Origin of the sequence: Paenibacillus amylolyticus (assembly GCF_051136285.1) — a bacterium.
Lineage (GTDB): Bacteria > Bacillota > Bacilli > Paenibacillales > Paenibacillaceae > Paenibacillus > Paenibacillus amylolyticus_F.
Genome location: NZ_CP194938.1, coordinates 3,747,198 through 3,862,540, shown reverse-complemented (window position 1 = coordinate 3,862,540; position 115,343 = coordinate 3,747,198). Strand labels below are relative to the sequence as shown.

General features: G+C 45.8%; 88 protein-coding genes, 1 tRNA gene, 3 rRNA genes and 3 pseudogenes (2 of these 95 cut by a window edge). 30 read left to right on the top strand and 65 right to left on the bottom strand.

Annotated features, from left to right (window positions below; all coding sequences use genetic code 11):
* Nucleotide 1, bottom strand: a 1-nt sliver of a protein-coding gene (locus ACR8BL_RS17030; RefSeq protein ID WP_434748703.1) for a hypothetical protein. Its footprint begins 335 nt before the window's first position; a 1-nt sliver of its 336-nt coding sequence is all that appears in the window; the start codon is cut by the window's left edge — 1 of its three bases falls inside, at nt 1; its stop codon lies beyond the left edge, outside the window.
* A gap of 203 nt (nt 2–204) precedes the next feature.
* Nucleotides 205–2,334: a 5'-nucleotidase C-terminal domain-containing protein gene (locus ACR8BL_RS17025; protein WP_434748702.1), complete on the bottom strand. Its 2,130-nt coding sequence runs from the start codon at nt 2,332–2,334 to the stop codon at nt 205–207.
* 484 nt (nt 2,335–2,818) lie between these two features.
* Here ACR8BL_RS17025 and ACR8BL_RS17020 point away from each other — a divergent pair, with 484 nt between their 5' ends.
* Both ACR8BL_RS17020 and ACR8BL_RS17015 read left to right on the top strand, forming a co-directional pair.
* Complete coding sequence (locus ACR8BL_RS17020; protein ID WP_434748701.1) at nt 2,819–3,448, top strand: hypothetical protein; 630 nt, start codon at nt 2,819–2,821, stop codon at nt 3,446–3,448.
* Nucleotides 3,449–3,788: 340 nt separating this feature from the next.
* Nucleotides 3,789–4,028: a hypothetical protein gene (locus tag ACR8BL_RS17015; protein WP_434748700.1), complete on the top strand. Its 240-nt coding sequence runs from the start codon at nt 3,789–3,791 to the stop codon at nt 4,026–4,028.
* Nucleotides 4,029–4,193: 165 nt separating this feature from the next.
* On the opposite strand, the pseudogene ACR8BL_RS17010 reads toward ACR8BL_RS17015, so the two are convergent.
* The 9 genes and pseudogenes from ACR8BL_RS17010 to ACR8BL_RS16970 all read right to left on the bottom strand — a co-directional run bounded on the left by ACR8BL_RS17010 (nt 4,194) and on the right by ACR8BL_RS16970 (nt 18,910).
* Nucleotides 4,194–4,596 (bottom strand): annotated as a pseudogene (locus tag ACR8BL_RS17010) (VOC family protein).
* A gap of 142 nt (nt 4,597–4,738) precedes the next feature.
* Nucleotides 4,739–5,035, bottom strand: a complete 297-nt coding sequence (locus ACR8BL_RS17005) for a hypothetical protein (protein WP_434748699.1) — start codon at nt 5,033–5,035, stop codon at nt 4,739–4,741.
* 389 nt (nt 5,036–5,424) lie between these two features.
* The gene (locus ACR8BL_RS17000; protein WP_434748698.1) at nt 5,425–6,201 is read right to left on the bottom strand and encodes a class B sortase; all 777 of its coding nucleotides are present in this window, start codon (nt 6,199–6,201) and stop codon (nt 5,425–5,427) included.
* A 22-nt stretch (nt 6,202–6,223) separates the two neighbouring features.
* Entirely contained in the window at nt 6,224–12,316 is a 6,093-nt protein-coding gene (locus tag ACR8BL_RS16995; RefSeq protein ID WP_434748697.1) for a DUF7601 domain-containing protein, read from the bottom strand.
* A 382-nt stretch (nt 12,317–12,698) separates the two neighbouring features.
* Nucleotides 12,699–14,189, bottom strand: coding sequence for an aldehyde dehydrogenase family protein (locus ACR8BL_RS16990; RefSeq protein ID WP_434758258.1), 1,491 nt, complete (start codon nt 14,187–14,189; stop codon nt 12,699–12,701).
* 50 nt (nt 14,190–14,239) lie between these two features.
* Nucleotides 14,240–15,325, bottom strand: coding sequence for a 5-methyltetrahydropteroyltriglutamate--homocysteine S-methyltransferase (locus ACR8BL_RS16985; protein WP_434748695.1), 1,086 nt, complete (start codon nt 15,323–15,325; stop codon nt 14,240–14,242).
* A gap of 288 nt (nt 15,326–15,613) precedes the next feature.
* The gene (locus tag ACR8BL_RS16980; protein WP_434748694.1) at nt 15,614–17,353 is read right to left on the bottom strand and encodes an ABC-F family ATP-binding cassette domain-containing protein; all 1,740 of its coding nucleotides are present in this window, start codon (nt 17,351–17,353) and stop codon (nt 15,614–15,616) included.
* 307 nt (nt 17,354–17,660) lie between these two features.
* The gene (locus tag ACR8BL_RS16975) at nt 17,661–18,524 is read right to left on the bottom strand and encodes an aldo/keto reductase (RefSeq protein WP_434748693.1); all 864 of its coding nucleotides are present in this window, start codon (nt 18,522–18,524) and stop codon (nt 17,661–17,663) included.
* Nucleotides 18,524–18,910: pseudogene (locus ACR8BL_RS16970) on the bottom strand (ArsR/SmtB family transcription factor). Before ACR8BL_RS16970 ends, ACR8BL_RS16975 begins: the two are co-directional and overlap by 1 nt.
* Before the next feature lie 364 nt (nt 18,911–19,274).
* Between ACR8BL_RS16970 and ACR8BL_RS16965 the strand changes: the two are divergent.
* From ACR8BL_RS16965 to ACR8BL_RS16940, 6 genes are all read left to right on the top strand, one after another.
* On the top strand, nt 19,275–20,240 hold the full coding sequence (locus ACR8BL_RS16965; RefSeq protein ID WP_434748692.1) for a YndJ family transporter: 966 nt from the start codon (nt 19,275–19,277) through the stop codon (nt 20,238–20,240).
* Nucleotides 20,241–20,331: 91 nt separating this feature from the next.
* On the top strand, nt 20,332–20,784 hold the full coding sequence (locus ACR8BL_RS16960) for a HEAT repeat domain-containing protein (RefSeq protein ID WP_434748691.1): 453 nt from the start codon (nt 20,332–20,334) through the stop codon (nt 20,782–20,784).
* Nucleotides 20,785–21,146: 362 nt separating this feature from the next.
* Complete coding sequence (locus ACR8BL_RS16955) at nt 21,147–23,171, top strand: right-handed parallel beta-helix repeat-containing protein (RefSeq protein WP_434748690.1); 2,025 nt, start codon at nt 21,147–21,149, stop codon at nt 23,169–23,171.
* A 96-nt stretch (nt 23,172–23,267) separates the two neighbouring features.
* The gene (locus tag ACR8BL_RS16950) at nt 23,268–23,666 is read left to right on the top strand and encodes a PadR family transcriptional regulator (RefSeq protein WP_434748689.1); all 399 of its coding nucleotides are present in this window, start codon (nt 23,268–23,270) and stop codon (nt 23,664–23,666) included.
* 150 nt (nt 23,667–23,816) lie between these two features.
* A complete protein-coding gene (locus ACR8BL_RS16945; protein ID WP_434748688.1) occupies nt 23,817–23,969 on the top strand; it encodes an SDR family NAD(P)-dependent oxidoreductase in 153 nt (50 codons plus the stop codon).
* Entirely contained in the window at nt 23,917–24,216 is a 300-nt protein-coding gene (locus ACR8BL_RS16940) for an IS3 family transposase (protein ID WP_434748687.1), read from the top strand. Before ACR8BL_RS16945 ends, ACR8BL_RS16940 begins: the two co-directional genes overlap by 53 nt.
* A gap of 644 nt (nt 24,217–24,860) precedes the next feature.
* Here ACR8BL_RS16940 and ACR8BL_RS16935 read toward each other — a convergent pair.
* On the bottom strand, nt 24,861–31,538 hold the full coding sequence (locus tag ACR8BL_RS16935; RefSeq protein WP_434748686.1) for an InlB B-repeat-containing protein: 6,678 nt from the start codon (nt 31,536–31,538) through the stop codon (nt 24,861–24,863).
* Nucleotides 31,539–31,779: 241 nt separating this feature from the next.
* On the opposite strand from ACR8BL_RS16935, the gene ACR8BL_RS16930 reads away from it, so the two are divergent.
* Complete coding sequence (locus tag ACR8BL_RS16930) at nt 31,780–32,010, top strand: hypothetical protein (RefSeq protein WP_434748685.1); 231 nt, start codon at nt 31,780–31,782, stop codon at nt 32,008–32,010.
* Nucleotides 32,011–32,454: 444 nt separating this feature from the next.
* On the opposite strand, the gene ACR8BL_RS16925 is transcribed toward ACR8BL_RS16930, so the two are convergent.
* The gene (locus tag ACR8BL_RS16925; RefSeq protein WP_434748684.1) at nt 32,455–33,141 is read right to left on the bottom strand and encodes a response regulator transcription factor; all 687 of its coding nucleotides are present in this window, start codon (nt 33,139–33,141) and stop codon (nt 32,455–32,457) included.
* A gap of 13 nt (nt 33,142–33,154) precedes the next feature.
* On the bottom strand, nt 33,155–33,517 hold the full coding sequence (locus tag ACR8BL_RS16920; protein ID WP_434748683.1) for a sensor histidine kinase: 363 nt from the start codon (nt 33,515–33,517) through the stop codon (nt 33,155–33,157).
* Between the two features lie 164 nt (nt 33,518–33,681).
* Here ACR8BL_RS16920 and ACR8BL_RS16915 point away from each other — a divergent pair, with 164 nt between their 5' ends.
* Nucleotides 33,682–33,828 (top strand): hypothetical protein, encoded by a 147-nt coding sequence (locus ACR8BL_RS16915; protein ID WP_434748682.1) that lies wholly within the window; start codon nt 33,682–33,684, stop codon nt 33,826–33,828.
* A gap of 322 nt (nt 33,829–34,150) precedes the next feature.
* Here the strand turns inward: ACR8BL_RS16915 and ACR8BL_RS16910 are convergent, their stop codons facing one another.
* The 5 genes from ACR8BL_RS16910 to ACR8BL_RS16890 form a co-directional block, all read right to left on the bottom strand.
* Nucleotides 34,151–37,537: an S-layer homology domain-containing protein gene (locus tag ACR8BL_RS16910; RefSeq protein WP_434748681.1), complete on the bottom strand. Its 3,387-nt coding sequence runs from the start codon at nt 37,535–37,537 to the stop codon at nt 34,151–34,153.
* Between the two features lie 608 nt (nt 37,538–38,145).
* Nucleotides 38,146–38,625: a 23S rRNA (pseudouridine(1915)-N(3))-methyltransferase RlmH gene (gene rlmH, locus ACR8BL_RS16905; protein WP_123067026.1), complete on the bottom strand. Its 480-nt coding sequence runs from the start codon at nt 38,623–38,625 to the stop codon at nt 38,146–38,148.
* A gap of 337 nt (nt 38,626–38,962) precedes the next feature.
* Complete coding sequence (locus ACR8BL_RS16900) at nt 38,963–39,130, bottom strand: CxxH/CxxC protein (RefSeq protein WP_090923561.1); 168 nt, start codon at nt 39,128–39,130, stop codon at nt 38,963–38,965.
* Between the two features lie 370 nt (nt 39,131–39,500).
* Entirely contained in the window at nt 39,501–40,022 is a 522-nt protein-coding gene (locus ACR8BL_RS16895) for a hypothetical protein (RefSeq protein ID WP_434748680.1), read from the bottom strand.
* A 270-nt stretch (nt 40,023–40,292) separates the two neighbouring features.
* Entirely contained in the window at nt 40,293–41,570 is a 1,278-nt protein-coding gene (locus ACR8BL_RS16890) for a S1C family serine protease (protein ID WP_434753151.1), read from the bottom strand.
* A gap of 596 nt (nt 41,571–42,166) precedes the next feature.
* Here ACR8BL_RS16890 and ACR8BL_RS16885 point away from each other — a divergent pair.
* A complete protein-coding gene (locus tag ACR8BL_RS16885; protein WP_434748679.1) occupies nt 42,167–42,379 on the top strand; it encodes a hypothetical protein in 213 nt (70 codons plus the stop codon).
* Here ACR8BL_RS16885 and ACR8BL_RS16880 read toward each other — a convergent pair.
* From ACR8BL_RS16880 to rpsF, 28 genes and pseudogenes are all read right to left on the bottom strand, one after another.
* Nucleotides 42,348–43,154 (bottom strand): MBL fold metallo-hydrolase, encoded by an 807-nt coding sequence (locus ACR8BL_RS16880; RefSeq protein ID WP_434748678.1) that lies wholly within the window; start codon nt 43,152–43,154, stop codon nt 42,348–42,350. The genes ACR8BL_RS16885 and ACR8BL_RS16880 overlap by 32 nt on opposite strands.
* Nucleotides 43,155–43,160: 6 nt before the next feature.
* A complete protein-coding gene (gene yycI, locus ACR8BL_RS16875; RefSeq protein ID WP_434753150.1) occupies nt 43,161–43,904 on the bottom strand; it encodes a two-component system regulatory protein YycI in 744 nt (247 codons plus the stop codon).
* Between the two features lie 327 nt (nt 43,905–44,231).
* On the bottom strand, nt 44,232–45,512 hold the full coding sequence (locus ACR8BL_RS16870; protein ID WP_434758257.1) for a YycH family regulatory protein: 1,281 nt from the start codon (nt 45,510–45,512) through the stop codon (nt 44,232–44,234).
* Entirely contained in the window at nt 45,496–47,346 is a 1,851-nt protein-coding gene (gene walK / locus ACR8BL_RS16865; protein WP_434758256.1) for a cell wall metabolism sensor histidine kinase WalK, read from the bottom strand. Before walK ends, ACR8BL_RS16870 begins: the two co-directional genes overlap by 17 nt.
* Nucleotides 47,346–48,068 carry a response regulator YycF gene (gene yycF / locus ACR8BL_RS16860; RefSeq protein ID WP_434748677.1) on the bottom strand — a complete coding sequence of 241 codons (723 nt, stop codon included), beginning with the start codon at nt 48,066–48,068 and terminating at the stop codon, nt 47,346–47,348. Before yycF ends, walK begins: the two co-directional genes overlap by 1 nt.
* Before the next feature lie 291 nt (nt 48,069–48,359).
* Nucleotides 48,360–49,892: a peptidoglycan DD-metalloendopeptidase family protein gene (locus ACR8BL_RS16855; protein ID WP_434748676.1), complete on the bottom strand. Its 1,533-nt coding sequence runs from the start codon at nt 49,890–49,892 to the stop codon at nt 48,360–48,362.
* Nucleotides 49,893–50,371: 479 nt separating this feature from the next.
* Nucleotides 50,372–50,980, bottom strand: a pseudogene (locus ACR8BL_RS16850) (SAM-dependent methyltransferase).
* A gap of 381 nt (nt 50,981–51,361) precedes the next feature.
* Nucleotides 51,362–52,126: a hypothetical protein gene (locus ACR8BL_RS16845; protein WP_434748675.1), complete on the bottom strand. Its 765-nt coding sequence runs from the start codon at nt 52,124–52,126 to the stop codon at nt 51,362–51,364.
* Nucleotides 52,127–52,309: 183 nt separating this feature from the next.
* On the bottom strand, nt 52,310–53,596 hold the full coding sequence (locus ACR8BL_RS16840) for an adenylosuccinate synthase (RefSeq protein WP_434748674.1): 1,287 nt from the start codon (nt 53,594–53,596) through the stop codon (nt 52,310–52,312).
* 446 nt (nt 53,597–54,042) lie between these two features.
* On the bottom strand, nt 54,043–55,404 hold the full coding sequence (dnaB, locus tag ACR8BL_RS16835) for a replicative DNA helicase (protein ID WP_434748673.1): 1,362 nt from the start codon (nt 55,402–55,404) through the stop codon (nt 54,043–54,045).
* Between the two features lies 1 nt (nt 55,405).
* Nucleotides 55,406–55,849, bottom strand: a complete 444-nt coding sequence (gene rplI / locus ACR8BL_RS16830) for a 50S ribosomal protein L9 (protein WP_434748672.1) — start codon at nt 55,847–55,849, stop codon at nt 55,406–55,408.
* On the bottom strand, nt 55,846–57,843 hold the full coding sequence (locus ACR8BL_RS16825; protein WP_434748671.1) for a DHH family phosphoesterase: 1,998 nt from the start codon (nt 57,841–57,843) through the stop codon (nt 55,846–55,848). The genes rplI and ACR8BL_RS16825 overlap by 4 nt, the downstream gene beginning before the upstream one ends.
* Nucleotides 57,844–57,854: 11 nt before the next feature.
* Nucleotides 57,855–58,775 (bottom strand): DUF2232 domain-containing protein, encoded by a 921-nt coding sequence (locus tag ACR8BL_RS16820; RefSeq protein WP_434748670.1) that lies wholly within the window; start codon nt 58,773–58,775, stop codon nt 57,855–57,857.
* Complete coding sequence (locus tag ACR8BL_RS16815; protein ID WP_090923575.1) at nt 58,772–59,074, bottom strand: MazG-like family protein; 303 nt, start codon at nt 59,072–59,074, stop codon at nt 58,772–58,774. The genes ACR8BL_RS16820 and ACR8BL_RS16815 overlap by 4 nt, the downstream gene beginning before the upstream one ends.
* A gap of 205 nt (nt 59,075–59,279) precedes the next feature.
* Nucleotides 59,280–59,705: a CBS domain-containing protein gene (locus ACR8BL_RS16810; protein ID WP_434748669.1), complete on the bottom strand. Its 426-nt coding sequence runs from the start codon at nt 59,703–59,705 to the stop codon at nt 59,280–59,282.
* Nucleotides 59,706–59,899: 194 nt separating this feature from the next.
* Nucleotides 59,900–60,934 carry an LCP family protein gene (locus ACR8BL_RS16805; RefSeq protein ID WP_434748668.1) on the bottom strand — a complete coding sequence of 345 codons (1,035 nt, stop codon included), beginning with the start codon at nt 60,932–60,934 and terminating at the stop codon, nt 59,900–59,902.
* 250 nt (nt 60,935–61,184) lie between these two features.
* On the bottom strand, nt 61,185–62,777 hold the full coding sequence (locus tag ACR8BL_RS16800; protein ID WP_434748667.1) for an MFS transporter: 1,593 nt from the start codon (nt 62,775–62,777) through the stop codon (nt 61,185–61,187).
* Between the two features lie 259 nt (nt 62,778–63,036).
* Complete coding sequence (locus ACR8BL_RS16795; protein ID WP_434748666.1) at nt 63,037–65,463, bottom strand: S9 family peptidase; 2,427 nt, start codon at nt 65,461–65,463, stop codon at nt 63,037–63,039.
* Nucleotides 65,464–65,574: 111 nt separating this feature from the next.
* Nucleotides 65,575–66,471 carry a D-alanyl-D-alanine carboxypeptidase family protein gene (locus tag ACR8BL_RS16790; protein WP_434748665.1) on the bottom strand — a complete coding sequence of 299 codons (897 nt, stop codon included), beginning with the start codon at nt 66,469–66,471 and terminating at the stop codon, nt 65,575–65,577.
* A 168-nt stretch (nt 66,472–66,639) separates the two neighbouring features.
* Nucleotides 66,640–68,466, bottom strand: coding sequence for an oligopeptide ABC transporter substrate-binding protein (locus ACR8BL_RS16785; protein ID WP_434748664.1), 1,827 nt, complete (start codon nt 68,464–68,466; stop codon nt 66,640–66,642).
* 20 nt (nt 68,467–68,486) lie between these two features.
* Nucleotides 68,487–69,392 carry an ABC transporter permease gene (locus tag ACR8BL_RS16780; protein ID WP_434748663.1) on the bottom strand — a complete coding sequence of 302 codons (906 nt, stop codon included), beginning with the start codon at nt 69,390–69,392 and terminating at the stop codon, nt 68,487–68,489.
* A 28-nt stretch (nt 69,393–69,420) separates the two neighbouring features.
* A complete protein-coding gene (gene opp4B, locus ACR8BL_RS16775) occupies nt 69,421–70,383 on the bottom strand; it encodes an oligopeptide ABC transporter permease (RefSeq protein ID WP_434748662.1) in 963 nt (320 codons plus the stop codon).
* A 7-nt stretch (nt 70,384–70,390) separates the two neighbouring features.
* A complete protein-coding gene (locus ACR8BL_RS16770; protein ID WP_434748661.1) occupies nt 70,391–71,323 on the bottom strand; it encodes an ABC transporter ATP-binding protein in 933 nt (310 codons plus the stop codon).
* Nucleotides 71,324–71,327: 4 nt separating this feature from the next.
* Nucleotides 71,328–72,326: an ABC transporter ATP-binding protein gene (locus tag ACR8BL_RS16765; RefSeq protein ID WP_434753148.1), complete on the bottom strand. Its 999-nt coding sequence runs from the start codon at nt 72,324–72,326 to the stop codon at nt 71,328–71,330.
* Nucleotides 72,327–73,064: 738 nt separating this feature from the next.
* The gene (locus tag ACR8BL_RS16760) at nt 73,065–73,658 is read right to left on the bottom strand and encodes a M15 family metallopeptidase (protein WP_434748660.1); all 594 of its coding nucleotides are present in this window, start codon (nt 73,656–73,658) and stop codon (nt 73,065–73,067) included.
* Between the two features lie 263 nt (nt 73,659–73,921).
* Nucleotides 73,922–74,191 (bottom strand): 30S ribosomal protein S18, encoded by a 270-nt coding sequence (gene rpsR / locus ACR8BL_RS16755; protein ID WP_090923587.1) that lies wholly within the window; start codon nt 74,189–74,191, stop codon nt 73,922–73,924.
* Nucleotides 74,192–74,248: 57 nt separating this feature from the next.
* Entirely contained in the window at nt 74,249–74,737 is a 489-nt protein-coding gene (gene ssb, locus ACR8BL_RS16750; protein WP_293200436.1) for a single-stranded DNA-binding protein, read from the bottom strand.
* A 51-nt stretch (nt 74,738–74,788) separates the two neighbouring features.
* Nucleotides 74,789–75,082 (bottom strand): 30S ribosomal protein S6, encoded by a 294-nt coding sequence (gene rpsF, locus ACR8BL_RS16745; protein ID WP_434748659.1) that lies wholly within the window; start codon nt 75,080–75,082, stop codon nt 74,789–74,791.
* 215 nt (nt 75,083–75,297) lie between these two features.
* Here rpsF and ACR8BL_RS16740 point away from each other — a divergent pair, with 215 nt between their 5' ends.
* Nucleotides 75,298–75,492, top strand: a complete 195-nt coding sequence (locus ACR8BL_RS16740; RefSeq protein WP_342553557.1) for a YjzC family protein — start codon at nt 75,298–75,300, stop codon at nt 75,490–75,492.
* Between the two features lie 438 nt (nt 75,493–75,930).
* Here ACR8BL_RS16740 and ACR8BL_RS16735 read toward each other — a convergent pair.
* The 4 genes from ACR8BL_RS16735 to ACR8BL_RS16720 form a co-directional block, all read right to left on the bottom strand.
* A tRNA-Ser gene (locus ACR8BL_RS16735) sits at nt 75,931–76,021 on the bottom strand.
* A 158-nt stretch (nt 76,022–76,179) separates the two neighbouring features.
* Nucleotides 76,180–76,389, bottom strand: a complete 210-nt coding sequence (locus ACR8BL_RS16730; RefSeq protein ID WP_434748658.1) for a DUF951 domain-containing protein — start codon at nt 76,387–76,389, stop codon at nt 76,180–76,182.
* On the bottom strand, nt 76,379–77,323 hold the full coding sequence (locus ACR8BL_RS16725) for a mechanosensitive ion channel family protein (protein WP_434748657.1): 945 nt from the start codon (nt 77,321–77,323) through the stop codon (nt 76,379–76,381). Before ACR8BL_RS16725 ends, ACR8BL_RS16730 begins: the two co-directional genes overlap by 11 nt.
* A gap of 14 nt (nt 77,324–77,337) precedes the next feature.
* Nucleotides 77,338–77,589 (bottom strand): DUF3343 domain-containing protein, encoded by a 252-nt coding sequence (locus tag ACR8BL_RS16720; protein WP_434753147.1) that lies wholly within the window; start codon nt 77,587–77,589, stop codon nt 77,338–77,340.
* Between the two features lie 129 nt (nt 77,590–77,718).
* Between ACR8BL_RS16720 and yyaC the strand changes: the two genes are divergently transcribed.
* Nucleotides 77,719–78,324: a spore protease YyaC gene (yyaC, locus tag ACR8BL_RS16715; protein WP_434748656.1), complete on the top strand. Its 606-nt coding sequence runs from the start codon at nt 77,719–77,721 to the stop codon at nt 78,322–78,324.
* Here yyaC and ACR8BL_RS16710 read toward each other — a convergent pair.
* The 12 genes from ACR8BL_RS16710 to rpmH all read right to left on the bottom strand — a co-directional run bounded on the left by ACR8BL_RS16710 (nt 78,299) and on the right by rpmH (nt 90,014).
* The gene (locus tag ACR8BL_RS16710; protein WP_434748655.1) at nt 78,299–78,799 is read right to left on the bottom strand and encodes a DUF4446 family protein; all 501 of its coding nucleotides are present in this window, start codon (nt 78,797–78,799) and stop codon (nt 78,299–78,301) included. The two genes, yyaC and ACR8BL_RS16710, sit on opposite strands and share 26 nt — an antisense overlap.
* A 142-nt stretch (nt 78,800–78,941) precedes the next feature.
* A complete protein-coding gene (locus tag ACR8BL_RS16705; protein WP_434748654.1) occupies nt 78,942–80,093 on the bottom strand; it encodes an aminotransferase class V-fold PLP-dependent enzyme in 1,152 nt (383 codons plus the stop codon).
* A gap of 146 nt (nt 80,094–80,239) precedes the next feature.
* Nucleotides 80,240–81,088: a ParB/RepB/Spo0J family partition protein gene (locus tag ACR8BL_RS16700; protein WP_434748653.1), complete on the bottom strand. Its 849-nt coding sequence runs from the start codon at nt 81,086–81,088 to the stop codon at nt 80,240–80,242.
* Nucleotides 81,081–81,842, bottom strand: a complete 762-nt coding sequence (locus ACR8BL_RS16695; RefSeq protein ID WP_434748652.1) for a ParA family protein — start codon at nt 81,840–81,842, stop codon at nt 81,081–81,083. The genes ACR8BL_RS16700 and ACR8BL_RS16695 overlap by 8 nt, the downstream gene beginning before the upstream one ends.
* 184 nt (nt 81,843–82,026) lie before the next feature.
* On the bottom strand, nt 82,027–82,845 hold the full coding sequence (gene noc / locus ACR8BL_RS16690) for a nucleoid occlusion protein (RefSeq protein ID WP_434748651.1): 819 nt from the start codon (nt 82,843–82,845) through the stop codon (nt 82,027–82,029).
* A 489-nt stretch (nt 82,846–83,334) separates the two neighbouring features.
* Nucleotides 83,335–84,057: a 16S rRNA (guanine(527)-N(7))-methyltransferase RsmG gene (rsmG, locus tag ACR8BL_RS16685; RefSeq protein WP_434748650.1), complete on the bottom strand. Its 723-nt coding sequence runs from the start codon at nt 84,055–84,057 to the stop codon at nt 83,335–83,337.
* On the bottom strand, nt 84,057–85,946 hold the full coding sequence (mnmG, locus tag ACR8BL_RS16680; RefSeq protein WP_434748649.1) for a tRNA uridine-5-carboxymethylaminomethyl(34) synthesis enzyme MnmG: 1,890 nt from the start codon (nt 85,944–85,946) through the stop codon (nt 84,057–84,059). The genes rsmG and mnmG overlap by 1 nt, the downstream gene beginning before the upstream one ends.
* A 141-nt stretch (nt 85,947–86,087) precedes the next feature.
* The gene (gene mnmE, locus ACR8BL_RS16675) at nt 86,088–87,464 is read right to left on the bottom strand and encodes a tRNA uridine-5-carboxymethylaminomethyl(34) synthesis GTPase MnmE (RefSeq protein WP_434748648.1); all 1,377 of its coding nucleotides are present in this window, start codon (nt 87,462–87,464) and stop codon (nt 86,088–86,090) included.
* Between the two features lie 141 nt (nt 87,465–87,605).
* Complete coding sequence (gene jag / locus ACR8BL_RS16670) at nt 87,606–88,313, bottom strand: RNA-binding cell elongation regulator Jag/EloR (RefSeq protein ID WP_434748647.1); 708 nt, start codon at nt 88,311–88,313, stop codon at nt 87,606–87,608.
* Entirely contained in the window at nt 88,310–89,188 is an 879-nt protein-coding gene (locus ACR8BL_RS16665) for a YidC/Oxa1 family membrane protein insertase (protein ID WP_434748646.1), read from the bottom strand. Before ACR8BL_RS16665 ends, jag begins: the two co-directional genes overlap by 4 nt.
* Before the next feature lie 74 nt (nt 89,189–89,262).
* Complete coding sequence (gene rnpA / locus ACR8BL_RS16660; protein WP_434748645.1) at nt 89,263–89,613, bottom strand: ribonuclease P protein component; 351 nt, start codon at nt 89,611–89,613, stop codon at nt 89,263–89,265.
* A gap of 266 nt (nt 89,614–89,879) precedes the next feature.
* Nucleotides 89,880–90,014: a 50S ribosomal protein L34 gene (gene rpmH, locus ACR8BL_RS16655; RefSeq protein WP_434748644.1), complete on the bottom strand. Its 135-nt coding sequence runs from the start codon at nt 90,012–90,014 to the stop codon at nt 89,880–89,882.
* A gap of 640 nt (nt 90,015–90,654) precedes the next feature.
* Between rpmH and ACR8BL_RS16650 the strand changes: the two genes are divergently transcribed.
* The 9 genes from ACR8BL_RS16650 to gyrB all read left to right on the top strand — a co-directional run bounded on the left by ACR8BL_RS16650 (nt 90,655) and on the right by gyrB (nt 101,726).
* On the top strand, nt 90,655–91,329 hold the full coding sequence (locus ACR8BL_RS16650) for a GntR family transcriptional regulator (RefSeq protein WP_434748643.1): 675 nt from the start codon (nt 90,655–90,657) through the stop codon (nt 91,327–91,329).
* 300 nt (nt 91,330–91,629) lie between these two features.
* Complete coding sequence (locus ACR8BL_RS16645; protein WP_434748642.1) at nt 91,630–92,991, top strand: gluconate:H+ symporter; 1,362 nt, start codon at nt 91,630–91,632, stop codon at nt 92,989–92,991.
* A 79-nt stretch (nt 92,992–93,070) separates the two neighbouring features.
* Nucleotides 93,071–94,618, top strand: a complete 1,548-nt coding sequence (gntK, locus tag ACR8BL_RS16640) for a gluconokinase (RefSeq protein ID WP_434748641.1) — start codon at nt 93,071–93,073, stop codon at nt 94,616–94,618.
* Between the two features lie 720 nt (nt 94,619–95,338).
* Nucleotides 95,339–96,685, top strand: coding sequence for a chromosomal replication initiator protein DnaA (dnaA, locus tag ACR8BL_RS16635; RefSeq protein WP_434748640.1), 1,347 nt, complete (start codon nt 95,339–95,341; stop codon nt 96,683–96,685).
* 232 nt (nt 96,686–96,917) lie between these two features.
* Complete coding sequence (gene dnaN, locus ACR8BL_RS16630) at nt 96,918–98,060, top strand: DNA polymerase III subunit beta (protein WP_434748639.1); 1,143 nt, start codon at nt 96,918–96,920, stop codon at nt 98,058–98,060.
* 16 nt (nt 98,061–98,076) lie between these two features.
* Nucleotides 98,077–98,292: a S4 domain-containing protein YaaA gene (gene yaaA, locus ACR8BL_RS16625; protein WP_434748638.1), complete on the top strand. Its 216-nt coding sequence runs from the start codon at nt 98,077–98,079 to the stop codon at nt 98,290–98,292.
* 58 nt (nt 98,293–98,350) lie between these two features.
* On the top strand, nt 98,351–99,463 hold the full coding sequence (gene recF / locus ACR8BL_RS16620) for a DNA replication/repair protein RecF (protein WP_434748637.1): 1,113 nt from the start codon (nt 98,351–98,353) through the stop codon (nt 99,461–99,463).
* Between the two features lie 13 nt (nt 99,464–99,476).
* Nucleotides 99,477–99,725, top strand: a complete 249-nt coding sequence (remB, locus tag ACR8BL_RS16615) for an extracellular matrix regulator RemB (protein WP_090923610.1) — start codon at nt 99,477–99,479, stop codon at nt 99,723–99,725.
* A 90-nt stretch (nt 99,726–99,815) separates the two neighbouring features.
* Nucleotides 99,816–101,726 (top strand): DNA topoisomerase (ATP-hydrolyzing) subunit B, encoded by a 1,911-nt coding sequence (gene gyrB / locus ACR8BL_RS16610; RefSeq protein ID WP_434748636.1) that lies wholly within the window; start codon nt 99,816–99,818, stop codon nt 101,724–101,726.
* A gap of 73 nt (nt 101,727–101,799) precedes the next feature.
* On the opposite strand, the gene ACR8BL_RS16605 is transcribed toward gyrB, so the two are convergent.
* Nucleotides 101,800–102,753: a YheC/YheD family protein gene (locus ACR8BL_RS16605; protein ID WP_434748635.1), complete on the bottom strand. Its 954-nt coding sequence runs from the start codon at nt 102,751–102,753 to the stop codon at nt 101,800–101,802.
* 428 nt (nt 102,754–103,181) lie between these two features.
* Here ACR8BL_RS16605 and gyrA point away from each other — a divergent pair, with 428 nt between their 5' ends.
* From gyrA to ACR8BL_RS16575, 6 genes are all read left to right on the top strand, one after another.
* Nucleotides 103,182–105,740 (top strand): DNA gyrase subunit A, encoded by a 2,559-nt coding sequence (gene gyrA, locus ACR8BL_RS16600; RefSeq protein ID WP_434748634.1) that lies wholly within the window; start codon nt 103,182–103,184, stop codon nt 105,738–105,740.
* A 226-nt stretch (nt 105,741–105,966) separates the two neighbouring features.
* Nucleotides 105,967–107,082, top strand: coding sequence for an HD-GYP domain-containing protein (locus ACR8BL_RS16595; RefSeq protein ID WP_434748633.1), 1,116 nt, complete (start codon nt 105,967–105,969; stop codon nt 107,080–107,082).
* Between the two features lie 482 nt (nt 107,083–107,564).
* Nucleotides 107,565–109,120, top strand: a 16S ribosomal RNA gene (locus ACR8BL_RS16590).
* Nucleotides 109,121–109,486: 366 nt separating this feature from the next.
* Nucleotides 109,487–112,412 (top strand): 23S ribosomal RNA (locus ACR8BL_RS16585).
* Nucleotides 112,413–112,507: 95 nt separating this feature from the next.
* Nucleotides 112,508–112,624: ribosomal RNA gene (gene rrf, locus ACR8BL_RS16580) — 5S ribosomal RNA — on the top strand.
* The 16S, 23S and 5S rRNA genes sit together here, the layout of an rRNA operon.
* A gap of 207 nt (nt 112,625–112,831) precedes the next feature.
* Nucleotides 112,832–113,272: a hypothetical protein gene (locus ACR8BL_RS16575; RefSeq protein WP_434748632.1), complete on the top strand. Its 441-nt coding sequence runs from the start codon at nt 112,832–112,834 to the stop codon at nt 113,270–113,272.
* A gap of 281 nt (nt 113,273–113,553) precedes the next feature.
* Here ACR8BL_RS16575 and ACR8BL_RS16570 read toward each other — a convergent pair whose 3' ends face one another.
* Nucleotides 113,554–114,078: a hypothetical protein gene (locus ACR8BL_RS16570; protein WP_434748631.1), complete on the bottom strand. Its 525-nt coding sequence runs from the start codon at nt 114,076–114,078 to the stop codon at nt 113,554–113,556.
* Between the two features lie 405 nt (nt 114,079–114,483).
* Between ACR8BL_RS16570 and ACR8BL_RS16565 the strand changes: the two genes are divergently transcribed.
* Complete coding sequence (locus ACR8BL_RS16565; protein ID WP_110899245.1) at nt 114,484–114,669, top strand: sigma factor G inhibitor Gin; 186 nt, start codon at nt 114,484–114,486, stop codon at nt 114,667–114,669.
* Nucleotides 114,670–114,860: 191 nt separating this feature from the next.
* A protein-coding gene (locus tag ACR8BL_RS16560) for an aminotransferase class I/II-fold pyridoxal phosphate-dependent enzyme (protein WP_434748630.1) crosses the window boundary here: on the top strand, nt 114,861–115,343 show its start. 1,266 nt of this gene lie beyond the right edge of the window; 483 of the gene's 1,749 nt are visible here — the first part of the coding sequence; it begins with the start codon at nt 114,861–114,863; its stop codon lies beyond the right edge, outside the window.

Genomic DNA, 115,343 nt, shown 5'->3' with positions numbered 1-115,343 from the left:
TTCTCAAAACCTCCTTTTTGTTGATAGTTTATTAGATGCAATAGAGTAATTTTGGTGAGGGATAGACGTGGACAAGGCTGAGAAAGTGCGTCTGTCCAATAAAAAAAACCACCCGCTTGGATTAGCGAGTGGTTTTGCTGCAATGTATGGTCCCGTTGCACGATGATCAGACCCTTATTGAGGTGCAGCTGAAAACCAGAAAGCTTAGGAAGCTTTCGCCACAACTGCTTTTTGAATGAATGCTTTAGCGTCGTTCATGGAAAGACCTTGCTTAGGCTCTAGCATTTTTTTGTCTGTTGCACTGAAAATACCTTTATCAATCAGTTTCGCCAGTGGCTTCACTGCATAAGCAGATACGGATTTTCCATCTTCAAAACCAGCAATAATCGTTGCTGCCTTTGCTTCGGATGCCGGGCTGTTCACCAATTTGGCCAAAATTGTTGCTGCCTCTTCCCGAGTGATATCACGCTCAGGATAGAAGCTACCGCCGTAGCCTTGAATGAATCCTGCTTTGGAAGCTTCTGCAATTGCATCTGCATATGCAGCATTAGGAGAAACATCCTGATACACAGGTGCTGTAGATACTTCGTTAAGCTTCAACAGATCCACAAGAGCAGTTACAAATTCAGCACGAGAAATGGGTTCATTATTTACTGGTGCTGGTGTTTCTGTTGGCTCTGTAGTGACAGCCAGATTTGTGATACGTCCTTCTTTCTTAGCTTGAATATCGCCACCCTTGAATGTATCTGTGATGTATTTGTAGAACACATCCAGATCAATTGGGCCAGCCAAGGAGGATTTTGCATCCAGCAGCACTTTGTAGTTATCTCCACCTGCAGCCATGAAATTGTTCACAACAGCCGTGTATGATTTTTTAGGATCAATCGGTGTACCATCTTCCAGCGTAAGAGCCGTCACACGTTCAGCAACCGGCTTACTGAAGTCAGCTGTGTATTTCAAACCAGCAATCTGCAAAGTTTTTGTGTTTGGTGTACCGTCTGCATTGGTACCCCATTGCTGTTGCAGCAATGTTTTCACCTGCTCACCTGTCAGCTCCAACTTCACGAGTGTATTACCGAAAGGTTGGATTTTAGCCAAATCCGCAAAGGTCACATCACCTTTTGGCAGATCTGCACGGATACCACCTGGATTCATGAATGCAAAATCAGCCTTGCTTGCTTTATCTCCAAAGTCTGCTTGACGCATAGCGTCTGCAATCAGGTTGCCCAGTGGTGCTTCGTTATTGTAAGCATCTTTACGCAAAACAGAGCCATCTGTTGTACCTACTGGCTTAGTCAGCTCAGGGTGCTTGTCCAAAGACTTTTTAATGATAGCGAGTGTTTCAGGGTCTTCTTTTACACCCTCTTGGAACGTTGTTGTTACAGTAGCTGATTTTTCAGCTACATCCCCGGTAACAGGGTCAATCATCAGCTTGATATCTTCAAAAGCCGTACCATAAGAGTATGCTTGCACGATTAGCTTGCCATTCACGACACCGTTCGCCAGAGCGTGATTGTCACCCGCAACGATGACATCAACAGGAGAGTCTGCAGGCAAAGCTTTTGCCAGATCAGCCGCTTCTCCAGTCGTTACGCCTTCTTTGGTGGATGCTGGGTCATGTGCCAGGACGATGATCGTTTCTACGCCTTGGTCTTGCAATTCTTTTGCGTATTTATTAACAGCTGCAACCTCTTCTTCCGCACTCAAGAAACGTACACCTGCCGTACCTGCTGGAGATACTTTGTTTGGCGTTGATTTCGTTACGAGTCCAATGAATCCGATTTTGATGCCGCCTACTTCTTTGATGACATATGGCTTAATCAGGGGTTTACCTGTGGAATTTTCGATCACGTTTGCATTCACATAATCAAATTTTGCACCGGCATGGGTTACTTTGCCTTCTTTTGGATCAAGACCGCCAAAAATTTGTGCCTTCAATGCTGCGATCCCTTGGTCAAATTCGTGGTTACCCAGGGAACCCACATCAAAGCCCATCATATTCATCCATTCCATCGTAGGCTCATCACGATCAAGAGATGACACTGGAGCGGATGCGCCAACCGAGTCCCCGTTATGGAATAAGAGGGAATGCTCGTATTTGGCCCTAGCTTCTTTGAGATAGGTTGCTAGAATTGGAGCTGATCCTGCCTTCTTATCACCAACCACAGAAGTCGTATCTAGCTGGCCGTGAAAGTCATTGATTCCTATTAAATGTACTTCTACATCTTTGCCTGCTGCAGAAACCGAGCCTGCTGCACCGAATAGCTGAGTGAGTAATAGTGTAGCAGCAGCCAAACGAATGGTACTTTTCCCCAAAACTTTTTTCCAAGACATGAGTAAACAAATCCCCTCTCCATTTTCAGATCCTGAGATATTTTACCATAGTTTAATTCACAAAAGTGTCCATTTATATTAAATCTATGTAAAAATTTTTACGAGATTGATCGGTTTCTTTAAATTGAAAAATATGCATTTCAACTTTTTTATTGCTATAGTGGAATAATATGTTATATATTCTTCTTGTAATCACTTTACAACTCTGTTAAAAGAATAATCCTCTTCCAATACACCTTCCTGAAACTTCTATAAAGCATGTTGAGCTAACAACCCTATATTCTAACATTTCAATTTCTATTAAAGGAGGTGACCCTGAGAGCGCTGTACATATGGATGTCCCGTGAATCACTACTGGGGGAAGTGTTGATTGCTCTTTCACCACTCCTGACCAAACGCTTTGCTGCATAATGCAACAAATGTATGTGTTTACTTTACTGTGCAAGAGGTTTCAACCATTCTAAGGAGTATAGGAGTGTGTCCCATGAAAAAGCTATTTTCCCCAAAATCTTTTCGTATTTTTATCGCCTGTTTACTGATTCTGGCCTTTGCTGTACCTGCGACAGCCTCTGCAGGCTATCTCGGAGATAAACTCTTGGTCGGTCAGAGCATGCAAAAGGAAGACTATCTCCTGTCCCAAGATGGCCGATTTAAAGCTGTTTGGCAGAACGACGGAAATTTTGTAATCTATAAAAATGGTTCTTCGATTTGGAGCAGTAATACACACGTCAACGTCGTTGCACAATCTTTCCAATTTAATCAACAGTATGGTAGACCTATAATGTACGGATACGGTTGGGCATATAAAGACGTGTACCAATATGCTTATCGCTATGTGTATAACCCTGTCACATTCAGATATGAATATGTCGGGAGCTGGGGATGGGATAAAGTTTGGGGGCTTGATACATCCAAAATAGTAGCTGTCTGGTCTATGAATACGGAAGCATGGATTCCAGGTCACCACGGAAGCGGGCTGCCAGTAAATACAACAGGTGATACTCTCATCATGCAAAGTGATGGTAACCTGGTTCTCTACAATACTACTCTGACCAACCAATACTACCCGAATAGCTGGATTCCTGTCTGGGCTTCCAATACGAGCGGGTATTAAGAGGGATATGCACTAGCGGACTCTAGGTGAAGAATAGTCACTATGGGTATATGAAAAAAGCCGAAGCAGGGTTCATCCCCGCTTCGGCTTTTATTCGCTGTGCAAGCCCGTTCGGGTTAAGATCAACCTTCTTGTAAAAACCGGCACGTTATAATACTCCCCAAATCCCATCTCGTCAAGAAATAATGTGCGTAGGAGTGATATAACGAGAGAGCCCCCCCTTTGCTTTCTATACAGTAATGAATTTCCGGATATGCAGGGCAATATCACATTTATCAATTCATCCGGTATCACGTAAAATATTGTTCAGATTGATGAAGAATTAAGAAAGGAGCTCTACATGAATAGCGTGGATAAAATCCAATTTTTGCTCTTTTATGGTGAGGTGCCTGAGGCAACTTGCTACGGGTATATGGAGATAAATCAGGATGGCAATATGATTGCTCTCTACAACAGTTATGGCGAGGAGATCGACCTGTTTGGCGGGCATGAAATGGTCAAGGTACGGACGCTTGGAAAATTCGATGATGAAGACCGCGATAATTTTTATTCCCTGTTAGAAAGTGATGGCGTAGGATAAACTGCAAAATATTTGATTTTCACTACTATCATTTTAATTGTTACGGTCGGAAAGCTTCGAATACGGCCCACGTCATTACGGGGACTTCTAGTTTTGCAAACCTATCTGGAAACTCCTCGCAATGATGAGCTGTTTTTTATGTGTTTATTTACGGATCAATGTCCCTCATTTTAATCGTTGAATTGCTTCCTCGGTTACCGGTTCAAAAAAGTTCACCAGGTTGCCCTCCGGATCGCGGAACAGCATCGAACGGTTCCCCCACGGCATCGTCGTCGGCTGCTGTATCCAATGATCAACATAGCTTTCTAAGCGTAGATACTCAGCTTCGATATCGGCAACATGGAACTCCAAAATGACTGGATGATTCATGGCCCCGGCTGCATTTGAAAGAGTCCACTCCAAATAATATTGTGGTCTGGGTGTGACCAATCGCAAGCGTGCATGATGGTAAAACAAATTGTGCAAATACAGGAGCAGAGCGCTCCGCTAAAATCCCAAGAACATGCTCATAGAACGCCACAAGACCATCTACATCGTCAGTAATCATACGTACAGAAGCAAAATTCACAACAGATCATCCTTCCTAATCTTCTTCATTATTTCTCCCTAAGTCTTGTTACTTACCTGTCTCCTTTGCTGTACTGATCTGATTATAAAAAAACGCCACTGACAACGTTATGTCAGTAGCGTTTATAGGCTTTGTTCTGGACTTACATATCACGAAGCAACGAGGTATCCAATTCCCCTCTCCCCAAATAACCACTACAGAGGACAGGACGGCCAAGGATTTCATAAAGTTTTTTATTATTCGTTGCATGATCCTCAGACCACATTTCGAACGAGTCGAACTCCTCCTTTGAAATCTGATGGTACTCCGGGGAGTCTGTTAAGCCGGTTAAAATCTCATATGCATAGATGCTATTGCCAAACGTCCCTACAGATTGGGCGCTGCCTGTTTTTATACGGACATATTCGGTGTACCTCAAAGTGATCACTCTTCCTTTCATGACTTGCGATTTTCATCTACTGCGCTTAAGAAATTCGTTATTTCACTTAAGAAAACTGACAGAATCCGGCCACAGGATGTTGTACTTCTCTACCCATTTTGGCGAAAATATATAGCGAACCAAAACCAAATAGATATTGGCATGATAAAGAACAGACTCTGATCTAGTTGTCAAAATATTCGCTTGTTTCTCTATCGTCACTTTACAACTCCCTCTCCAGAATCTGATATGCATAGCCCTCATCTCCATTATAAAGAAGACTTGTCTCTAATCCACCTACGTATAACCTCATTCCTGAAACTTCATTAAAAGTTAGGGGACAAAAAAATCGCGTCCTCTAAAGAGAGCACGCGAGATGGAACCCATTCATTTCGTGTTTTTCATCGAACTTAACGCTTTTTAGCAACTACCGCTAGCCGCCCATTTTCAGTGGAATATTCACATGTGGACAGTACAACAAGTTTATCACCATATTGAGCTGTTGCACCTGTGTCATAAAGAGCGAATTTTTTGATATTCTGAACATATGAATCGAACTCGGTGGACGTCTGTACATCCCCAATTTGATAGTATTTAAACACGTCATCTGATTTACGATAAACTTTGGACAGAATCACAGCCACTATCTCGTATTCTTCCTTTTCGTAAAGCGTGCTGAACTCGAATGTAGCGTGCTCTTTATAAAAGCTTTCACTCTTGTATTTCATTAGATCTTTAAACATCCAGCCACTTTTCATATGATGTCCGTGAATCAGCAAAATATCTGAACCCTTGATCTGGCTATGCCTGTCCAAAAAAGGAAGGCCACCTTGGGTTTCCTTTTTATCGAAATCATGATTAAGATAATACTCCGCATCCCGCGGATTTTGCATGACCGGGTACTCAATTCGAGTGCCGTTAATCTTCAGCCATCCCACAATGTCCGAGTTCCGCTCGTAAAGGGCTCGAAATTCAGGAAGCATTACTTGCTTATTCTTCTTTTTGAACAAAAAAGAGGGGATTGCATCCCCTCCGTTTTTATTCGACCCTTCCTCCCACATGCTCGCCAACTCATCTATTTTCTGTTGCTCAACATAATCTCGCAGCAGCGTTCTCGAAAAACCAATCAGAGAAAACACCAACACAAGGGAGGAAATGGCGATAAGAATTTTTTTGGTTTTGCTCATGTTCTTACCGCCTTTCCGGTCATTAAATGTGCTTTTGCTTCTTGTTACCGAGCAGACAGAAAGCGATCGTGATCAAGGACATCAGTGCCATAATCATATAGAACATTGGCGATACACTGTTGTCTCCTGTTTTTGGAGCATCGTCCAACTCGTTGCTAACGTTATCCGTAACATGGTCACCTTTGCTCGCTCCAGTGTTACCGTTGTTGATTTCGTTGTTGCTACTGTTGGTTCCTGGGGTACCCGTATTGGTTCCATTATTTCCATTGTTCGTTCCAGGAGTACCGTTATTGGTTCCACTGTTGCCGTTGTTCGTTCCTGGAGTACCGTTATCGGTTCCATTGTTTCCATTGTTCGTTCCTGGAGTACCGTTGTTGGTTCCTGGAATACCATTATCGGTCTCACCGTTCCCATTGTTCGTTCCTGGAGTACCATTATTGATTCCTGGGATACCAGGGTCGGTTCCACTGTTGCCAGTGTTCGTTCCTGGGGTACCCGTGTTGGTTCCACCGTTGCCATTGTTGCCTCCGCTGTTGCCGCCGGAACCACCACCTGAACGGATCGGCTTCATTGGCACATCGTATTTGACAATGTCAAAATCTACTGAAATTGTACCGCTTGTGTGCGTTTCGTATCCGTCCTTCGTTACGACCAGATAGTAATCTGCTTCAGGGAATACCATGTACGCATAGAATCCATTGACATCGCTATCCTGCTCTGGACTCTTGTTGTTGTGCGGCGGGAAATTCGGAACCGCTGGAAGTGTTACTTTTGTACCCGGAATGCGGCCTTTATCTCTATTCCGCTGTGTATCCGCATAATACAGTGTAACTTTGGCTCCTTCAATCTTCTTGCCCGTGGTCGCATTCCCTGTAGTTTCATCATAGACCGTACCATAAGGGTCAACTAATTCTTCAGAGATATTCAACTCTCCGTTAGCTTTCACGTCAAGTTGCGTCACTTTGAGGAGCAACTCCTCACCAGTCTGCACTTGATAACGAACTTCCATTGTATACTTCTGCTCGCTTAACCCTTCCACAGAAAATGTTCCGTTCGATGCCATTGGAAAAGCCTTAGGACTACCATTCTCCATAATATAATTACCGTCTCTGTCCTTCAGGTAGATATACATATGGCTGGTATACAAGCTGTTAAATAACTCTGTGGTTCCGTCCATTTGTTTGAGCAGAATGATACCTACGGCCGTAATATCCGCTGGAACGGTCTCATCCGTCACACTGCTGTTCACATTTGCTTTTTGCGTAAACTCGACAGGTACATCCTTCCCGCCTACCCGATACAACTTTGTATACGTGATTGTATAGTCCGTATCCGCTACGGCTGGGATCGAATATTCACCCTTATCGTTTGTTTCAATCTGAAGCTTTTCACCTGTTTTCAGATCGGTCACCGTAATGGGTGCATTTGGAATGACTTCTCCTGTGTTGTTGTCACGCAGCACACCTTCCAGATACGGGCGGGTATTAGCAAATTTAGCTTCAGCCACTTTTTTCTCTGGAATGGTACCTGTGTGAACGAAATTTTCAGGATCTGTTACATAACCATCATTCGTATAATCGTTCTGGGTTACCGTATACTTGAGAGATGCTGGCAATCCTTGCACTACGAGCGTCTGACTATCTGTAAGCTCGAAGCTCTCTCCGTTCTTGATTGTACCCTTGCTTCCATCTGACTTCTCATAGACGTAAGATTCATCTGATCCCTCGCCCGTGAAGGTAACTGTATACTTAAACAGCTTCTTCTTGTCGTCATCTTTGCCTTTAACGGTGTTGCTGATGAATAGGCCACCCTTCAAGACTCGTACGTTCGTGAAAGGGGCATCTTCATCGATACCTTTCATGACTCCGGTATAGTACCGTTCCTCAGGATTAGTCATGTATTCATCCGTTGTGTAATCTTTTTGGGTAACGGTGTATCTCAGATGTTTAGGCAGACCCGAAACATCCATTGTCTCCCCATCCTTGAGGCGGAAGGTATCGCCGGACTTCATCTTACCTGTACTGCCATCCGACTTCAGGTAAGAGTAACTTTCATCTTTGCCTGTATCCTCAAAGTGGATGGTGTACTCAAACTCCTTCGTCTTATCGCCACCGTTGCCCATAACCGTATTACTGATGGTCAGCTTGTTGACGATTCGCTCGTTGATGAAGTCCGCTTTATGATCACCTTTGTTCACAATGGAGCCAGAAAACTCTTTCGTATCAGGTGTAGTTGTATAGCCATCAACGGTCGTATAATCGTCCTCGGTCACGGTATAGACCAGATTCGCAGGCAACGCAGGAAGTAATACAGATTCCCCATGCTTGAGGACGATCTTGTCTCCATTTTTGAACGTTCCAGACGTATTATCCGATTTCTTATAGATATAGTCTCCGTCCTTACCTTCACCAGTGAAGGTTACGGTGTATACAAATCCTTTGTTCGGATTACTGCCGTTGCCTTCTACCTTATTGGTAATGGTCAGCTTGCCTTGGGCAGGTGTAGGCACAACCAACGGAGTATCAGAGGTTACTTTCACTCCGTCTACCCAGAGTGGTTTCCCTGGTGTATTTCCTACATATACTTGATAAATCCTTGTCGTTGGCAACCAGGTATTTGTGTCAATATACGTTTCCTTCAGCTCATAGTAGCCTGGGTCAGGGAATAGCAGATTAAGTTTCCCTAAACTATCGGTTTTCCCTTTGGTAACTGTAGTTCCAGTGTCTTTTTTATAGAGTGTAAATTCTACGTCTTTAAGCGGATTTCCATTCGGATCTACTTTTCTCAGAGGTAATAAAGCATTCGAGCTTGAACTACCTGCTACATCCGAACTGTCCAGTGTACTTTCACTTCTGGCACTGACAGCACTCAGACTGTCATCACCCTTCAGTTTTACCTCGTTGCCCATTTTGTCTCCGGCTTTCGCTTTCGAAGGATCAACTTCAGTTTGGTATACAAACTGGTAAAACTTATTCGGGTTGTTCATTTTGAATTTGAGAACGGTAGTGCCTTCTGTACCTGGTGCAACCTCTACTTGAACTTCAGCATTAGGGTCGCTCAGATCAAGGGCTTCACCTCGTTCCAGAGTACCACTAGCTGTTAGCTTAGCAGGATAGATTGCCATACTAGGTGATGTCAGCACAAGCTTTCCGTTAACTTCATAACGTAGGTTCATGCCTGCACCCAGGGTATCCTCCAGATAAACGCCCTGCTTCATGTTAAATGGCGGAGTATAGTTTACTGTCCATTCCAACACACCTGGAACAGGTTTAGTCACCGACTTACCCAAAGTCTGGATAGGCACGATAATCTTACGCTGTTCAGAGAGAATCTTTTCTACTCCACCCCAAGACATATGGAGGTCAGCTTTGTTATATAACACTTGCTTGTCCGTGCCGTTGGTCGTGTATTCGTTCAAATATTCCTCTAAAGCTTCGTTAGAAGGTCTTGCCTTCACCAAGATAACATAAGGACTTTCCAATTTAGAGAAAGTGAACGTTCCTACGTTGCCATTATGGGTGAAGGAGCTTACGACATGAGCATCAGTGCCTGGTTCAATAATAGTTTTGGCATCGTTTCTCGTACCGTATTCTGTACCTGCACCGTTGTCGGAAAATCCTTTCCAAAGCTCATAATCTTTACCTTCCGAAAAAGGAACAAACTCCCAGCCTTCAGGCAATGTGTCCACTAACTTCATATTACTAATGACTCGATTACCGCCATCTTTAGCCATTTCTTCTGTGTTATATCCAGGCATGTTTACTCCTAGACGGAAGGTGACTGTCTTGGTTGTCCGATCATAAGCAGAAATCGTCCATGCATCATTACTATCGTTTCTAATGTAACTGTTAACGTTATTTGGGCTAACATTTTCAAGCATGCCATCTACTTTCAATGGCCTCGAAGCAAAGAGCATATCCTTGTTCAGCATACGCAGATGTAGATTGGCGCTGTTTTGCGCTTGTTTTACGGTTTCACCGTCCATGAGCAAAGCCCGATTTGAGCTTATTTTCCCTACATTGATGTCCTGCCTAAACAGGATATCCGGGTTGGTCTCCAGGGCACGGAAGCTGAAAGATGCAGCCTTGTCCGTGTATCCGGTCACCTTGATCAAATCCGCCACCACTTTACCGTCTACGGTTAAAGGGATGGATTTCATCGTCAGATCGGTTGCACTCGTCTTCAGCGTTCCCGTCTTATACTGCTTCCAAAGCTGCGCGGAAGTTACATTTGCTTTGATCTTCGCAATGGTTTCTGCACTCACTTCACCACTTACATCTACGGCATTGTCCAAGACGTCCAAATTACCGCCATGTACCAGGACATCATATACTGCTGCATTCGGCAGAGCATATTGTGGAGCAAGGTTAACCGTCCATGTGATGCCGCCTTGATTATAATCCTCTATTGAAACAGCGCTTGATTTTGTGAAATTATGCGCACCAATGTTGACGGTGGCCTCGTCCGTTACTGCTGCAGGTCTCGTACCCGCCTTCACATCGTTGTTCTGTATACCAGTAGGTGTATCCAAACTCCAGTTGGCACGAGGGTCGATTCTGAAACTGGAACCACTTATTACTTTACTTTTAATAAATAGATTCACTTTACCGTTAATATTTCCAAAAGAATATACGCCGTTTGCATCTGGTGTAATGGGTGTTAATCCAGATTCGGAGCCATCCTCTTGCCATTCAGCCGATAAAAAGTTCAGCCCGGCAGGTAAAACGTTGGTAATCGTAAAGTCCTTCAACCCTCTTTTGTTATATTGGTTAACTATGACTTTCCAGATAATGGTCTCACTCGCATGATCGTATGAGGCACTGGATTGAATCCAGTCGGGAGCAAAAGTTATCTCCAGTCCAGCCTGTACCAGCATGCTATTGTCTTGCCTCAGTTCCACTTTACCATTCATATCCTGGTGGCTACGCCCCAGATTGCCTGGTGGGTTCCGATACTCGTAATAATACGATTCCTTGGGGATCCAGGTTTTATATTCCACTTTGGGTTCCGGACCTGTTCCCGATGGGAAAATGTAAGTCAGCGATCCGTCTGCTCCAATGACTGGGGTTACGTTTTGATCGTTAACTTTGAAGGAACCCTCCACATAAATACCGCGTGAATTACCAGAGCCCGTATTATAGGTTGAGGGATTCGTATAAAATGTCTTCCCGTCTAATGGTAATTTGATCGTTTTATCAAACTTGTCAGACGCGGATACGGTTGACTGCCAAGTTACCGCACCTTCTACGAACTGAGCCAGTTGAAGTACGCGATAACTATACTGATCCCATTTGACCATTCCAGGTGAGATTAGAGTGATACTATACTCCGCCGTAACATCCGGATTCTCCAGTTGATATGTGCTACCAAAGATGTCGACAGGCTTTTTCTCGCCATACTCCAATCCCTTTACATCCGCCTCGGCGGTAGTTTCAAAACTGAAGGTAATACCTCGTCCAACACCATTGAAAAAGTTATCATCACCGTCGAAGACAACTCGAATGCTGTTTGGAGTAAAATAGGTCGTACCCAACTGTTTGGTGCCTGAGTCAGTCTGTGCATAGAGGGGTCTGGTCGCTGTCGGAAGTACTACTTCCTTAAAGTGATCTTCTCTTTTCAGCTCAATCCAGTCACCCTTTTGAATGTATTTCTCAGAATCTGCATTCGTTGGATTGGAATCGTCCCCATTGACGGGTACCTTGAGCCCTTCTGATTTAAGCGTAAAAGGCTGTCGCCCCTTAATAATACCGTTCGGATTAACAACAACATCTCCCTGCTTCACTTCCAACGGAAAGGATGAATTAGATCCCATAAATACCGCTGTTTTGTCTGTTGGGACCGCTGCCATCATCATTATGGCATTGTCCGGTACATCATGCTCTTCCTCAGATACTGAGGATGATTCGTCCACAATTGGCGAGTCGGGCTCGTTAACCGTTTCCTCGGATGGTTCGTCCACAATCGGCGAATTGGGCTCGCTAACCGCTCCCACTTCAGTATCATTAGGCACACTCTCCGCATATGCAGCAGTGGAGAACAGCACCGTCTGCAGCACAAGCACAATTGCCAGAAATAAGGACAATATCGGTTTACCTACATTGCGTCTTTGTTTCAATACGAAAGTCCCCTCCACTTCTAAGATTTTTGGCAGAAACCCAAAACGTTCTCTCTGTCCCCTGCCCGTTTTTCTCCTTACAACAGGAAATTGATGAAATTCATCAATTTTATATGGCACACCTAGTCATTATAAATTTAGAGGTCTGACCAAATTCTGAACAATGGTATATATGCCGTTTAAACATGATTCGTACTGAATCGCCTCCATCGAATACGTGCTGTATTTTTAGCGTTAAAATATGGGTTGCGAATCATATATAACAAAAAAGCGCCCTGCCTACTGATGAACAATCAGTAGATAGGACGCAAATATGGAGTCTAATTTTTATTTCACATCATATTCATTCCCTGTACGATGTGGAAGTTTTGTGGTTTAGAATTTATTCGGGTATATACGGAAGATCCAGTGTTTTCGGAACGTTGATGACATGCTTTTCAGTATACGTACGGATGCCTTCTACGCCGTATTCACGGCCAATACCCGATTGCTTGAAGCCGCCGAATGGGAAACCAACATCCAGCCCCTGTACAGCAGCTGTATTGATCATTGTCGTTCCAGCTTCGAGCTGTCGTGCAACGGAGATCGCTTCCTCTTCTTTCCCCCACACAGAACTCGTCAACCCATATATACTTTCATTGTGTAGTTGAATAACCTGTTCTTCATCGTCAAATGGCAGAATGGGAACGGTAGGACCAAACTGTTCCTCCACCACAATCGGATCATGAACATCGCAATCCAAAACAAGCGTAGGTTGTAGATAGTACCCTTGTTCAAACAGCTTCTGATCAAGAATTTGACCAAGAGGGATGACCTTAGCCCCGCGCTTTTGCGCATCTTCTACCAAACCCTGTACATACTCTCTCTGCTTCAGGTTATTAACTGGACCCACTGTCGTATTGGAATCAAATGGATCACCAATTCGAATCCAGCGATTGGCTGCCTCTATATATTTTTCCACAAAAGCATCATAAATCGAACGGTGTACATATACACGTTTGGCGATCATACAGATTTGGCCTGTTGTCAGGAAATTAGAAATGACAATCCGACGCATTGCCCGCTCATCATGAACATCAAAGCTCTCCAAGAAGATAGCCGCATCATTACCACCAAGCTCCAGCGTCATATCCTTAATTGTTTCCGAAGCTGCTTTAATAATATGCTTCGCTGTTGCGGTTCCACCTGTAAAGGCAATTTTTGTAACAAGAGGATGACTCGTCAGTTCAACGCCCACGTCCGCATCACCATATACGACATTGATTACACCCGCAGGGAACCCACTCGCAATGATCTCGGCCACCTTCGCCGCCGCCAGTGGTGCATATGGACTTGGTTTGAGCACAATCGTGTTACCCGCAAGCAAGGCAGGAGCGATCTTAATTGTAGATAAAGCAATAGGGTAGTTCCATGGACTAATCGCTGCCACCACACCGATTGCATCATAGGAAAGAATCGTTTTACCGTGATCATGCTCTTGGATCTCTTCTTGTAGAGCTGCTTTCGCTTCATTACAAGCAAACTCCATCCACATTAATGAAACATAAATCTCACCATGTGCATCATACAGCGGCTTGCCATGCTCTCTGGACAGCAACTGCACAATGTCGTTCTCAGCTGCTCTAATCTTCTCGATCGCCTTACGCATCAACTCAATGCGTTCATCAATGGAGGTCTGTTTCCATGTTTTAAAAGCCCCTGCCGCCGCTTCAATCGCATCAACTGCTTGTTCTTTCGTAGTGACAGGGAAATAGCCTACGATTTCAGTTGGATTAGCCGGATTCTCTTTGGGTAACTGCGAAAGGGATTTTACATGTTGACCATTAATGAAGGCTTCAACTGTAACTGTCTCTTGGTCTGCTTGAATTGTCATTTGAAACCCCCTCCGTTAATGTGTATATGAATTCAACTTATGAAAACTCATTAATTCCATACTTCTTCTGCAATTTCCTTAACGTAACGAAGTTTGCGCCATTGTTGTTCTTCGGTTAAGATATTGCCTTCTTCTGTAGATGAGAAACCGCATTGTGGACTCAAACAAAGTTGATCCAGGGGAACATAGGTTGCCGCTTCTGCAATGCGGGCTTTAATCTGTTCTTTATTTTCTAACTCGCCGGTTTTCGATGTGATTAAACCCAGCACGATTTTTAAATCTTTTCGATTCACATACTTTAATGGCTCGAAACTACCTGAACGCTCATCATCGAATTCTAAAAATAATCCATCTACGTTTAAGCCTCCAAATATAACTTCAGAAGCATAATCATAACCACCCGTTGAGAAATAGTTAGATTTATAGTTCCCCCGACAAATATGCATCGTCACTACTAAATCTGCCGGTTTATGAGCCAAGGTTTCATTAATCATGCGCTGCATCGTTTTCAACTCTTCCGCCGGTTCCAGACCTTTAGCACGTAACTTGTCGTGACCAGCCTCTGAGAATAGGTCTGCCCAGGCCGTATCATCTAATTGCAGATAACGACATCCTGCATCGTAGAAGGCTTGAATAGCTTTTTGATATGCCGCAACCGTATCTTGAAGGAATTGCTCCCGATCCGTATAGCTATTTGCACCATTTTCCAATCGATAAATAAGCATATTCGGACTTGGAATGGTCTGTTTTGCCACTGCGTCACCTGCATGCTTTTTCAAAAATTCAAAATGCTCAACAAAGGGATGCGTAGAGAAATCGACTTTACCCACTACCCGAAGTCCACCCTTACGAGTCTGCATGTTATGGAATTGAGGTCCATCAATTTCCTCATACAGCTCTACGCCATCCAAGCCGCCCAGAAAATCAAAATGCCACCAGCTTCTACGGAATTCACCATCCGTAACGGCGAGTACGCCATTTTCCTTTTGCTTTTCAATGATTCGAATAATCTCTTTATCTTCTACAGCTCTTAATTCCTCATATGTAAAGTTGCCTGCTTTATATTGTTCGCGCGCCTGACTTAAATTCGCAGGACGTAGAAAGCTACCTACATGATCATTCCGAAATGGTATCATAGATGTTTCTCCTTCTCACTTTTTAGTTAACTGAGTATAGCATGATCGAAAAGATCACAGGTTATATGAAAAAAGCATGACTGGTCATAGCTTTTAACAATAGCTAGAAGACCTTAGAAAGCAAAAAATCCACAACCGCATAGGGTCATGGATATATATAGTGTAGCGAAGTACTAGGACCATCGTTATGACCATTTCATGTGCGCTGGAGAACAAACGTAATACTTATGAATCGGATATAATCAAGATATTAAGATTGGTCTATTTGCTGCGCGCCAGCTATGATGATTATAACTGCTTGATGATCCCTTCCAGTTCATCGACCAAGCCTTTTGCGCGTTCAAAATCAGTATTTTTCAAGGCCAATTCGATTTGCATTTCAACAGCCTTTTTATTTTGTTCATTTTGCAAATAGTCTTTATTGAAATGACTAGCATATATCATTTGTCTGAATTTGCGCATACTCATTTTTCTAATCGTCTTGCCCTCAATGATGAGTACATAATCCATACCATTTACGACGGAATAGAAATCATGGGAAATCATGAGGATCGCGCCTTGATATTCTTCAATGGCTTTCTCCAGTGCGATCTGCGTATAGATATCCAAATGGCTTGTCGGTTCGTCAAGAAGCAGCAGGTCGGCTTGAACGCCAGCCGCTTTGGCCAATTGAAGTATATTTTTTTCGCCGCCAGACAGCGATTCGATCTTTTGATCCAGAATTTCACCTTCAAAGCCGTAGTTCACAAGATAGGCTCTGATCTCATCATACGTTTCAAACCCGGCATCGATGAATTCATGGAGGATCGTATTCGAATCTTTGAGCGTTTCGCCTTGAAGCTGTGATAGATAAGCCACTTTGAGATCTTCATTGATTTCAATGGAATCCTGATTATTTTTGAAAATATCACGAAGTAACGTCGTTTTCCCGGTACCATTGGGGCCAATAATAGCCACTTTATCTGTCGATTTGATCTCGAAGTTCACATCTTCCAGAAGCAGATCGTCAAAGGAAACACTATAGTTATTGACCTTGACCGCTGTACTTTCTTCGACTTTATGATCCAGATCAAATCGAATATTCGGCTGTTTAATATCCACAAACGGTGCTTTGATTCTACGCGCTTCCAATCGTTCTTGAAATTTCACTCTCGCCTTTAACGCTCTTCCTCTGGAAGCTTCCGAATTAATCGTTGCGATCGCTCTGAGATTTTCGATGACACCATCGTATCTCTCGATCTCTTCCGCCTCTGCAACCGCGATCTCTTGCAGCTCAATCTTCGTCTGTAACAAGGAGAAATTATACTCGATATATCGTCCGTCGAACTCCTGGAGTTCCGTGTTTTCGAGGTGGATAATTTTGTTGAAACAATGATTCAACAGATAGCGATTATGCGTAACGACCAATAACATGCCTTTATGGGAATTGATCAACTTTTTAAGCGCATTGAGGTTTTCAAAGTCTAAAAATACATCCGGTTCGTCCATAATCATCAGATCAGGTCTACGGAGCATTTCCTTCATCACTTGAATAAGCTTGAATTCCCCGCCGCTTAAGGAGGATATGCTAATGTCTTTTAGCTTCAAGAGGTTGGCCAGATTTAGCTGTTTATGAATGGTACTTTCGAAATCATCGCCGCCCATTGCACTCAGTGCGTCCAGAGCGGATTGAACCTTTTCCAGCAGCGAATCCATATCCGATGTGGTTTCCATTTCCGCATATATCGCTGTAATTTCATCCTGGATCTTGATAAATTCTTCCCCGATATATTCAAAAACAGTCATATCTGTCGTTGGATCTACCTGTGAGAACTGACTCATATACCCGATTGTGCAATCCGGATCGATCTCCAGCTTCCCCTCGAACAAATGTCTTTCCGGGTCCATCAGGATCTCAATCAGCGTACTTTTACCACTGCCACTTGTGCCGATAAAGGCACAGTGTTGGCCTTCTTCAAGCGTGAATGAAATATTATTGTAGAGTTCTTTTTGCGGGAAAGAAAAAGATAGATTTTGGGCTTTGATCATGGTGTTACCTTTCTTGGTATCTAAATTGTGTGATTATTGTGTGGGATTGTTGCAAAACGTAAATTTGAATAAGCCTGAGGTTTCGATTCTCAGCGTAACACTGATTGGGGGCGAGTACAATTGATTTGTATATCTTGGCCCGAACCAAAGTTTGGCTATGTCGATCAGGTGTTTGACCAAAGAAACAACATCTTGAAGAGGAACCTGTGTGCCGCCATATGAAGAGTAGGCTTTCTCCGTCCTATACATCCCTGTATGCAGCATGTTTAGGGCCATCCTTGTTGGATGACCCTCTCTTTATACGTGATTATGGACGACTGAATAGCTTCATAATTTTGACGTAAATCGGATTAACCATAAGACCTGTCGGGCTTACGGAGTATCTTTTACCCGTGTCCAAGCGGCGAATTTGTTCCATATCCTCTGCGTTCAACTCAAAGTCGAATAGATCACTGTTCTCTTGTATTCTTCGAGGATTTGACGATTTCGGGATCGCAATAATTCCCCGTTCCAGATGCCAGCGCAAAATGACTTGTGCCACCGACTTCCGATGTTTACTAGCGATTGCAAGCAGTTCCGGATGCTCCAGCAATTCTTTGCTCCCCTGTCCCAGCGGGCCCCAGGCCTCATGCAGAATCTGATTTTTCACCATATAATCATGCAGTTCGCGTTGTTGGAATTCCGGGTGTGTTTCGATCTGATTCACCATGGGCGAAATCCGGGCATGTTTCTTGAGGTGTTCCAAATGCTCAACCTCAAAATTAGCTACACCTATGACTTTGATCCGTCCCTCGTCGTACAACTCTTCCATCACTTTCCAAGCATCCACATAGTGAGCACCGGCAAAATGAATCAAGTACATATCGAGATACGTTACGTTCAGCCTCTGGCAAGTTTGCTCAAATGATTTTCTCGTCGCATGGTATCCGAGATCCGTCGTCCATGCTTTCGAGGTGATGAAGAACTCCTCTCGAGGAATGTCACTTTTTTGAATGACTCGGCCTAGCGCTGCTTCGTTACCGTAAATTTTCGCAGTATCGAAATGGCGATACCCGATGCGAATAGCTTCCTCGACCGTTTTCTCGAAAGATTCCCCTTTCTTGATCTTGTATAGGCCGAATCCGAGTTGAGGAATGTCGACTCCGTTTGGTGCCTGGATTGTACGTTTCATCAAAGATCATCCCTTTCATTGGTTCGGGATCGCGGTTCCGTGTCTTGCTCCTCACAATGTTCAAAAAGTTTATCAATTTCGTTCACCAAATTTTTCAACGACATCAGCTTACTTCCGGCGTCCAGACGATAAAAGTTACGGGTTCCTTCTTTGTGAACGCTGATAATCTACGCGTCTTTCAATATTTTGAGATGATGCGAGACAGCAGGCCGGGAGAGGTGCGTTTGCACTCTGATCTCACCCACAAGCATGCCGGGTTTCTGCCGACCTTGAATCAGGGCCAGCAAGATCGCCTGCCGAGTCTCGTCTCCGATTGCATTCAGCACCTTCTGGTTCTTCTTAAATTCGCTCGCGATCGTGTTCAAAAATTGCTGTTCGACGGAAATCTCCCCTTTTCGTTGAACCGTTTAATTCTTTTGACGAATATAAGATACCACGATCTGAGACACCGTAGCACTTTGGGAAAGAAAACGAAGAACAACATTTTTCCAATTACACGAGTAGTTTTCCCGAAAACTTGCTGTTACTTGCGGTGGTACGGGTCACCATGTTGTATAGAGGGACTCGCTTTATATGTTAGCCATAGTGAACTTCCATCTACTAAATAGATACCCGTGTAAATCAACTGGGAAATATTTTGAAAATTAAATGTGATAAACTTAAACGAGCATTGCCTATCTATCCTAAAGGATGCTACATAACCGAATGAAGGAAGTTTATATGACAAACATAGCTTAGAAAGGGGCTACCATGAATCGTTCTCTGAAGCAAAGGACGAAGTCCACACTAGTACCTGTGATTCCCGGTGGAATCATGACAATTCTTATATTTTATTTGGATTACTTCCAATTCCAACTTGTTGAAAAATTTATACTGTTTGCGGCATTTGTGATTGTACCTCTTGTCATTTTGCTTTTGAGATATGATGCAAAGAATACACAACAACGAATGATGTACGCTCTTATGAAATGGCTTCAATATCCTGCCGCGTTTCTTACCTTATTTTCCGTTATGAGTAATAAGATGTGGGGATTCGAAGGCACGGCAATACCAGGGACTCTTTCCCTTGGGTGGTTACTGTTCACACTACTGCTTGGCATCTATGGCTTGAGCACGATTGTTATTTCTAAAGGAAAAGCAGCGGAAATAGCGATTGGTGCGGGACTCGTTTATTTTTTTATCGGGGGCATGTGGTTTACGTTATATCAATATCAAGTCGATCTCTTCAATGCTAATGTGGCAACGCACGCTTTAAGCTCGGTTCACTTTCATTTCTCATCTGCAATCGTTCCGATTTTTATTGGTGCACTGGGACGGATTATGGCAAAAAAAAGCTGGTATCCTTGGGTGGTTGCCATCGATATTATCGGACCGCTATTGATTGCTTTTGGAATGATTTTCTCCAAGCCGATCGAGTACATTGGTGTCGCTTTGTTCGCTTGTAATATTGTCGTTTATACCGCTTATCTCCTTGCTTACTTGAGAAAAAACGTTTTGCATATTAAGGCATCCATCTTCCTAAGCCTTTCTTGTCTAGCCTTTTACACGGTTGTAGTCATTTCCATCTTCTATCCGTTACTGAAAAAAATGTATTCCTTAACCATACTCGACTTTATTCCCATTTATGGAGCTCTGCATGCGTTTGGTTTTGTCTTATGTGGACTCATTGGTTGGGTGTACATGGTTAACAATATGGCTAACCAATCGGCTTCATAGGAGTAGTTTAGTCAGGTTCGTGCTATAATAGTGATCAAATAACTAACATTCATCATTCTGCCGAGATGGCGATGATTAAGGAGATTGAATTTTGACGAACAACCATGATATTGGAGCAGTTAACGAACTACCTGAAAACTTTGAAGAGCTCAAACGTGCGGCTAATCGGACGTCAAGCTGGAGAGACAGACTGAATGCGGTGAACGAATTGGGGAACTGGGATACAGAACCTACCATTAAGTTACTGCAGAATGTTTTGAAAAATGATCAAGTGTTTCAAGTGCGCGAAGCCGCATATCTCAAGCTCAAACAGTTGGATGAAGATGTACAGATGCCTGCCAAAAACAAAGGTGAGCTGTTTAAAGGTACTAACAAAATTTTGCTGCGGATCAAAAAAAGCCTTCCTGAAGGTCACACATTTGAGGAATTCAAGGAAAAACTGCAAAAGACACGTCTGGATCTTTATGATACTTACGAGGGCGACAAAGATGCTGAGTTCGACTCCTGGCTCCATGGAATTTGGGAAACACTAGGTAGAAGATAACCGTCGTTCAATGTATGAATAGTTGAGTACAAAATAATAGCTCAGTACAAAGGGGCTGTCCCAAAAGTCATGTTATGATTTTTCAGCCCCCACTTTAGACAGGAGTTCAAGCAAGAGAGAAGCCTTCAAACCCACTTTAGCGGTGGTTTTGAAGGCTTTTCCGTTCAACGTTTGGGACTGGCTTATCCGTCGGTACCCTTTTGGGACAGCTCCTTCTCTATTTAATTAGGGTCACCTCCATCAGATAAGCGTCACCGAGCACTTGTTCATAGAACTTCCATCTTCCTATCTCTCCCATTACATTTATTTTTTAGTATAATAACGGGATACAACAATAATTTTAAAATAGAAGGAGAGTTGTTATGGAATATCATGTATCCATACATGGGAGTGATCAAGGAAAAGGAACCGCAGATCAACCCCTTCGTACCATATCACGCGCTGCGGCTCATGCCATGGCTGGTGATACAGTTATTGTTCATGCGGGAGTATACAGAGAATGGGTTAACCCGGCTAACGGAGGAACAGCGGAGCATCGAATCGTCTATCGATCCGCAGGAGACGGCGAGGTAGTTATTACAGGCGCTGAGCGGGTTACCGACTGGAAGTCTGAAAGAGACGATGTTTGGAGCACCGAAGTGCTCAATTCCCTCTTTTCCGTTCGTAATCCCTATGAGGTAGAGCTCAGTGGAGACTGGTTGTTTGACGGGCCCTTCCCAATTCATCTCGGCGATGTCTATTTGGATGGCAAATCATTGTATGAATGCGATAGTATTGAAAGCGTTCACAACCCTGAAATTTGGTCCGAAGCCAAGTATCCCAAGGATTCATTGTTAAAATGGTATGCCGAGGTCGGTTCTACAACAACAAAAATCTGGGCCAACTTTGGTGGAAAAGACCCTCGTAAGGAAAATGTAGAGATTAATGTACGTCCTTATTGCTTCTGGCCTGAGAAGCCAGGATTGAACTACATAACCGTAAGTGGCTTCACCCTTCGTCAAGCCTCTCCTCAATGGGCGCCGCCTACGGACTACCAGGAAGGTTTGATCGGACCTCACTGGAGTAAGGGCTGGATTATTGAAAACAATATAATCAGTGAATCCAAATGCGTTGGTATCAGCCTGGGTACCGAAATCGGTACAGGTCACAGCACGTCGTTGGAGAAGCATAGTAAAGGTGGGACTCAACGGGAGCAGGAGGTTATTTTACGCGCATTACGCTCCGGCTGGCATAAGGATAACGTCGGCAGTCACATCGTTCGAGGTAATGTGATTCATGATTGTGAACAGGCCGGTATTGTGGGCCATATGGGAGCAGCCTTCAGCCGTATTTACCAGAACCGTATTTATAATATTCACCACAAACGACTCAGACATGGTGCTGAAGTAGCGGGAATTAAACTGCATGCTTCCCTGGATACTATAATTAGCGAAAATATAATGTATAGCTGTTACCGCGCGCTTTGGCTTGACTGGCAGGCACAGGGCACTCGCATCAGCCGTAATGTATTTTTTGACAATATCTCTGAAGACCTCTTCGTTGAGGTGTGCCATGGTCCATATATGGTCGATCATAATCTTTTCCTCTCGCCCATGAATTTCAGAAATATGGCGCAGGGCGGCGCATTTGCCCATAATTTATTTGCAGGCCAATTTGTCGTTCGTTCCGAGATTACTCGTATTACGCCATATCACTTCCCTCACGAGACGGCCATGGCAGGATACTCCAATATTACTGGAGGCGATGATCGGTACTACAACAATATCTTTTTGGGTGATAATGACGCGAATAAAGAACCTGTTCCAATCACCTTTTTTGAGCATCTTCCCCTGAAACCAAGAGATGCAGTTGGAGAGGACGGCAATACGGTCATGGATGGTGTGCCGGACAATTCCATTTGTTATCTTCATGCTGTGGGACTTGGCGGCTACGATCAACATCCGGATGTCAAAGATAAAAAGTGGTGGGAATACACCAAAGAGGAGCTTATGGAGCTTGGCGATGCCGCGAAGGATTTCTTTATAGGAAACGCCGTTCTTCCGGTAGCTATGGGTGGCAATTTATTTCTTAACCATGCGGTTCCAAGTACTCATGAATCCGATACGAAGATCTATACACAGAAGGGCATAAACGTTGAGATGAATCCTGCACTAGGCAAAGTGCACATTCAGATCCATGATCCCGAATTGCTTCGCGGAACCTCTCCCATGCTGGTCACCACCGACCTGCTTGGCAAGACGTATCACGCCGATATGAAGTATGAGGAACCCGACAGCACTCCGTATCGTTTTGACTTCGACTTTTTCGGAATAAAGAGACCCGATGCAGATGTCACACCTGGCCCGTTTGAATTAACCGAGAATAGTAGTGTTGAGTTTGAGATTTAGTTTGTTATTGAGGGTCCAGTCACTTTAGGTGATTGGATCTTTTTTTGTGTGTAAGCTTACGCTCCAGCTAATCTAAATGTACAAGGAGGGCATATCTTGAACAGTCAGGATGTTATTTTAGGCATACTTATGAAAGAAGCGTTGACTGGATACCAAATAAAACAGTTGTTAGAAAATGTATTCTCTAATTTCTATAGTTCTAGTTATGGAACGATCTATCCTACACTTACCCGAATGGAAAAGGAGGGGTTGATCACTAAGGAAAATGTGCTACAGGACGGTAAGCCTAACAAAAACCTTTTAAATATAACACCCAAAGGCAGAGAGTGTTTTAACACCTATTTACTAGCGCCGCTAGAAGGAGACAGCATCAGAAAATCTGATTTTATGATGAGGCTTTATTTTGGTGAATTCGTTGGGTATGACAAGGTGGTTGGTTGGTTGGTTGAAGCAAGCCCAGGATGTATCACAAAAAAAGTTAGATCAATTACTTGAGCAGTATTCTCTCTATAAAGATGACATGCATCCAGCACAGATCATCTGCATCCAAATCGGGATAGAGGAATATAAGGCTAAACTTACAACCATTGCCGAGGGATTGGTAAGCCTGGAGAAGTTAGTGCAAGAGTAGAACTTATAGGAGGAATGGTTATGAACACCATTTTTATCACGGGTGCTTCATCAGGCATTGGGAGAGCTACAGTAAAACATTTTGCTGAAAGAGGATGGAACGTAGTAGCAAACGATGCGTTCACCACTCCTCCAAAGCGACAGAGGATTCCAGTACACATCTCATGAGTATAATCGACTCCAAATGAAATACGGATTTGTGAAGAGCATGTCTCGTGTGAGCAGATGCTTGGACAACCAACCTATTGAACGGTTTTGGGGTACTTACAAATCGGAAAGCTATTATCTTACAAAGTTTCAGACCTATGAAGACGTCCTTAAAGACGTTAGCGAATATATTCGCTATTACAACAACTATCGCTATACAAAATGGTTGGGTGGTTTGTCACCTAACGAATACCGACGAACTGCATAACAAAAAACCTCAGCTCTATACAAACGAGCTGAGGAATCGAATCTAACTATTTTTGTTTTTTTACACTGTCCACTTGACAGAACAGCCTACTCCGATGGAGTAGGCTGTTCTGCCAATATGATCTATCAAGGTTAATGTAAGTACGGAGACCACTTCATTACGGTCACTAGATCTCCAATACCGGTGTGGTAGTCTCCTATATAGCTCACATAGATGTTGTTATTGCTGTCTATAGTGAGGCGTACGTTACAACTATTAGCGTCGGAGATACCAGCATACTCTACGACGCTCCAGCTACTGCCATCGTATTTCATCGCATTCCCCCTGTTGCCTTATGCAGCATCTACATACGCAACATAAGGAGTACACTAGCTGTCGAATACGATACTTGACTATGTTGTCGCTAACGTGTTCTGCCCGTCTCCCACTTGCAGTCACGGTAGCGCCGTCCACTTCGCATACAATGTAATGTCACTTCCAAACACCCGTACCCTGCTGATATCGAAGAATATTGTCAGCTCAACGTCCGAGTACCAACCCATGAACCTTTATCCGTCCTTCGTCGGTTCGGCAGGAACCGTGACAGTGTCGCTCCAGCGTCTGTTCAACCACTGTCGATCCGCCCATGCTGTTGGAGTACACCGTTAAGGACGACCTGTCCATATCCACTTCGCGTGCAACGTATGGTAAAGATATTCACCATTATACGGCACCATTGTCGTGAAATCGTAGGGTTCTTTCCTAGCACTGTCGCTGTACCAACCGGCGAACGTATAACCTTCAAGCGTTGGATCCTCAGGCTTCGTAGGAGGCTCGCCTTGCCACGGCTCCTGGTCAGCCACTTTCGTGCCGCCTTTGGTGTGGAATTTCACTATATATCGTTGCCACCACAATGCGCGCAACGTGAGATCTTCCGTCACAGGTGTCGTGAAGTCGTAAACTTCCATTATATCTGCGGAAGTATCGGTGTACCAATGGCGGAACAAGTAACCCTCAAACACTGGCATAAGGTCAGGCGGCGTAGCTTTACCACCGCTTGCCACTGTCTGTTTAAATACCTTATAAGATTCTGCTGGCCAACGCGGCATGTACCATCCTCTGCCAGCGTCGAAGCTTACCGTGTAAGGAACCACCCACTTCGCGTACAACGTGAGGTTATCCCTCACCGCTGTCGTGAAGCTGTAGGCTTCACTCAGACCCTCGTCGCTGTACCAACCATCGAACACTAAATCCTTTATCTCCGGTACGACAGGCGTCGGTACGGCAGGCGCCATAGCATTGTCGCCGGATGTCACCAGTTGGTCAGCCACTGAGGATCCTCCGTTGCTGTTAAAGCTCACCGTGTAAAGAACCTTCCACTTCGCATACAAAGTGAGATGTGTCGTCACTGGTGTAGCGAAGTCGTAAGCTTCACTCATATTAACATCTTTGTACCAACCGCCGAACATGTAACCCTCATTCATCGGTACAACAGGCGCCGCAATATTTTCTCCTTCGTTCACTTTCTGAGCAGCCACTTCCGTGCCGCCCATGCTGTCGAAGCTCGCCGTGTAGCTGTTCCGCAGCCATCCTGCATGCAACGAAAGGTTCATCGTGATCGGTGTTATCGAGAAGTTAAAGCTATTCTTCAAGTTTATGTCGCTATACCAGCCGGTGAACGTATAACCTTCACGCGTTGGCGCGTCAGGTGCCTTAGCCACAGCGCCTTCTTCCACCGTCAAATTAGCGACTTCCGTACCTTCGTTACTGTTGAAGCTCACTACGTAGTTGTTTTTGGGCACAATTGTCCACTTCGCATACAAGATAATAGACCCCGTAACAGTCCTAGTCTCGAAGTCATAAGCGTCCTTCAAGCCCATATCGCTGTACCAACCGCTGAACACAAACCCTTCCTTTGTCGGTACGACTGCCGTAGCTTTGTCTCCTTCGTTCACCCTCTGGGCAGCCACCGCTGACCCCCCGTTACTCTCGAAGCTCACCTTGTAGCTGTACATCCACTGCGCATACAACGTGAGATCCGCCGTCACCAATGTTGCGAAATCATAGGCTTTCGTCAGCGCGCCATCGCTGTACCAGCCGCTGAATACCATACCGTCCTTCATCGGTTCATCCGGTTTGCTTGCCGATAAGCCATAACCTACTGTCTGGGCAGCTACTGGGGATCCACCGTTGCTATTGAAGCTCACCTTGTAGCTGTTAGTCGTCCACCCAGCGGTGATCGTCACATTTTGTGTGGGCATCGTAGTCGGTGGAACTGGCGACCATCCCGTGAATGTATGTCCCTGCCAGGTCGGGGTACCAATGTGCAATCCCGTTGTTGCCCCAAACGGCACGTTAACAACATCAGTCTCAACGCCAGAGCTATTATAATTGATCGTCATGGCGTAGTTATTGCGCGTGTAGTACAACTTCAACACTGTTGTGCCTTCGCCCGCGATCTTGCTCATCTGCACCGTTCTTGGAACGCTGTTGTCGAATGTAAAGCCCACATAAGATCTCGGATTCGTCATATTCACCACGGTATCGGTTATCCCGCGATGCGATTCCGTATCCGCAACCGTATAGGTGTCGCTGCCAATATTTTGCAGCAAGTAGACGACCTTGTATGGTGTGTCCTCTCTCGCTGTCCACGTTGCGGTATAGGTAATGTCCGAAGTTGGCATGATATTCGGCACCTCTGGCGACCATCCTGCGAACGTATAGCCCGGTCTTGTCAACACCGGTATACGAGCGGCAATGTTCTTACCGAACAGTGCCGTAATCGAACTTGTAGGAGCACCCGCATAACCCCCATTGAAGGTCAAGGTTCGATCAGTCGGGTAGTATTCCACTCTCACTACTGTCGAGCCATCGCCCTTGATGTACACACCGCTTGCCGTCCCGTTCGTATAACCTTGATCCTTGAATCGGTCAGAGTTGATCTGAATCTCCGTATCGGTTGTGCCAGTCAGCGTTTCCGTAACGACAGGTGATGCCGATGTCCCAGTATTCGGGTCTATTAAGTAATGCTGAACGGTATACGGTGTATCCGTGTTCACTGTCCAGTGAGCGTACAGATTAAGATCCTCCGCTGGCATGGTACTCGGAATCGTCATCTTCGTGCCGCCAGTAGCTTCCGTAAACCAACCGTCAAAGGTGTATCCCGGATATTCCAGTGCCGTCACGCTGATCACCGCGTTAGGGCGGGCAACGACAATCTCCGTCATTTCACCGTTCTGCGGATCCAGTTGAAGGGTGTACTCCCCTGGCTTAATGCGCCAAGTCAACGGAATCGTGCGCTTGATCGGATCAGACGTGAACGATAGCGGCGCTCCCTTCCAGGTGATGACCAGATTACCCTTACTCACCGTACCGCTTGTATCCACTACTTCGATCTTCTTGGTGGTTGCGTTATACCTGAAGTTCGGGCTGTCCACCTGGACATCGAAGCTTGAAAGAGCATATGCCCGAGTATTGGTGGCGCCTGTCTTCAAATCAAACAAACTCATCTTGAACAACGAATCCGGCAGAGCGATGGATGTCGCGGACCCCGCCAAGTTCAATCCAAGCGAATCATCTTGAGGATAGGCAAAGTCAGTAATATTATGTTGCTCCCCTACCGTATACAAAGGCCATTTTTCCTCATATATTGGCACGCTGGCGGAGACCAATCCATCGCCCAATTGGGCGCCTATGGCGCTTTCCAAATAGATGCCCATCTCTACATACAGAGCGCCGAAAGATTTCGTGAGCCGCTTCCCGCTTATATCTTTCAGCTGATAATAGAAATAGCCCCATAAATTCACATAAGCTCCGGGTTCAACAGAAATCCCGATACTATTCCAATCAACGCTGCCAATTCCTGCTTTAAGCTCCAGTTGAATGCCCGCCCGCAAGCCCAGCATCCCCATGACATAGAATGTAAACTGATAATCACCGTCACCCTGCAATCTTGTCGTGTGGACATTGCCACTGAAATCCTTCACTCTCAGCGTAGCTGAGAGGCGCTTGGCAGTCATATAGTTGAAATCAGCCCCGACCGTCAGATTCGCATTGGCGCTGACCACGAACTCAGCCGAAAACTCGATCTCGACAATGTTAAGAGCTACGCGCAAGCTCTGCTTGAAAAGCTTTATCTTGACTAACGGAACCCACTCGGTCTCGTTCTCCATCATCTCTTTATATCGTTCCTTCAAAGACTCCGCATCGACTCCGCTATCCTGTACACCATCGAGTAATGCTTGAATCTCTGTTGCAATATCCAATACTTTACCGAGTTTGCCGCCATTCTTCGCTGCATCCCAGTTTCCCAGCGCCTCTGCTAGCTTATCATGTTCGACGGTAGCAATCTCCGCTGTAATGTTGAGCCCGGTATAGCTGTAGGCATCCAGATTAGCGGTGATCCGATAATCTTTCGGGAAAGGTAGAGTCATGCAACCCAAAAAACCGCATATCTCTTCCCATTCCGCATTGCCATTGACGTTTAGACTCAAGCTTATCTCCTCAAGGAATGTGCCAGTCATATGGATGACGAGATCGCTTTCTTCATGGATACGAATGACAATATCGGCTCCTACTTGAAGCGTGGCACTTACTCCAGAAGTTCGTCCGGCAATATTCTTCACTCTCGTCCCAAGTGAAGCTTTCACAGTCACATTCTCTACCGATACTTTGCCTGCGACTCTTGAAGCCGCCAGTCCCTTCACTTCCATCTGGGTCTTGAATACATCCGTCTCCCTCGCCAGAGTAGAGAGATAGCTTGCAGCTTGATTAACGAAGCCACTGTCTATCGCTTGCTGCTCAATTTGATCCTCAAGCTGGCCGATCTCTACCTCCGACAGCAGCGTTTCACCGTCTATCTCTTGCTCCTGATAGATGTCGAAAACATGCTTGATATCTTCCGGGGTGGCATCGTCATAGGCAATAACCATCATTTCCGCCTCAGGAACAATTGAGGTGATGCGTCCATAACTGATTACTTTGAAGTCTTCATCGCCCTCGGCTAATCCACCCTCGTAAAAAGCAATAAAATCACCTATATCGACAGTTGTCAGCTCACTCAAGCCATACGGCTCATACCGAACATCGCTGTAGTTCATTGCAGCTTGTTCCACCGTAATCGAATTTTTGCCTTGGTCGCCATCCATATCCATATCTATGTTCACAGGCAGCACGTCCGGCATGAACAACACTTGCATAATGTCCGCGCGTGTGTAAGTGTAGGTCGTTCCGTTAATCTTCGTAATCTGTACGTAGGCAATATCGCCGTCATCCATACCTGTAGTGTTTACCGTGCGCTGATCGGGGCGAACACCTTCGTAGATCGCGACAGTAGCGCCAACTTGAATGCTAGCATCTCCCGTATATTGGAATGTTCCACTACCTGCATTCGCCGCAGCAAGACCGCCGCCGTCCATCCCCATCGTAATGATTGGAATCGCAGGCGAACCTACTTCCACGCCATCCAGCATCATATTCTCGACTTCTTTGAAGTCCAGATAGACCATATTCGGATTCAACGGAATATTCATAACTTCTTGTTTAGCAACACTAAATACGTAGATGCGCGTCGTCGCATCTTGACCTTGGAAAGTCAGGCGATCGTCCGTCAATGTAAGCTGATAGGTGTTGCCTTCTACGAACTTACCGTCTTCAGCTGCAGATGCTACAGTGAAGTGGCCATTCGCACTAGTGACGGCAGGCTCTATGGGGTCAGGATATGCAGTGTCGATGAATGTCATACCTGCTTTTACTTCAGCTGCTGTCATACTGCTGCTTACAGCGTTGACGGCGATAGTGAAGTTTGGCTCGACATCTAGCACCGAGTAGCCAGGATTGTTTTCTACAGCATTGCTCACGTTATCAATATACTTCGCATACAACTTCGTATCCGTATTAACCGTACTGCCTTCTGCGAAAATGAGTGAATAATCTTCGTCTCTAAACCAGCCCTGGAATATACTCCCTTCTTTTGTCGGGGCAGGCAGCTTACTCAGCATTTCCTCAGTTCGTACCGTCTGAGGAGCTACCGCCGAACCGCCGTTACTGTCAAAGCTCACTGTGTAGCTATTCTTCGTCCACTTCGCATACAATGTAATGTTGCCAGTAACCGCTGCTGTAAAACCGTAAGGGCTCCCCAAGTCACTATCACTGTACCAACCATCGAATGTATAGCCTTCCTGAGTTGGCGCGTCAGGTGCAGCAGCCACGGCGCCCTCTTCTACCTTCTGCTCAAACACTGCCGACCCACCATTACTGTCGAATTTCACCGAATAGCTATTTTTTTTATCAATCGCCCATTTCGCATACAACGTGATATTCCCTGTCACTACCGCTGTTGTGAAGTCATAAGGAACTGTCAAGTCGTTATCGCTATACCAGCCACTGAACACATAGCCTAGCTTTGTCGGCACTTTAGGTACCATAGCCTTGGAGCCATATTTCACCGTCTGGCCAGCTACTGATGTACCTCCGTTGCTCTCAAAGGTTAGCGCATGTTCAGTGTTATTGTTGCCACTGCTATTCCCTCCATTGTTGGCGCCGCTATTACCGCCGTCACCGTTGTTGCTACCATTATCCGTATTAGAAGTCGGAGGTGGAGTCGGAGTCGGGGGCTCCTGACTCTGTTCCTTCCATGCCCCCACAACCGCATTGCTGCGCATAAAGCTAGCGGCAGCTTCCGCACGAGTCGCTTGCGCATGCGGGTTGAAATTGCCATTGGCATCCCCAACGAATAAGCCTGCTTGCCACAGCTTAATGACCGCATCAACAGCCCAAGAGGAAACACTAACGAGATCGCTGGGCTTCGTCGTTATGTGAGTGCCTGTTTGATAGGGAATCTGATAGCTTTCGAAATACCGCAAAGTCATCGTCGCCATCTGCTCTCTCGATACCGTTGCATCAGGAGAGAAATTTTGATCACCCGTGCCTTTAGTAATCCCTTTCTCAGCCGCCCATTCTATATAAGGTGCATACCAAGCACCAGTCTGCACATCGGCAAAAGTCGAAATTGGATACTTACTTATATCTACGCCTGCCATTCTTCCAAGCGCCGTCATATACATGGCACGCGTCATCGTTCCCTTTGGCGAGAAGATATCAGCGCCTGTTCCATTGAATATGCCATTCTTCTGGACATATATAACCGCATCATAAAACCAGTCCGTTGGATTAACATCTTGATACCCATCCGTTAAACTAACATTTTGAAATTCGCTTGGTTCAGCCGCTGCAGCCTGCTGCATCGGCAGTAAACCCACCACCATGCTAATAACGAGCATCAACGCCAGAAGTCGTGATTTTAACTTCCATCCCCGTTTTCTCGTCTTCTTCAATTTATTCATCCTCTCTAGTAGCTACTATGTATCTCTTCTCCTACCGTATTGACTCTCTCATTTCGATGTCGAATACTGTCACTAATATAGGAATATTTATGTCGATTTTATCATGGTAGGTGGAGCATTAGTGGATTACAAAGAAAACTTTAAGTTTCATGCATAAGCAAATCTGCCATAATAGAATACAAGAAAATAAATCATAATAATTGAAGAGAGAATAAAAATCTAAGATGAAAAAAGTTTAAGCTTGATGTTAGTTCTATTGTTAATGGGATCTTTCCTTATCGCAACAGTAGAGACTACCGCAGATGCTTCTGACCTAAATGCACAACAAAAATTTGACTTGTTAAAAGAGCAAGGAATTTCTAGCGGATTGGCGGACGGTGAATCTGGACTTGATCAGAATATGAATCGTGCACAGTTTGCTAGAGTAGCTGCGTTAATTCTATACTCAATCCTTAAAAAATACAGGTATTGATCCTCCAACTAATTACACAGATGCCGCTATACGCTCAGATCTTGTAAATGAGCATTTCCTTGCAGGCGCCGATGTCGTGTCAGGTATAGAAGTATCACTTAGCGCAGCGAGTGGCGCAAAAATCTACTATACGATACCTAGTGCAACAACATTTGCTGTTGCAGGAGTAATCGTTGACAACTTGGACGGTATATTAGAAGCTATTTGTGAGGCCAAAAGTACGCCCAGAGGTCCATTTGACCCACCGTTTTCTTTAACTAGCAGAAACGATCTCCAGCAAGTTGTTAACCTATTGGAATAAAGTATAATCTAGAGCAATAGCGGCGTAAGGAGGTAATCCCTACGCCGCTATTTATGTTTGAATCTGAATGATTGTGACTGTAGTATGTTAGAGGTAGAGCAGTAATCTCGCTCATACTACCAACCTTAACGTTAGGTTCACGCCTACAACGCACTGCTAGTAACTAGCATATATCCAGCCCCCCGAACCGTAATGATCCTCTCAGGATTGGCAGGGTCAGCTTCGATTCTTTTGCGTAAATTACTGATGTGTACAGAGACCGTTCTCGTGTCCTCCAGACTCTCCGTTCCCCAGATGAACTGAAACAACGCATCAACACTGACGGCACGATTAACGTTTTGTGCCATATAGGACAGTAGACTGAACTCTTTTTTCGATAAAAAGATGGGTTCACTACCCATGTTGACGGACTGTGCGTAGAAATCCAGCGTCAAACCCGGTAACTCCAGCAGTTGTTCCCTTCTGCCCGTCGATACTCTGCGAAGATGTGCCTTGATCTTGGCCATGAGTACACCCGGACTGAACGGCTTGGTCACATAATCGTCGCCGCCGTAGGATAATGCACTGATTTTCACCTCGTCTTCCTCACGGCTGCTCAGAAACACGATCGGTGCATTCGTGTAGCTACGTGCGTTCCTGCACCAATCAATGCCGTTTTCATTAGCCAGCATGACATCCAGTACAATCAAATCCGGATCGAAAGATGTAAGCAGCTTCATGCCTTCTGTCCCGCTATGACTGTAGGAGGATAGGAAACCCTCCCGCTCGCAATACACCTGAACAATCTCGCATATATGGGGATCATCATCGACGATCATTATTTTGTGCATGTCCATTACACCTTCACTTTCCTTCATTTACAATACAAGGCAGCGATACATAGAATATCGACCCTGTCTTGTCATCGCTCTCCGCTCGAACCGTCCCGCCATGCGCTTGTATGATTTCCCTGCAAATCGCCAGTCCGAGCCCGTTGCCCTCTATCCCCTTCTCCACACCCGGTCGATCATACCTGTAATTTCGATCGAAGATTTGCTCAAGCTGCTCTGGAGGAATACCCATTCCAAAGTCCTGTACACTAATTATCGCATAGCGGTCATGATTCTCCTCGGCCACAGCAAGCGCAATACGCACCAGTTCACCCCTAGAGGTGAACTTCATCGCATTCGACACCAGATTGAATAAAGCCTGCTCCAGTCTTTGCATATCCATATCTACAACAGTCGAGCCCAATCCTCCACATTTCCGATATCCAGCATGAAGTCCCACTCTGCGTCAAGCACAACTAGCTCATATTGTTCATAAAACCTACGCAAGAAGTGTACCACATACACCGGTTCCATTCGGTACGAGACTTGTCCCGTCTCTAGATGCGACAAGAAGGACATAATAATAAACATATTATCGACGCATTTGTAACTGATGAGAATAATGAGCAAGAAGTTGTTGTAGCAATACTTGCTCGGGTTCGAATTGCTGATATTAAAAACAAGCAAGGTTGGAAGGCGACTGTTTAGGATATAATGTTGAAAAGCAACGAGACTATATTAAGAAGAATGGTAAGAAGTCTTCGGAACGATATCAACAATTCTACTCTGAACCAGTCAACCTTACGGATCAATAATTTGCTGAAGTTATATGCTTAACTAACCTACCCGTTAGCGTACCAAAAAAATCTTTGCCGCACCCTAGAGCAGTTATGACAAAATTTCGCCCTACTTGTGGTACGGTTCACGGTATCATCTATATAGCGAAATGAAGGACGCCCTGATCGGGTGTCCTTCGCAATTGAAATATGGGCTTAAAGCGGCGAGTTTCATTCAGAGAATCGATACTACTCTAGCTAAACGAATCCAACAACGTCTTCAACTGTGGATTAAGCTCCAACATCTTCAAGATGATCTGCAAGGCTTCTGCACGTGTGGCATTGTTCTTGGGATCGAATATTCCATTCCCTTTACCGCTAACAATACCCGCTTGCGCTGCTGCTACAATCTCGCTAGCTGCATAAGCACCATTCAAATCATTGAAGTTGCCCTTTATTGTATCTTTCGCCACGTTATTTAGGTCTACGATACGAGACAGCATGACTACCATTTCTTCTCGTGTAATCGTCTGATTTGGCTTGAACGTACCGTCCGTGTAGCCATGGATTACCCCTGCCGCGACTAGGTTCTCAACCGCTTCTTTTGCCCAGTGATCATCAATGTCCTTCAACACAACATTCGTATTGTTGCCCGCTTGGATATTAAACACGCGATTCAGCATCGCGGTGAACTCCGCGCGGGTGATCGGATTGTTCGGCCTAATCGTACCATCGTCATAGCCATTAATCAGTTTCAAGTGGACGAAGATATCGATTGTTTTTTTAGCCCAGTGCCCTTGCGTGTCAGTAAAATCAATTGTAGCGTTTGCTTCCTTCGCTTCTGCTACTTTGGATTCAATCGTCTTTACTAAATTGGTTGCATTAACGATGTTACTGTTAAATACATCAACTGTAGGCTCTGAAGAACCTGGCGTCGGTGCTGGATCCGGTGCCGGAGTCGGTGACGATGGCGTCGGCACCGGATCAGGTGTCGGAGTAGATGGCACTGGCGTCGGTACCGGATCAGGAGGTGCCGGAGTCGGTGACGATGGCGTCACAGCATTAGAGGTGTCGGAAGCCGCACTTCTGCCCGCACTATTGACAGCTTGCACCGTAAACGTATACGTCACCCCATTGGATAGCCCGGTTACCGTGATTGGGCTGCCCGCTCCTGTTACGGTAATATTTCCTGGCATAGCTGTAACCTCGTAGTAAGTGATGTTGCTTCCGCCATTGCCCGAGGGAGTGAAGCTTACCGCTGCTTGTCTATCGCCAGCTCTTGCGGTTACGCTCGTTGGAGCCGATGGAACCGTTCGCGGCGTTGCGCTCACTTCATTGGAAGAAGTACTGTCCCCTCCCGGGTTCGTCGCTTGGATGACAAAATAGTACGTTGTGCCGTTCGTTAATCCCGTTACATCATAGCCGTATACCGAACCTGTTACCGAAGCTTCCTCTGATCCATAAGCGCCGGAGGTTGTACTTTTGAATATTTTGTACCCCGTGGAACCAATCACCGCATCCCACGTTAAGCTTATTCGAGCATCTCCCGGTGTAGCTGGCCCCAGTACCGGTACTCCAGGCGCCGGGACTTGCGGTGTTGCGCTCACTTCATCAGAAGCTGCGCTTATTCCGGATGGATTCACGGCTTTCACGACAAAATAATAGGTTGTCCCATTGGTTAATCCGGTGGCATCATACGTTAATCCGGTCACTGTAGCGACTGCATCTCCATAAGTGCCGGAAGCTGTCCCCTGATACACGGCGTAGCTGACGGATCCATACACTTCGCTCCAAGTCAAGAGTACGTGACTGTCTCCCGTTGTAACAGACTCCACTCTCGGTTCAGCTACTCCAGGCCAAGGGAGTGTGACAGACTGGCTCGCAATCTGCACCAGACCGCTCGCATCGAAGGCAAGCTGCGCTCCCGTCACCTCGGCTGCGTTCGTTGCGCCAAGGCCGCTAAAGGTTACAACACCCGCGCTTGCCGTTGCGGTTGCTGTTCCCGTCAGCGTCCACGTCCCCGTATCTTTCTTCGATACCGTCACAACCGTTGTGCTGTCGCTCACGCTCTGATTGCCGTAAGCATCAGTAAGTGTCACGACCGGCTGCTGTGCGAAAACACCTCCGTTGCTGGCTGGTGCCGTAATGTCCGTAGTTAGTGCCATCGTAGCCGTGCTGCCCGCTACGGGCGTGATGCTCAGCGTATTCGCCGCCGGCGTTGCGACGCCTGCCACGTTCAAGCCGATGGGCTGCTCGGCCGCCTTGTTCAGCTTCAGATTCGCCGTGGCTACCCCGTTCGCAAACGTAACGCTGACTGTGTTCGGTGATGCGGTCAAGTCCGTCCCGTTAAAGCTGCCATACGAGCCATTCGGCGCTTGCACGTAACCGGATATCGTCACATCATACGCTCCGCTGAACGTCGTATCCGTAGTCCCCAGCTCGTCTTTCACGGTCAGCGTGATCGCATCATCCACACCGGCTCCGGGAGTAGAAGTGGCTGCGGATGCGCTGACCGTGTGCGCTGGTGCAGGAGCCGCCAGCTTCCGGATCATATAGTTGGCATAATCCGCTATATACACATTCCCGCTGCTGTCTACAGCCGCTCCACGCGGGTAGTTCAATTGGGCCGACGTCGCTGCTCCCCCGTCTCCTGAATAGCCGGCAGTACCCGTGCCCGCCAACGTGCTGATTTTCCCCTCTTTATCTACTTTCCGAATTCGCTGGTTACCATAATCCACTATATATACATTTCCGCTGCTGTCTACAGTTACTCCAATGGGGGAGAAAAATTTTGCTGACGTCGCCGCTCCCCCGTCTCCTGAATAGCCCGCAGTACCCGTGCCCGCCAACGTGCTGATTTTCCCTTCTTTATCTACTTTCCGAATTCCATTGTTTCCAGAATCCGCTATATACACATTCCCGCTACTGTCTACGGCCACTCCAGTCGGGTTTTTCAATTGGGCCAACGTCGCCGCTCCCCCGTCTCCTGAATAGCCGCTAATACCGTTACCCGCCAACGTGCTGATTTTCCCCTCTTTATCTACTTTCCGAATTCCATTGTTTCCAGAATCCGCTATATATACATTCCCGCTGTTGTCTACAGCCACTCCATACGGGTTCTTCAATTGGGTCGACGTCGCCGCTCCCCCGTCTCCTGAATAGCCCGCAGTACCCGTGCCCGCCAACGTGCTGATTTTCCCCTCTTTATCTACTTTCCGAATTCCATTGTTTCCAGAATCCGCTATATACACATTCCCGCTACTGTCTACGGCCACTCCAGTCGGGTTTTTCAATTGGGCCAACGTCGCCGCTCCCCCGTCTCCTGAATAGCCGCTAATACCGTTACCCGCCAACGTGCTGATTTTCCCCTCTTTATCTACTTTCCGAATTCGATCGTTGGCATAATCTACTATATACACATTCTCGTTGCTGTCTACGGCTACTCCGTATGGGCCTTTCAATTGGGCAGACACCGCCGCTCCCCCGTCTCCTGAATAGCCGCTACTCCCCGTACCCGCTACCCTTTTGATGATATAACGATCTGCAGCATAGGCTTTACCCCCAATCCATTCAGGCAGCAGTGCTGATATCAACAGAAAGACTAAAACACAGGCCATAGGCCGTTTTATCTTTTTACGCATTCTTTTTTCCTCCTTCGTTGGACACTTCCCCGATCAAATTCATTCTTGCTGCAAATAAACCTTCTATTATTAATCACAATAATTCACCATAGTTTACCATGATAGATCAGCCCCTTTATGGAACTTAAAGAAAACTTTAAACTTGAGTTTGCGAAAGATGAGGGAACAACAAAAAATGGGGCAATAGAGTCATGTCATTCACCAATTCCATGACCCATTCACCTCATTATTTTCGAATCAGCACTATTCGATTCTCCGAAAAAGCTTTTTCTGATGGGACTTATGATCGATCTGCTTAATCCCAAGTTCGCTCTATTATAGGTATCCCTATTGACTCAGTTTGCAGACCTCGCGCAAGGCTCAGCGCTTCTTCAAAACACATTCTTACGTCTGACACAAAAATCGCTGACATTTTCCCATTGAACCTGTAATCGTTCTTTCGGCAAGCCTAGTTTCTGAGTGGCTAGGCCCACGCCGTACATAGCTAAAACTGCAACGCTGGTTGATGGCAAGTGTGATAACAGGTATGACTGCCGCCTTGCTTGGCATTTATCATCCATTAAGAAGTTTGAATTTCCAAAGCAATTATTACAGTTTAAAATTACGCCTTATTTATGATACGGTTCACCCCGATTGATCTTCACCGCGCGATAAATCTGCTCCACCAGCACCAGCCGCATAAGCTGATGCGGCAAGGTCATGCGCCCGAAGCTCAAGCGCTGCTTCGCGCGGCGTAACACCTCATCGGAGAGCCCATGGCTTCCTCCGATAACAAACACGACATGGCTCGTCCCATATGTGCCGAGCTTGTCGATCTCTACAGCCAGCTCCTCGGAACTCCAGAGCTGGCCATCCAGTGCGAGCGCGACGACGTGCGCCTCGCTCTTCACATGCGCGAGGATGCGTTCGCCCTCGCGCTCTTTTACCGCCCTTACCTCAGCTTCGCTCAGGGTATCGGGCGCTTTCTCGTCTGCGACCTCGATCATCTGAAACTTGATGTACGGGGCGAGCCGCTTGGCATATTCCTGAATGCCCAGCGTTAAATATTTTTCCTTCAATTTGCCTACGCCAATAATCTGAATCAACATTTGATCATTCCTCCTGAATCGTCGTCCTTGCACAGAACCTATCTATAAATTAGATGCTTCAATCGCATCGTTCATCTACACCAAAATCATTCCAAACTTTACGATCACCACAAACCTTATGTAGCCTGAATCGCCCACTTTTTAAAATCTACCTTCCCACAGCCGCTCACTCCCCACAAATACAAAAAGAGCGCTCAACACGCTCTCTCTGCACCTTGCTGTGATGTTCATACCGGATCGAACCAAGTCTAACGCCAGAAGCACTACCACTGCTACGTCATGCACAACAACACTTCGTACATTGAATAGCGCCACTGGCAGCCTGCTCTACAGTACGCTAAACGACAAGGAATTCCGCGTGCTGATCGCACTCGGCGCATTTAGCAGGCGGGTCCCAGTCGGCAAATTCCGTCTCCTTCAAATCCACGATATCTGGAGCGTCCTCATATTCATCCACAAACATGTCGATGGCAATGTCCACGTGTTCTTTGCATACAACGTACATCCGTTAAGCATCCTTTCTGTCACCAGCTATGTTCCCGATTCACAGGCCGCTTATCCCATTACAGGATAGCCACTTCTCAGTTCTATCACACCTGCCACGGAAAAGAAACCCCCACATCGCAGATCCGCGCAAAAACGTGTCACTTATGCACCGAAAAGACCTTCTCTTAACATAAGCAGATATATCTTTCCCATAAGATAAAAAAAAAGCACCCCATTAAAGATACCCCACCTCAGGTATCCTTGCTGGAATGCTTCTAATTTCATTTTAAATTTGAGCTTATTTTCGTACTTCTTCTCTTACTCTTGTCGTTACCTTTACTCTTATTCTATCCTTAACTTTCTTCTTACCCTTACACCTAACCCCCGGCCTATTCCAATCCTGACTGCGCCTTCGTGAGCAGTTTCCCACCTTGAAAAGCAATCACCGCGTTGCCGCCGTTGCCAGCTGCACCTTTATAGTTGTACACGACCATGTTCTCCGCTTCACTCAGCGCTTCACCTTCGCCGCCAAGGATGTCGATGACATCTTCCACAGTCATGCCAACCTCCAGCTTCTCATACTGGGCAAACGTAATCAGCACCCCGTCCCCTTTTCCAGCTGACCCATTTTTTGCACTGGTTACAGATGCATTGCCACCTGTCCCTTGTCCAGCAACGCCGGCTGTGCCAAATTCGTTCAGCTTTTTCTCAAGTGCGGCAATTTTCTGTGCCTGCTCATCACTTTTGATCCCCTGCTCGGTCAGTTTTTTCTCCAGTCCGGCAATCTTCTCCTGCAGCGCGCCCGAATCTACGGATGTAGCTGGTGAGCTCTCCGATCCACAAGCCGACAGTAATAACATGGATAATGCCACGCCTGTTCCTCCAAGCACCTTTTTCTTCAATAGATTCATCTCGAATCCCTCCATTTTCAGATTAGCCAGCCGGATCTCACGTTATCCAACTGTTATTTGCAACATCGACCTATGTAAACACATTGACATCAGTTTACCATATAGGCAACCAAATGTATCTGCGCCTTTGGCTCCAAGTCTTCCTGATCAGATGCAGCACGCACACCTCCGTGTACCCTGCATCCACAATAATACAAAAAGAGTGCTCAGAATTTCTGATCACTCTCTCTACTATTGCCTTTTCGCCGTATCACCTAAACTCCGCAAACCTTACTCCGGTTTATCCGTCAGCTTCACAGAGACTTTCTCCGCTTTGCCATCCCGATAGAATGAGATCTCTATTGTATCGCCGATCTTTTTCTTGTCATACAGGAATTTCCGCAGGTCCAGCGTGGAGGTGATTTTTTGCCCATCAAATTCCGTAATGACATCATTCAGCTGCATACCTGCATCGGACGCCGGGCCGGAAGCCTCCAACACAACCACACCGCTGTCCACGTGCGATGGCAGCTTGAGGTCCTTGCGCTGATCATCGTCCAGTGGAGCATACGGATTGCTCAGATCAACCGTGTACACGCCCAGATAAGGACGGGATACTTTACCGTTCAGCAACAGTGAATCCACCGTTTTTATCACTTCGTTCATCGGAATCGCGAAACTGAGGCCCTCAACGCCAGTATCCGAAATTTTCATCGTATTAATACCTACGACTTTCCCGTTCAGATCAACCAGTGCCCCGCCGCTGTTCCCTTCGTTAATCGCTGCGTCCGTCTGAATGACGTTTTGTTCCCAGTCGTACACCCCATCCTGATTAATCGATACAGGCAGAATACGATCCGTGTAACTAACGATCCCCGATGTCAGCGTACCGCCGAGCCCCAGTGGATTACCAATCGCCAGTACCGTCTGTCCGCGTTGCAACTTGCTGGAATCGCCGATCTCCGCCGCCGCTCCCAGGCCTTTATCATCGGTGGACAGAACCGCGATGTCGCTCACCCGGTCTTTGCCAACCAGTTTTGCTTTATGTGTTTCACCATCCACCGTTACGATCTCCAAATCACTGGCACCTTCCACGACGTGATGATTGGTCATAATGTAGGCTTTGCCATCTTCTTTTTTGAAAATAACCCCGGAGCCCAGCGCGGAATCTTTCATCGACAGGCTACTGCCTGTTTTATGATTCACGATGCTGACAACAGAAGGACGTACTTCTGCCGCAGCATTAATGATGCGGTCATATGGATCAACCACCTGTGCTGTCTGTGAAGTTCCACCGCCTTGACCCGCAGCATTAGCCAGAGGTAACTGCGTTGCTGGCTGGCTGATGAAGCTGAACAGTGTAACCGTCACGATGGAGCTGATTACCGAACTGATCACAGCTACCTTGACGGTAGAACTGAATCCCGAGCGTGATTTGCCCGGATTGCTCCAGCGATCACGTCCACGTCTTCCGCCTCCCGGGCGGATGATCTGAAGTTTGCCTTTCTGTTCAGGTTCGGCGCGTCTTGATACCTTGGTTGAATAAAAATCATCTCCAAACAATCCCATCGTGATCCTCTCCCCTTCGTTGTCACGCATCAAGACCCTGACTGCCGCCCAAGTGATAACATGGAAGACCGATGGTACTTCGCGTTCCCCATGCTTTTTTGCATGTTCCAAAATGGCCTTGCACATCGTCGCCTCCCGAAACCAATCGGGAACAGACGTTTATATACAACAGAATGGCACTCCATCCCGTGTGTTCTACCAATCATACTCTCGCCTTCTGCGAGATTCGAGATTCCATTTCATACGCAAAAAACAGCCAAAATCATAATACTCCTTATATACTAAACACTTTATATCCCAAAAAGTTGCATAATAACGTAAATAAACGTAAATTTTCGCCATTAATCGCTTAACAATAAAGGTTCATACTATCTATCACCACAAAATGGGCTGCGCTAAGCGCTATTCTCTCGAATTCATCCAACTTTTTTAACCCGTTTTCAATCCAAATTTCAGACAGAAACGCTATAGTTTCAGCATACACATCCTGCCTGGAGAATGTTAGCGGCAAAAAGAGGAATGTTTTTCCCCCAGCCTGACTACAATAATAGTAAAAGAACAATTCAAAGCTTCATAGAAAGAAGGAGGATTCCACAATGGAACGCACGCGAACACTCACAGCTCTGGACGAAGTGCATATGGCGGCCAAGCTGGCCGATCTCAAAGAAGAGCATTACCGTAACACACTGGCACTCAGCACCATCATCGAACTGCTTATTGATAAAGGTATCCTCACACGTGAGGAAGTGGAGCGCAAAGCCGCCGAACTGGACAGCTTTATGGCTCACCCACCCTATCCCATGGTGTAGGACGATCATAATACGTATCACAGAGCTTGAACTCATGGTCCCGATAAAAACAGCCACGGCTCTCCATCGCATCACGCACCGACATTTTAGCCAAATCCATCATATTATGATCCCGGCTGAGATGTGCCAGATACGTGCGCTTGATGCGTCCGTTCATCAGTTCACTAAGCGCCGCACCTGCTGCTTCGTTCGACAAATGCCCGATGTCGCTGAGAATCCGGCGCTTGGTGTTCCATGGATACCGCCCCATGCGCAGCAATTCGACATCATGATTCGCCTCCAGCACGAGTACATCTGAATCCGAGATCGCATCGCGAACCTTGTCACTCATATAACCGAGGTCTGTCGCAACCGACAGTTTCTCACTGCCATCGTCGAATGTATAACCTACCGGTTCAGCCGCATCATGTGAAATACCGAAGGACTCCACGCGCAGCGAGCCAAAATCATGCTTTTCACCCGTTTCAAATATCCGCCGGTTCTCCTCCGGAATCGCTCCGACCGACTTCTCCAAAGCCGCCCACGTATTCGTATTTGCATAGATTGGTAAATTATATTTCCGAGACATCGCGCCTAGTCCTTTAATATGATCCGAATGTTCATGTGTCACCAGAATGCCGTCCAGTTCCTTGCCTGAAATCTCCCGTTCCAGGAACAGTGCATCCAGCCGCTTCGCACTGAGACCCGCATCAATCATAAGTGAGGTGCCCCCATGCTGAATGACCGTGGCATTGCCTGTCGAACCGCTGGATAACACGGTAAAATATATCCCCATAACACATTACTCCCCTGGTTTATCTGACTTGGGACTGAATACATCCCCACTGATGCCCTGCACGTACAACACTTCGCCACTTTCCAGCACGAACCGCCATGCCGGCATCGCCACCTGTATATCTGAGTTGAACAACTGGCCGTAATAGCCCAGCTGAATATCTTTCACAATTGCACCGTTTGGCAAAAAGTTTTCGATCAGCGTTCCCAGCGCCTTAGACGCCGGAAGCACCTGCTGATCGCTCTCCTCGGCGGTTGTAATCCGCACGGGAGTCTGATGATAACCCGTGATTTTCTGATCGCTGTAGAACAGCGCCAAACTCACGTTAAAGAGCGGCCATTTGCCGTCCACCAGCGGGTGGAGCACAAAGGCCCCATCTTCCGCCATCAGCTGATCCAGCCGGTATGTGCTGATTTGCGGAATCTCCGCCTGCAGCGCGTCCGCGAGCTCGCTTGGCGAGAAAATCAGTTTGCTGTCCACAGGCTTCTCCAGCTCCACTTCAATCCCCGACTTGTCCTCTTCGATAAACTCATAGGACAACTTCGGCAGCTTCGGCGTCTCATTCGGAATCGGTGCCAGCACCTGAATGCCCTTCTCCTCCATCGCCTGCTGTGTATTATCCGCGAGCGAGGTGAAGTCCAGATTGGCACCAGCCGTCTCGCGTGCATCCATCCAGATCTGATAACCCAATACCAGATTCAGCAGCAGAAATGCATAGATTAATACATTTTTCGCTCGTCCCCAATCCAGAACATTCACCTCCTCGTCTGCCTAATGACCTTCGCAGCTAGCTTTTACTGCTTTTAACCTTTTTTTCTACGCCTTGTTCTATAGGTTGTCTATCTGGCTAACGATCACCAGGAACCTTATTTGCCCTATTTCGGATTCTTGAATTCTAACGATCAGGAGAAGCCTTATTTCGCGTAAGATCAGACATTTCCATCATTTTAAGCCCGTTTTCGTCAAAATAGCATTCGTGGTGATCGTTAGATTTCCAAAGCGTCATAAATCTAACATTTAACGTCCTTGATGATCGTTAGCATTCGACCAGCGGCGACAGCGCCTTCCGCTACTAACCTAAGACACCGTCGTTTCTTCACCATTACCGAAGCGGATCACCCAGACCGGGATCAGCTTCAACCCATCTTCTATCGTAGATGGACGGTATGCCGGGTACACGTCCACAACTTTGCGGTTTTCGCCAGCTACCTTCCGGATCAGATTTTTCAGCTTATCCCCGCCAGGCAGCTTGATCGACTTTTTAGCCTCCGTACCTTCGTTCAAATATTCCAAGGATCGCTCATAGCTCGACACCGTCTCCTGCTGCATCTCCATGTTGATCGTGCCGAAGTGGAATTGCATCGAATCCATGATTGGAAAACTGCCGTAATACTGCTGGAACTGCAACTGTGTTTTATTGTCAGCCGATCTCAGCATCATGCGTGAGCGCCCTTTCCAGCCGCCATGTTGATTAACAAAATCAACCGCAGACAGGGCTTCCTTGGACGCATCACTCTGCCCAGCTGGCGGTGCCGCCGGGTCTGTATAGCTAATCCAGCGCTGCTCCTGCTTCACTTGCAGACTACGTTTGCTATCCGTATATATCTCTGATCCATCCTTTTCCCGAATATTTCGGGTCATGCTTGGATCAGAGAACAGACTGCGCTGCATCTGCTCTACCGTGAACTGCCCCGTCGGCACATCCGCCTCAATCGTATCCAGTGCCTGTGCCGGAATATAATATCCGCCTTCCATCAGCGTGTACGGTGTCCAACTCGTCCCAAAATCGACATGCTGCTTCACATCCTGCACTGTCAGATCTGCCTGTGTAGCCTCATAGACTACGTCTCCCTTCGCACTGAAGAACAGGGCATGAGCCTTCGTCTCATTTGGCATCGTATATATGGCAATACGGTTGATCGTCTCTCCCTGAAAAAGAGAATCCGTCCCCAAGCGCATCACTCGTTGTAACAAAGCTACCGGCATGCCTTCTTTAAAAGACAACTCAAAGCCGGGACTTTCCTTGCGAATCTGATCCCAGTTCACCGATTGCACACTACGGCGCTGGAAATCCTCAAATGTCCGCCCCTTTAACCTGGAGTAGATCAATTGATAAAACGTGTTGCCGGGGTAAAAGACCGTATGTTTGTCCTGCCCCAGATGAATAATCATCTGATCCGGGAAAATTAACTCTTCAATATTACGCTCCTGACCCATATTCTCGGTCTTCACGTAGTTTGTCTCGGAGGTAACAACAGAATCGCCGCCTCCAGGCAAACGATAGATCAGGAAGTAACTCTGGATCAGACTGGCTGCGACCAGCGAAGCGAGCACCAGAGATTTAATCCGTTCCTTCAAGGTGCTCCCCCCCTTTATCACGCATGGGCAGTGTAAAAGTTACCGTTGTGCCAACGTCTACCTCAGATTCCAGAGAGATGCTGCCATCATGTGCCTTTACAATTTCCCGGGCAATGGACAGTCCTAGCCCTGTGCCCCCCATGCTGCGAGAGCGTGCTTTATCTACACGATAGAATCTCTCAAATATCCGATCCAGATCACGCTGCGGAATACCCATACCTGTGTCCGACACAGAGATCGCTAATGTATGCTCGTCGCTGAGACGGGCTACGATCGTAATCGTGCCGCCTTCCAGCGTATATTTCAATGCATTGGACACCACATTGTCCAGAACCTGATCAATCTGATCCCTGTCTAGTGGAACTGCAGGAATATCATTCTCCACAGACAACACAGACTGAATATCCTTCTGGTGCATCTGGAAGGAGAATCGATCCGCCACTTCCTCCAGCATCTCCAAAATATCAATAGGCTGCTTGCGCAGCAAAGCTTCCTTGGAATCTAGTCTCGACAGGTGCAACAAGTCCGTAACCAAACGGATCATGCGCTCGGTCTCATTCTGAATCACACCCACAAAACGTCCCGCAAGCTGCGGGTCTTCCAATGCCCCATCATCCAGTGCTTCCGCGTAACTTTTGATCGTGGTCAGTGGTGTACGCAGCTCATGTGATACATTCGCCACAAATTCACGCCGGGAGGCCTCAAGCTCCTCCTGCTCCGTTACATCCTGAAGCACCGCAATCGTGCCGGTGATTCCCAGTTCACGCCGATGTACCGGTGTGAACGTCATGCGAATGACTACGGGCTCCTCCTGACCTGCCGGGGCAATCTGCAGCAGCGTTGAGCCGGTAAACCCGCTCGCCAGTGCTTCCGCATCCTCCGGATCAATGCCAAGCAGGACGGCAAAATGCCTGCCTTCAATATCGGACGGACGCATACCAAGGATGCTGCTCGCACGGCGGTTAACGAGAATGACTTTACCATGCTCATCGGTAGCGACCACACCATCACTCATATTCGTCAGAATGGACGTCAGCTTCTCCTTCTCCTCTTCATTCTGAGAGAGGGCATCCCGCAGCCTGCTGGTCATATAGTTGAACGCACGACTGAGTTGACCGATCTCATCTGTACCGAATACCGGTGTCTGCTGATCGAAGTTTCCTTCCGCGACCGCTGTTGCCCGTCTGGTCACTTCCTTAATTGGCTGGGTAATCGTATGAGACAGAATGACACCCAGTACCGCGGTTAACACCAGGGCAATCAGAATACCGGAGATAAAAATCTTGTTGATGCCCTCCATTGTCGAGTAAAGCTCGTTCATCGAAGCAGCGATGTAGACCGCACCAATAATTTTGCCGCCGGATAATACCGGCTTGGCCACGACCTTTTTGCGAACATTATCCTCGTCTACGATATATTCCTCATTATCCCGAATGCCTTGCAGTGCACGGCTGACAACGGTTTGGGTATTTTTGCGCCCGATATAATCCGAATGTGAACTTAGCGAGGTCGTGAGCACCTTGCCGCTGGAATCCAGCACCTGAATCTCGGCACCGTTAATGTTGAACAGATTGTTTACCAGCACACGCAGATTCTCCGTTTTGTCCTCGCCAGCTTCCGCTTCACCAGCAGCCATCGTCTGGCCTACCAATACCGACAGCATCTCCGCCCGTGCCTGCAAATCTTCCGTAAAGTTGCTGGTCAGCGAGTTCTTCATTGCACTTACGAAATAAACGCCGATCAATTGCATCGCAATCAGGATCAGCAGTACATAAATAATAATTAATTTCGCCTGAATCGTTCGAAAGAACGAAAATTGCGAGAATCGGCCCATTATATCCCCACGCTTTTAGCACTGCGCACGAGATAACCAAGCCCCCGGCGAGTCAGAATCGTTTCCGGCTTGCTCGGATTTTCTTCAATCTTCTCCCGCAGCCTGCGGATCGTCACATCCACTGTACGCACGTCGCCAAAATATTCATATCCCCATACAGCTTGCAACAGATGCTCGCGTGTCATGACTTTGCCCGAGTGCTTGGCCATATAATAGAGTAGCTCGTATTCCCGATGAGTCAGATCCAGCGGTTCACCGCCCTTGTACGCCGTATACATGTCCATATCAAAAGCCAGATCAAACAGCCGCAGAACCTGCTTTCCTTCTTCCTCCGGTGCTTCTACAATCGCTGCTGGTTTCTGCTGTCTGCGCATCTGTGCCTTCACCCGTGCGAGCAGCTCCCTTGTACTAAACGGTTTGGTTACATAATCATCGGCACCCAGCTCCAGACCGAGTACCTTGTCGATCTCCCCGTCTTTGGCAGTCAGCATAATAATCGGGATCTCCAGATGAGCACGCACCTCGCGGCACACATCCATCCCGTCCTTGCCCGGAAGCATCAGATCCAGAAGCATCAGATCCGGTTTCTCGGATAACGCCAGCTCTACCGCACGAATACCATCAAACGCACAGATGACCTCGTAACCCTCTTTTTCCAAATTAAACTTCAAAATGTCTGCGATGGGCTGCTCGTCGTCCACCACCAAAATCTTTCCCTGCATCGGCTGAATTCACCCCTATATCCTGCTTAATTCGCCACTGGCGCTGTCTCTCTAATCTATCTGATTGTCTATCATGCATTTCCTGTTGTGTACTTCCTATTATCAACGATCTATACTCTCTAGTTTAACATACCTGGGGCACCGTCACATCCTGATCCACCTCTTGGAAGCCGTTTCCTGTAAAAATATTTCACATCAAAAAACAAGGCCAGCTTTACAGCGGGCCTTGTTCTCAATCTTAGCATCGTCACGCGACGCCTCGTGTCCTATACTTAATCTCATGCTCTACCCTTAATTCAGATAGGTCATCGGATTTTCTGCTGAACCATTTTTCAAAATCTCAAAATGCAGATGGGTTCCTGTGGAACGTCCGGTATTGCCCATCACACCAATGCTGTCGCCCTTCTCCACCACTTGGCCAACATCCACACTGATGCTGTTCAAGTGACCATAAAGCGTTTCATATCCGTTACGATGGTTAATGATGATGACATTGCCATAACCGCTCTTCTGGCCTGCAAAAGTAACTACACCTTCATCTGCAGATTTGACATCGCGATTACCGACCAGATCAACACCTTTGTGCTGGCGGCCCCAACGTTGACCGAAGCTGCTGCTCATCGTTGCATTGGATACAGGCCATGTAAATTGCCCTGTGCCTTCGCCAACCACTTTGGTTCCACTAAGTACAACCTCAGTCACCGCCGTTTTGAGGACTTCCTGACCCAGCCATTCTTCCCGAACGACTTCGCCGTTTTCTTTGGTGATGCGATACTGCATGTTTTTCAGCCCGCTTTGGCCTGGACGAACCACTTTCGTCGTACCTGCCTTCAGATCAGCGCTCTTACGTACCTCAACCTGTGGTTTAACTTCAATCTGCTCTACCACTTGCTCTACCGATTTAACCGTAATCGCTGGCTTTGGTACAGTGAGAGTCAACTCTTCTCCGATCTGGAGAGATGTCTCCTTGATGCCGGGGTTATGTTTGCGGATCTCGCTTTGCGTAATTTCATACTTGGCTGCAATCGAAGAGATCGTATCTCCTTCTCGCACCACATAAGTTACAGGCGCGTCTTTACCAACGGTTAAAGCTTTAACCGCCTCGGACACATCCCATATTTTATTTGGATCTGCCTTCACCGTATCTGTTGTTACATCTTCCTTGATGTCTACAGATTTTAGCGTTGTGCTTGGGCCTTGATCCTTTTTGGAGGAGTTAGCTGATACCGACTTGGTCTTCAGTGAGCTTCGCACAGCCGATGCCGGTATGTATTGGCTCTGTACTTGCTGCAGGATCTTGTCTGCTGTTTCCTGATCCTTCACAATTCCGACAACTTCACCGTTGACTTTAAGCTCCACGCCTTTGGCATAGGCCGTTAACATGTTTCCCAGTTTGTCCAGCGTTTCCTCGCTGTTCACTTCCGGTTTATATGCTCTTACCGTCTCGGTTGTGATACCATCTGTGTTCAGCACCATCTCCGCATCTGGATACTTAGCGCGGTATTCTTTCGTTTTTTCGGCAAACAGTTGCTGCAACTGTGCCTCGCTTGTAATCGTACCAATCTCGTTGCCTTTAACCATAACCTTATAATAAGGGACGGTGTTTGAGGCCACATACTGCTTTGCTCCGAATCCAACCGATGCTGCAATCAAAATGCCACATGCTGTGGTAATGATCCATTTACGCGATGACAGAATTCTTTTCTTATTAGAACTGAAGTTGGACATGCTCATGCTGTTTTTGTCTTCGGCCGTCCGGTGTTGTCCGGATTGTTCGTGTACCCGGCGTTGATCCGGTTGGCGTTTGCCTCTGAAACCTTTCATGATTCTCTCCTTTTCAGCATTTCTTATTCCGCATTTACTATCAGACAACACCTGTAAGTGAGTCATATGCAAGTAAGTTCAATGATATGAATTTTCGTAAAATCAGGACTTTAGCTGCGCTTTAAAAGTGTCAAAATTTTAACCTTTTAGCACACCCGTATACTTTAACACAGGTTTTACAGTCATTTCAACTCTTAACCTCACATCTCAAATCCGCGCCCCATATGGTTTCCCTCAAATATCCATCGTTCGGAGCATGTGTTCCATCCTCCATTATGCCTCAACTCCTACTGTACTATGTACTTTTTATCCCAATCTAAGACTAGGTTCTAAGACCTACTAAATTACATTATAATTTTCATGTATATACAAAAAAATCTTTCATCAGATCAACTCTGATGAAAGATTTAAATAATAGCTTTATTCGATTGATGAAGGGGGCAAGCTCATCTACCCTAACCATTCACGATTCATTTTACTTATTTCTTGACTGCGCCTATGATAAACCGCTTCTGCTGCACGTCCCAGAATCCATGTTGCTCCATCTCCAGATGGATCTGCCATAACGGGTCACGGAATCGCTCTATTGTAAAATCAGGCACCTGCCAGGGAATTGTCTTTAGATAATACACCAATGCTCCAATATCATAGAAACGCTGGACTGGTGCAGCCTCATCCTGTTCCCAGATGTGGAACCCATTTCTCCGCAATTGGTCAGCGGCAAAATCCAGCTCCCATCCAGCGTAATCCGAGGGCATCGGAATGCCTAATCGATCGTTAATCTCCCGGCAATCAGACCAGCCAACCTGCTGTGTCAGAAATACTCCACCATCTGAAAGCACACGCCATACTTCCCGTGGATCGTACGATTCATGCGAGAATCAAATCAAACTCGACAGCAGTTCACCACCGCCTGTGCCCATATCCAACATTCGCTTTGTATCCTTCATACATCTTCGTGCCAATGTGCCGTAAGACCAGGGCAGGACACCGCTCTGCAACCGCTCACTACCTGTAATATAACCGAAGTCCCAACCATGAAATGGCTGCTCTGCTTCCTGTAGCCCTTGCTCAAATCGTTCCGTAATTTCAGCAAGTTGTTCAGCTGATATCGTTAACGTTGTATTTTTATTACCCGTAGTATTCAATGTGTTCATATTCATTAGACCTCCCGTATTCTGTATTCATGCTCTGATGGGTACAGCGTACCTCTGATACAAAGAATGAACGGAGGGCTACGGCTCCGCGGCCGGGAAGCCTTGTGTGAAGAGTGCTTCTGTTGTTATATATCGTGTTCTCTGTTATTGTTCATCTTCATTGCAACTTTTCCCCCTGCATATGGATGATAGATTTACATGTGATGTCTCTAATTTCATTCAATTATATGAGAAATACTCCGGAAAGTCTAACCATCATGACGTGCTATCCCTTGTTCAGAAGCTGTCCAGCAAAGCAACTTCTGATCACCTTTATTCTGCTTGCAGCACTTGCATCAGATCATCGTATTCTTCACTGGTCAGGTACTTCGAGATGACCTGTTCAATCTCCCTCAGTTCCTGCTCTGTCAGCCCACCCTCCATCGCTCCCGAGATCTGTTGCATTTCCTTCTGAGGTAACTTGTTCATCAGCAGGGTGAAAATACGTTCTTTTTCCTTGGTTGGCAATTTGTTTTTAGCACCTGTTATATCATCTGGGGAAACGACAATCTCATCTTTTCCAGTCGAATTACTCCTGTCTGTTCCCTGACCACTTGCCGTTCCACTTCCAGTAGCTGAACCGTTACCGTTAACCGTTCCAGAACCTCCACCGGTATCTGTGCTTGCTCCCCCTGTTTCGCCATTACTAGATGTACCTGGATTCGTGTCCGTGTTTCCTTTATCCGGACTTGCCCCTTCTGAAGAGGGCTCCTTGCCTACACCCCTTCCTGCGTTTCCATCCTTCGTCCCGTTTCCCATGACCGAAATTGAATTCTCTGGGGCTTTTTGCTCTTCCGTTCCGGCTGGCTGATCTGTAGGCTTATTCCCGGGCTTCTCTCCCTCGCTGGATTGCTTGGTGCCCAAAGCCCCCTGAAACATGCCCATCAGTCCCGTAGGCTGACCTTCCCACTGTATATTAAAGCTGGCAAGCAATGACTTCGCATACGACTGCACAATTAATCCTGTCGTAAGCAATGTCAGTGAACTGACCAGCAATACGATAAGCACGATTTTGACAAACCATATCAGCAATTTCATCTCTGTTTCTCTCCCTTCCGATTATACTTCCCTTAAATCTATACAGATTTTCGGGATACCCAACTCTACTGTTAGTCAGTATTGACGGAAATCTCGGGATTATATCCGAAACAGACACAAAAAACCTCCAGCTGCCGCTATAGTAGCAACAACTGGAGGGGATTTTAACAACCCAATATCAGTTTATACGTAGATTGGCAGAACCTGATTGGTCTGCTCACGGTTACGACCTACAGAGAAAATTGCGATTGGAATGCCTGTCAGTTCAGCTACACGTTTCACATAGTTCTGTGTATTCACCGGCAGATCTTCCAGTTTCTTCGCTCCTGTAATGTCCTCGCTCCAGCCTGGCATCTCTTCGTATACCGCTTCACATTCAGCCAGCATTTTGAGGCTCGCCGGGTAGTGAGTGATTACTTCGCCGCGGAATTTATAACCTGTGCAGATTTTTACCGTATCCAGACCTGTCATAACATCCAGAGAGTTCAGGGACAGCCCTGTAATGCCACTCACACGACGAGCGTGACGAACAACAACACTGTCGAACCAGCCTACACGACGTGGACGTCCGGTTACTGTTCCGTACTCATGACCTGTCTCCCGAATCTGGTCACCAATTGCATCATACAACTCTGTCGGGAATGGGCCGTCACCTACACGAGTTGTGTATGCTTTGGCTACCCCTATCACCTGCTGAATACGTGCCGGACCAACACCGGAACCGATACATACGCCGCCTGCAGACGGGTTGGATGAAGTCACATAAGGATAAGTACCTTGGTCAAGGTCCAACATCACACCTTGTGCGCCTTCAAACAATACCTTTTTGTCCTCATCGATGGCATCATTCAGCACAACAGATGTATCACGCACATAAGGGCGAAGCACTTCTGCATAACCAAGATAATCCGAGAGAATCTCTTCTACATCAACCGGAGTACCGTTGTACACTTGCTCGATAACCCGATTTTTTTCTTTAACCAAGTGACGCAGCTTCAGTTCAAAATCTTCTGCATCCATCAAATCCACCATACGAATACCGATCCGAGCAGATTTGTCCATATAACAAGGGCCAATGCCTTTACCTGTTGTACCGATTTTGTTCGGGCCTTTGCTCTCTTCCTCCAGGGCATCCAGAACCATGTGATATGGCAGGATGATATGTGCACGCTCACTGATAAACAGGTTTTTCGTTGTAAATCCGTTATCATGAATATAATTAATTTCTTCGATAAGTGCCTTCGGGTTAATAACCATACCGTTACCAATCACACATGCTTTGTCTGTGTAAAAGATACCCGATGGAATCATCGTCAATTTATATTTTTTGTTGTCGATCAGAATCGTATGGCCTGCATTGTTACCGCCTTGGTAACGAGCGACTACATCTGCGCTTTCCGCCAAATAATCCGTGATTTTACCTTTACCTTCGTCTCCCCATTGCGTTCCCACTACAACTACCGTTGACATAGTTAACATACCTCCGTGGGTGCCTTGCGCACCTTTGTATATTGGTCTGTCCGTCCTCTATCCCGGCAGGCATGTTACGCAATAAACCGACTGAGAAGCGTGCTAACGGACAGTAATGATTTCCTCCCATTACATTCAAGGGAAGGTTTGTACTGCTTTAACGCAGCAATATTAGTGTACCAGTCCCTTTTTTCAAAGTCAAATGAAATGGCGAACAATTATATATGTCAATTGCTTAATGTTCGGAATTATGACCTTATTCCACAGTAAAAAACCGGTGATCCCAGTCTTGTTCTCCTCGACTGCAATCACCGGTACTTTTACATTGGCTAATCTTTCACGTGATAACGGGTATATATCCTAATATTCAATCATTCACGTACCCTGTTACTGATTGTCCAGGATAGCCTGTGTACCTCTGTTCAGAGTAAATCACAGTCTACCCTCTACATCGCGAAGGCGTCATTATGCGCCCTCTCATAATTGACGAATTTATTAAAGTTTTTAAGGAAAACCAGTTCCACTGTACCTACCGGACCATTACGTTGTTTGGCAATAATGATCTCGATAATATTTTTTTTCTCGGTATCCTGATTATAATAGTCATCCCGGTACAGAAACGCTACGATGTCGGCATCTTGCTCGATCGAACCCGACTCCCGCAAGTCACTCATCATCGGACGTTTATCCTGACGTTGCTCTACCCCCCGGCTCAGCTGAGACAAGGCAATAACCGGAACTTCCAGTTCCCGGCCGATCTGTTTCAATGTACGTGAAATTTCGGATACCTCTTGTTGACGGTTCTCTCCCGCTTTACCACGTCCACTGATCAATTGAAGATAGTCGATCAGGATCATGCCTAGACCCTTCTCCTTCTTCAAACGACGGCATTTGGCACGAATATCGGCTACCGTAATACCAGGTGTATCGTCAATATAGATGTTGGCTTCGTTGAGAGCAGCAATGCCCATTGTCAGCTTCTGCCAGTCTTCATCACCTTTAAATTCTCCTGTACGAAGAACTCCCGCATCCAGATTGGCTTCCGCACAAATCATCCGTTGTACGAGCTGTGCAGCAGACATCTCCAGACTGAAGATCGCTACCGTCTCTTGCGCCCGGATGCCTACGTTCTGAGCGATATTCAAGGCGAAGGCTGTCTTACCTACAGACGGACGTGCAGCTACAATAATCAAGTCACTGCGCTGGAATCCAGCCGTCATCTTGTCCAAATCGATGAAGCCGGAAGGAATCCCGGTTGTCGTTCCCCGGTTCTGATGCAATGTTTCTACCTTGTCGAAAACCTCCATCAATACATCCTGAATGGCTATAAATCCACTACTGGAGCGTCTGTTGGAAATTTCCAGAATTCGCCGTTCAGCCTCACCGAGCATACCTGCGACATCTTCGCCGCCTGTGTATCCTTCACTAACGATCTGTGTTGCTGTACGAATCAGACGACGAAGCATCGATTTCTCTTCAATAATCTGCGCATAATAATCCACGTTGGCCGCTGTAGGCACACCGTGAGCGAGCTTGGCAAGGTAGCTGACACCACCAATGTCCTCAAGTTCGCCTTTATCTTTCAAACGTGAAGTCAGCGTAACAAGGTCAATCGGTTGATTTTCCTCACCCAGCTGAATCATCGCTTCATAAATCAATTGATGGGGTTTATCGTAGAAATCCTCGGTTTGCACCCGTTCCATCGCTGTAATCAGAGCTTCGCCCTGCAACAGGATTGCACCCAGCACAGCCTGTTCGGCTTCCAGGTTCTGTGGGGGGACCCGGTCGAATAACATTTCGCCGCCCATCTTACTCCTCCGTTACCTGGACCTTCAAGGTAGCCTTCACTTCAGGGTGAACCTTGACGGTCACTTGCGTTACACCAAGCGTACGGATTGGATCATCCAGCTCGATTTTGCGCTTGTCTATTTTCAGACCCTTTTTAGCCAATGCTTCTGCAATTTGTTTGCTCGTAATCGCACCGAACAGACGACCGCCTTCGCCGGATTTTGCTTTCAATTCTGTGACTTCTGCCTCCAGCTTTTTCGCAAGTGCTTCAGCTTCGGCTTTCTCTTCCTGCTTAAGTCTATCTTCAGCCGCCTTCTGATTGTCCAATGTCTTCATGTTACCTTCCGTTGCCAGACGTACGATTCCCCGTGGCAACAGAAAATTCTGTGCGTAACCCTCAGATACTTCCTTCACTTGCCCTTTCTTGCCTTGACCCTTCATATCTTTTATAAAAATGACTTTCATTCGAATAACCCCTCTTCCTTTTCGATTTCAGCCAAGACGTTCATCAGCCGCTTCTCCGCTTCTCCCAGCGTTCCTTCAAGCTGCACAGCAGCATTTGTTAAGTGGCCGCCGCCACCTAATCGTTCCATAACCACCTGAACATTCATGCGCCCCAGTGATCTCGCACTGATGCCAATCAGTCCATCCGTACGCTCACTGATAACAAATGAGGCGACCACGTCAGTCATATTAAGCAATGTGTCCGCCACCTGGGCGATCATCATCTGTGAAATCTTGCTACCAGGGTCCGTGACCGCCAGCGCAATGTTCCCATATACCATTTTAGCATGCTTTATGATTTCTGCCTTAGCAATATATTCTGACAGATCCTCTTTCATCAGCTTCTGGACCATAATGGTATCTGCACCACTGCGACGAAGGAAGCCCGCTGCTTCAAACGTCCTGGAGCCGGTATGCAATGCAAAATGCTTCGTATCAAGCGTTATACCGGCGAGAAGTGACGTTGCTTCAAGCGGAGTGAACTGTACCTTCTCGTGGATATATTGCAGAAGCTCTGTCACAAGTTCAGCTGCTGATGAAGCGTATGGCTCCAGATAGATCAGTACTGCATCATTAATAAATTCCTCACCCCGGCGATGGTGATCCACCACGACCACACGTGTTGCAGATTGGACCAGCTTCGGTTCCATTGTCATGGAGGCCTTATGGGTATCCACAACAACCAGCAATGTATGTTCCGTCATCATCTGAGTGGCTTGCTCTGGTGAGATCAAAGCTTTCGAGAGCTTCTCGTCCTTGTTCACCTGTTCCATCAACCGTTCAATGGAGGGGTTCACTCCATCCAGCACAATACGAGCCTCAACATTGTACAAACTTGCGGCCTTCCACACCCCAATGGATGCTCCGATAGCATCCATATCCGGCATTTTGTGCCCCATGATGAGAACCCGATCACTTTCCTGCATCAGGTCACGTAATGCATGAGCAATAACCCGCGCTCTGACACGTGTACGTTTCTCCACCGCATTGGACTTTCCACCGTAAAATGACAAGCGTTGGCCCGATTTCACAGCAGCCTGATCGCCACCTCGTCCAAGTGCCATATCCAAACTTGATTGTGCCAGCTCTCCCATCTCGCTGATGCTGTCTGAACCAGATGCAAGTCCAACACTCAGTGTCATCGGCACTTTCAGATCGGCTGTCATCTCACGGACTTCATCCAGAATGACAAACCGACTCTGTTCAAGTTCCTGCATGGACTTGTGATTGAGCATCATCAAGTAGCGATCGGATGACAGACGGCGTAGATACACTTCATACTGCTTTGCCCAAGCTGTAATCTCACTGGTGACTCGTGCGATCAGTGCTGTACGTTGTTGGTCATCCATGCCTTGTGCAGCCTCGTCGAGATTATCCAGAACAAGAATGCCTAATGCAATGCGTTCATTCTCGTATTTATCCCGAAGAATAGCCAGCTCGGTGATCTCGTACACATACACGTACCGCTCCTGCGGATTATGAATTACACCGTAATAACGATCATCCAGCTGGAATTCATCATGAAATTCTTTGGATGAAGGTTCTTTCGAACCTTCCTTATCTTTCTTTTCTTTCGGTTGGGGGAGATTGGGGAATAGATTAAGCAGTGAACTGCCCACCAATGTCTTCTCATGAAACATATCCGCAACGAAGCGATTATGCCATTCTACCGTACGATCCTCGCTGTACAGCACAATTCCGAACGGAAGCATGCTGACCGCCTCACCCTCCATTCGTTTGATGCGAATGGTAAGGCCGTTAATATAGTCGTTAAGCTCTCGGCGGAACGCGAGCTCTGCCTTGATCATGACGATTCCCAGCGCCGAAGCCAGTATCAGACTAATCAAACCAAGCGTCCAGTTATAGATGGTAACCAACATCACTAGCAGCAACAGTAGTATGAACGCCCATACGGTATAATAGCCGTGCCAGCGTTTCTTTAGAAATTTAGGCATGACTCATCACCCTATCGTTTTGATTTCGATATTGCCTCACGGAGCGGGAACGCCAGATCAATAATTCCGACAATGCGGAGCGGACCAATGAAGAATACTGCCGCTCCCAATAAAAATGGAATAACCGGGTTCCATCTTCTTGCATGCGAGAGGAAAAAGAAGAAACCGATGGCTTGAATCATGAAGCCAAGATTAATTAATGGCGACAAGTTCATAGCAATCATTTTCCAATATGATCCATCATTTTGTCTGGAAACCACTTCAATAATCAATGCGAGGAAGTAATACCAGATCAATGCACGCGGCATACGCCATTCTCTTGCGGGTGGAAGCTTGGACACGTTCATACCCATAACACTCAGAATAGGACGAGCAATAATATGTGTAATGAAAGCCATAACCATCGACGTAACGACCAGCGCAAATGGAATCATTAACTGAGTTTGTTTAGCGATATCTTCTGTCATCTCAGGCGTCCATACAAAACCATTAATCATCTGACTTGATGAATTAGTGAGCGGTTCAATGGTCAGTTGCACCACATCTTTGATATAACTGGACAGGTCGAACTGGAAAATCAGGCTGCCCACCAGCAGTAGCAACAGATACTCCGCCAGCATCGTTCCGGCTCCTGTCATTAAAGCAAACAACGCCGATTTTTGATTCTTATACGCGTGACCCATAGCAATGGCCGGCAGTATTAAGATCAACATAAATAACAGATAAATCGGGTGAACCATAACCAAAATAATAGCAACAGGCACAAGATGCAAAACAAATGATTTTACAGGTAATGACGCATACAAAATAACTCCCGGAATCATCATAAAAAATATGGAGAGTACCGATAAAGGAGTTAGCAACGAGAGCAGCAAAAGTAAAAGTACTGCACTCCAGACAGCTGATTTAAAGCTAAATTTCAACAAATTCACCTCTTACGCATATGATCTTCAAGCGCGGAAATATCCTGGTACCAGTCTTCCAGCTGGTGACCTTCCTGTTTATGCTTTTTCAACTTCTCAACAAGCAGTGCATCCAGATCCTTAAACGGAATACCGAGCCGCCGGCCCAATATGTAACTGCTCATCATCAAACTGGCAAGACTATCTCCGATTCGAATCGTGCTGCCTTCCCATAATGCTTTGAATAATCGGGATACCTGATCAAGTACTTCGGTTTTCAGCCATTCAATCACTTTAGCCCGCTTGGCTACATCCAGTTCTTTAGGCATTTGGCGAAAGTCACTCTCCCCCGAAAAAGCTTTATTCTCCATTATAGCATAAAAAGGGGGCAGGCAAAATTACCCCCAAAAGCGGAGAAATTCTCCGAAACTCCATGTCAGGTACGATGCCGAGCCCCGTACGTCTTATTCATATATATTAGTAATAATCGCTGTGATTATCCCTGCCAGCCCATCATTTTGAAAAGAATTTAACTTATTTGGCCTTTATGGATTCCTTGGCAACAATACCTTCACAGTATTCGATGATCTGGCTGCGTCTCACAATGCCGATAAAACGTTCCATATCATCCACCACCGGCACAAAATTCTGTACCTTGGCGAGATTAATTAAATCCTCCATATTGGCATTGATGGATACCGGCTTGATATCAAGCCTTAACGGGACATCCTTAAGCAGAAACTTTGAAGCGTTTTCAAATGATATCTTTCCCTCCGCATTTTTCATATACCACAACAGATCACCTTCTGTAACCGTACCAATATATTTACCTTCCTTATTCAAAATAGGCACTGCTGTAAACCGATGATACTCCATCCGTTCCAGCGTTTGCCGCAGCGTAGAGTCCGACGTCACACATGTAACCTCTTGTTTGGGCAGCAAAAAAAATGCGATGTTCATACCCTTGTGTATCCTCCTTGTGTATTTCTCGTTCAACAGGTTCACTCAACTTATATTATACGTTATAGAACGAAGGATGTTCCAAAAGGATGAAGATCTTACACATTTAAGCCCCTCGACAAAGAAAAAATCAGCAGCCCGCTTATAAACGTACTGCTGATCGTTGTGTAAGATACCCATCTGTATGGAGTTGACTATTCCATCTTCTGCCGGTCAGGAATCATGACTTCACCGGCTGGGGTCGATTGATCCATCCAGTTTTTAATCAGCTCTTTGGCATATTGAACATCTTTCTTATCTGCACGGCCATAATAAACACCGTTTTTACGCATGCCTTCACTCAAAATCGTGAAGCTGGAAACCTGTGGTTTCTCCTGTGTCAGCACCTGTTTCGCCAGATCGATAATAAAAGTGGCCTGCATATCGGTCTGAAAATTGTCACCCATGATCTGGAACAGCTCCGGGATCTTCGAGATCTGATTCAGGTTCAACATTTTGTTTGCAAAAGCGTTCAGGAAAATTTGCTGCCGATTCGTGCGGTTAAAGTCACTATCTTCCCGGTATCTCACGTAATAAAGTGCTTCCTGTCCGTCATAGATCGGTTTGCCGCCCTTAATCGTGAACTGCTCATGATTTGGATCCTTGTTCACAATATCCTTATCGATTGGCAATGATATGCCCCCGAGCGCATCAACCACTTTTTTGATCCCCTGGAAGTTAATCGTTGCATAATACCCTACGTCGGCATCAAGAAATTTTTCCACCGTTTTGATGGACATATTCTCCCCACCGAAGGCATAGGCATGCGCAATTTTGTCATAATCATCTGTCCCATCCTTGTCCGCATCTTTTCCTACGATCTGCACATATGTGTCACGCGGGATGGATACGAGCAAAACTCGTGACTCCTTCGGGCGGACAACAGCGTAGATAACCGCATCAGAACGTCCACGGGACTTCTCGTAGTCTCGTTTATCCGAGCCCAGGAGCAATACAGAAAACGGCTCTTTACGATATACCGTCGGATCAGGCGTGTTATTGCCTTCCTGCGGCACGTAAGAATGTGTAAGCTGCGCTTCTACCTTATCAGCCAGAAACAGGTCAAATGCGGCCACGGCTAACTTCTGGCGAAAAACATAACCGCCAATGATCAAAACGACAAGAGATATAAGGGTTATATATAGGCCTTTGCGACTTTTCTTCTTCTTTTCTTTAGTTCTGCTTTTCATCCATCGATTCCTTCTTCACTATCAAAATTGAAATTCATTACTACCCATTAAACGCTCATAACGTCTGATGACACGCAGTTCTCCGAACTTTTCTTTCTCTGGAGGCGGAGAACCGCCGATGCTCGTTCTATTGTAATCATTCCTGCATCATGAAAAGTTACAATCGGGTTAAATTGAAAAGAACAGCGACCCCTTTTTCGGTTACAAAAGGTTCACTGTTCTTCTCTATCTTTTCGCATTGCTTCCTACATTATATCGACCCCAGTGACCCATCAGACTTCTGCTGCTGCTTCTCTTTCTGACGAAGACGTCCGGTAACAAGAGCAACCAATAAGGTTAACACGCTGAAAATAACTGCTGACCAGAAAAGCCCGTTGTAACCTTGGCCTGTCGTTTGATGTACGGCCCCGAGCAGTGCTTCCCGTATGTTTGCATCTGGAATCTTCGACAACCCCGCCAACAGACTGGAGACATCATTTCCCGATGCTCCACCAGAAGCATATCGCTCCAGCACCGCTGGCGGCACTTCAATACCCCGATCTGCCAGACCTGACTGGATATTCGAACCGAGGTTAGTGAACGAACGTGCCAGAAATCCGGCAAAGATCGTCGGTGCAATCGCCATCGCCATCTGGCGGAATAAGGAACTGGTTGCTACCGCAATACCTTTATTGTGCTCACCTGCCTGTTCAGTTACCAGAACATTGACGGGTGCACCCAGCATCATGCCAAAACCAATGCCCACAAGAGTACTTGCAATGACAAACTGCCAGATATGCTCTACCCACAGTGGGAATAACAGGAAGCCAATGGCAGAGAGCAAACCCGCCACGGATAACGTCCAGATCGGCCCTTTGCGGTCAACGAGGTATCCTCCTCCACCTGCTCCAATGCCTGAGGCCAGAGCAAGCGGGGTAAACCAATACCCGGAAGCTGTGCTTGATACACCTAGATATTGCTCTACAAAACCTGGAATGAATATGACAGAGGCCAGAATGGCTCCAGAAAAAAAGGCAATGAGCAGTGTCCAGCGGAAAGACGCAATGCCCAGCAGCTTAGTAGAAACGACTGGTTCACGGTCGGATCCTTCTAACCTTTTCTCCATAAAATAAAAGATCACCAGCACAGCTATACCCACCAAAAAGAAGCTATAAAACATCGGTGAAGCCAGGCTTTGAAGCATATTCACACCGTCCAGATTACTGAAACTGTACATCAGACTCAGTACACCCACTGTTAAGACCGCTATGCCGCTCCAATCAACGGCTGCCCGGCTAAGCTCCTGTTCTTCATGGATATAACGGATTCCTGCAATAAACAGCAGTATCGCAATCGGTACGTTGATAAGAAACAGCCAGTGCCAGTTCCCGGTAACATCCAGGATAAACGCGCCAATGTTGGGCCCGAGGATAGCCGCAATGCCGTTCATACCTCCCAGAAGACCAAGAGCTGTACCCTGACGCTGAGCAGGGAATTTGGTGAGCACATAAGAGCTTGCAATGATAAATATTCCGCCACCGCCGAGAGCCTGAATGACCCGGGCAATCAGGAAAAACGTAAATGAAGTGCTTAATGCTACAAGAAGCGATCCGATCCCGAATAAAGCAACTTCAATTAGAAACAGTTTCTTGCGTCCAAACCGGTCCGAAAGCTTGCCCGCAATCGGTACGCTGATTGCAAGTCCTAGTGTATACAATGTAATAGTCCAAGCACCCCACGTTGGCGATACACCAAACGATGCATTTAACGTGGTCAGTGATGATGTAATAATACCGTTATCCAATGCAGCCATAAATACACCCACGGCGAAGAGAATCAATGGCCATTTCATTTCTTTTTGCATTCCAAATCCCTCCCTGATCTGTTCGTTATTACGCCCTCGTACCACCTACAATGATATCTATATAAACCTGAATGAATAATAATGACTCACTGGTCATTTTAAAATATAGCGTGGCTATATGTCAATTGATGAATATACATAGGCGTTGAAATGTGATATTTGCTGTCCATTTCAAATATGCATTTCTCTTTCTGCTGATCCGAAAAAAAGAGGTTGTCCTCTAATCCTTATGGGAATCAGAGAACAACCTCGGCTATTGTTACTGCATCAAATGACGATTTAGGAACTTCTCCATGGCGCGGTAGAGATCCAGTCGGTTCTCCACATTGGCGAAGCCATGACCTTCATTCATTTTCAACATATAAGGTACATCTACTCCACGTTTGCGCAGCGCTTCAACAATCTGATCCGATTCTGCCTGTTTGACACGCGGATCATTGGCGCCCTGAACAACCAATAACGGTGCTTTCATCTGATCGACATGGAAGAGCGGTGAGATTGCGGTTAACAGCTCTTTATCCTTCACAGGATCACCTACACGCTCATAGAACAGGTTACGACCCGATTCCCAATAAGGCGGCAGCGAGTCAAGCAGTGTGAAGATGTTAGATGGGCCTACATAGCTGATCCCGGCAGCATATACGTCAGGGGTGAAGGCCAGGCCAGCCAGAGCTGCATAACCTCCGTACGAACCCCCATAGATCGCTACCCGCTTCGGATCAACCGTACCTTCTTTCACCAGCCAGTTTACACCATCAGTGAGATCATCCTGCATCGCTTTACCCCATTGTTTGTTGCCTGCCTCCAGAAACTTCTTACCGTAACCTGTTGATCCGCGGAAGTTCACCTGTAGGACTGCATATCCGCGGCTTGCCAGAAACTGAACATCCGGACTATATCCCCACGAATCCCGCGCCCATGGTCCACCATGGGGAAGAACAACCAGTGGAAGTTCAGACGCTTTAGCGCCCTGTGGTAACGTCAGATATCCATGTATGTCCAGACCATCACGGGACTTGAATGTAATTGGTTTCATCTCTGCCATTTTGGTCTCATCAATCCAGGGAGCCGTATCCGCCAGTTTATCGAGCTTTCCTGTTTTGGAATCATAGAAATAATACGTACCCATCGCTTTGTCACTGTAGGATATAAAGAGTACTTGCCCATCATCACTTGTACTTATAATGCTAACCTCTTTGCCAGGCACTTTGGCTTTGATATCCTGCATTAATGACTTGAACTTGTTGTCAAAATACTCATAGTTCACCTTGTCTGTCTCGTAGACTGCTGCAAGAATCTTTCCTTTTTCTTTGGAAGGAATCACATTGCTGACATCCACATCTTTGTTTTCAAAAAGCGTTTTGGTTACCTTCTTGGTTGCTGGGCTGTACTCCACAATACTCATCTTGTCTTGCTCCAGATTGGACACGGCATACAGGTTTTTGTTGTCGCTTGTGAACATGACGGGAACAAAAGTATCTCCCAGATCCGTTATGATTAGTGGCTGGAACGGCTGATTCTCGGCCTCACGGTACATCAAGGAAGATACATTGCCATCACTGGATATGGCTACACGGATCTTTCCTTCATGGTCTGTCATCCAACCTGTAATATTGCCCGGATTCTCGGCAGCAAGCACCGCTTCACCTGTTTTAATATTGATACGGTATACGTCAAAAATTTTCGGGTCACGTTTATTCATGCTCACCAAAATCTCATCTGGAATATTCTCCAAAGAATCGACAAGCATAGCTCTGGTGTTTGGATAAGGCGTTAGATCTTTGCTATTTTTACCATCAATATCTGTAATATACAGGTGATAGTTTTCATCTCCGGCCGCATCTTTGAAATACAGAAGCTTGTCGTTGGTTGCCCATGCAAACCCCGCAATACTCCGATCCGTTTCACTTGTAATACGTACAGGCTTATCTTGACCATTTGCCGTAACCACGATGTTCATCCGATCGTTCCACGGCTCCATGTAAGCCAGATGTTTGCCATCAGGGGACATTTGGAAACCTGCCTGAGCAGGCTGTTTGAAGAAGTCCTCAAGCGGCGTGATCCCTGCTTTCTTCACATCAAGCCCCAGCGCAAGATACAGGGCACTCGCAAACTCACCATGCGTTACTGCTTGTTTCGCATGAAAAGCGCTACCTTCGATAATGAAATGTTGTTTAACGCGAACAGCATCATTCGCATGTACAGCCGGGATTTGGTCAGCATCACTGTAAACCACCTGGATTCCGTTATCCTTTAATTTGAATGCTCGTGTTAACAGAGAGGCCATCTGAGCGCGTGTGAGTGGTGAATCCGGGGCATAACCTTTGGCTTTACCTTGAATGAGTCCGCCTTGCTTCAACGCGTAGATGGCTGGCGCAGCTGTATCATCCGGCGAAACGTCTGCAAAACCTGTAAGGGTTGCCGGAGCATCCAGTTCAAGCACACGCTGCAAAATAATTGCAGCCTCTGCACGCGTAATAGGTGTTGCTGCTTCTTTCATTCCATCCCTAGTACCGTCTATGTATCCCAGTTGTTGCAGGGTCTGTGTTGCCTTGGAAACGATCGATTCCGAGACAGCCGATGTTGGTTTGAGTGCTTCGGCCGCCTGCACGGCAGGCTGAATCAAAGCGATGGACATCGCCATGGACAGCGTGAGTGCATATACTTTTTTACTGATCGAGTTCAAATGTTCTCCCCCTTAAAAGTGAATTGCAGAGTAGTATGGAACTATCTGTATCCCACTTTACTACGTTTATCCATTTATTAACAGAGGTAACCTTCCTTGACAATAATATACTTAGTTTACTTTAGTGCTGGAAAATCCGTAATTCAACAACTTACGTGTTTCAATGAATCGGCCTTCCCGTGTATCCGTGCCAAAAACAACCGAAATTAGCCGCTTTCCATCACGTTCAGCTGTTCCAACAAAATGATAGCCACTATGCTCATCATATCCAGTCTTTAACCCGTCATTACCCTGATATGCATAAGTTCCGCCAATTGAAGATAACATCCAGTTTGTATTGCTCATATAGATGCCTTTCTGATGCAAGGAAACTTGCATTTGATTGGAGACTTTAAGGATCTCCGGGTGATGATTAAGCAAATATCGAGCAAGCTTGCAAGCATCCATTGCCGTCATTAACGTCTGTCCCTGGATATCCTGCGGACGGTGTGAGCCAAGCATACTCTCACTTAGACCTGTAGAGTTAGTAAAGTAAGTGTCCCCTGACAAACCAATCTCAGCAGCCTTCTGATTCATCCGTTGTACAAATTGATGCTCTGAACCGCTGATGTGCTCCGCCAAAGCAATTGTAGCATCATTAGCGGAGTAAACTGCCACGACTTGGAATAGCTCCTGAACTGTGAATCGATCCCCCTGTTTCAGTGCAAGTTGATTCCCGCCAACAGAGCTGGCATATCGGCTTACATTAACCGGATCATCCCAACGAATATCACCTTTCGTCACGGCTTCCATCACAAGCAGTTCGGTCATCAATTTGCTGACACCTGCAGGAGCAATTTCTTCAGAGCCGTTATAATCCATCAGTACCTGTTCTGAGTTCATGTCCATCAATACGGCTGATTCCGCTTTGATCCCTGGTTTGCCAACCAGCATGTCCGGTTTTACTCCTAAGTATATAATTATTAGTAAAGTGAACAGCATTCCTGCCCGTTTCCACCATATTTTCATCGAATCATCACCTCTTACCTATATAGACGTAGCAAAGAGGTATTTTGTCTGCACTTTTTTTGAAAAAAATTAAATTTTTTTTATTTATTGGTTACAAAAAAACATGGATTTCTTCACCCCTGTCAGTGTCAGAGTGATCGGAATCCATGTTTTTTGTTTATTTATTGATTATTGAGCAACAACCGGTTTGTCAGCATTTACAGCCAAATCGCTCAAATATACGCCTGTTCCATCACCAATCGCATAGTTCATTACACGTTTGTTAACTGGTGATACCACAGCACGATACAGCGTTGGGAATACTGGAACTTCATCCACCATGTATTTTTGCCATTCATTGTAGATCTCTTTACGTTTCTCTACGTCAAATGCCTCAGCAGAGACACCACGTGCCAGCAATTTATCATTCTCTTCACTGGAGAAACGAGGGAAGTTGTAGAGTGCATCACGTCCATACAAACCGGATGGGTCAACATCGATACCAACACCCCAAGCCGCTTGATACACATCGACTTTAGGATCATCTTTACCTGTGTTACCTACACGGTCATAGAAGTTGTTAAACTCGATCATTTCCAAGTTTACTTTCAGACCGATCGCTGCCCAAGATTGAACATAGTAACGTGCCAGAGGTTCAGCCGTGTCGCCACCTGTCATGGAAATAAAATTGATTTCAAGAGGTGAACCGTCTGGTTTCGTACGGAATTCTCCGTCCATTTTGTAGCCAGCTTCGTCAAGCAATTTCTTCGCAGCTTCCGGATCATACTTCACGCCTGGATTACTGGAATCGTGGAATTCAGGGTGAGAAGGTGGAATCAGCGTTGTTGCATTCCAGCGAAGACCATTGTAGAAACGTTTACCTACTTGGTCATTATCTACAGCCATCCACATTGCTTTACGCAGGTTTTTATCACCCATTTTTGCGTCAGGATTGGATTTAACTTTATTGTTTTCAGCATCCCATGTTCCCAATTTGAAACCGATGTACGTATAAGCACGGTCGATTGCACCCAGGAATTCTACGTTAGAGAGGTTCGCGTTATCTTTATACTGATCTGTTGGGAAGGCATCTACCAGATCTACCCCGCCAGATTTCAGCTCTTGAACAACCGTTGTTGGGTTGATTACTTTCAGCGTCACTTTATCCAGTTTTGGTGCTCCACGCCAGTAGTCATCGTTCTTAACAAACGTTACAGACTCACCTGGTGTAATCGTTTCTACTTTAAACGGACCAAAACCAATTGGTTTCTCACGTACTTCTTTGGAGGAAGACATTTTCGCTATATCCATACCACCAAAAATATGTTTGGCTAATGGATATGTCCACACGCCGCCTGTCAACAGGGATGGCGTTGCTTCTTTATACGTAATGCTGATTTTTTTGTCACTCAGCACTTTAATACCAGAGATTGTTTTTGCTTTTCCAGCGTGGTATTCATCCATACCTACAACACTTGTGAAGTTGGAATCATAACGTGGGCCATCATAGCCTTTGCCACCAATGACTTCATAAGCAAACTGCAGATCTTCAGCCGTTACCGGCTTGCCATCATGCCAGTTTACATTGTCACGAATCGTGAGCGTAAACGTTTTGCCATCTTCGGATGTTTCATATGTTGCAGCTCCATCATTGGTATAAACATAGTCTTTATCCCAAGTCAGCAAACCTTCGTCAAACCATTGCAAGACTTGCGAATCCGGATTACCGGAATAGAAGTTAAAGTTCAATGTACCTTCGAAAGCTGTATCCGAAACGAGACCAAACGTTAGTGACCCGCCTTTAATCGCTGTACCTTCATTCTTTTTAACATTGCTAAAGTCTTCAATGGAGTAAACGCCCTCTTCTTTTGCAGGTTTCTCCTCCGTTTTGCCTTCTTCTGTTTTTGCTCCTGGTGCAGGTGTTGCTGCCTCTTTCTCGGAGCATGCCGCAAGTGCCAATACAAAGACCAGCATCATCGTGAAAAATAGTCCTCGTGAAAATAATCCCTTTTTCATGAACCTTTCCTCCCTTTTTTTTAACCTCTTCTTTGTCTTGCATCCGTCGCACGCTTCAAGGCTTGTCCGACATTATTTATACTCAACATCAATACTAGAATCAGTAGTGATGCAGGTAGCCATATCCACCATCTGTATTCCAAGGTTTGCGGATTACGTGCATAACTTACGAGTGTTCCAAGACTTGGTGTGCTTTCCGGGAAACCAAACCCCAGGAAAGACAGCCCGGATTCAAGGCCAATATTAGCTGCCAGATTCAACGTCATCGTAACGATGATAATTGAACTCAGGTTGGGAAGAAGCTGAGATACAATAATTTTAAAGTGAGAAGATCCCAAAGTTTTGGATGCTTTGATATACTCCAGTTCGCCCTCCTGTAGTGCCTTGGATCGAATCAGTCTGGCAATCCCCATCCATAGGAAGGCGGTCATTATTAGTGAGAATGAAACGATATTATATTTCGGCACAGCCGTTACAAATGCAATAACCATCATCAGGAAAGGCAGGATCATGAAAAAGTCCACCACACGCATGAACATATTATCAATCATACCGCCGAAGTATCCCGAGAGTACACCAACCAGAATACCAATGAATCCCGTCATTACGGTAACCAGAATACCAATGGTTAACGAATTTCTTGTCCCAATGACAAGTTGACCAAATACATCTCGACCGCCATAGTCTGTCCCCAGCCAATACTGCGCGGATGGTGGCTCATACAGCGCAAACAAATCAACTTTAACAATGTCGTCCTGATTCAGGATCATAGAAGTTCCATATACAAGAAGGATGACAAGCCCCAGGAATATGAGTGAAACGAGGGCTACTTTGTCCCTGGCCAGCTCTCGCCATAAGATTTTTAAGCTGGAAGGGCTTTTATCAACTTTCTGTGAAGTTACAACAACATCATTGGCCTTGCTCATCTGTTTTCACCCCGAAATCTTCAAGTTCTTACTTAATGCGAATACGCGGATCGACCAATCCCAGAATAATATCAGACAGCAGTGAGCCTAGAATAGTAGCAATCCCGTATAATAACACGAGTGCAGTGACTACACTGAAATCCCGTAATGAGATGGAATTCAGGAACAACTGTCCCATACCCGGGTAGCTGAATATACTTTCAATAAAGATGGTTCCGCCGATCAGCCCCGTAATCTCATACCCGAAAAATGCAGCAATCGGCAACAGGGAGTTTCGCAAAATATGTCTGTTGTAGATTCGGGATTCCGAAGCACCTTTGGCTCTCGCCGTGAGTACAAATTCTTTGTGCTTGATATCAATAATCTCACTGCGTAAATATTGTACCGTTGATACGGTGGAGATTAATGCCATCGATAATGCTGGCAAGAGCAAATGATGAATCTTGCTTATGACATAATCGAATGTTCCTGGTGTAAGTCCAGGCGCTACACTTCCCCCAGTCGGGAACCAGCCAAAGCGGAAACCAAAAATCCAGACCATGACCAGAGCAAAGATGAACAGCGGTGCTGCAAAACCTAAGTACGTATATCCTGTAATCAAACGGTCAGACCAGGTGTCGTTATACCGACCACTGATAATACCGAGTGGGATAGCAATAAGATAGGTAAGTATAAGTGTTGCCAAAGCAAGCCAGAACGTATTAGCAATTCGTTGACCAATGAGGTCTGTTACTGGCATTTTGAATCGGAAGGATTGTCCGAAGTCACCCATAACAGCATGTCTGATCCAGTCCCAATACTGTATATACCATGGATTATTAAGTCCTAGCCGTTCACGTTGTTCTTCCAGCGCTTTGGGATCAACACTCGGATCGAGCAATCCCGTTAATGCATCACCTGGCATGGCTTTTGCCATCAGGAAGACCAGAATGCTGAGTAGAATGATTTGAGGAATCATTATAAATATTCGGCGTACAATAGTTTTCCACATATGGCTTTCAACCTTTCTGAGGTAAAGCTACCCGGTGAGTATCGGAAATGGATTGGAGCGAATAGGCAAGCCCTTCCTCATCGAAGAAATTGCGATATGAGTCTTCATACTCGGATTTGATCTGCTGTCGGAAAGCTATCATTTCCTCACGTTTGGTTGGGTCCATATCCGGAATCGCTGCAATAAGACGTTTGGTATAGATATGCTGGGGATTTTCAAAAATATCATCTGTGGTCCCCTGTTCCACATATCGCCCTTTATACATAATTCCGATCTGGTCGCACATATGGCGAATGATTCCCAGATCGTGGCTAATAAACAAATAAGTCAGATTCAGTTCCTTCTGGATCTCCTGCATGAAATTGAGCACCTGGGCTTGTACGGATACATCGAGTGCAGATACAGGTTCGTCAGCTATGATCAGTTTTGGCTTGAGTGCAATTGCTCGAGCAATTCCAATCCGTTGACGCTGCCCCCCTGAGAATTCATGCGGATACTTGTAGATAGACTCAGGACTTAACCCTACCTTCTCTAATAAACTACTGACCTGCCTCTTCTCCTCCGTTGCCGTCAGCCGTTCATAGTTTCGGAGAGGCTCAGCAATGATGTCCATCACACGCTTCTTCGGATTAAGTGAGGAATACGGATCTTGGAAAATCATCTGTACATCTCGCTGAAGCTGACGATCTTTGCGTCGTTCTTTCGTTAAATCTTTGCCATTAAATAAAATTTTGCCAGCCGTTACATGATTCAGACCAATCACAGCTCTGCCTGTTGTTGTCTTGCCCGAACCAGATTCTCCAACAAGCCCGTAGGTCTGGCCTTCTTCAATAGAAAAGCTGACGTCGTCAACAGCTTTGACACTGCTAATCTCCCGTTTCAGTAATCCTCCGCGAATCGGAAAGTGTATCTTGAGTCCTTCTACTTCAAGTAATGCCATTATGTTATTCCTCCTCCGCTTGATCAGGGAAATGAAAGTGCTGATAGCAGGTACACCTTACGAAGTGTCCTGGTGCAATTTCATGCATCTGCGGGTTGTCTTCATGAGCTGAGTCGCTGATCCATGGAATACGAGCCTTGAATCGGCATCCCTGCCTTGGAAGATTTTTAAGAGAAGGCACAATGCCTTGAATAACATGTAATTTAGATTTTTCTTCACTGAGAGTGGGAATGGAATTCAGCAATGAACGTGTATACGGATGTTTTGCATTACTCATCAACGTGACGATGTCTGCAATTTCAACAATTTCACCGGCATACATGACCGCTACGCGATCAGCCATCTCAGCCACCACACCTAGGTCGTGTGTGATCAAGATAATACCGGCATTGATCTCCTTCTTCAGATCACGAATCAGTTCAAGGATCTGTAGCTGGATCGTAACGTCGAGTGCTGTCGTTGGTTCATCGGCAATCAATAGCTCTGGTTTGTTAGCAATCGCGATCGCGATGACAATTCTCTGTCTCATGCCACCAGATAACTCGTGGGGATATTGCTTATATATTTGTTCGGGACGTGGAATCCCTACCTGGTTCAATAAGTGAATAACCTTGTCTCTCTTTTCTTTAGAAGACAACTTAGATTGATGAAGTGTAAGAATCTCTTCAATCTGCTCACCTATGATCATTAGAGGATTGAGTGCGGATAATGGGTCCTGAAAAATCATGGCCATTTCTTTTCCGCGTAGTTTGTTCAACTTGTTAGGGGAGATGTTGGCGATATCTTGCCCTTTATAGAGAATCTGGCCTTCGATTTTGGCTTTGTTATGCAATCCCATTAGAGAAAATGCAAACGCACTTTTACCTGAACCCGACTCACCTACAATTGCTAATACTTCATTCTTCTTAACCTTAAGATTAACGTGATCAACTGCTGCATAATAGTTATCTTCAATTCTGAATGATGTCGTTAACTCTCTGACTTCCAATAGCTCTTTATCCAAATCAATCACCCTAACCCCGTAATTTCCGCAGACTGTATTCGTAAGTAGAAGAATGCATCCACTGTATATTTCCATGTTCTTCAATAAATTGAACAAAAGTGTATACAAAATACCTTATCGTTAACAGAATCAAGATTATAGTCTTTAATTTAAACCATTGGTCAATTAATGTTGACAATTCCTAGCGGAATTATAAATACAAATAATTACTGTAATCATACGTGTAATTTTAGTTAACGTCAATCATTATTTTGAGATTATTGGAATAAATGTTTTTTATACTACAGTTTTGGATAGTATCTTTGCAAAAAGGCGGAAATACTGAGGTTTTTGTATGAAATGTTAGCCTGCTTGGGTCAACTTTATAATGATATGAGGCGTGTACATTAGACTGTTTTATGTTCATATATAACATATCTATGACACTAGGTGTGGTTTTTATTATAATCCGTGTAAAAGTAGCTTAATTTGTGTGAATATCATGTCATATTTAGGGGGAATTTGTCGTTTGAGAGTTTAAAACTATACCGTCATATAAACCTTAGTTATATACTTTTATTTAAGATTTGTAAGGTAAACGTAAAAATCTAGTTATTATAGTATAGTTTTATTTATTTGTTGCTGTAAAGAGTTAATTGTCACTTTTGAACATTTATTTTACAAAAGAAAGAAAAAAGTCCTACAACAAGCAGGACTTTTCTAATAATTATTCATATATACGTATATATACTATTTGATTTATGGTGCAGCTGGCGGTCTTTTACCACGCTTTAACTCACGAATACTTAGATCAAAATCCATCTGCAAATGGGGGTAGTCCGGAAAGTTAGCCCAGTCTCCACCCCAGGTGAATCCCAGCTCTTTCGCTAAATCAACAACCTCCATCCAGTCCGCCTTACCATTGTCATTATCATCTCGCTCCATATCCCACACAATCTCTCCGCCCGGAGTCCTCAATGCAAAATCAATGGCAAGCCCATAGTTATGATAAGATTCTCCACCTCGTGCATTCGTAACAATATTACCAGAAGACGATCGACCTTGGGCAAATAGAGCATCCTGTTCTTCCACACTTCGGTATCCATGTGTGATTACAACTTGTATACCACGCCGGGCAGCCATGCGGACTAATACACCTTCACTTTCAGCAATAACCGGGTGCAAACCTGTTATGGGTAAAGGCTCAGGAATCGTCTCATCTTGCCACAGCTGACCCATCTCACCTTTTTGCTGCAACCATACATATACAATAGATAGAATAATCGTTGCGATGATCCAGTTCCTTAGGCTTTTCTTCCTTCGCTGTCTTTCTTTACGTAGTGATGAATTCATATACTCTCCCAAATTAAATTCTATTGATGAACTTCACTTCGTGGTTATATGATTGGGTTCATTTCATCTATGGCAGGCTATATTCTATTATAATTCATCTCGGCTTCGAAAGCTTCTTCTGTAAGAATTACATGATTATACGTTTTCATTTTCTTCATCTTTCATGGGGTCTTCATCTCATCTGTGATAATACTATAGATCTGAGAATACAAAAAAGCAGCCAGCTGTAAGCCGACTGCTCTCGTATGCAAACTGAGTAGAAACTACTCAGTTGTGTATGGCAGCAATGCGATTTGACGGGAGCGTTTGATTGCAATCGTCAGCATGCGTTGATATTTAGCGCTAGTACCTGTTACACGGCGCGGCAAAATTTTTCCACGTTCGCTGATAAATTTACGAAGCAAGTCCGTATCTTTATAATCGATGTGAGTAATTTTGTTCGCTGTGAAGAAGCACACTTTACGACGTTTATTGCGACCACCACGACGTGCCGGTCTTTTATCGTCTCCGCCTTCTCTTTGCTTGAAGCCCATGCTTTTCAGTCCTTTCCTATCATGTAACCCATATCTCCTAAGGAGTATCGGCCCACGTTAAAATGGCAAATCATCATCCGATATATCAATCGGTTTTCCGTCATCGGAAAAAGGATCCTGATTGTTGCTACGCGCAGCATTATTATTATTGCTTGCACGTCCGCCGCCGCCTCCATAAGAAGGCTCTTCACGCATAGGTTGTCCCCCGCCGCCACCGCCTTCGCGGTTAGCTGACTCCAAGAAACGAACATTATCGGCAATGACTTCGGTCACGTATACACGCTTTCCTTCGTTATTCTCGTAGTTCCGTACTTGAATGCGTCCTTCGACTGCAGCCAGACGACCTTTACGCAAATAGTTTGCACAGGTCTCAGCAAGCTGTCTCCAGGTTACGACCGGAATAAAATCTGCTTCCCGCTCTCCTCCTTGGCTTGTAAACGGTCTGTCTACGGCCAAAGTAAATTGTGTCACGGCTACTCCTGCTGGAGTGTAACGCAACTCAGGATCCCGGGTTAACCGGCCGATCAGAATGACACGGTTCAACAATGTAATCCCCTCCTTCTGAGCGTATTGGTGCGATAATCACGAGTTATCGTCTTAGGCAGACTTAACGTCGTTGGTAATGAGATAACGAATTACTTCGTCAGAAATCTTCATGAGACGCTCAAGCTCAGTAACTACTGCTGGTTCAGCAGTGAAGTGTACCAGAACATAAACACCATCACGGAATTTCTTGATCTCATACGCAAGACGGCGTTTACCCATAACGTCGTGAGCTGTAATCTCACCACCGCCGTTGGAGATGATGCCTTGGAATTTATCGACTGTAGCTTGAACAACTTCTTGCTCAACGTCAGGACGAATAATGTACATCACTTCATATTTGCGCATAATTTTCACCTCCTTATGGACTCTGGCCCTCAATCCAGGTTGAGAGCAAGGAACGAGCACAAACTCGAACTATATTAATATAACAAATACGCAGGCGAAATGCAAGCAAACGTTCCCTGTACATATTGGTACATAATCTCTAACATGATTAGCCTTCTGCTGGAACAGACTATAGAAGTAACAATGATCTCATTCTGTTAAGGAGGCTGCTTATTATGGGTGAAAGAACCGAGTTTGAGCCGGGAGACAAAGCACCAAACGATGGAGAGTACACGGAAGTCGGAGAAAAAAGCTTTCACACGGAGATTAATGATCCAAAGCGAGTAACCTTGAAAAAAGGCGAAGCCTTTCCGGAAACCAGTAATCAGAACCGCAAGTGGAAAAAGCTGACCAAAGCCCGGGTTCATTAACAACGTTCTTTTTTTACGAGCATGTATATAAAACGTAAATTAGCACATAATACAATTAGGCGGTGCACGAGAGAGGTGTGGTTCCGTTGGACAACGAAGCCGATTTTTCGCTGTTGGAGTTACATCACGTAATATAAGAAGCAATTGGGCGTGTTAAGGCCCTTCGTCTAAAAGCACAAGTATTGCCGCAAGCAGTACAACCAGCGTTTCTGCCGTTACGACCGATTGTGATCTAACTAAACATGCATCGCCGGATAAAGAGCCCTTCGGGGCTCTTTATTTCTATGTTTATTGGACAACCTCATTTTATGACATATCATATGAGTAAATTAAACATAAAAAAAGACTCTCCGATTGGTGGAAAGTCCTTTCAGTATTCTTTATGCAAACTCCATTCCATGGAGCTATGTACATTTTACACTAACTAAAAAACTGAAGTGGCGGAAAGGGTGGGATTCGAACCCACGCACGCTGTGACACGCCTAGCTGATTTCGAGTCAGCCCCCTTGGGCCTCTTGGGTACCTTTCCGCAGCAAAAATGATTATACCACGCCTAAGGAAGGAAAGCAATACATGTCCCCATCTGCATGTAAACGCTATTTTCACCAGTAGCTCTAACCAGATACTTTATATTTAATATTGCAGATATAGGCTAGGTATAGCATGATAACCTTTTACAAACTATCCTCAGGATTCTGTATTATCTTCCGTCGATCGCAGTACTTTTTTCATATTTTTCTCAAACTTGGCTCTGGGAATCAGTACGCTATGTTTGCAACCAACACATTTGATCCGGATATCCATCCCCATGCGAATGATTTCCATCTCATTGCTACCGCAGGGGTGCTGCTTTTTCATCTGTACTATATCTCCAAGCTGGAAACTTTTACGCTCCACCTGCACCATCTCCCTCATTATTATCCAGCGCAGCCGCATGCTCTAATGCAGCCTGCTTACTTCTCTCATGATACTCCAGAATTTTCTTCACATCTCCCTGAATCTGACGTTCCACAGAAGTTCGGGAGTTCGGCAAGCATTCTGCTACAACACGTATAACATAATCCGAAGTTGACATGGACTGTATACCCAGAACATCTGGCACCTTCACAATATTCAGGTCACGTTCCTCAATGCCTGCAAGTGATTGTTTGATCAGATGTACGGACTCATCCAGCGTTAGATCGGCCTTCATCGGGATATCCACCACAGCAAGTGAATTGGACATGGAATAATTCGTTACACTAGCGATTGTGCCGTTCGGGATGATGTGTACTTCTCCCTGCCAGCTTACCAGTTTAGTCGTTCTTAAGCCAATGACCTCCACCGTTCCTTTATATGAGCCAGTCTGAATAACATCCCCTACGGCAAACTGATCCTCTAATATAATGAAAAATCCTGTGATAACATCCTTCACTAATCCCTGCGCTCCAAAACCAATCGCAAGCCCCAGTACACCAGCACTGGCCAGCAGTGGGCCCACCTGAACGTTAATTTCCGATAACAGCAACAGAATCATAATAAAATTACAGGTTATCGATGTCGCATTTTTCAATAGTTCACCAATCGTTACGAATCTTCGCGGGTTCACACGAATTTTGCCTTCCTGTTTCCGTGCCATCGAACGATCAATAACCCGGGACACCACTTTAATGACAATACGGGTGATAATAAAAATAATGAGGATGCGAATTGAGCTGAACATGATGTTAAGCCACATATCCGTATCCGAAATTCTCGCCCACACTTGATCCGTCCAGCGAATGGCTTCCTTCATAGCTGCTGCTGTACCGCCACCAGTATTACCATATTGGGCAAAATAAAATGACATCATGTCTGATCACTCCTCTACATCGGTATGTTATCATAGCTGTCTTCGGTTTTGAAATAGAGGCCACGGATCTCGACAAACTCATCTCGAATTATTTTCTGCACTCGCTGCAGATCCTCTTTCGGAAACTGAATACACAGTGCACAGCCGGCTGTAATCTCCTTCGGAGTCGGAAACAAGTCAATCTCAATCTCTGCAAATTCAAGCAGCATCTCTGCACGCAGTGCCTGCTGTGTTGAATCAAAAGCAATCAGCATCCAATTATCCATCCATTCGTCCATGTCCTGCTCCTTTCCCCCTTCTGCGGCTCTCTGGCAAAAAGCCTGTCCTTACGAAGTATAAAATACTCTACCTTTCCATATACTGATACTACTATTCCAAGGGAAAGGATAGATCCTATGAATCCTACTTCGCGTTCCTTTTCATCACAAGATATGACCAGTCTGAAAGTTCCTCATACCGATGCAGGTGTACACTCCGCTATTGTGCATCGTTTAATGTTCCATCTCTACAAAGCTCACTCCCTGCAAAATGTAGTGATCGTTTGCATTGGTACAGACCGCTCAACCGGTGACTGTCTCGGACCGCTGGTAGGTACGTCACTTGCCAAATGGGACAGCCCTCTATTCCATCTGTATGGCACGTTAGATGAACCCGTCCATGCTGTAAATCTGCAAGATACACTCCATAACATTTACAGCACCCATCACAACCCATATGTGATAGGTATTGATGCCTGCCTGGGTCAATCCTCCAGTGTCGGTTGCATTCAGGTGGTGAACGGTCCTCTCAAACCAGGCGCGGGGGTAAATAAAGAATTACCGCCGGTCGGCGATATCCATCTGACAGGTATCGTTAACGTCGGCGGTTTTATGGAATACTTTGTTCTTCAGAACACACGGCTTAGTCTCGTCATGCGGATGTCTGAAATTATAGCAACCAGTCTATATTCAGCCATTCGGGAGTGGCATACCCGTTCTACTCTGCTTGCTGTGCCAGAGTAATAGCTTCCTTTTCCTCTGGGGAAAGTGTATACGTTGACTCTCCCCCTTTCAGAGGTTTCGCATATACATAAGAACCGTCACGATTGAATAATCCGGTAAGAATCATACCATCCTGACTATCATTAATCATGGCTATCGAGAAGCTTAGGTCGCTACCACGCTCTCCGTATGCATTATATCTTTTCACGCCGATCTTACCCTGGATACGGGCCAGTTTCTGCAATGCTTCTTGCAGCTGATTTGTTTGCAGCTTGTGTTCATCCTCAATGCTATCCATCTGAATTTTCAGATTGATCAACAGTGACTCCAGATCCTCTACACCACTGCCAGCCATCATGGCTTCGTATTTACGTTTAACCTTCCGTAACTTTGCCCCTTGAGCAATACTCACGATCAGTAAAATCACCGTAAGTAAAGTCACTCCGCCAATAATCCATAACAGCTGTTCCAGAATCAGCTCATTTAATTCAGCCATGTAAGTGCAACTACCCCTCTATGTTTTTGATTAGATTCATGCCTGTCCGCAGTCCTTAGCTTTTATTATAAATCAACCCGTTATTCAAGGGATTAATCATATATTTCCATTTTAAAATACAAGATGTAGTTTTCTATCGTTACTACTCCGTTGTCAGCTCTGTAACGGCCCGAATGAGTTCATCCACCTCTTCTTTGGTGGAGTTGTATCCTACACTTGCCCTAACAGCTCCAGTAGTAGTTGTACCGGCTGCCTCATGTGCAAGTGGTGTACAGTGAAACCCCGAACGAACAGCAATATCATAATTCCGATCCAACTGAAATGCCAATTGAGCTGAATCATATCCCTCAACAATAAAGGATACTAATCCTGTACGCGGTTGTCCAATACCTGGGCCCAGTAATCGAATACCCTTAATGGAGGATAGTCCCTCCATCATATGCTGTGTCAGTTCCCATTCATGCTGGTAGATTAAAGCAGGTGTCATCGTGAGTACATGTTTCACTCCCGCTCCCAACCCAGCGATCCCAACTGTATTAGGGGTGCCAGCTTCATATCGATCTGGACGCACTTTAGGCTGCTCCAGCGCTTCGGATTGGCTACCAGTACCTCCATGAAGCAGAGGTTGCACATCAAGCTCAGGAGCAATATACAGACCCCCTGTCCCTTGTGGCCCTAGCAGACCCTTGTGGCCCGGAAAAGCCAGCATATCAATCCCCAGTTGTCCTACATCAACCGGTATCACTCCAGCGCTCTGAGCAGCATCTACCAATAATAGGGCCTGATAGGTGTGACATAGTTGTGAGATTTCTTCAATTGGCAAGATGCTGCCCAGCAAATTAGAGCTGTGTGTACACACAACCAGACGCGTATTTTTCCGAAACATCTGTTCCATCTTTTTCATGTCCATAATTCCGGAGGCAGTAACGGGTACATAATCAACCTCAATTTTGCCTTGCCTACGAAGGAATTCCAATGGCCGCCGAACTGAATTATGCTCCGCCATTGTGGCTATAACATGATCACCGTCTCGGAGGACTCCTTGAATTGCAAGGTTGAGGGCTTCCGTTGTATTCGAGCCAAATGCAATATCATTGGGATTCTTGATACCGAACAGAGTCGCTACCTCTCTCCTCGTTGCAAACAATATCCTGCTGGCTTGCACAGCCATACGATGACTCCCTCTGCCCGGGTTAGCTCCGGCATATTCGAGGGCACTCATCATTGCCTCACCCACAGCAGCTGGTTTAGGCCAAGATGTCGCTGCATGATCCAGATAGATTATTTTCTCCATCCTCTTCCCACCACCTCTGCTCATACGGAATAACTACAGGATTGGCATGTAAACAAAGAATGACATATCGTTTCTCCAGAACACAGAGTCGATATGTCATGACATGAGTAGCTCTGCATGTTGTTAATGATCGATCAAACGAGTTGCTATTGCAACAGTTCCAATAACCGTTCAAGATCCTGCTTGCTGTAGTAATTGAGCTCTATTTTACCTTTATCTTTCTGACTATGTTTGATTTTCACTGTCGTTTTAAACCTTTCCCGCAGTGACTCCTCTAACGTATCGATAAATGGATCTTTCTTTTTGGGCTTGGTTTTGGACTTCGCCTCACCTGTTTTGGAACGATCCAATTGCTGAACTGCTTCTTCAAGTTCACGTACACTCCATTGCTGTTCAATGGATTGTTTAGCGAGTTGCTTGACCAGACTTTCGTCTTTCACGCCCACGATAGCTCGCGCATGTCCCATCGACAATGTTCCACGTGAAACATGATCCTTTACTTCCTCTGGCAGAGCCAGTAATCGCAGAAAGTTAGCAATATGAGAGCGGGATTTTCCCACCTTTACGGATAACTCTTCCTGAGTCAGTGAGAATTGATCCATTAACCCCTGATAGGCAACTGCAACTTCCATTGCATTCAGATTCTCCCGCTGCAAGTTCTCAATCAGGGCAATCTCCATTACCTGCTGATCATTAAATGTACGAACTACAGCCGGAACAGTAGCGTTACCGCAATACTGTGATGCTCTGAATCGGCGCTCGCCTGCAATAATCTCATAACCCCGAAGTACAGGGCGAACGATAATCGGTTGAATAACACCATGTTGCCGAATAGATTCCGCCAGTTCATGTATTGCTTCCTCATCAAATGCTTTACGAGGCTGATAAGGGTTAGCCCGCAGTTGGCTAATCGGGATTTCTACGACTTTATCGTCGTCATTAATTGAAAGCGAAGGAATGAGGGCATCTAGTCCTTTTCCAAGCCGCTTACTCATAAGAAATCACTTCCTTTGCGAGCTCTAAATACACTTCCGCTCCTCGGGAACGGGGATCATACGTAATAATGGATTGCCCGTGAGAAGGTGCCTCACTAAGCCGGACATTACGCGGAATAATGGTCTGATACACTTTTTGCTGAAAATACTTTTTCACTTCTTCTATAACCTGGATGCCAAGATTCGTACGAGCATCAAACATCGTCAACAATACACCTTCGATCTGAAGAGAAGTATTCAGATGTTTCTGCACCAGTCGAACGGTATTCAACAACTGGCTTAATCCTTCCAGGGCATAATATTCACACTGAATCGGAATAATTACGGAATCAGAGGCAGTTAGTGAGTTAATGGTCAACATTCCGAGCGACGGTGGACAATCAATCAGAATATAATCATAATTGTTTTTCACGAGTGCCAATGCCTTTTTCAGACGCACTTCTCGCGATATGGTGGATACCAATTCGATCTCGGCTCCGGCAAGTTGAATCGTTGCAGGTATGATATGAAGTCCCTCAATCTGTGTCTCCGCAATTGCTTCCTGGGGAGGTACATCATTAATAAGAACATCATATATACAATTCGCCACATCTGCTTTATTAATACCGACTCCGCTCGTTGTATTCCCTTGGGGGTCAATATCGACAAGCAGTACCCTTTTCCCTAGTGAAGCAAGTCCCGCACCCAAATTAACCGATGTCGTTGTTTTCCCCACACCGCCCTTTTGATTTGCTACGGCCATAATCTTAGACAATACCTTCACCTCAAATAAAATAGGAGTCTTTTCTAGTAGGTTGTGAGTTACAGTTAACAATAAGCAGGGGCCATCATACGCACGAACAACAACTACCGTTTTACCAAAACGATGTTCATCTTCACGTATACACAATCTGACTGTTAAGACAGAAAAAGCGGCCCATTGCCGCCTTAAGCTTCAATTATTTGCGTTTAGGAATATGAATAACGATTTCGTAATGATCCTCGTGGTCAGCTTCTTTTGTTTTAATATCCATCCCTGAACCTGTTACCATATCAATGGACTGACGAATCGTGTTGAGTGCCAACCTTACATCTTTGGTAAAGGATATACGTTTGGACTTCTTAATTTTAGTAGCTTCCTTATAAAAAGCAACACGTACTTCCGTCTGCTTCACATTCAATCCCTTGTCGATAATCTCGCCCAGCAATTTCAACTGTAGCTCTTCCGTATCCAAAGATAACAAAGCTCTTGCATGGCGTTCAGATATCTTCCGCTCCATCAAAGCTGTTTTCACACCATCAGGAAGTTGTAACAAACGAATCTTATTGGCAATAGTGGACTGACTTTTGCCAAGTCGTTGAGCAAGACTCTCCTGTGTCAATTGATGCAGATCAATCAACTTTTGATAAGCAACTGCTTCCTCAATCGAGGTTAAGCCTTCACGTTGCAAGTTCTCAATCAAAGCAATAGAAGCTGCTTGAGAATCATTGAATTCGCGCACGATGGCCGGGATGTGCTCCAGGCCCAGTTTGCGTACAGCACGCCAGCGGCGTTCCCCAGCAATAATCTCATATGATCCATTCCGAACACGCACGACAATCGGTTGAATAATGCCATGTGTTTTAATCGTTTGCAGTAACTCATCGATCTTATCATCATCAAATATAGTACGGGGTTGATACGGACTGCTCACAATTTCATTAACCGGGACTTGTTTAATCTCATCTCCGTTATTGCGCTCCGCCAAACCAAACAACTTCGAAAATTGTTCTTTCATTCCGTAGATTACCACCTAGTTTCGTAATAGCTCCTGCATGGACAGCAGATGCTTCTTATTCCATAAGCGAGACAATACTTCCATCGTTCCTGAAATAAGTTATACCATTCTTATGAACTGCTGCGAAGCAGCATCAAATGCTTAACTATCTATTAATATGAACTAATCTATGATCACTGTTTACGTATGATCTGATACTTCTATTCTATCATCTTTTTCTCCATAAGCCTATGTTTACCTATTCTTTAAAGAAAGCAAATTTTCCTGCTTTTCTTTAATGTAATTCAGGAAATTCAAATATTATATTCATATGATATAGTCATAAATATTTGTAATAAGATCTAATTCATCTCCTTTTTAATTCAAACTCGCTATCACATTGATGATTTAGCCGAAAAAAAGAGAATGTTTCACGTGAAACATTCTCCTTCAAATCTTACTGCCTTATAATTCGAAACGTAATTTCTGTTAATCATTCTGAAAAAATGCTCAAACAAGTGGAGTTTTTAGTGGCGTCCCCGGTTTACGAGGGTACTTAAACGGTGTCTTATCGAACTTCTGAATCAGAATGATATGACGTTCGGACTCCTCCACTGGTAACTGGAATGGATGAACAGCTTTTACCCGTCCTTTCAGCTGATTAAAGCTGAACTCTGCTTCTTTCATTTCGTCACGTGGGTCTCCACCCTTCATTGCAGCAAACATGCCGCTTTTACGTACAAAAGGAAGACAGAACTCATTCAGTACCGCCAGCTTGGCTACTGCGCGTGCAGTAACCAGATCATAGCTGTCTCGATATCCTTCTTTGCGACCCAGTTCCTCAGCACGACCATGGATCAATTCAACTTGCTCAAGACCAAGTGTATCCACCACATGTTGCAAGAAACCAATTCGTTTATTCAATGAGTCAACGATCGTAAGCTGGATATGGGGAAAGCAGATCTTCAGCGGTAATCCCGGGAACCCTGCTCCCGAGCCAATATCGGCAAGTTTATTTACTTTCGTCATATCTGTATAGAACGCTAGCGATACCGAGTCATAGAAGTGTTTCGTATATACTTGCTCACGATCTGTGATGCCAGTCAGGTTCATTTTTTCGTTCCAGGATACCAGTTCTTTATAATACATTTCGAACTGTTCCAGCTGGGGTTCTCCTACTTCCAAACCATGCTCCTTCAAGCGCAGCTGCAACTGCTGTTGAATATCGTCCATTATTGTCCCCTTGCTGCGGTAACGCGATTATAATGCTCCAGGTAGACAAGTAAGATGGAGATATCCGCAGGCGTAACTCCTGCAATACGAGATGCTTGACCAATCGAAATCGGACGGATTTTCGCAAGCTTTTGCTTGGCTTCCATCGCAAGACCATGAATCTCATCATATACGATCGTGTCCGGAATTTTCTTTTTCTCCATTTTCAGCAAACGTTCCACGTGGATCAATTGTTTCTCAATATAACCCGCATATTTAATTTGAATTTCAACTTGTTCCTTCATATCAGCGGTCAATTCCACTTCGGAAGGGGATACCTGCTCAATCCAGTCATAGCCGATCTCTGGACGACGCATCAGATTTAGCAATGTACTTCCATCCTGGATCGGTGTAGAACCAATCTCTTCAAGTTTGGCATTGACCTCAACAGGACGTACTTTTGCCTCTTTCAGACGTGTGATCTCCTGCTCGACTTTTGCCTTTTTATCCAGGAAAGCCACATAACGATCCTCAGTAATCAATCCAATGTCATGACCAATCTCCGTAAGACGCATATCTGCATTGTCATGACGGAGCAGCAGACGATACTCGGCACGAGATGTCAGCAACCGGTAAGGCTCATTGGTACCTTTTGTAACGAGGTCATCAATGAGTACACCAATGTAACCTTGGGAACGATCAAGCACAACGGCCTCTTTACCCTGCACTTTGCGTGCTGCGTTGATGCCAGCCATTACCCCTTGTCCAGCGGCTTCCTCATATCCAGATGTACCATTAATCTGACCGGCTGTGAATAGCCCTGGCAGACGTTTCGTTTCAAGAGAAGGCCACAACTGTGTTGGAACCATCGCATCGTATTCAATGGCGTAACCATTCCGCATCATTTCGACTTTTTCCATACCAGGGATCGAACGAAGAACGGCGAGCTGTACATCCTCAGGCAAACTTGTAGACAGCCCTTGTACATAATATTCAGCTGTATTCTTGCCTTCAGGTTCCAGGAATATTTGGTGTTTTGGCTTATCGCTAAAACGTACAATTTTGTCTTCAATGGATGGACAGTAACGCGGCCCTGTTCCCTCAATCACACCGGAAAACATGGGCGCACGATGCAGATTATCATTAATAATCTGATGTGTCTCTACAGAGGTATACGTCAGCCAGCAAGGTAGCTGCTCATTAGTAGAGGATTTTGTTTCATAGGAAAAGAACTTCGGCTCATCATCGCCAGGCTGAATTTCGGTTTTGCTAAAATCAATCGTATCCTTATGCACACGCGGTGGTGTACCCGTTTTGAAACGTACCAGCTCGAAGCCCAGCTCACGCAGATGCTCCGACAATTTAAGGGATGGCTGTTGATTGTTTGGTCCACTCTCATACATCAACTCACCCATTATGACTTTACCACGCAGATATGTGCCTGTAGTCAACACTACAGCTTTGGCACGATATTCTGTACCTGTTTGGGTGACAACTCCGACACACTGACCGTCCTCAACGATCAGACGATCTACCATACCCTGACGCATGGTCAGATTAGATTCCTTCTCCATCGTTTCTTTCATTGTATGTTGATACGAAAATTTATCAGCCTGTGCACGCAGTGCATGAACCGCAGGGCCTTTACCCGTATTCAGCATCCGCATTTGGATAAACGTTTTGTCGATATTCCGTCCCATTTCCCCGCCAAGTGCATCAATCTCCCGCACGACGTGTCCTTTTGCCGGTCCCCCAATAGATGGGTTACAAGGCATGAAAGCCACCATGTCGAGGTTGATTGTAATCATCAGCGTCTTGGAGCCCATCCGGGCTGCTGCTAGAGCTGACTCTACCCCGGCATGTCCTGCTCCAACGACAATGACATCATAACTGCCGCCATCAAAAGCCATGTTATTACCTCCTTATTTTGCTTGTATCTATATCAAACCAATACTTCCTGGCAACAACATCATTCCATCCTTTGACAACGGGCAGAGATTGTACCTTCCCATCATACACAGCCATTTCAATGAAAGAAACGGGAGTATAATTTACTTTCCTAGACAGAACTGGGAGAATATCTGATCAATTAATGCGTCATGTGCCGTATCTCCCACGATCTCTCCCAGCTGCTCCCATGCCAAACGGACATCAATCTGGATCATATCAATCGGAACAAACTGATCCGCAGCCTCATACGCATCAACCAAGGATTGTTTCGCCTTCTTCAACAATGCAATATGACGGACATTGCTTACATACGTCAAGTCTGCAGACTCCAGCTTTCCACTGAAGAACAGTGTCGAGATAGCATCTTCTAATCGATCAACACCCAACTCGTCCTTCACCGACATTGGAACAAGTCGCTCCTCGGGAATATAACGGAGCAGCACGTCACGTTCAATCTGTGGCGTTAAGTCCATTTTATTCATAATGATTATTGATTGTCTACCGCGGATTTGTTCCAGCAATTCAATCTCATCTGGATGAAGCGGCTCGGCAGCATTCACAACCATCAGAATCAGATCCGCATCATTGACAGCAGAACGGGAACGCTCCACCCCGATCTTCTCAACGACGTCCATCGTTTCCCGAATCCCTGCTGTATCGAGTAGTTTCAGAGGAATATTGTTTATTGTGATGAATTCTTCAATGACATCCCGTGTCGTTCCCGGAATATCAGTAACGATCGCCCGGTTATCTTGTGCGAGTGTATTCATTAATGAAGATTTACCCACATTAGGCCTTCCGACAATAGCTGTCGTGATGCCTTCACGCAATATTTTGCCTTGTTCGGCTGTAATCAGCAATTTATCAATTTCACCCATGACTTCACTGGACTTTTCTTTGATAAACTCAGACGTTAATGATTCTACATCATGCTCAGGGTAATCGATATTCACTTCAATATGAGCCAGTGTCTCTACTAACGTATATCGCAAATCACGCAGCTTGGAGGACAGTTTACCTTCTACTTGCTTCAGCGCTACCGAGAATGCACGATCCGATTTCGAACGAATAAGATCCATGACCCCTTCCGCCTGGGACAAGTCTATCCGCCCATTAAGGAATGCCCGTTTCGTAAATTCACCCGGTTCAGCCAAACGTATATCAAGTTGCAACAGCAGGTCCATCACCCGTTTAACAGATACGACACCACCATGGGCACTAATCTCTACAACATCCTCTGTAGTAAATGAACGAGGCGCACGCATTACGGTTACCAGTACCTCTTCTACATTTTCCCCACTGCCTGGATCTATAATATGGCCATAATGAACCGTATGGGATGGTGCCTGAGTCAAAGGTGTTTTGCTGCGGAAAATCTTTTCTGTCTCTGTCACCGCATCCGGTCCACTGACGCGAATCACCGCAATGCCAGCTTCACCGACCGCTGTGGATATGGCTGTAATCGTATCGCTAATCATCGTGATCTCTCCTTACTTCTATATAATGAAGTTGTCATCTAATCCATTCCGGAGAATGCCAACACATATTCAAGTCTATTTGTACGAAAAAAGCAATGGCTTCTGCACCGGGCAGGAAGCCATTGCATCTTCAATTGCGTGTTATTTCAACGTAATAACCACACGCCGATTAGGCTCCTCGCCTTTACTTAAAGTCTTAATCTGCGGGTGATTTTGCAGTTTGGCATGAATCACTTTGCGTTCGAGTGGAGGCATAGGTTCCAGTACAACTTCCTTGCCTGTACGGATGGCTTGTCCAGCCAAACGCTCTGCCAGATCCTCCAGCGTTTTCCGCCTACGCTGACGGAAGTTCTCCGCGTCGAGCACGATACGCACAAAGCTTTCCGAATATCGGTTAGCTACAATATTCGTCAGATATTGAAGAGCATCCAGCGTCTGTCCACGTCTGCCAATAATCATACCGAGGTCTTCCCCGGAAATATTGAAGATATGGCCATCCCGCTGTTTTTTGATATGCACTTCTACATCTAGTCCCATACCTGCCGCAACTTCTTTTAAGAACGCAGCCGCTTCTTCATAGGGATTATGGACTGCTGCACCTTCACCCTCAAATAATGGTTCAATCTCAGGTTCAGATGTGGCTGGTTTGATCGACTCTGATACAGTTTCAGGTACAGGCAACAGTTTTACTTCAACTTTAGCAGCCTTCACCCCGAACAAACCCAGGAATCCTTTTGACGGCTGCTCTAACACTTGTATCTCGACCTTGTCCCGGCTCACGCCAAGCTCAGCCAATCCTTGGTTTACAGCATCTTCAACGGTTTTTCCTGACGTAATGACTTTGGTCATTTCGATTTTTTGGCCCCTTTCGACCCTTTCCCAGAGACGGTTGCCTTGCCACCGTTTTTGCGTTTAGCTCCACTTTTGGAAGAGCTGCTCTGCTTCACGTTGACCTCGGCCACAATTTTATCATTATTCCGGTAAAGGAAATAGTTTTGCACGATCGTGTAGATATTACTGTAGAACCAGTACAGCGGCAACGCTGACGGGAATTGATACGACATAACGAAGATCAAAATCGGATACACCCATAGCATGAACTGCATTGGGCCAATCTGCTGTGCAGGATTCATCCGCATCATCATCCACGTTTGGATGAATGTTGTGATAGCAGCCAGCACTGGCAAAATAAACAGGTGATCCGGCGTTCCAAGCTGGAGCCACAAGAAATCATGGGTTCTCAGACTGGAGTTTCCGTAAATGGAGTTATAAAGTGCGATGTATATCGGCATCTGAATAATAAGAGGCAGACAACCGGCCATCGGATTAACCTTGTTCTCCTGAAACAACTTCATCGTTTCTTGCTGAACTTTCTCAGGTGTATCTTTATACTTGGCTTGAATCTCCTTCAGCTGTGGCTGAATCGCCTGCATCGCTTTGGAGCTGCGGACCTGTTTCATCGTCAATGGTAAAATCAATGTCCGCACAATAAGCACCATGACTAGGACAGCTAGTCCATATTCGCCGCTGAACCATTTTGCGAACGTATCGAGTGCATAAGAGAACCAGTAAACTACATTACTTTGCCAGAATGAATCACTGTTCTTCAGATCTTCTGTAGTAACCCCTGCTCCTTGCGGAGTACATCCAGCTAATACAGCGACCATTGCAATAACTGCAATGAGGAGAATCCACTTCCCCTTTGATGTCTTCAATCGCGACACTTCATAACCCCTCTCTTAACCATTCCATTCCACCGTAAATCATACCATAATTAGGAGGACAAATAAACCGAAGCTTACCGCTTGCACGACTTCAACAGGGAGGCCTTACGCAGCACATGCAGCAGACTTTTCTCCATCTCCTTATAGGACATGTCCAACGCACCTTTGCGGACGATGAAAATTAAATCCATCTGCGTAACAATCTCTTGCTCATGATGACGTACAATTTCCTTAATCATGCGTCTCATCCGGTTACGCACGACAGCGTTTCCGATTTTCTTGCTGCATGATATGCCCACACGGAATTGTTCCGTATCCTTACGGCGGCAACCATACACCACAAATTGATGATTGGCGAACGATTTTCCAAACCGATATACGCGGCCAAAGTCCGCCCGGTTTCGCAGACGCAGTCTTTTATACACGGCGCTTCTCCTTGCTGTCCTTCATCAATATATTGACGGAGGCCTCATTACTGATTTAGTATAGGCTTTCTTAATCGACGGTAAACCGTCTTGGTGACAACTTGTATATAAGGTAGGTTTCCGAAAAAAAGAAACCTTAATCCATATTTATGATCAGCTGGCTGATCGGCTTCTTCACAGCACATAACGTGATGAATTACCATGTAAACCAGCCGGAATGAACTCCTTTAAGAAAAAAAAGACCACCTCGGTGGTCTTCAGATGCATTAAGCACTCAGTTTCTTACGGCCTTTCAGGCGACGTGCTGCCAAAACTTTACGGCCGTTGCTTGTGCTCATTCTTTTACGGAAACCATGAACTTTTTTACGCTTGCTAACGTTCGGTTTGAATGTAGGTCTCAATGTACTGCACCTCCTTACAAGGAAATACTTATGTGATGAATCATTTTCATCTTAATAAAGAAAACACCTTTATATATTTAATCATGTTCAATTGGAAAAGTCAACTGCAAAGCTCCGCCACTCTCCCTCTTTTTCATATGCTTTCCAGTGTTCAAGAACTCTACCAAGCTCACCTAATCTTTTTTCCTCAGCACACAGCCACAATATAACCCCAAAAAGTTATCCCCAACCTTCCAAAAATCCTGATTTCTCAACATCTCCCTTTATCCACACCCTTATTGAGCTGCGCGTAAAATCTATAAGTTCATGTTTGAAGTTATTCACATGTGGATAAAGAATATTAGGTTACACTGCGACAAAGGTAAATGAATGTATCCGCTTCACTGTGAAGGTTTACAAGCTTTTGAGAAAGGTGTAGGATGAAAATATCTTGTATACAAGTATACTTATAGTTTTTTTAAACCCTCTTACTAATCAGTCGACAATTAATGGAGGGGAAACTTAAGCTCTGCTTAACAAAGCTTCTGACGTGTTGGTTCACCAATTTGTCTTTTCGATATTAGCAATGAATGCTGGGCTGCAAAACATTATGTTATGATCGTTTAATGTACCGATTACTTAATTTAGGAGCGTTAGCCATATGCAGTTTCCATCTTCCTGGCTTCAAGGAGCATCTCGAGGTGAGGCCATTGCTTGTGAATTAAGGCTGAGAATCATCAACGGAACCCTTCGGCCTGGAGAAATTTTGTCAGAAAATCGAATTGCTGCTGATTTTGACAGCAGTCGCTCGCCAGTTCGTGAAGCTCTGAGAACGTTGTCAAATGAAGGACTGATTCGGCTTGAACGGATGGGCGTTGTGATCCTGGGTCTAAATATGAAGGATGTCGAAGAACTGTATGATGTACGTTTTCTCATTGAGAGCTTTGTACAACAGCGACTGGCTGCAGATGTGCCTCCAGCACTAATCACCCAACTCGGTAATATTATCGACAAAATGCAGCTCGCGGGTAAACACCATGATGCTGTCGAATTTGCTTATCAGGATCTCACGTTTCACGAAACTATTGTCGAGGCAGCTGGGCATTCCCGCATCGCACACTTGTGGAAGAGCATCAGGTATGTTGTCATGACGGTTATGCTTCTCACCACTCACAGAGTGTTTGCTCAAGGCGAATCCAAAGTAAGCGCTGTAATTGAAAAACATCGTTCCCTTGCGGCAGCTCTGGAATCAGGCGACAAACTTCTGATCCAGACTGGAGTGCGCACGTATTTTAAAGACTCAGGCCAAACGTTACATGAAAGCTTTGAATTTTGAACTCTGATTATTACAGCATGCCACTTTCAGTGGCTTAGTTTCCATTAGAACGAAATTCAGTCCGTTATTTGTCTTATAGTTTTATAACGGTAAAGTTCGCAATCCATCGGCGTGAATAACGTGGGGGATTGTAACTTAACTTGTCGACAAGTATACCAAATGCGATTTTGTTCATTTTTTAGGGCATATTAAGGCTAGTTTGCTCTATTTCATGCAGTCAACGTCATCACCACAACGATTTCTCTTATCGCTAAAGTTCGTTGTAAGCGTTTATCACCAAGACAAAGGAGTAATTATATCATGAGCACGATTTTCGGATTATCCCATAATGCTACATTGCTGGTCTGGACGTTGATCGCCATCATCTTCCTGATTTTATTGATCTCCAAATATAAATGGAACCCGTTTATCACCCTTTTATTATCTGCATTGATGCTTGGTTTGCTTGCAGGGATGAAACCTGCTGACGTGATTTCCTCCATCACCGGTGGACTTGGCGGTACTTTAGGCACGATTGCTATTGTCATCGGACTAGGCACCATGCTTGGAAAAATGATGGCCGAATCCGGCGGCGCCGAGCAGATTGCAACTACTCTTGTTGACCAATTCGGTGTGAAACGTGTGCACTGGGCCATGATGATTGTTGGTTTCATAGTGGGTATCCCCGTTTTCTTCGAAGTGGGTGTCATTCTAATGATTCCAATCATCTTTACAGTAGCCCGCAAAACCAATATGTCCCTGCTTCAGATCGGGATCCCCATTTTGGCCGGTCTATCGACTGTTCATGGACTTGTTCCGCCACATCCGGCACCGATGATTGCCATCGAAGCCTTCAATGCGGATCTGGGGAAAACGATTCTATACTCTCTTTTGGTAGGTATCCCTACGGCAATTATCGCTGGGCCTGTATTCGGTAAATTTATCGGCAAAAGAATTCATACGGAACCGCCAGCTGAACTTGCTGAACAGTTCTCGGCTAAGAACAACAGCAACCTGCCCGGATTTGGCATTACGCTGTTTACCATTCTTCTGCCGGTCATTCTGATGCTGATCGGTTCTATTGCCAGCATCGTTGATCCCGATGCAACGAGTGGATTGACCGTCTTAAGTGAGTTTATCGGTAATGAAATTATTGCGCTCTTAATCTCTGTTGTCTTTGCCCTCTTTTCACTCGGCTTTGCCCGCGGATTCACCAAACATGATATTTCTCGTTTCACCAGTGAATGTTTGGCACCTACAGCTACGATAATTCTCATCATTGGTGGTGGCGGAGCCTTCAAACAGGTGCTGATTAATAGTGGCGTTGGTAATGCCATTGCCGAATTTGCCACGAACGCACATATTAACGTGATTCTGTTTGCCTGGCTTGTGGCTGCACTGATTCGTGTCGCAACCGGTTCAGCTACGGTTGCCATGACCACAGCAGCTGGTATTGTTGCTCCAGTGCTCGCTCTTACCCCAGGAGCTAACATTGAGCTGGTTGTACTTGCTACGGGTGCAGGCTCCCTTGTATTGTCCCATGTGAATGATGCCGGCTTCTGGATGATCAAGGAATTCTTCAATATGAGTGTCTCTCAGACACTCAAGACGTGGACTGTTATGGAAACACTACTTTCAGTGGTTGGCTTGATCTTTATTTTGCTGCTAAGTACTGTGGTGTGAATGTAAGCTAATCGTATTTTTCAAAGAATGAGAATTCTGTATATTTACACAGCTCTTTAAAGAAAGAAGGATCGATGTAATGACCAACTATATGATTGGAATCGATATCGGCACGACGAGCACCAAATCCGTCTTATTCACAGAGCAAGGCGAGGTGATCACGACCTCCACTCAGGAATATCCGCTCTATACACCCGCTCCAGATGTTGCGGAACAAGATCCCGAAGAGATTGTACAAGCAGCCATTCGCTCTGTACACGGAGTAATGAGCCAGAGCGGAGTTTCTGCAAGCCAGATTCTCTTCGTATCCTGCAGTTCAGCCATGCATAGTGTCATCGCTATGGATCAGCATGATCATCCACTGACCCGCTGCATCACTTGGGCTGACAATCGAAGTGCAACTTGGTCATCCAAGCTGCAAGAAAACGGAGTAGGTCATCGTATTTATCTGCGTACAGGCACCCCTATTCATCCGATGTCCCCTCTGACCAAATTGATGTGGCTGCGTCATGACGAGCCAGAACTGTTCGAACGTACAGCCAAGTTTATTTCGATTAAAGAGTACCTTTTCTTCCGTCTATTTGGACAATATATCATCGATCATTCCATCGCTTCCTCTACGGGTCTGCTTAATCTCGAACAACTGGACTGGGATCAGAAAGCATTGGACATCGCTGGGATCACACCAAATCATCTATCGAAGCTTGTACCGACGACTTATACAATAGAGGGAATGCATCCTGAATGGGCCGAAAAAATGGCTCTCTCTCCCTCTACGCCCTTTGTAATTGGTGCAAGTGACGGGGTGCTGTCCAACCTTGGCGTTAACGCCATCAAACCAGGCGTTGTCGCCGCAACCATCGGCACGAGCGGGGCCATTCGTACCGTCGTTGATCGCCCTGTAACCGATCCAAAAGGCCGTACATTTTGTTATGCTCTGACTGAAAAACTATGGGTCGTTGGCGGGCCTGTGAATAACGGTGGTATGCTCTTTCGCTGGGTGCGGGATGAGTTTGCCGCGTCCGAAGTCGAGACGGCGAAGCGTCTCGGCATCAACTCCTACGATGTATTGACCAAAATTGCAGAACGTGTCCCAGCCGGTTCCGAAGGACTATTGTTCCACCCGTACCTTTCGGGCGAACGTGCTCCACTTTGGAATCCAGACGCCCGCGGTTCCTTTTTTGGCCTGACCCTCCACCATAAGAAAGAGCACATGATTCGTGCGGTGCTTGAAGGGGTTATTTTCAACCTCTACACCGTCCTGCTTGCCATGGAAGAACAGATCGGGCAACCGACCTCCATTCAGGCTACGGGCGGATTTGCACGCTCTCCGTTATGGCGGCAGATGATGTCAGACATCTTCAATCAGGAAGTGGTGGTGCCCGAGAGCTTCGAAAGTTCTTGTCTCGGCGCCGTTGTTCTCGGACTGTATGCTACAGGGCGGATCAAATCCCTTGACGCTGTTTCTTCTATGGTAGGCACAACTCATCGGCATACCCCTGTCAAGGAACACGCCTCCCTCTATCAAGAGCTGCTACCGATCTATATTCGTATTTCGCGCAAACTGGAAGAGGAGTACGCGGACATTGCTGAATTTCAACGCAAAATGTCTATGCTTCATCTATAAGTAGAGGAAGGCCCCGCAGCCACAAAACGGCTGCGGGGCCTTCCTCTTTTTGCTGTCGTTTGTATCCCACTTCAATACGCACAGATACATCTACATCGAAATACACCTCTCTAAATGCTTCAACTTTTCTATCGATCCTCAAAATACTGGCAACATCCAACTTGCCATCACTCTCAAAAGATACATATCCATTACACTTCTACTCTATAACACCTCATGGGGGTGAAGAGCCATCATACCCATCTGCTCATTTTCACAACTACTCACTTCGATTCACTTTCAGTTTATCCACAACAAGGTTATTCACATTCCAGGGTCACTTTTGCACACAAATTAGCATCTTTCGACGGATATCCTGTGTATAAAATTTTTCTGCACTTTAGGTCATGCTGTCGAAAATTAAACAATTTATAAACAATATATTGTGTTGTGACTAAAAATTATACACAAGTTATTGAATTTGTGGATAAAATCTCGCCATACGTTGAAATGCGGGGCTTCTTTTGCTATGATTGTATTACTTTTGGATGTGAATATGTGATCTGACCCATAATATTATCAACAGCCTGTGGATAAAGTTGTGAACAATTTTCCGTTGTTCCTTCTTTTTTTGTTTTAGACACGCGGGGGTTTGGGGATAAATTCAACAATATATCTCGTATTTCGACACTGCATCATGGCTTAAGCCACACTTGGAACATGTAAAAGGAGTGACAGTCTGTGGACAGCCATACTTCTGATTTATGGCAGCAAATCTTATCAATCATACAAAACAAACTTAGCAAACCCAGCTTCGACACCTGGTTTAAAGCAACCAAGGCAACCAAGCTAAACGATCAGGCTATTGTCATCTCCGCCCCAACCACGTTTGCCGTGGAATGGCTGGAGAGCCGTTACACCAAACTGGTCGGTTCGACGGTCTATGAGCTGCTGGGTAAACAGGTCGATGTGAAATTTGTCATCGAGGAGAACAAACCTGTAGAGCCAGACCCGCAGATGCCCGCGCCAACACCGACAGTCGTTAAGGAAGAAGCAGTGCTCAGCATGCTGAATCCAAAATATACATTCGATACCTTTGTCATTGGACCGGGCAACCGTTTTGCCCACGCCGCATCGCTGGCGGTCGCTGAAGCGCCCGCTAAAGCCTACAATCCTCTTTTTCTATATGGAGGCGTAGGACTTGGCAAAACCCACTTGATGCATGCGATCGGACATTACATTTTGGAGCATAATCCAAGCAGCAAGGTTGTTTATTTGTCATCTGAAAAATTCACGAATGAATTCATCAACTCGATCCGTGATAATCGCGGGGAAAGTTTTCGCAACAAGTACCGGAGCGTAGATATTCTGCTGATTGATGATATTCAGTTTTTGGCTGGAAAAGAATCAACACAAGAGGAATTTTTCCATACGTTTAATGCGCTGCATGAGGAACGGAAGCAAATCATCATCTCCAGCGACAGACCACCGAAGGAGATTCCAACGCTGGAGGAGCGATTGCGCTCCCGGTTTGAATGGGGATTAATTACGGATATTCAGCCTCCGGATTTGGAGACGCGGATTGCAATTTTGCGTAAAAAAGCACGTGCGGAGAATCTGGATATTCCAAACGAAGCAATGATGTATATTGCCAACCAGATCGATACAAACATTCGAGAACTTGAAGGGGCCCTGATCCGTGTTGTGGCCTATTCTTCCTTAACTAACCAGGACGTAAGCTCTCATTTGGCCGCTGAAGCACTAAAGGATATCATTCCTTCCAGCCGTCCCAAAATGATCACCATTCAAGACATCCAACAAAAGGTCGGCGAGTACTACAGCTTGAAGCTTGAAGATTTCAAAGCACGGAAACGGACAAAAGCGGTTGCTTTTCCAAGACAGATTGCTATGTATCTCTCTCGTGAACTGACAGACTTTTCTCTGCCCAAAATCGGGGATGCTTTTGGAGGACGAGATCATACCACGGTCATTCATGCTCATGAAAAGATCTCTCAAGCAATTAAAAACGATCAAGATCTCTATAAAGTTATCAACAGCTTAACCGAAAAAATTAAGAATCCAACCTGAACAAGTCCCAAGCCTATGCACAACGTGTACACATGTGGATAGGCTTAATTTTATGGGTTTTACCCTACTTATCCACATATTCAGTGCCCCTATTACTATTATTACTATAAAGATCTAAAGATATCTTCTCCAAAAAGCCGTTACAAAGCATGGCCTAAGGCCTTTCAATAAACACCTTTTTAAGACCAAGTCACAACCCAACAACATCAAAAAATCCGCTAGGAGTGAAATCATGAAAATCAGCATAATGAAAAGCTATCTAAACGAATCTATTCAACAGGTATCCAAAGCAATCTCCAGTCGTACGACGATTCCTATTCTGAGCGGTATTAAATTCGACGTGAATCACCAAGGGGTAACTTTGACAGCAAGTGACACAGATATTTCAATCCAGTCTTTCATCCCGCTTGAAGATGGAGATAAAAGTGTTGTGCAGATCGAGCAACCAGGCAGCGTTGTACTGCCAGCCAAGTTTTTCGTAGAAATTATCAAGAAACTGCCTTCGCAGGAAGTGCATATGGAGGTCAAAGAAAACTTCAACACCTTCATCTCCGCAGGTGCAACGGAAATTCAACTGGTTGGTTTGGATCCGGAAGAGTTCCCGGTACTGCCGAGCATTGAAGAAAATCAAACGGTCTCCATTCCCGGAGATTTACTGAAAAATATGATTAAACAGACTGTATTCTCCATCTCCACTCATGAAACGACCCCCATTCTGACGGGTGTACTGTGGAGTCTGGGTGATAACGAGTTGAAATTTGTGGCAACGGACCGCCACCGTCTTGCTACACGTGCGGCAATGCTGGATAATGCAGAGGGTATCCGTTTCAACAACGTTGTTATCTCTGGTAAAACGCTAAACGAGCTGAGCAAAATTGTTCCGGATCAGAATACACTTGTGGATATCGTTGTTGCAGATAATCAGGTGTTGTTCAAAATTGACCGCGTATTGTTCTACTCCCGTATTTTGGACGGAACATATCCGGATACTTCTAGAATTATTCCAACGTCATACAAAACAGAACTTGTTTTGGACACAAAAAAATTAAGTGAATCGATTGATCGGGCTTATTTGCTGTCGCGTGAGGAAAAAACAAACATTGTGCGCATGCAAACGATGGACTCCGGCACAATTGAAATATCCTCCAGCTCCTCCGAGCTTGGTAAAGTAAGAGAAGAGATTGAGCCAGCTGAATTTACAGGTGATCCGCTCAAAATCTCGTTTAACTCCAAATACATGCTGGATGTGCTGAAAGTTGTGGAAAGTGAGCAGCTGATGATTGCTTTTACCGGTGTCATGAGCCCAATCATCTTGAAACCGCTGGATGACAGTCACAGCCTATACGTTATCCTGCCTTACCGAACGACCAACTAACGAAAGGAAGATCACGATGAAGCAAGTATCGATTCGCACGGAATACATCAAGCTTGACCAATTTTTGAAACTGGCAGAATGCATCCCTACTGGAGGTATGGCGAAGGCGATCCTGCAAGAAGGGCTTGTACGTGTGAATAAAGAGTCTGAGGAACGCCGTGGGCGGAAGTTATACCCTGGGGATATCGTTGAGGTGGACGGAGAAGGCACGTTTGAAGTCGTTGCAGAATAGAAAACCAAGGTGCAATCCTGCTGCCTCCTGACGGACGGGATAAAAGGGAGGTTACCGCGTGTTTGTAAACAGCATAGAGTTGCGGCATTTCCGCAATTATGAACATCTGAAGCTGGATTCGTTTGGTCCTGTCAATCTGTTGATTGGACAAAATGCCCAGGGCAAGACCAATCTGGCCGAGGCTATTTTTGTGCTTGCACTCACCAAGAGTCACCGCACCTCCCGGGATAAGGAATTGATTCGATTTGGCGAAGACCGTTCAAGGCTTACTGCAGAGGTCGACAAAAAATATGGAGCAGTCAAGCTGGAATTATCCTTGTCCCAACAAGGTAAAAAGGCGAAAATTAACGGTCTGGAGCAGCGTAAACTAAGTGATTTTGTCGGATCACTCAATGTGGTGATGTTTGCCCCTGAGGATCTGGAGATTGTCAAAGGCACACCGGGGGTTCGCCGTCGGTTCCTTGACATGGAAATCGGTCAGGTCGCTCCAGGTTACCTCTATCACCTGCAGCAGTATCAAAAGGTGCTGGTTCAGCGGAATAATCTGCTCAAGCAGTTATGGGGAAAAGGGGATTCGGCTCAGGCGATGCTGGAGATCTGGAACGAACAGCTGGCAGAGCATGGTGTTAAAATCGTCAAAAAAAGGAAACAATTCATAAAGAAACTGCAAAAGTGGGCAGAAACAATCCATCAGGGGATTACCGGAGGCGGAGAAGTCCTGCGCCTGGCCTACCTTCCCTCCTTCAGCGAAGCCGCTGAGGAAGATGAAGCTGTCTTAATGGAGCAATTTATGATAAAATTATCACAAATGAAAGAGCAGGAGATTCGCCGAGGCACAACGCTGAGTGGGCCGCATCGGGATGACCTGTCCTTTTTCATTAACGAACGGGAAGTACAAACGTATGGCTCTCAGGGGCAGCAGCGCACAACGGCGTTGTCTCTTAAGCTTGCGGAAATCGAACTGATTCATGAAGAGATCGGGGAATATCCTGTTCTGTTACTGGATGACGTATTATCCGAACTTGATCCTTTTCGTCAGACCCAGCTGATCGAAACATTCCAAAGCAAGGTACAGACTTTTATTACCGCTACGGGAATTGAGAGCCTGAACGTTGACAAGCTTAAAGACGCGAGTATCTATCACGTTCATGCCGGACAGGTGGAACGCTAAGGAGTGAGGGCTTATGTACATTCATCTGGGCGGTGAGAAAATCATCCGTTCTTCTGAGCTGGTCGCTATTTTTGATATATCGATTGAGAAATCCTCAAAAATATCCAAGCAGTATGTTACACATGCCGAACAGGAAAAAACGGTCGAACATATCGGCGAAGAGGAAGCAAAATCAATTGTGGTGACAAAAAACATTGTATATTACTCACCAATTTCCTCCGCCACGCTCAAGAAGCGAGCTCACCATTTTCCTGATCTGTAGCAGATATCCACGAGAAAATTTCTTTGTCTGCTAATATTCTTAAGTTAACGCATATTCAAGATATTGAATCTATAGAAGTAGGTGAAAGGCATGTCTATGAATCAACCGTCATATGATGCGAATGAAATTCAAGTCCTTGAAGGACTGGAAGCCGTACGTAAACGTCCGGGGATGTACATCGGTTCCACCAGTGCCAAAGGTCTGCATCATCTGGTCTGGGAAGTAGTGGACAATAGTATCGATGAAGCGCTGGCGGGTTACTGCGATCATATCGAGATCAGTATTCACGAAGACAACAGTATAACTGTCGTCGATAATGGGCGGGGTATCCCTGTCGGTGAACATGCCAAAATGAAACGTCCTGCACTTGAGGTCGTTATGACGGTCCTCCACGCAGGTGGTAAGTTTGGTGGCGGTGGATACAAGGTTTCCGGTGGTTTGCATGGTGTCGGCGTATCCGTTGTTAACGCACTTTCCGAAAAAGTGGTGGTGACCGTTAAGCGTGAAGGTCATGTCTACCAACAAGAATATCGTCGTGGTGCTCCCCAGTATGATCTGAAAACGATTGGAACGACGGATGAGACAGGAACAACTGTAACGTTTCATCCCGATCCAGAAATTTTCACAGAGACATTGGTATTTGATTATGAAACCCTGCTGACTCGTGTACGTGAGCTGGCGTTCCTGAACAAAGGAATTGGCCTAACGTTGACGGATGAGCGTACAGGTGCAACCAACTCTTTCATGTACGAAGGCGGGATTATTGAATATGTATCCTTCCTGAATCAGAAGCGTGAAGTGCTGCATGAAAACCCGATTTACGTTGAAGGTTCGCGGGATAACATTCAGGTGGAGGTTGCATTGCAATACAATGACAATTACACCGAGAATATTTATTCCTTTGCCAATAACATCAACACTCATGAAGGTGGAACGCACGAGTCCGGTTTCAAAAGTGCTCTCACACGCATTATTAACGATTATGCCCGCAAAGCAGGTGTAATCAAGGATAGTACGGGCAATTTGTCTGGTGACGATGTGCGTGAAGGACTGACAGCTATTATTTCGGTCAAAATTCCTGAACCGCAATTTGAAGGACAGACGAAAACAAAGCTGGGGAACAGTGAAGTGCGCGGTATTGTGGAATCTTTGTTTGCTGAGAAGCTACAGGAGTTTCTCGAAGAGAATCCTTCCGTATCCCGTCGTATTTTGGAAAAAGGATTGCAGGCAGCTCGTGCCCGTGAAGCGGCTCGTAAAGCTCGTGAACTGACACGTCGTAAAGGTGCACTTGAGGTCAGTTCCCTGCCAGGTAAGCTTGCGGACTGCTCATCCAAAGATGCATCGATCAGTGAACTGTACATCGTCGAAGGAGACTCTGCCGGTGGTTCGGCCAAGCAGGGTCGTGACCGTCACTTCCAGGCTATTTTGCCGCTTCGTGGTAAGATCCTGAACGTGGAAAAGGCACGTCTTGACCGTATTTTGGGTAATGCTGAGATACGTGCAATCATCACTGCGATGGGAACAGGGATCGGCGATGATTTTGATATTGCGAAAGCTCGTTATCACAAAATCATTCTGATGACCGATGCCGATGTCGATGGTGCCCACATCCGGACGCTGTTGCTGACATTCTTGTATCGGTATATGCGCAAAATCATTGAGGCCGGTTATGTATATATTGCACAACCACCACTGTTCAAGATTGAGCGTAACAAAGTTATCCGTTATGCAGGCTCAGAGAAAGAGCGTGATGAGATCATTGCAACGCTTGGTGAGAACGCCAAGTTTAATATCCAGCGCTATAAAGGTCTTGGAGAGATGAATGCTGGACAGCTATGGGAAACGACCATGGATCCAGAAAGCCGGACAATGTTGCAAGTATCGATCAGCGATGCGATGCTAGCGGATGCCATGTTTGATACGCTGATGGGGGATAATGTTGAACCTCGTCGAGACTTCATTCAGGAAAATGCTAAATATGTGAAAAACCTCGATATTTAATGAGTTGCGAAGAGGCGCCTGTGAGGGCGCCTTTTTTTATATTTTGAGGCTCTGTCCTATTGGTGTGACCTAATCATCTGGCAGTCCGGCGTTTGATGGCGGAAGCCTGCGTTTTAGAAGTTTTGGACGTTGCCTTTTTCGGTTTACCTTTTTTGGAGGGCAAGCGTCCGTAGGCAATGGCATAACGTTTGATTTTGCGATAAGCCTCTTTATCGGGAAGCAGTCCAAAGGCATAGATGCCAGGAAGTGTGTTCACCTCTAGAATCCATGGACGCCCATGATCATCCAGTGCAATATCAATTCCGATCTCTTTAAGTCTAGGAAAAGAGCTTTGCAGTTGGACAGCAGTGTGGATACCGAGGCGATACAACTCATGTTCAAGCTTTTGGTATCCGTCCTTTTTGAGATGCGGGAGTACAAGTTCTTCGAACGTCGCGAGCCTGCCGCCTCCGTGGATATTAGTAATAATTTTGCCTGGCGCAGCGACCCGCCCGAGAATACCTGTTGTTTCCCAACTATGTTTCGGGTTCTTTTGGGTTAATACACGCAAGTCAAAAGGTAATCCCTCATGTGTCATCAGTGGAATGCCTTGTTGGATGATATAGTCGCGTTTCTGAATACGTTCATCCAATGCGTCCTCAAGTTCACCCAGAGAATGAAAGATTCGTTCTTCTGTTCCATGTTGAAGATGATAGGTTGTAAGCTCGGTCATGGCCGAAAGAGCAGGTTCTGTATTTTTTGGCTCCGCTTCCGTTGCTTCATCGGTCGCCTCATCGTTTTTGGCATCGATTGATGTATCTTCAGCCAGAGGGGGCCCTAACAAGGTACGGGTTGTTTTCACGCGCATTACCCCGTTACCGTAAGTTCCGCGGTCGGGTTTAATATAATTCGCCGGGAATAACTCGGTCATTCGTGCTAGCGTTTGCGAGCTATATTTTCGGGTCACCGGGATAAATTCATTGATATGACGACTGCGTTGCAAAATGGCTGTTTTGGTCCATTTGCTGGAGACGCGCTGGATACCCAATATGAATCAGTCCTTTCTTGTTTTGATCGGTTGGTCTGAGGGCCAGTATGCAGAAAATCAAAGGACAAGAGACGATTTCAGTGGTATAATAGAGGAATATGGCGATTTGTGCTGTCAGCCGCTATAATTGTAGTTTGAGTGCCCGGTGGGAACGGCTTTAGCCTTGGATTGGATAGTACATATGCCGCTTTTCTAGCATTGTATGTGCAATTGCAGAGGAAGGCAGGGCGAATCCCCAGACATGCTCAAGTTCCTGGAAGAAAGGCTATTGCCCAGTGGACGTTTAATTGTGTAACTTTTGTGAAAGTAATATAATAAAGAGTAGCGTTCTTGTGCGGTTTTAGCCTTGTTAGGCTTTTCACATATATTAATTTTTCTCGTAATGATTGATTTGGAACGTTTGTTGAAGGACAAGAAGGAGGTCCAGCATGGCGGAAGAAATGAACTCGCAGATTAAAGATCGGGATATTGGCGTCGAGATGCGTGAATCGTTTATGGATTATGCGATGAGCATCATTGTGAGCCGTGCCCTGCCGGATGTGCGTGATGGATTGAAGCCGGTTCACCGGCGCATTCTGTATGCAATGTCGGAGCTTGGCATGACACCTGATAAACCACATAAAAAATCAGCCAGAATCGTCGGCGAAGTTATCGGTAAGTATCATCCACACGGTGACTCAGCTGTATACGAGACGATGGTACGGATGGCACAGGACTTCTCCCTGCGTTACATGCATGTGGATGGACACGGTAACTTTGGTTCAGTCGATGGTGACATGGCTGCAGCAATGCGTTATACCGAAGCACGTTTATCCAAAATTGCGATGGAAATGCTCAGAGATATCAATAAAGATACTGTAGATTACCAACCGAACTATGATGGCGAAGAAAATGAGCCAATTGTTCTTCCTGCTCGTTTTCCTAACTTGCTTGTTAATGGAGTTGGCGGGATCGCCGTAGGTATGGCTACCAATATTCCTCCTCATAATCTGGGTGAAGTTATTGACGGCGTACAGGCGTTGATCCGAAATCCAGATATTACATCCATGGAACTGATGGATTATATCCAAGGGCCAGACTTCCCTACATCTGGTTATATTCTGGGACGTTCGGGTATTCGCCAGGCTTACCAGACAGGACGCGGATCGGTAACGATGCGTGCCAGAACCAATATCGAAGAGAACAACAACAAAGCTCGTATCGTCGTTACAGAGCTTCCGTATCAGGTGAACAAGGCAAGACTCGTAGAGAAAATTGCTGAACTGGTGCGTGACAAAAAGATCGATGGAATTACCGATCTGCGTGATGAATCTGACCGTAATGGTATGCGGGTTGTGATTGAGCTTCGCAGGGACGTCAATCCTGGTGTTGTACTGAACAATTTGTACAAGCACACTTCGATGCAGTCTACATTCGGTATTAACATGCTGGCGATCGTGAATAAAGAACCAAAGATTCTGAATCTGCGTGAAGTGTTGTATCACTACCTTCAGCACCAGATCGAGGTTATTCGTCGCCGAACGCAATTTGAATTGAGAAAAGCGGAAGCTCGTGCTCATATTCTGGAAGGTTTGCGTATTGCACTGGATCACATCGATGAGATCATTGCATTGATCCGTTCATCGAGCAATACTGATGCTGCCAGAGAAGGTTTGATTGAGCGCTTCTCACTCAGCCATGATCAGGCTCAAGCGATTCTGGATATGCGTTTGCAGCGCCTGACAGGCCTGGAACGTGAACGTATCGAGAATGAGTACAACGAATTGATGGTTAAAATTCGCGAATATCGCGAAATTTTGGCTAATGAGCATCTTGTACTTGAGATTATCAGTACAGAGCTTCAAGAAATTCGCGAGCGCTTTGGTGACGATCGTCGTACTGAGATCACGGTTGGGGAAGAGAGTATTCTGGATGAGGATCTGATTCCACGCGAAGAAGTAATCATCACGATTACCCACACAGGTTACGTGAAACGTCTGCCTGTATCTACCTACCGGAGTCAGAAACGGGGAGGTCGCGGTGTTGTAGGAATGGACACGAAAGATACCGACTTTGTTGAGCATCTTTTTGTAACCAACTCTCACAACTACCTGATGTTCTTCACGGACAAAGGTAAGGTATACCGGTTGAAAGCTTACGAAATCCCGGAGCTTGGACGAACAGCACGTGGAACTCCAATTATCAATTTGATTCAGATTGAACAGGGTGAGTCCGTTAACGCAGTTATTCCGGTACAGGAATTCGAGAGCGACAGATATCTTTTCTTTGCAACACGTCAGGGTGTAGTGAAGAAAACGCCGCTTGAAGACTACACGAATATTCGTAAAGGTGGTCTCATCGGGATTTCCTTGCGTGATGATGACAGCTTGATTGATGTCAAGCTGACGGACGGGCAGCAAGAGATTATCATGGGTACAGCTCATGGAATGTCCATTCGTTTCTCGGAAGGTAACGTACGTTCTATGGGACGTAGTGCCACCGGGGTTAAAGGTATCACACTCGATGATCAGGATGCAGTTATCGGTATGGATGTCGTAGATGCTGAATTGGATGTTCTGATCGTTACAGCCAAAGGTTACGGTAAACGTACACCAGTCAGCGATTATCGGATGCAAACTCGTGGTGGTAAAGGGATTAAAACTATTAATGTTACCGAGAAGAACGGTGCTGTTGTTAGCCTCAAAATGGTTAAAACAGAAGAGGATCTCATGATCATCACGTCCAGTGGTACATTGATTCGAATGAGCATGGATGGCATCTCGACCATGGGTCGATATACACAGGGTGTGAAGCTAATTCATATTCGTGAGGATGATTCCGTGGCTACGGTTAGCCGAATTGATAAAAATGAAGAAGAACCAGATGAAGATAACGATGAAGCAACAGAGTCCGGGGCGTCCCCTGATACAGAGTTAGATCTGGAAGAAGGCATGGCGTCTGAATCGGAAGATGATGTTCCAGGTGAAGATTCAGGTTCAGAAGAATAACATAAACATCTTGTTTATCGGATCGTTAAGGCGATTGAAACAGGTTACGAAAGGCTCCCTTGATGGGGGCCTTTTTGGTACGTTCAAAAGAAATGATGAAATGCTTCAAAATCTAGGATGTACAGCCTGTTTTCTGAGTAATATAATGGGAAATAACATGAGAAACCGGGACTATGGTCTTGTATTGTCATCATCTTAAGAAGAACGATGAGTGAGGGGAATCAATATGGGATTAATCACCCTGTCAGAAGTCAAACCTGGACTGAAATTGGGAAGTGATGTGCAGACGTTGCGGGGCAATGTATTGCTTCAAAAGGGAAAAATCATTTTACCGAAAGATATGGAAGTCCTCAGGGCTTTTATGATTCATCAGGTAGACATTGAGCAAGATAGGACAGCAACAGGCGCTGCAGGCTCCAAGGGTGCAGCTGGATTGACTGGGGCCGCAGGAACAGCCGTTGCAGAGCAGAATGGGGATCGGACAAGCACAATAGTCACAACAAGGGTCAGTACACTTCAGGAAGAATACGAAAAAATGGTTACGTTGACCAAAAACGCATTCCTCTCCTCTTTGGCCGCAGAATTGCCTGTATACGAGTTACGCACCCAGCTTGAAGCTTTGTTTATGCATCTAAAGCAATATAATGTACTCACCTTCAGTCCCCGTAGCATGAAAGAACACGATTATGTATATCATCATGCTGTGCTGAGTGCAATTACTTCTTATCAACTGGCTCAGTGGGTCGATCTTCCTTCGAAAGATTGGATGCAGGTTGCTTTTGCAGGTTTATTCCATGATATTGGCAATAATAAAATCGATCCGCAGATTCTTCATAAACCTTCTTCCCTGACAACCGCCGAGCAGGAGGAGATCAAGCATCATACGAAGTATGGCTACCAGATCCTTAAACAGGCAACGGCCATTAATGAGGGTGCAAGACTTGCAGCACTGCAGCATCACGAAAAAGTGGATGGATCGGGTTATCCCTTGCGGCTTATGGGTACTCAGATCCACATCTATGCCAAAATTGTAGCCATAGCAGATATTTTTCATGCGATGACCCTGGAGAAGATTTATCGAAAGGCTCAGTCTCCATATCTGGTTCTTGAGCAAATTCAAAGTGAGGCGTTTGGCAAACTGGATCCTGCTATTGTGAATGTGTTTGTGCAGCGTTCTACTCAAATTCATAATGGAATCCGAGTGAAATTAAGCAATAATCAGATTGGCGAGATTATTTTCTCTGATCGAGATCATCCTACACGGCCGATGGTATCTGTAGAAGGGGCTATTATCAACCTGATGCAACAAAGACAGTTATATATTCAGGAAGTACTGGGTTAGAGTCTGATTCTTTTAATATAGTTAAGACCTTCTCGTGAAGAGGGGGTCTTTTGTATTGAGAGAGCTAGTTAACAAAGATAAATATGTATAAATCAATGAATGTTATATTTTTTCAAGAAGATCGTTACTTTTCAAAAAAACACTTGCATTGTTATTCTGTACATGGTATATTCTAATTCCGGCCAAGAAAACATGGTTCACATGGTGTGGCAAGCAAATAAAAACAGGCTTCGAAAGAAACTTGAAAAAAAGAGCTTGCAAAGTTGGTTCGGACATGATATGATATAAGAGTTGCTGGAACAAATGAGTGACAGTGGCTAAACAAGTTTGATCTTTGAAAACTGAACAACGAGTGAGTGAACATTCTGCTTGCAGAATGAACGCGAAAGTTCGAGACAAGCCTTGGCTTGGGTCGACTGGAGCACAAATGAGATTTTTAATCTCGTCAGATTCAAAATGAGCTTATCGCTCTTTTCAATACTTTATTGGAGAGTTTGATCCTGGCTCAGGACGAACGCTGGCGGCATGCCTAATACATGCAAGTCGAGCGGACTTGAAGAGAAGCTTGCTTCTCGGACGGTTAGCGGCGGACGGGTGAGTAACACGTAGGCAACCTGCCCTCAAGCTTGGGACAACTACCGGAAACGGTAGCTAATACCGAATACTTGTTTTCTTCGCCTGAAGGAAACTGGAAAGACGGAGCAATCTGTCACTTGGGGATGGGCCTGCGGCGCATTAGCTAGTTGGTGAGGTAACGGCTCACCAAGGCGACGATGCGTAGCCGACCTGAGAGGGTGATCGGCCACACTGGGACTGAGACACGGCCCAGACTCCTACGGGAGGCAGCAGTAGGGAATCTTCCGCAATGGGCGAAAGCCTGACGGAGCAATGCCGCGTGAGTGATGAAGGTTTTCGGATCGTAAAGCTCTGTTGCCAGGGAAGAACGCTTGGGAGAGTAACTGCTCTCAAGGTGACGGTACCTGAGAAGAAAGCCCCGGCTAACTACGTGCCAGCAGCCGCGGTAATACGTAGGGGGCAAGCGTTGTCCGGAATTATTGGGCGTAAAGCGCGCGCAGGCGGTCATGTAAGTCTGGTGTTTAATCCCGGGGCTCAACCCCGGATCGCACTGGAAACTGTGTGACTTGAGTGCAGAAGAGGAGAGTGGAATTCCACGTGTAGCGGTGAAATGCGTAGATATGTGGAGGAACACCAGTGGCGAAGGCGACTCTCTGGGCTGCAACTGACGCTGAGGCGCGAAAGCGTGGGGAGCAAACAGGATTAGATACCCTGGTAGTCCACGCCGTAAACGATGAGTGCTAGGTGTTAGGGGTTTCGATACCCTTGGTGCCGAAGTTAACACATTAAGCACTCCGCCTGGGGAGTACGGTCGCAAGACTGAAACTCAAAGGAATTGACGGGGACCCGCACAAGCAGTGGAGTATGTGGTTTAATTCGAAGCAACGCGAAGAACCTTACCAGGTCTTGACATCCAACTAACGAAGCAGAGATGCATCAGGTGCCCTTCGGGGAAAGTTGAGACAGGTGGTGCATGGTTGTCGTCAGCTCGTGTCGTGAGATGTTGGGTTAAGTCCCGCAACGAGCGCAACCCTTATATTTAGTTGCCAGCACTTCGGGTGGGCACTCTAGATAGACTGCCGGTGACAAACCGGAGGAAGGTGGGGATGACGTCAAATCATCATGCCCCTTATGACCTGGGCTACACACGTACTACAATGGCCGGTACAACGGGCAGCGAAATCGCGAGATGGAGCCAATCCCAGCAAAGCCGGTCTCAGTTCGGATTGCAGGCTGCAACTCGCCTGCATGAAGTCGGAATTGCTAGTAATCGCGGATCAGCATGCCGCGGTGAATACGTTCCCGGGTCTTGTACACACCGCCCGTCACACCACGAGAGTTTATAACACCCGAAGTCGGTGGGGTAACCGCAAGGAGCCAGCCGCCGAAGGTGGGATAGATGATTGGGGTGAAGTCGTAACAAGGTAGCCGTATCGGAAGGTGCGGCTGGATCACCTCCTTTCTATGGAGAATCGTTTCCCGCGTGGAAACATTCAAAAAGTCTTCAGGAAGTATACTTCCGAAGCGAGCTTTACTTCGTAAAGCTTTTAACTCACTCGTTGCTCAGTTTTGAGAGTTCAAACTCTCAAAACTTCTCGTTTATTCGACCGACACTTCTTGTGAACGGCTCGAATGAAACGATTTGTTCTTTGAAAACTAGATATCGAAACGAAACAAACGCGAATTAGAACATTCCTTTTTAGCTGAACTTGTGTATAACAAGTTTCAATAAAAACGGTAGATTGCTGGAGCGAGTGATCGAAATGGAGCGACTTTTGGATTTGCGCAAGCAAACCAAGCGGAGCGACAACTCGAACACGAGCGCAATGGTTAAGCTACTAAGAGCACACGGAGGATGCCTAGGCGCTAGGAGCCGATGAAGGACGTGGCGAACAACGAAACTGCCTCGGGGAGCTGTAAGCAAGCTTTGATCCGGGGATGTCCGAATGGGGAAACCCAGCTGGGGTAATATCCAGTTACTCACAACTGAATACATAGGTTGTGCAGAGGCATACCAAGGGAACTGAAACATCTAAGTACCTTGAGGAAGAGAAAACAATAGTGATTCCGTCAGTAGCGGCGAGCGAACGCGGAGAAGCCCAAACCAAGGAGCTTGCTCTTTGGGGTTGTGGGACGTCTCACATGGAGTTACAAAGGAACCGGTTAAGCGAAGAGGTCTGGAAAGGCCCGCCAAAGAAGGTAAAAGCCCTGTAGTTGAAAGTTGGTTCCCTCCGAGACGGATCCCGAGTAGTGCGGGGCACGTGAAACCCCGTATGAATCCGGCAGGACCATCTGCCAAGGCTAAATACTTCCTAGCGACCGATAGTGAAGCAGTACCGTGAGGGAAAGGTGAAAAGCACCCCGGAAGGGGAGTGAAATAGAACCTGAAACCGTGTGCTTACAAAAAGTCAGAGCCCGTTTTAGGGGTGATGGCGTGCCTTTTGTAGAATGAACCGGCGAGTTACGTTCCCGTGCAAGGTTAAGGTGAAGAGCCGGAGCCGCAGCGAAAGCGAGTCTGAATAGGGCGCCATAGTACGTGGACGTAGACCCGAAACCGGGTGATCTACCCCTGTCCAGGGTGAAGGTGCGGTAACACGCACTGGAGGCCCGAACCCACGCATGTTGAAAAATGCGGGGATGAGGTGGGGGTAGCGGAGAAATTCCAATCGAACTCGGAGATAGCTGGTTCTCCCCGAAATAGCTTTAGGGCTAGCCTCGGAAAACAGAGTCGTGGAGGTAGAGCACTGATTGGGTGCGGGGCCCGCAAGGGTTACCAAGCTCAGTCAAACTCCGAATGCCATAGACTTACTTCCGGGAGTCAGACAGTGAGTGCTAAGATCCATTGTCAAAAGGGAAACAGCCCAGACCATCAGCTAAGGTCCCCAAGTGTGTGTTAAGTGGGAAAGGATGTGGAGTTGCACAGACAACCAGGATGTTGGCTTAGAAGCAGCCACCATTGAAAGAGTGCGTAATAGCTCACTGGTCGAGTGACTCTGCGCCGAAAATGTAACGGGGCTAAACACACCACCGAAGCTATGGCTTGATGCATTGCATCAGGGGTAGGGGAGCGTTGTATAAGGGTTGAAGGTGTACCGTAAGGAGCGCTGGACATTATACAAGTGAGAATGCCGGTATGAGTAACGAAAAGATCAGTGAGAATCTGATCCGCCGAAAGCCTAAGGGTTCCTGAGGAAGGCTCGTCCGCTCAGGGTAAGTCGGGACCTAAGGCGAGGCCGAAAGGCGTAGTCGAAGGACAACAGGTCGAAATTCCTGTACCACCGTAAATCGTTACGAGCGATGGGGGGACGCAGTAGGGTAGTGACGCGGACTGATGGATGTCCGTCTAAGCAGTAAGGCTGATGTGTAGGCAAATCCGCACATTGTAAGGCTGAGCTGTGATGGGGAGCGAAAATTACAGTAGCGAAGGTCATGATCTCACACTGCCAAGAAAAGCCTCTAGCCAGATGAAGGTGCCCGTACCGCAAACCGACACAGGTAGGCGAGAAGAGAATTCTAAGGCGCGCGGAAGAACTCTCGTTAAGGAACTCGGCAAAATGACCCCGTAACTTCGGGAGAAGGGGTGCCCCGGTAGTGTGAATAGCACGAGGGGGCCGCAGTGAAAAGGCCCAAGCGACTGTTTAGCAAAAACACAGGTCTGTGCGAAGCCGTAAGGCGAAGTATACGGGCTGACGCCTGCCCGGTGCTGGAAGGTTAAGGGGAGTGGTTAGGAGTAATCCGAAGCTGTGAACCGAAGCCCCAGTAAACGGCGGCCGTAACTATAACGGTCCTAAGGTAGCGAAATTCCTTGTCAGGTAAATTCTGACCCGCACGAATGGCGTAACGACTTGGGCGCTGTCTCAACGAGAGATCCGGTGAAATTTTAATACCTGTGAAGATGCAGGTTACCCGCGACAAGACGGAAAGACCCCATGGAGCTTTACTGCAGCTTGATATTGAATTTGGGTACGATCTGTACAGGATAGGTGGGAGCCTTAGAAGCATGAGCGCCAGCTTGTGTGGAGGCACCGTTGGGATACCACCCTGATCGTATCTAGGTTCTAACCTGGTGCCCTCAACGGGTACGGGGACAGTGTCAGGTGGGCAGTTTGACTGGGGCGGTCGCCTCCTAAAGAGTAACGGAGGCGCCCAAAGGTTCCCTCAGAATGGTTGGAAATCATTCGAAGAGTGCAAAGGCATAAGGGAGCTTGACTGCGAGACCAACAAGTCGAGCAGGGACGAAAGTCGGGCTTAGTGATCCGGTGGTACCGCATGGAAGGGCCATCGCTCAACGGATAAAAGCTACCCTGGGGATAACAGGCTTATCTCCCCCAAGAGTCCACATCGACGGGGAGGTTTGGCACCTCGATGTCGGCTCATCGCATCCTGGGGCTGAAGTAGGTCCCAAGGGTTGGGCTGTTCGCCCATTAAAGCGGTACGCGAGCTGGGTTCAGAACGTCGTGAGACAGTTCGGTCCCTATCTGTCGTGGGCGTAGGAAATTTGAGAGGAGCTGTCCTTAGTACGAGAGGACCGGGATGGACGTACCGCTGGTGTACCAGTTGTTCCGCCAGGAGCACCGCTGGGTAGCTATGTACGGACGGGATAAGCGCTGAAAGCATCTAAGCGTGAAGCCCCCCTCAAGATGAGATTTCCCAGTATGTAAGACCCCTTGAAGACGACGAGGTAGATAGGCTGGGGGTGGAAGTGCAGCAATGCATGGAGCTGACCAGTACTAATCGGTCGAGGGCTTATCCAATAGCACGTTTGAGTTTGCGTGAGTTTCGTTTCGAATCTAGTTTTCAGAGAACAACACTCTGATGAATGGAAGAAGCTATGCTTCGACCAATCGCGTTTGGTGGCGATGGCGGAGGGGTTCCACACGTACCCATCCCGAACACGACCGTTAAGCCCTCTAGCGCCGATGGTACTTGGACCGCAGGGTCCTGGGAGAGTAGGACGCCGCCAAGCAAAGAACCACTGCCGATGTAATTCGGTGGTGGTTTTTATTTTGTTAATTTTATATTTTGGTATAGAGCTCTGACATCTTCGTTATGGGAAGGTAACATTTTTGTTACGGATGGCAGGGATAAAACCAGTATAATAGGACTATGTTAAATATGCTAAAAGTACCTGACCGAAGAGCTGGATTGTGCAGCTGTGAAAAGGAGGGTGTGTGTGTTAAGTTGGCGGAGATTTGGACTCCATTCACTTCTGTTGCTTTGTTTAGCAGTCGTTCTTGCAGGCTGTGGTGAAGCTGCAGGATCAGTATGGATCTCATATGAAGGTGCGGTTAATGAGAAGAGTTTCCCTGTACCAAAAGTAGCGAATAAATCTGACCAATCTGAGAATAATTCAGATATGGATTATGTTCGATATACATTGGCTGGAATCAGTGAGAGCACCAGCTTACCTGAGGTTTATCTTAACGAGATTAAAAGTTGGGGATGGACGGAGAGACAGGCCAAGCGTTCATCGAATTCCTCAAGGAACCTGCATATTTTCTCCAAGGATGGCCATATCGTACAGTTGGCAGTTCATGATGGTTCGTTTACATTGATGGTTCCCCGAAATGAAACAACCCAAACCACAGTAAAGTCACTGGGGGAAGAGGATTGAATCTTGAATGTGTTAAAGTGTACGAATTAACATTGTAATGTTCCTATAAAGTTGAAGTTCTCATCGGTAGAGATGAGGGCTTTTTTGTTTGACTACGAGTGAAATAGCAGAGATAAACTGTGATTTATAGGGTTCAGTGAGCAGAAGGGATATCCTACAATTTAGAGAAGGAGCATAAGCTAAATAGATTTTGTTGTGGATAAAACAAAAAGGAAGTAAGACAAGGTTATCCACAGTGGATAACCTTGTCTTATTAAGTATGATTGGTAAATGAGACTATTTTACTGCAAGTAATAAGAGACATCTTGATCGTTTAATTTGATAAGACCGTCTTTGCGTTCGCGAGAAAGAATCAGTATAACGTAAAAGCGAGGCCCAAGTAACCACAGGTGCCAGAATATTAGTGACAGCGTGAAGGACAAAGGAGACCACAGCAAGCATACGGTGATGATACACAATCCAATCCAGCTCATATTCAGATGGACCCGGATAAACATCCGGTAACTGAAATGCTGATCTGGTACATAACCGAACCATGGCATGCGCAGGTTCCAATGCCAACGCTTGGCATAAGAGGTTCGGACCAGCAGCAATATGGTTCTGGCAATGACATAATGGATCCAGACGGTAATCGGCGCTGCTAGCAAAAAGAAAAAGAGGCCGTTCCAGGAGAAGGCTAGCAAATTAAATAAGAGCATCATAACGGGGAGACACAGGTAGCTGTACATGACACTACGAGCGATAATTTTTTTCTTTAGAAGTCGGTACTGATAAAAGGTTGCCTTATTCTCCGGTTCGGCGATCATACGATTATAAATCCTCCTTCAGGGTTACGTGTGATAGAGTATACATATGTATTGAGAGATGAAGATCGTGATAAAAAAAGATGTATTTGGCTTATGAGACTTTGATATCGTTATCATATCTTATATATCGGCTGAAATTCCAAGTTTTTTTAAGATTATTGTAATGAAGTTTGAATTGAGGCAAAGGTAGCTGTGAAATATCGACATCTCATGAAAAGAGAATGAGTATATGCAAGACCAAGAATAGTAATAAAGTAGATAATGTATGGTGTATTTTCGGTACAGACACCCATCAAGAGGTGAGTGAATATATATATTTTATAGAAAGAAAGCACTATGAAAATGTTTAAAATAATAGAAACTGTGCAATACTGATAGTAAACGTAAAACAAGGTGGGATGGTTCATGGAAGAACATGCCGAACACACATGTATTATTTGCGAGCAGCGGAAGAGAGAAGGCATTTTTATTGTATCTGAATTCATATGTGACACTTGTGAAGCAGAGATGGTTCATACCGATGCGCAGGATGCGAAGTACAATTTTTTTATTCATCAGATGAAACAGATTTGGGTGCAAAAGAACGCTTAAAGAATGTCTTATTATCCACATAGAGGTTAGAATACGTATAGTGATGTTATGGAGTATATGGGGCCCAAGAGGCCTTTTTTTGTTGTATGGCTTGGGATGTCTTGTCTGATATGTGCAGAAGGCGTATGCTGATACCAAGAGTACAAATGTTTGTTTGAAGAAAATAATTAAAGTAACAGGATGGATATTTTATGAACGAAAATGATACACCAGGGATAGGAAAAGAGAAAGCACCTTTGTACGAAGCATTGCTTGCATACCGTCATATGAAGCAGCGTTCATTTCATGTGCCTGGACATAAGAATGGACAGGTCTATCATCAATGGATGCAACAAACAGAGGAAAAGGAAGATACTCGGTATACAGAAACAGGACACGTTAGAGGAGCAAAACTAAAGAGGCACCATGAAGAGAGTGATCCTGGATTTATTGGAGGGGAAAATCTGAAGAGTGCAGAACCCTCTAAAAGTATAGTCGTACCGGTAAGGGCCTATCTGGAGATGATGGAGATGGACGTTACAGAGATTACCGGTACAGATGACCTCCATCACCCTGAGGGAGTGATCAAGCAAGCCCAGGAGCTGGCAGCAGACTGTTTTGGTGCGGAAGAAAGTTTCTTTCTCGTAGGGGGAAGTACCGCCGGTAATCTGTCTTTATTGCTTACAATCTGTGAT

Excerpts from the sequence above, each read along its gene's own strand:
- opp4B (WP_434748662.1), bottom strand. The coding sequence starts at position 70,383 with ATGTGGAAAACTATTGTACGCCGAATATTTATAATGATTCCTCAAATC.
- ACR8BL_RS16720 (WP_434753147.1), bottom strand. The coding sequence starts at position 77,589 with ATGGATAATTGGATGCTGATTGCTTTTGATTCAACACAGCAGGCACTG.
- ACR8BL_RS16825 (WP_434748671.1), bottom strand. The coding sequence starts at position 57,843 with ATGCCTAAATTTCTAAAGAAACGCTGGCACGGCTATTATACCGTATGG.
- dnaN (WP_434748639.1), top strand. The coding sequence starts at position 96,918 with ATGAAAATCAGCATAATGAAAAGCTATCTAAACGAATCTATTCAACAG.
- yaaA (WP_434748638.1), top strand. The coding sequence starts at position 98,077 with ATGAAGCAAGTATCGATTCGCACGGAATACATCAAGCTTGACCAATTT.
- ACR8BL_RS16925 (WP_434748684.1), bottom strand. The coding sequence starts at position 33,141 with ATGCACAAAATAATGATCGTCGATGATGATCCCCATATATGCGAGATT.
- ACR8BL_RS16810 (WP_434748669.1), bottom strand. The coding sequence starts at position 59,705 with ATGAACATCGCATTTTTTTTGCTGCCCAAACAAGAGGTTACATGTGTG.
- ACR8BL_RS16570 (WP_434748631.1), bottom strand. The coding sequence starts at position 114,078 with ATGATCGCCGAACCGGAGAATAAGGCAACCTTTTATCAGTACCGACTT.
- ACR8BL_RS16740 (WP_342553557.1), top strand. The coding sequence starts at position 75,298 with ATGGGTGAAAGAACCGAGTTTGAGCCGGGAGACAAAGCACCAAACGAT.
- ACR8BL_RS16910 (WP_434748681.1), bottom strand. The coding sequence starts at position 37,537 with ATGCGTAAAAAGATAAAACGGCCTATGGCCTGTGTTTTAGTCTTTCTG.
- ACR8BL_RS16710 (WP_434748655.1), bottom strand. The coding sequence starts at position 78,799 with ATGGCTGAATTAAATGAGCTGATTCTGGAACAGCTGTTATGGATTATT.
- yycF (WP_434748677.1), bottom strand. The coding sequence starts at position 48,068 with ATGCAGGGAAAGATTTTGGTGGTGGACGACGAGCAGCCCATCGCAGAC.
- ACR8BL_RS16800 (WP_434748667.1), bottom strand. The coding sequence starts at position 62,777 with ATGCAAAAAGAAATGAAATGGCCATTGATTCTCTTCGCCGTGGGTGTA.
- ACR8BL_RS17020 (WP_434748701.1), top strand. The coding sequence starts at position 2,819 with ATGAAAAAGCTATTTTCCCCAAAATCTTTTCGTATTTTTATCGCCTGT.
- ACR8BL_RS16805 (WP_434748668.1), bottom strand. The coding sequence starts at position 60,934 with ATGAAAAGCAGAACTAAAGAAAAGAAGAAGAAAAGTCGCAAAGGCCTA.
- rlmH (WP_123067026.1), bottom strand. The coding sequence starts at position 38,625 with ATGTTGATTCAGATTATTGGCGTAGGCAAATTGAAGGAAAAATATTTA.
- ACR8BL_RS16980 (WP_434748694.1), bottom strand. The coding sequence starts at position 17,353 with ATGATCAAAGCCCAAAATCTATCTTTTTCTTTCCCGCAAAAAGAACTC.
- gyrA (WP_434748634.1), top strand. The coding sequence starts at position 103,182 with ATGGCGGAAGAAATGAACTCGCAGATTAAAGATCGGGATATTGGCGTC.
- ACR8BL_RS16880 (WP_434748678.1), bottom strand. The coding sequence starts at position 43,154 with ATGGGGATATATTTTACCGTGTTATCCAGCGGTTCGACAGGCAATGCC.
- ACR8BL_RS16595 (WP_434748633.1), top strand. The coding sequence starts at position 105,967 with ATGGGATTAATCACCCTGTCAGAAGTCAAACCTGGACTGAAATTGGGA.
- ACR8BL_RS16915 (WP_434748682.1), top strand. The coding sequence starts at position 33,682 with ATGCGACAAGAAGGACATAATAATAAACATATTATCGACGCATTTGTA.
- ACR8BL_RS16705 (WP_434748654.1), bottom strand. The coding sequence starts at position 80,093 with ATGGAGAAAATAATCTATCTGGATCATGCAGCGACATCTTGGCCTAAA.
- ACR8BL_RS16895 (WP_434748680.1), bottom strand. The coding sequence starts at position 40,022 with ATGAATCTATTGAAGAAAAAGGTGCTTGGAGGAACAGGCGTGGCATTA.
- ACR8BL_RS16900 (WP_090923561.1), bottom strand. The coding sequence starts at position 39,130 with ATGTACGTTGTATGCAAAGAACACGTGGACATTGCCATCGACATGTTT.
- ACR8BL_RS17025 (WP_434748702.1), bottom strand. The coding sequence starts at position 2,334 with ATGTCTTGGAAAAAAGTTTTGGGGAAAAGTACCATTCGTTTGGCTGCT.
- ACR8BL_RS16940 (WP_434748687.1), top strand. The coding sequence starts at position 23,917 with ATGCGTTCACCACTCCTCCAAAGCGACAGAGGATTCCAGTACACATCT.
- ACR8BL_RS16815 (WP_090923575.1), bottom strand. The coding sequence starts at position 59,074 with ATGCCTAAAGAACTGGATGTAGCCAAGCGGGCTAAAGTGATTGAATGG.
- ACR8BL_RS16855 (WP_434748676.1), bottom strand. The coding sequence starts at position 49,892 with ATGAAAGGTTTCAGAGGCAAACGCCAACCGGATCAACGCCGGGTACAC.
- ACR8BL_RS16935 (WP_434748686.1), bottom strand. The coding sequence starts at position 31,538 with ATGAATAAATTGAAGAAGACGAGAAAACGGGGATGGAAGTTAAAATCA.
- ACR8BL_RS16985 (WP_434748695.1), bottom strand. The coding sequence starts at position 15,325 with ATGATACCATTTCGGAATGATCATGTAGGTAGCTTTCTACGTCCTGCG.
- ACR8BL_RS16845 (WP_434748675.1), bottom strand. The coding sequence starts at position 52,126 with ATGAAATTGCTGATATGGTTTGTCAAAATCGTGCTTATCGTATTGCTG.
- ACR8BL_RS17000 (WP_434748698.1), bottom strand. The coding sequence starts at position 6,201 with ATGAGCAAAACCAAAAAAATTCTTATCGCCATTTCCTCCCTTGTGTTG.
- ACR8BL_RS16760 (WP_434748660.1), bottom strand. The coding sequence starts at position 73,658 with ATGAATTCATCACTACGTAAAGAAAGACAGCGAAGGAAGAAAAGCCTA.
- ACR8BL_RS16790 (WP_434748665.1), bottom strand. The coding sequence starts at position 66,471 with ATGAAAATATGGTGGAAACGGGCAGGAATGCTGTTCACTTTACTAATA.
- ACR8BL_RS16840 (WP_434748674.1), bottom strand. The coding sequence starts at position 53,596 with ATGTCAACGGTAGTTGTAGTGGGAACGCAATGGGGAGACGAAGGTAAA.
- dnaB (WP_434748673.1), bottom strand. The coding sequence starts at position 55,404 with ATGGGCGGCGAAATGTTATTCGACCGGGTCCCCCCACAGAACCTGGAA.
- yyaC (WP_434748656.1), top strand. The coding sequence starts at position 77,719 with ATGAATCCTACTTCGCGTTCCTTTTCATCACAAGATATGACCAGTCTG.
- gntK (WP_434748641.1), top strand. The coding sequence starts at position 93,071 with ATGACCAACTATATGATTGGAATCGATATCGGCACGACGAGCACCAAA.
- ACR8BL_RS16920 (WP_434748683.1), bottom strand. The coding sequence starts at position 33,517 with ATGCAAAGACTGGAGCAGGCTTTATTCAATCTGGTGTCGAATGCGATG.
- ACR8BL_RS16650 (WP_434748643.1), top strand. The coding sequence starts at position 90,655 with ATGCAGTTTCCATCTTCCTGGCTTCAAGGAGCATCTCGAGGTGAGGCC.
- ACR8BL_RS16990 (WP_434758258.1), bottom strand. The coding sequence starts at position 14,189 with ATGACAATTCAAGCAGACCAAGAGACAGTTACAGTTGAAGCCTTCATT.
- ACR8BL_RS16975 (WP_434748693.1), bottom strand. The coding sequence starts at position 18,524 with ATGAAACGTACAATCCAGGCACCAAACGGAGTCGACATTCCTCAACTC.
- ACR8BL_RS16890 (WP_434753151.1), bottom strand. The coding sequence starts at position 41,570 with ATGGGATTGTTTGGAGATGATTTTTATTCAACCAAGGTATCAAGACGC.
- mnmE (WP_434748648.1), bottom strand. The coding sequence starts at position 87,464 with ATGATTAGCGATACGATTACAGCCATATCCACAGCGGTCGGTGAAGCT.
- gyrB (WP_434748636.1), top strand. The coding sequence starts at position 99,816 with ATGTCTATGAATCAACCGTCATATGATGCGAATGAAATTCAAGTCCTT.
- rplI (WP_434748672.1), bottom strand. The coding sequence starts at position 55,849 with ATGAAAGTCATTTTTATAAAAGATATGAAGGGTCAAGGCAAGAAAGGG.
- ACR8BL_RS16885 (WP_434748679.1), top strand. The coding sequence starts at position 42,167 with ATGGAACGCACGCGAACACTCACAGCTCTGGACGAAGTGCATATGGCG.
- ACR8BL_RS16955 (WP_434748690.1), top strand. The coding sequence starts at position 21,147 with ATGGAATATCATGTATCCATACATGGGAGTGATCAAGGAAAAGGAACC.
- ACR8BL_RS17015 (WP_434748700.1), top strand. The coding sequence starts at position 3,789 with ATGAATAGCGTGGATAAAATCCAATTTTTGCTCTTTTATGGTGAGGTG.
- ACR8BL_RS16785 (WP_434748664.1), bottom strand. The coding sequence starts at position 68,466 with ATGAAAAAGGGATTATTTTCACGAGGACTATTTTTCACGATGATGCTG.
- ACR8BL_RS16780 (WP_434748663.1), bottom strand. The coding sequence starts at position 69,392 with ATGAGCAAGGCCAATGATGTTGTTGTAACTTCACAGAAAGTTGATAAA.
- walK (WP_434758256.1), bottom strand. The coding sequence starts at position 47,346 with ATGGGCCGATTCTCGCAATTTTCGTTCTTTCGAACGATTCAGGCGAAA.
- ACR8BL_RS16700 (WP_434748653.1), bottom strand. The coding sequence starts at position 81,088 with ATGAGTAAGCGGCTTGGAAAAGGACTAGATGCCCTCATTCCTTCGCTT.
- jag (WP_434748647.1), bottom strand. The coding sequence starts at position 88,313 with ATGACCAAAGTCATTACGTCAGGAAAAACCGTTGAAGATGCTGTAAAC.
- rpsF (WP_434748659.1), bottom strand. The coding sequence starts at position 75,082 with ATGCGCAAATATGAAGTGATGTACATTATTCGTCCTGACGTTGAGCAA.
- ACR8BL_RS16965 (WP_434748692.1), top strand. The coding sequence starts at position 19,275 with ATGAATCGTTCTCTGAAGCAAAGGACGAAGTCCACACTAGTACCTGTG.
- mnmG (WP_434748649.1), bottom strand. The coding sequence starts at position 85,946 with ATGGCTTTTGATGGCGGCAGTTATGATGTCATTGTCGTTGGAGCAGGA.
- remB (WP_090923610.1), top strand. The coding sequence starts at position 99,477 with ATGTACATTCATCTGGGCGGTGAGAAAATCATCCGTTCTTCTGAGCTG.
- ACR8BL_RS17005 (WP_434748699.1), bottom strand. The coding sequence starts at position 5,035 with ATGAAAGGAAGAGTGATCACTTTGAGGTACACCGAATATGTCCGTATA.
- ACR8BL_RS16945 (WP_434748688.1), top strand. The coding sequence starts at position 23,817 with ATGGTTATGAACACCATTTTTATCACGGGTGCTTCATCAGGCATTGGG.
- ACR8BL_RS16725 (WP_434748657.1), bottom strand. The coding sequence starts at position 77,323 with ATGATGTCATTTTATTTTGCCCAATATGGTAATACTGGTGGCGGTACA.
- ACR8BL_RS16770 (WP_434748661.1), bottom strand. The coding sequence starts at position 71,323 with ATGGCATTACTTGAAGTAGAAGGACTCAAGATACACTTTCCGATTCGC.
- ACR8BL_RS16565 (WP_110899245.1), top strand. The coding sequence starts at position 114,484 with ATGGAAGAACATGCCGAACACACATGTATTATTTGCGAGCAGCGGAAG.
- rpsR (WP_090923587.1), bottom strand. The coding sequence starts at position 74,191 with ATGGGCTTCAAGCAAAGAGAAGGCGGAGACGATAAAAGACCGGCACGT.
- noc (WP_434748651.1), bottom strand. The coding sequence starts at position 82,845 with ATGAAAGAACAATTTTCGAAGTTGTTTGGTTTGGCGGAGCGCAATAAC.
- ACR8BL_RS16645 (WP_434748642.1), top strand. The coding sequence starts at position 91,630 with ATGAGCACGATTTTCGGATTATCCCATAATGCTACATTGCTGGTCTGG.
- rsmG (WP_434748650.1), bottom strand. The coding sequence starts at position 84,057 with ATGGACGATATTCAACAGCAGTTGCAGCTGCGCTTGAAGGAGCATGGT.